The organism is Dactylosporangium sp. NPDC000244, assembly GCF_040300725.1.
Taxonomy (GTDB): domain Bacteria; phylum Actinomycetota; class Actinomycetes; order Mycobacteriales; family Micromonosporaceae; genus Dactylosporangium.
The window spans coordinates 45354-156899 of sequence record NZ_JBEPEH010000029.1 but is presented as its reverse complement, the minus strand read 5'-3'; the positions used below and the strand labels follow the sequence as shown (position 1 = coordinate 156899).

General features: G+C 71.3%; 107 protein-coding genes, 2 tRNA genes, 1 other RNA gene and 2 pseudogenes. 43 read left to right on the top strand and 69 right to left on the bottom strand.

Annotation, left to right across the window (positions count from 1 at the left end):
• Both ABT369_RS36470 and ABT369_RS36465 read right to left on the bottom strand, forming a co-directional pair.
• A pseudogene (locus ABT369_RS36470) lies at window positions 1–227 on the bottom strand (hypothetical protein); the annotation flags it as partial.
• On the bottom strand, window positions 224–451 hold the full coding sequence (locus ABT369_RS36465) for a hypothetical protein (RefSeq protein ID WP_350619107.1): 228 nt from the start codon (window positions 449–451) through the stop codon (window positions 224–226). The pseudogene ABT369_RS36470 and the gene ABT369_RS36465, both read right to left, overlap by 4 nt.
• 199 nt (window positions 452–650) lie before the next feature.
• Here ABT369_RS36465 and ABT369_RS36460 point away from each other — a divergent pair, with 199 nt between their 5' ends.
• Entirely contained in the window at window positions 651–1658 is a 1008-nt protein-coding gene (locus ABT369_RS36460; protein WP_350619105.1) for a coiled-coil domain-containing protein, read from the top strand.
• A gap of 70 nt (window positions 1659–1728) precedes the next feature.
• Here the strand turns inward: ABT369_RS36460 and ABT369_RS36455 are convergent, their stop codons facing one another.
• The 4 genes from ABT369_RS36455 to ABT369_RS36440 all read right to left on the bottom strand — a co-directional run bounded on the left by ABT369_RS36455 (window position 1729) and on the right by ABT369_RS36440 (window position 6902).
• Window positions 1729–2814 (bottom strand): branched-chain amino acid aminotransferase, encoded by a 1086-nt coding sequence (locus ABT369_RS36455; RefSeq protein ID WP_350619103.1) that lies wholly within the window; start codon window positions 2812–2814, stop codon window positions 1729–1731.
• 68 nt (window positions 2815–2882) lie between these two features.
• A complete protein-coding gene (locus tag ABT369_RS36450; protein ID WP_350619102.1) occupies window positions 2883–3734 on the bottom strand; it encodes a spermidine synthase in 852 nt (283 codons plus the stop codon).
• A 72-nt stretch (window positions 3735–3806) separates the two neighbouring features.
• Window positions 3807–6350 carry a glycoside hydrolase family 9 protein gene (locus tag ABT369_RS36445; RefSeq protein WP_502891861.1) on the bottom strand — a complete coding sequence of 848 codons (2544 nt, stop codon included), beginning with the start codon at window positions 6348–6350 and terminating at the stop codon, window positions 3807–3809.
• 63 nt (window positions 6351–6413) lie between these two features.
• Complete coding sequence (locus ABT369_RS36440; RefSeq protein WP_350619100.1) at window positions 6414–6902, bottom strand: DUF6328 family protein; 489 nt, start codon at window positions 6900–6902, stop codon at window positions 6414–6416.
• Between the two features lie 126 nt (window positions 6903–7028).
• Here ABT369_RS36440 and ABT369_RS36435 point away from each other — a divergent pair, with 126 nt between their 5' ends.
• Complete coding sequence (locus tag ABT369_RS36435) at window positions 7029–7349, top strand: DUF6401 family natural product biosynthesis protein (protein WP_350619099.1); 321 nt, start codon at window positions 7029–7031, stop codon at window positions 7347–7349.
• Window positions 7350–7385: 36 nt separating this feature from the next.
• Here ABT369_RS36435 and ABT369_RS36430 read toward each other — a convergent pair whose 3' ends face one another.
• From ABT369_RS36430 to ABT369_RS36420, 3 genes are all read right to left on the bottom strand, one after another.
• The gene (locus tag ABT369_RS36430; protein WP_350619097.1) at window positions 7386–8591 is read right to left on the bottom strand and encodes an esterase-like activity of phytase family protein; all 1206 of its coding nucleotides are present in this window, start codon (window positions 8589–8591) and stop codon (window positions 7386–7388) included.
• A gap of 35 nt (window positions 8592–8626) precedes the next feature.
• Complete coding sequence (locus ABT369_RS36425) at window positions 8627–9145, bottom strand: hypothetical protein (protein ID WP_350619095.1); 519 nt, start codon at window positions 9143–9145, stop codon at window positions 8627–8629.
• A gap of 91 nt (window positions 9146–9236) precedes the next feature.
• Window positions 9237–9932, bottom strand: coding sequence for a CAP domain-containing protein (locus ABT369_RS36420; protein WP_350619093.1), 696 nt, complete (start codon window positions 9930–9932; stop codon window positions 9237–9239).
• Between the two features lie 228 nt (window positions 9933–10160).
• Between ABT369_RS36420 and ABT369_RS36415 the strand changes: the two genes are divergently transcribed.
• Together ABT369_RS36415 and ABT369_RS36410 are read left to right on the top strand one after the other, a co-directional pair.
• On the top strand, window positions 10161–10361 hold the full coding sequence (locus ABT369_RS36415) for a PspC domain-containing protein (protein ID WP_350619091.1): 201 nt from the start codon (window positions 10161–10163) through the stop codon (window positions 10359–10361).
• A gap of 564 nt (window positions 10362–10925) precedes the next feature.
• Window positions 10926–11312 (top strand): DUF6401 family natural product biosynthesis protein, encoded by a 387-nt coding sequence (locus ABT369_RS36410; protein WP_350619089.1) that lies wholly within the window; start codon window positions 10926–10928, stop codon window positions 11310–11312.
• Window positions 11313–11326: 14 nt separating this feature from the next.
• Here ABT369_RS36410 and ABT369_RS36405 read toward each other — a convergent pair whose 3' ends face one another.
• From ABT369_RS36405 to pdxH, 13 genes are all read right to left on the bottom strand, one after another.
• Complete coding sequence (locus ABT369_RS36405) at window positions 11327–12778, bottom strand: MFS transporter (RefSeq protein WP_350619087.1); 1452 nt, start codon at window positions 12776–12778, stop codon at window positions 11327–11329.
• A 534-nt stretch (window positions 12779–13312) separates the two neighbouring features.
• On the bottom strand, window positions 13313–14044 hold the full coding sequence (locus ABT369_RS36400; protein WP_350619085.1) for an LppX_LprAFG lipoprotein: 732 nt from the start codon (window positions 14042–14044) through the stop codon (window positions 13313–13315).
• A 211-nt stretch (window positions 14045–14255) separates the two neighbouring features.
• The gene (locus ABT369_RS36395) at window positions 14256–15734 is read right to left on the bottom strand and encodes a glycoside hydrolase family 3 protein (RefSeq protein WP_350619083.1); all 1479 of its coding nucleotides are present in this window, start codon (window positions 15732–15734) and stop codon (window positions 14256–14258) included.
• A 97-nt stretch (window positions 15735–15831) separates the two neighbouring features.
• Window positions 15832–16296, bottom strand: a complete 465-nt coding sequence (locus ABT369_RS36390) for a DUF4442 domain-containing protein (RefSeq protein ID WP_350619081.1) — start codon at window positions 16294–16296, stop codon at window positions 15832–15834.
• 34 nt (window positions 16297–16330) lie between these two features.
• Window positions 16331–17299, bottom strand: a complete 969-nt coding sequence (locus ABT369_RS36385; protein WP_350619079.1) for a hypothetical protein — start codon at window positions 17297–17299, stop codon at window positions 16331–16333.
• 27 nt (window positions 17300–17326) lie between these two features.
• Window positions 17327–18649, bottom strand: coding sequence for an ABC transporter ATP-binding protein (locus ABT369_RS36380; protein ID WP_350619077.1), 1323 nt, complete (start codon window positions 18647–18649; stop codon window positions 17327–17329).
• A gap of 160 nt (window positions 18650–18809) precedes the next feature.
• A complete protein-coding gene (locus tag ABT369_RS36375) occupies window positions 18810–19598 on the bottom strand; it encodes a DUF4230 domain-containing protein (protein WP_350619075.1) in 789 nt (262 codons plus the stop codon).
• A gap of 75 nt (window positions 19599–19673) precedes the next feature.
• Window positions 19674–20849 carry an acyl-CoA dehydrogenase family protein gene (locus tag ABT369_RS36370; protein ID WP_350619073.1) on the bottom strand — a complete coding sequence of 392 codons (1176 nt, stop codon included), beginning with the start codon at window positions 20847–20849 and terminating at the stop codon, window positions 19674–19676.
• A 17-nt stretch (window positions 20850–20866) separates the two neighbouring features.
• Window positions 20867–21157, bottom strand: coding sequence for a type II toxin-antitoxin system VapB family antitoxin (locus tag ABT369_RS36365; protein ID WP_350619071.1), 291 nt, complete (start codon window positions 21155–21157; stop codon window positions 20867–20869).
• A 57-nt stretch (window positions 21158–21214) separates the two neighbouring features.
• Entirely contained in the window at window positions 21215–21832 is a 618-nt protein-coding gene (locus tag ABT369_RS36360; protein WP_350619069.1) for a nitroreductase family protein, read from the bottom strand.
• A gap of 9 nt (window positions 21833–21841) precedes the next feature.
• Entirely contained in the window at window positions 21842–22777 is a 936-nt protein-coding gene (locus ABT369_RS36355) for an aldose 1-epimerase family protein (protein WP_350619067.1), read from the bottom strand.
• Window positions 22778–22793: 16 nt separating this feature from the next.
• Window positions 22794–24110, bottom strand: a complete 1317-nt coding sequence (locus ABT369_RS36350) for an MFS transporter (RefSeq protein WP_350619065.1) — start codon at window positions 24108–24110, stop codon at window positions 22794–22796.
• Entirely contained in the window at window positions 24107–24766 is a 660-nt protein-coding gene (gene pdxH / locus ABT369_RS36345; protein ID WP_502891860.1) for a pyridoxamine 5'-phosphate oxidase, read from the bottom strand. The genes ABT369_RS36350 and pdxH overlap by 4 nt, the downstream gene beginning before the upstream one ends.
• Window positions 24767–24904: 138 nt before the next feature.
• Between pdxH and ABT369_RS36340 the strand changes: the two genes are divergently transcribed.
• The 4 genes from ABT369_RS36340 to ABT369_RS36325 all read left to right on the top strand — a co-directional run bounded on the left by ABT369_RS36340 (window position 24905) and on the right by ABT369_RS36325 (window position 29494).
• Window positions 24905–26011, top strand: a complete 1107-nt coding sequence (locus ABT369_RS36340; RefSeq protein ID WP_350619061.1) for a citrate synthase 2 — start codon at window positions 24905–24907, stop codon at window positions 26009–26011.
• 168 nt (window positions 26012–26179) lie between these two features.
• A complete protein-coding gene (gene serC, locus ABT369_RS36335; RefSeq protein WP_350619059.1) occupies window positions 26180–27298 on the top strand; it encodes a phosphoserine transaminase in 1119 nt (372 codons plus the stop codon).
• A gap of 106 nt (window positions 27299–27404) precedes the next feature.
• Window positions 27405–28493, top strand: a complete 1089-nt coding sequence (sepH, locus tag ABT369_RS36330) for a septation protein SepH (RefSeq protein ID WP_350619057.1) — start codon at window positions 27405–27407, stop codon at window positions 28491–28493.
• A gap of 14 nt (window positions 28494–28507) precedes the next feature.
• Window positions 28508–29494 carry an aldo/keto reductase gene (locus tag ABT369_RS36325; RefSeq protein WP_350619055.1) on the top strand — a complete coding sequence of 329 codons (987 nt, stop codon included), beginning with the start codon at window positions 28508–28510 and terminating at the stop codon, window positions 29492–29494.
• A 69-nt stretch (window positions 29495–29563) separates the two neighbouring features.
• On the opposite strand, the gene thpR is transcribed toward ABT369_RS36325, so the two are convergent.
• From thpR to ABT369_RS36300, 5 genes are all read right to left on the bottom strand, one after another.
• The gene (gene thpR / locus ABT369_RS36320; protein ID WP_350619053.1) at window positions 29564–30121 is read right to left on the bottom strand and encodes an RNA 2',3'-cyclic phosphodiesterase; all 558 of its coding nucleotides are present in this window, start codon (window positions 30119–30121) and stop codon (window positions 29564–29566) included.
• Window positions 30122–30155: 34 nt separating this feature from the next.
• Complete coding sequence (locus ABT369_RS36315; RefSeq protein ID WP_350619051.1) at window positions 30156–30743, bottom strand: hypothetical protein; 588 nt, start codon at window positions 30741–30743, stop codon at window positions 30156–30158.
• A gap of 940 nt (window positions 30744–31683) precedes the next feature.
• A complete protein-coding gene (locus ABT369_RS36310) occupies window positions 31684–32523 on the bottom strand; it encodes a maleylpyruvate isomerase N-terminal domain-containing protein (RefSeq protein ID WP_350619049.1) in 840 nt (279 codons plus the stop codon).
• Window positions 32524–32640: 117 nt separating this feature from the next.
• Window positions 32641–33948 (bottom strand): MFS transporter, encoded by a 1308-nt coding sequence (locus tag ABT369_RS36305; protein ID WP_350619047.1) that lies wholly within the window; start codon window positions 33946–33948, stop codon window positions 32641–32643.
• A complete protein-coding gene (locus tag ABT369_RS36300; RefSeq protein ID WP_350619045.1) occupies window positions 33945–34376 on the bottom strand; it encodes a MarR family winged helix-turn-helix transcriptional regulator in 432 nt (143 codons plus the stop codon). The genes ABT369_RS36305 and ABT369_RS36300 overlap by 4 nt, the downstream gene beginning before the upstream one ends.
• Window positions 34377–34516: 140 nt before the next feature.
• Between ABT369_RS36300 and ABT369_RS36295 the strand changes: the two genes are divergently transcribed.
• Both ABT369_RS36295 and ABT369_RS36290 read left to right on the top strand, forming a co-directional pair.
• On the top strand, window positions 34517–34759 hold the full coding sequence (locus ABT369_RS36295; protein WP_350619118.1) for a DUF2530 domain-containing protein: 243 nt from the start codon (window positions 34517–34519) through the stop codon (window positions 34757–34759).
• A 9-nt stretch (window positions 34760–34768) separates the two neighbouring features.
• Entirely contained in the window at window positions 34769–35152 is a 384-nt protein-coding gene (locus tag ABT369_RS36290; protein WP_350619043.1) for a VOC family protein, read from the top strand.
• Window positions 35153–35229: 77 nt separating this feature from the next.
• Here the strand turns inward: ABT369_RS36290 and ABT369_RS36285 are convergent, their stop codons facing one another.
• Together ABT369_RS36285 and ABT369_RS36280 are read right to left on the bottom strand one after the other, a co-directional pair.
• Window positions 35230–35940, bottom strand: a complete 711-nt coding sequence (locus ABT369_RS36285) for a helix-turn-helix domain-containing protein (RefSeq protein ID WP_350619041.1) — start codon at window positions 35938–35940, stop codon at window positions 35230–35232.
• Window positions 35927–36778, bottom strand: coding sequence for a DUF3027 domain-containing protein (locus ABT369_RS36280; RefSeq protein WP_502891859.1), 852 nt, complete (start codon window positions 36776–36778; stop codon window positions 35927–35929). The genes ABT369_RS36285 and ABT369_RS36280 overlap by 14 nt, the downstream gene beginning before the upstream one ends.
• 71 nt (window positions 36779–36849) lie before the next feature.
• Here ABT369_RS36280 and ABT369_RS36275 point away from each other — a divergent pair, with 71 nt between their 5' ends.
• From ABT369_RS36275 to ABT369_RS36265, 3 genes are all read left to right on the top strand, one after another.
• Window positions 36850–38529, top strand: a complete 1680-nt coding sequence (locus ABT369_RS36275) for an MFS transporter (RefSeq protein WP_350619037.1) — start codon at window positions 36850–36852, stop codon at window positions 38527–38529.
• Entirely contained in the window at window positions 38526–39206 is a 681-nt protein-coding gene (locus tag ABT369_RS36270; protein WP_350619035.1) for a futalosine hydrolase, read from the top strand. Before ABT369_RS36275 ends, ABT369_RS36270 begins: the two co-directional genes overlap by 4 nt.
• Window positions 39207–39313: 107 nt before the next feature.
• Window positions 39314–40132 carry a 1,4-dihydroxy-6-naphtoate synthase gene (locus tag ABT369_RS36265; RefSeq protein ID WP_350619033.1) on the top strand — a complete coding sequence of 273 codons (819 nt, stop codon included), beginning with the start codon at window positions 39314–39316 and terminating at the stop codon, window positions 40130–40132.
• A gap of 37 nt (window positions 40133–40169) precedes the next feature.
• Here ABT369_RS36265 and ABT369_RS36260 read toward each other — a convergent pair whose 3' ends face one another.
• On the bottom strand, window positions 40170–40568 hold the full coding sequence (locus ABT369_RS36260) for a cold-shock protein (protein ID WP_350619031.1): 399 nt from the start codon (window positions 40566–40568) through the stop codon (window positions 40170–40172).
• Window positions 40569–40644: 76 nt separating this feature from the next.
• Complete coding sequence (locus ABT369_RS36255; RefSeq protein ID WP_350619116.1) at window positions 40645–41283, bottom strand: HAD family hydrolase; 639 nt, start codon at window positions 41281–41283, stop codon at window positions 40645–40647.
• Window positions 41284–41418: 135 nt separating this feature from the next.
• Here ABT369_RS36255 and ABT369_RS36250 point away from each other — a divergent pair, with 135 nt between their 5' ends.
• Together ABT369_RS36250 and ABT369_RS36245 are read left to right on the top strand one after the other, a co-directional pair.
• Window positions 41419–43059 carry a glycosyl hydrolase family 18 protein gene (locus tag ABT369_RS36250; protein ID WP_350619029.1) on the top strand — a complete coding sequence of 547 codons (1641 nt, stop codon included), beginning with the start codon at window positions 41419–41421 and terminating at the stop codon, window positions 43057–43059.
• 78 nt (window positions 43060–43137) lie between these two features.
• Complete coding sequence (locus ABT369_RS36245; protein ID WP_350619027.1) at window positions 43138–45507, top strand: helicase-associated domain-containing protein; 2370 nt, start codon at window positions 43138–43140, stop codon at window positions 45505–45507.
• Here ABT369_RS36245 and ABT369_RS36240 read toward each other — a convergent pair.
• Both ABT369_RS36240 and ABT369_RS36235 read right to left on the bottom strand, forming a co-directional pair.
• Window positions 45504–45683, bottom strand: coding sequence for a hypothetical protein (locus ABT369_RS36240; protein WP_350619025.1), 180 nt, complete (start codon window positions 45681–45683; stop codon window positions 45504–45506). The genes ABT369_RS36245 and ABT369_RS36240 overlap by 4 nt on opposite strands.
• Entirely contained in the window at window positions 45680–45889 is a 210-nt protein-coding gene (locus tag ABT369_RS36235; protein ID WP_350619023.1) for a hypothetical protein, read from the bottom strand. The genes ABT369_RS36240 and ABT369_RS36235 overlap by 4 nt, the downstream gene beginning before the upstream one ends.
• A 242-nt stretch (window positions 45890–46131) precedes the next feature.
• Between ABT369_RS36235 and ABT369_RS36230 the strand changes: the two genes are divergently transcribed.
• Complete coding sequence (locus ABT369_RS36230; protein ID WP_350619021.1) at window positions 46132–47772, top strand: DNA repair helicase XPB; 1641 nt, start codon at window positions 46132–46134, stop codon at window positions 47770–47772.
• A gap of 40 nt (window positions 47773–47812) precedes the next feature.
• Here the strand turns inward: ABT369_RS36230 and ABT369_RS36225 are convergent, their stop codons facing one another.
• From ABT369_RS36225 to ABT369_RS36210, 4 genes are all read right to left on the bottom strand, one after another.
• Complete coding sequence (locus tag ABT369_RS36225) at window positions 47813–48397, bottom strand: acyl-CoA-like ligand-binding transcription factor (protein WP_350619019.1); 585 nt, start codon at window positions 48395–48397, stop codon at window positions 47813–47815.
• Complete coding sequence (locus ABT369_RS36220; protein WP_350619018.1) at window positions 48375–49889, bottom strand: MFS transporter; 1515 nt, start codon at window positions 49887–49889, stop codon at window positions 48375–48377. The genes ABT369_RS36225 and ABT369_RS36220 overlap by 23 nt, the downstream gene beginning before the upstream one ends.
• Before the next feature lie 140 nt (window positions 49890–50029).
• On the bottom strand, window positions 50030–51088 hold the full coding sequence (locus ABT369_RS36215; RefSeq protein WP_350619016.1) for an aspartate-semialdehyde dehydrogenase: 1059 nt from the start codon (window positions 51086–51088) through the stop codon (window positions 50030–50032).
• A gap of 11 nt (window positions 51089–51099) precedes the next feature.
• A complete protein-coding gene (locus ABT369_RS36210; protein ID WP_350619014.1) occupies window positions 51100–52365 on the bottom strand; it encodes an aspartate kinase in 1266 nt (421 codons plus the stop codon).
• 160 nt (window positions 52366–52525) lie between these two features.
• Here ABT369_RS36210 and ABT369_RS36205 point away from each other — a divergent pair, with 160 nt between their 5' ends.
• The 4 genes from ABT369_RS36205 to ABT369_RS36190 all read left to right on the top strand — a co-directional run bounded on the left by ABT369_RS36205 (window position 52526) and on the right by ABT369_RS36190 (window position 56335).
• A complete protein-coding gene (locus ABT369_RS36205) occupies window positions 52526–53305 on the top strand; it encodes a hypothetical protein (protein ID WP_350619012.1) in 780 nt (259 codons plus the stop codon).
• A gap of 160 nt (window positions 53306–53465) precedes the next feature.
• Complete coding sequence (gene leuA, locus ABT369_RS36200; protein WP_350619010.1) at window positions 53466–55172, top strand: 2-isopropylmalate synthase; 1707 nt, start codon at window positions 53466–53468, stop codon at window positions 55170–55172.
• A gap of 84 nt (window positions 55173–55256) precedes the next feature.
• Window positions 55257–55949 carry an HNH endonuclease family protein gene (locus tag ABT369_RS36195; protein ID WP_350619008.1) on the top strand — a complete coding sequence of 231 codons (693 nt, stop codon included), beginning with the start codon at window positions 55257–55259 and terminating at the stop codon, window positions 55947–55949.
• A 158-nt stretch (window positions 55950–56107) separates the two neighbouring features.
• Window positions 56108–56335, top strand: coding sequence for a hypothetical protein (locus ABT369_RS36190; RefSeq protein ID WP_350619006.1), 228 nt, complete (start codon window positions 56108–56110; stop codon window positions 56333–56335).
• On the opposite strand, the gene recR is transcribed toward ABT369_RS36190, so the two are convergent.
• Window positions 56332–56925, bottom strand: coding sequence for a recombination mediator RecR (gene recR / locus ABT369_RS36185; protein WP_350619004.1), 594 nt, complete (start codon window positions 56923–56925; stop codon window positions 56332–56334). The genes ABT369_RS36190 and recR overlap by 4 nt on opposite strands.
• 12 nt (window positions 56926–56937) lie before the next feature.
• The gene (locus tag ABT369_RS36180; RefSeq protein WP_350619114.1) at window positions 56938–57258 is read right to left on the bottom strand and encodes a YbaB/EbfC family nucleoid-associated protein; all 321 of its coding nucleotides are present in this window, start codon (window positions 57256–57258) and stop codon (window positions 56938–56940) included.
• Between the two features lie 290 nt (window positions 57259–57548).
• On the opposite strand from ABT369_RS36180, the gene ABT369_RS36175 reads away from it, so the two are divergent.
• Together ABT369_RS36175 and ABT369_RS36170 are read left to right on the top strand one after the other, a co-directional pair.
• Window positions 57549–58022 carry a DUF6232 family protein gene (locus ABT369_RS36175; RefSeq protein WP_350619002.1) on the top strand — a complete coding sequence of 158 codons (474 nt, stop codon included), beginning with the start codon at window positions 57549–57551 and terminating at the stop codon, window positions 58020–58022.
• Window positions 58023–58193: 171 nt separating this feature from the next.
• Window positions 58194–58385 (top strand): DUF397 domain-containing protein, encoded by a 192-nt coding sequence (locus tag ABT369_RS36170; protein WP_350619000.1) that lies wholly within the window; start codon window positions 58194–58196, stop codon window positions 58383–58385.
• On the opposite strand, the gene ABT369_RS36165 is transcribed toward ABT369_RS36170, so the two are convergent.
• From ABT369_RS36165 to ABT369_RS36145, 5 genes are all read right to left on the bottom strand, one after another.
• Window positions 58382–58564, bottom strand: coding sequence for a DUF397 domain-containing protein (locus ABT369_RS36165; protein WP_350618998.1), 183 nt, complete (start codon window positions 58562–58564; stop codon window positions 58382–58384). The two genes, ABT369_RS36170 and ABT369_RS36165, sit on opposite strands and share 4 nt — an antisense overlap.
• Window positions 58565–58634: 70 nt before the next feature.
• Entirely contained in the window at window positions 58635–59546 is a 912-nt protein-coding gene (locus ABT369_RS36160) for a helix-turn-helix domain-containing protein (RefSeq protein WP_350618996.1), read from the bottom strand.
• Window positions 59547–59795: 249 nt separating this feature from the next.
• Complete coding sequence (locus ABT369_RS36155; RefSeq protein ID WP_350618994.1) at window positions 59796–60071, bottom strand: DUF6232 family protein; 276 nt, start codon at window positions 60069–60071, stop codon at window positions 59796–59798.
• Between the two features lie 281 nt (window positions 60072–60352).
• On the bottom strand, window positions 60353–60625 hold the full coding sequence (locus ABT369_RS36150; RefSeq protein ID WP_350618993.1) for a hypothetical protein: 273 nt from the start codon (window positions 60623–60625) through the stop codon (window positions 60353–60355).
• A gap of 262 nt (window positions 60626–60887) precedes the next feature.
• A tRNA-Ser gene (locus tag ABT369_RS36145) sits at window positions 60888–60972 on the bottom strand.
• Window positions 60973–61026: 54 nt separating this feature from the next.
• Here ABT369_RS36145 and ffs point away from each other — a divergent pair.
• Window positions 61027–61120, top strand: an RNA gene (gene ffs, locus ABT369_RS36140) — signal recognition particle sRNA small type.
• An 89-nt stretch (window positions 61121–61209) separates the two neighbouring features.
• Window positions 61210–63846: a DNA polymerase III subunit gamma and tau gene (locus ABT369_RS36135; protein WP_350618992.1), complete on the top strand. Its 2637-nt coding sequence runs from the start codon at window positions 61210–61212 to the stop codon at window positions 63844–63846.
• A gap of 583 nt (window positions 63847–64429) precedes the next feature.
• On the opposite strand, the gene ABT369_RS36130 is transcribed toward ABT369_RS36135, so the two are convergent.
• Complete coding sequence (locus ABT369_RS36130; protein ID WP_350618990.1) at window positions 64430–66178, bottom strand: ATP-binding protein; 1749 nt, start codon at window positions 66176–66178, stop codon at window positions 64430–64432.
• Between the two features lie 256 nt (window positions 66179–66434).
• Window positions 66435–66521, bottom strand: a tRNA-Ser gene (locus ABT369_RS36125).
• 68 nt (window positions 66522–66589) lie between these two features.
• Here ABT369_RS36125 and deoD point away from each other — a divergent pair.
• A complete protein-coding gene (gene deoD, locus ABT369_RS36120; RefSeq protein WP_350618988.1) occupies window positions 66590–67297 on the top strand; it encodes a purine-nucleoside phosphorylase in 708 nt (235 codons plus the stop codon).
• A 139-nt stretch (window positions 67298–67436) separates the two neighbouring features.
• On the opposite strand, the gene ABT369_RS36115 is transcribed toward deoD, so the two are convergent.
• Genes ABT369_RS36115 through ABT369_RS36100 form a run of 4 tightly spaced genes read right to left on the bottom strand, consistent with a single transcriptional unit; the run spans window position 67437 to window position 70760 of the window.
• Entirely contained in the window at window positions 67437–68600 is a 1164-nt protein-coding gene (locus tag ABT369_RS36115) for an ABC transporter permease (protein WP_350618986.1), read from the bottom strand.
• Window positions 68597–69247 (bottom strand): ABC transporter ATP-binding protein, encoded by a 651-nt coding sequence (locus ABT369_RS36110; RefSeq protein WP_350618984.1) that lies wholly within the window; start codon window positions 69245–69247, stop codon window positions 68597–68599. The genes ABT369_RS36115 and ABT369_RS36110 overlap by 4 nt, the downstream gene beginning before the upstream one ends.
• A complete protein-coding gene (locus ABT369_RS36105; protein WP_350618982.1) occupies window positions 69244–70272 on the bottom strand; it encodes a peptidoglycan-binding protein in 1029 nt (342 codons plus the stop codon). Before ABT369_RS36105 ends, ABT369_RS36110 begins: the two co-directional genes overlap by 4 nt.
• The gene (locus ABT369_RS36100; protein ID WP_350618980.1) at window positions 70269–70760 is read right to left on the bottom strand and encodes a hypothetical protein; all 492 of its coding nucleotides are present in this window, start codon (window positions 70758–70760) and stop codon (window positions 70269–70271) included. Before ABT369_RS36100 ends, ABT369_RS36105 begins: the two co-directional genes overlap by 4 nt.
• A gap of 88 nt (window positions 70761–70848) precedes the next feature.
• On the opposite strand from ABT369_RS36100, the gene ABT369_RS36095 reads away from it, so the two are divergent.
• The 4 genes from ABT369_RS36095 to ABT369_RS36080 all read left to right on the top strand — a co-directional run bounded on the left by ABT369_RS36095 (window position 70849) and on the right by ABT369_RS36080 (window position 73877).
• Window positions 70849–71505, top strand: coding sequence for a response regulator transcription factor (locus ABT369_RS36095; RefSeq protein ID WP_350618978.1), 657 nt, complete (start codon window positions 70849–70851; stop codon window positions 71503–71505).
• On the top strand, window positions 71502–72647 hold the full coding sequence (locus ABT369_RS36090) for a sensor histidine kinase (RefSeq protein ID WP_350618976.1): 1146 nt from the start codon (window positions 71502–71504) through the stop codon (window positions 72645–72647). The genes ABT369_RS36095 and ABT369_RS36090 overlap by 4 nt, the downstream gene beginning before the upstream one ends.
• Window positions 72648–72789: 142 nt before the next feature.
• On the top strand, window positions 72790–73416 hold the full coding sequence (locus ABT369_RS36085; RefSeq protein WP_350618974.1) for a TetR/AcrR family transcriptional regulator: 627 nt from the start codon (window positions 72790–72792) through the stop codon (window positions 73414–73416).
• A complete protein-coding gene (locus ABT369_RS36080; RefSeq protein WP_350618972.1) occupies window positions 73416–73877 on the top strand; it encodes an acyl-CoA thioesterase in 462 nt (153 codons plus the stop codon). Before ABT369_RS36085 ends, ABT369_RS36080 begins: the two co-directional genes overlap by 1 nt.
• Here the strand turns inward: ABT369_RS36080 and ABT369_RS36075 are convergent.
• From ABT369_RS36075 to ABT369_RS36055, 5 genes are all read right to left on the bottom strand, one after another.
• A complete protein-coding gene (locus ABT369_RS36075; protein WP_350619112.1) occupies window positions 73833–74261 on the bottom strand; it encodes a nucleoside deaminase in 429 nt (142 codons plus the stop codon). The two genes, ABT369_RS36080 and ABT369_RS36075, sit on opposite strands and share 45 nt — an antisense overlap.
• A gap of 20 nt (window positions 74262–74281) precedes the next feature.
• Window positions 74282–74809 (bottom strand): tRNA adenosine deaminase-associated protein, encoded by a 528-nt coding sequence (locus ABT369_RS36070; protein ID WP_350618970.1) that lies wholly within the window; start codon window positions 74807–74809, stop codon window positions 74282–74284.
• Between the two features lie 187 nt (window positions 74810–74996).
• Window positions 74997–75164, bottom strand: a complete 168-nt coding sequence (locus ABT369_RS36065; RefSeq protein WP_350618968.1) for a hypothetical protein — start codon at window positions 75162–75164, stop codon at window positions 74997–74999.
• A 47-nt stretch (window positions 75165–75211) separates the two neighbouring features.
• The gene (locus ABT369_RS36060; protein WP_350618966.1) at window positions 75212–75721 is read right to left on the bottom strand and encodes a hypothetical protein; all 510 of its coding nucleotides are present in this window, start codon (window positions 75719–75721) and stop codon (window positions 75212–75214) included.
• A gap of 23 nt (window positions 75722–75744) precedes the next feature.
• On the bottom strand, window positions 75745–76878 hold the full coding sequence (locus tag ABT369_RS36055; RefSeq protein WP_350618964.1) for an NHL repeat-containing protein: 1134 nt from the start codon (window positions 76876–76878) through the stop codon (window positions 75745–75747).
• A gap of 114 nt (window positions 76879–76992) precedes the next feature.
• On the opposite strand from ABT369_RS36055, the gene ABT369_RS36050 reads away from it, so the two are divergent.
• Complete coding sequence (locus tag ABT369_RS36050; protein ID WP_350618962.1) at window positions 76993–77997, top strand: prephenate dehydrogenase; 1005 nt, start codon at window positions 76993–76995, stop codon at window positions 77995–77997.
• On the opposite strand, the gene mtnA is transcribed toward ABT369_RS36050, so the two are convergent.
• Window positions 77956–78945 carry an S-methyl-5-thioribose-1-phosphate isomerase gene (gene mtnA / locus ABT369_RS36045; protein ID WP_350618960.1) on the bottom strand — a complete coding sequence of 330 codons (990 nt, stop codon included), beginning with the start codon at window positions 78943–78945 and terminating at the stop codon, window positions 77956–77958. The two genes, ABT369_RS36050 and mtnA, sit on opposite strands and share 42 nt — an antisense overlap.
• Window positions 78946–79052: 107 nt before the next feature.
• Between mtnA and ABT369_RS36040 the strand changes: the two genes are divergently transcribed.
• The 4 genes from ABT369_RS36040 to ABT369_RS36025 all read left to right on the top strand — a co-directional run bounded on the left by ABT369_RS36040 (window position 79053) and on the right by ABT369_RS36025 (window position 81916).
• Window positions 79053–79496: a hypothetical protein gene (locus ABT369_RS36040; RefSeq protein WP_350618958.1), complete on the top strand. Its 444-nt coding sequence runs from the start codon at window positions 79053–79055 to the stop codon at window positions 79494–79496.
• 44 nt (window positions 79497–79540) lie between these two features.
• On the top strand, window positions 79541–80200 hold the full coding sequence (locus ABT369_RS36035) for a VanZ family protein (protein WP_350618956.1): 660 nt from the start codon (window positions 79541–79543) through the stop codon (window positions 80198–80200).
• Window positions 80201–80306: 106 nt separating this feature from the next.
• Complete coding sequence (locus tag ABT369_RS36030) at window positions 80307–80813, top strand: SigE family RNA polymerase sigma factor (RefSeq protein ID WP_350618954.1); 507 nt, start codon at window positions 80307–80309, stop codon at window positions 80811–80813.
• Complete coding sequence (locus ABT369_RS36025) at window positions 80810–81916, top strand: hypothetical protein (RefSeq protein ID WP_350618952.1); 1107 nt, start codon at window positions 80810–80812, stop codon at window positions 81914–81916. Before ABT369_RS36030 ends, ABT369_RS36025 begins: the two co-directional genes overlap by 4 nt.
• Here ABT369_RS36025 and ABT369_RS36020 read toward each other — a convergent pair.
• Complete coding sequence (locus tag ABT369_RS36020) at window positions 81913–83583, bottom strand: DUF885 domain-containing protein (RefSeq protein WP_350618950.1); 1671 nt, start codon at window positions 83581–83583, stop codon at window positions 81913–81915. The genes ABT369_RS36025 and ABT369_RS36020 overlap by 4 nt on opposite strands.
• Window positions 83584–83663: 80 nt before the next feature.
• Between ABT369_RS36020 and ABT369_RS36015 the strand changes: the two are divergent.
• A pseudogene (locus ABT369_RS36015) lies at window positions 83664–84479 on the top strand (DMT family transporter); the annotation flags it as partial.
• A 72-nt stretch (window positions 84480–84551) separates the two neighbouring features.
• Here ABT369_RS36015 and ABT369_RS36010 read toward each other — a convergent pair.
• On the bottom strand, window positions 84552–85595 hold the full coding sequence (locus ABT369_RS36010) for a PHP domain-containing protein (protein WP_350618948.1): 1044 nt from the start codon (window positions 85593–85595) through the stop codon (window positions 84552–84554).
• Between the two features lie 95 nt (window positions 85596–85690).
• Between ABT369_RS36010 and ABT369_RS36005 the strand changes: the two genes are divergently transcribed.
• Window positions 85691–85858, top strand: a complete 168-nt coding sequence (locus tag ABT369_RS36005) for a hypothetical protein (RefSeq protein ID WP_350618946.1) — start codon at window positions 85691–85693, stop codon at window positions 85856–85858.
• A 60-nt stretch (window positions 85859–85918) separates the two neighbouring features.
• Here ABT369_RS36005 and ABT369_RS36000 read toward each other — a convergent pair whose 3' ends face one another.
• Both ABT369_RS36000 and ABT369_RS35995 read right to left on the bottom strand, forming a co-directional pair.
• On the bottom strand, window positions 85919–87361 hold the full coding sequence (locus ABT369_RS36000; RefSeq protein WP_350618944.1) for a DUF6114 domain-containing protein: 1443 nt from the start codon (window positions 87359–87361) through the stop codon (window positions 85919–85921).
• A gap of 62 nt (window positions 87362–87423) precedes the next feature.
• Complete coding sequence (locus tag ABT369_RS35995; RefSeq protein ID WP_350618942.1) at window positions 87424–88068, bottom strand: DUF6230 family protein; 645 nt, start codon at window positions 88066–88068, stop codon at window positions 87424–87426.
• Window positions 88069–88610: 542 nt separating this feature from the next.
• On the opposite strand from ABT369_RS35995, the gene ABT369_RS35990 reads away from it, so the two are divergent.
• The 6 genes from ABT369_RS35990 to ABT369_RS35965 all read left to right on the top strand — a co-directional run bounded on the left by ABT369_RS35990 (window position 88611) and on the right by ABT369_RS35965 (window position 99122).
• Window positions 88611–91424 (top strand): PQQ-dependent sugar dehydrogenase, encoded by a 2814-nt coding sequence (locus ABT369_RS35990; RefSeq protein WP_350618940.1) that lies wholly within the window; start codon window positions 88611–88613, stop codon window positions 91422–91424.
• 122 nt (window positions 91425–91546) lie between these two features.
• On the top strand, window positions 91547–93862 hold the full coding sequence (locus tag ABT369_RS35985) for an AbfB domain-containing protein (RefSeq protein ID WP_350618938.1): 2316 nt from the start codon (window positions 91547–91549) through the stop codon (window positions 93860–93862).
• 208 nt (window positions 93863–94070) lie between these two features.
• On the top strand, window positions 94071–95978 hold the full coding sequence (locus ABT369_RS35980) for an IPT/TIG domain-containing protein (RefSeq protein ID WP_350618936.1): 1908 nt from the start codon (window positions 94071–94073) through the stop codon (window positions 95976–95978).
• 158 nt (window positions 95979–96136) lie between these two features.
• On the top strand, window positions 96137–97072 hold the full coding sequence (locus ABT369_RS35975; RefSeq protein WP_350618934.1) for an efflux RND transporter periplasmic adaptor subunit: 936 nt from the start codon (window positions 96137–96139) through the stop codon (window positions 97070–97072).
• Window positions 97069–97746 (top strand): ABC transporter ATP-binding protein, encoded by a 678-nt coding sequence (locus tag ABT369_RS35970; RefSeq protein ID WP_350618932.1) that lies wholly within the window; start codon window positions 97069–97071, stop codon window positions 97744–97746. The genes ABT369_RS35975 and ABT369_RS35970 overlap by 4 nt, the downstream gene beginning before the upstream one ends.
• Window positions 97743–99122, top strand: a complete 1380-nt coding sequence (locus tag ABT369_RS35965) for an ABC transporter permease (protein ID WP_350618930.1) — start codon at window positions 97743–97745, stop codon at window positions 99120–99122. Before ABT369_RS35970 ends, ABT369_RS35965 begins: the two co-directional genes overlap by 4 nt.
• 2 nt (window positions 99123–99124) lie before the next feature.
• Here the strand turns inward: ABT369_RS35965 and ABT369_RS35960 are convergent, their stop codons facing one another.
• A complete protein-coding gene (locus ABT369_RS35960) occupies window positions 99125–99505 on the bottom strand; it encodes a winged helix-turn-helix transcriptional regulator (RefSeq protein ID WP_350618928.1) in 381 nt (126 codons plus the stop codon).
• A 58-nt stretch (window positions 99506–99563) separates the two neighbouring features.
• On the opposite strand from ABT369_RS35960, the gene ABT369_RS35955 reads away from it, so the two are divergent.
• Window positions 99564–100385 (top strand): SDR family oxidoreductase, encoded by an 822-nt coding sequence (locus ABT369_RS35955; RefSeq protein ID WP_350618926.1) that lies wholly within the window; start codon window positions 99564–99566, stop codon window positions 100383–100385.
• Window positions 100386–100391: 6 nt separating this feature from the next.
• On the opposite strand, the gene ABT369_RS35950 is transcribed toward ABT369_RS35955, so the two are convergent.
• The 8 genes from ABT369_RS35950 to htpG all read right to left on the bottom strand — a co-directional run bounded on the left by ABT369_RS35950 (window position 100392) and on the right by htpG (window position 111317).
• Window positions 100392–101072 carry a hypothetical protein gene (locus ABT369_RS35950; RefSeq protein ID WP_350618924.1) on the bottom strand — a complete coding sequence of 227 codons (681 nt, stop codon included), beginning with the start codon at window positions 101070–101072 and terminating at the stop codon, window positions 100392–100394.
• A gap of 87 nt (window positions 101073–101159) precedes the next feature.
• Window positions 101160–103940, bottom strand: a complete 2781-nt coding sequence (locus ABT369_RS35945; RefSeq protein WP_350618922.1) for a DUF5682 family protein — start codon at window positions 103938–103940, stop codon at window positions 101160–101162.
• A complete protein-coding gene (locus ABT369_RS35940) occupies window positions 103937–105049 on the bottom strand; it encodes an ATP-binding protein (RefSeq protein ID WP_350618920.1) in 1113 nt (370 codons plus the stop codon). Before ABT369_RS35940 ends, ABT369_RS35945 begins: the two co-directional genes overlap by 4 nt.
• Window positions 105050–105058: 9 nt before the next feature.
• Window positions 105059–106369: a vWA domain-containing protein gene (locus tag ABT369_RS35935; RefSeq protein WP_350618918.1), complete on the bottom strand. Its 1311-nt coding sequence runs from the start codon at window positions 106367–106369 to the stop codon at window positions 105059–105061.
• On the bottom strand, window positions 106366–107712 hold the full coding sequence (locus ABT369_RS35930) for a hypothetical protein (RefSeq protein ID WP_350618916.1): 1347 nt from the start codon (window positions 107710–107712) through the stop codon (window positions 106366–106368). The genes ABT369_RS35935 and ABT369_RS35930 overlap by 4 nt, the downstream gene beginning before the upstream one ends.
• On the bottom strand, window positions 107712–108203 hold the full coding sequence (locus ABT369_RS35925) for a hypothetical protein (protein ID WP_350618914.1): 492 nt from the start codon (window positions 108201–108203) through the stop codon (window positions 107712–107714). The genes ABT369_RS35930 and ABT369_RS35925 overlap by 1 nt, the downstream gene beginning before the upstream one ends.
• A gap of 68 nt (window positions 108204–108271) precedes the next feature.
• Window positions 108272–109456 (bottom strand): aminoglycoside phosphotransferase family protein, encoded by a 1185-nt coding sequence (locus tag ABT369_RS35920; RefSeq protein WP_350618912.1) that lies wholly within the window; start codon window positions 109454–109456, stop codon window positions 108272–108274.
• Between the two features lie 13 nt (window positions 109457–109469).
• A complete protein-coding gene (htpG, locus tag ABT369_RS35915) occupies window positions 109470–111317 on the bottom strand; it encodes a molecular chaperone HtpG (protein WP_350618910.1) in 1848 nt (615 codons plus the stop codon).
• Between the last annotated feature and the right edge of the window lie 229 nt (window positions 111318–111546).

Sequence of the window (111546 nt, the reverse complement as noted above, 5' to 3'; positions counted from 1 at the left end):
CGGCGCACGTCGGCGTTCGCGAGCACGACGATGCCGCCGAGCTCCAACGCCCCGACCGCGGGAATCGCCCAGATCAGCGGAATGCCCAGCGCCTCGACCGCGCCGGACACCTGCCCGGCCAGGGCGACGAGCAGCACCACGACATAGAACAACTGCCGCATGTACGACGTGCGCTTGACGGTCTTCTGCAGATCGGCGTCGAGCTGGTTGATGCCCGGCGTGCTCACCGGTTTCTCCCGTCGTTGTCGGGCTGGGGCAGCCGATAGCCCCGGGCCTCGAGGAATTCGGCCAGCGCGAGGTCCACCGAGCTCTGCACGGTGGTGTTGTGGTCGACGACGAACCGCTGCAGGGTCTGCTCGATCTCGACCCGCACCCGGGTGTTGAGCTGGACCCGGTCGAACCGCGGCCGCTGCGGCGGCATCGCCACCGTCTTCTCTGTCGCTTCCAACATCACTCCCGCTAGCCGTTTGCTAGCGCGCACGCTAGCAAAGCAAACCGTCGATGACCGAATCCGACACGCCGCACAACTGTTCGAACCCGAAAGGTCCTTACGCTCGTCGCTCCGCGAAGGTTCAGCGTGACTTTCGGTGGTCATCCGGCCGCGTTCTTGAGCCTGTGCGCGGCGTTTGCGGTTCGGTACGCTCACCCGCATGCGGCGCCGGGTACTCATGCTGATGCTCACGGCGCTCGTGCTGATCGGCGCCTGGGCCGTGCCCGCGGGCGCCGCGCCGGGCGATCCGACGGGCGCGCCGAACGAGGGCACCGACCTCACCCTCGGCGAGAAACTGGACGCGGCCAACACGGAGTGGGTGCAGGCCCAGGCCGTGCTGGACGCGTCCAAGAAGCGCCAGGCCGAGCTGACCGCGCAGATGGACGCGATGCAGAAGGAGCTGGAGCCGGTCCGCGCGAGCGTGAACGTCATCGCGGCCGCGGCCTACCGCACCGGCGGCAACGTCCGGCTCACCGCCGCGCTGGTGAACACGGACTCGGTCGAGCAGTTCATGGACCGCGTGCTGCTGGTGAACACGATCGCGCAGTACAACGACCGCCAGATCGGGCGGCTGACCAAGCTGGAGAAGGACCTCGCGGACGCCAAGAAGGCGGCCGACGACGAGGTGGCCAAGCAGCAGGCGCAGACCGCGATCCAGGCCAAGAAGAAGGCGGATGCCGAGTCGGCCCTGGCCAAGATGCGAGGCAGGGCGGACGGCTACGTCAGCGTGAACTCCCCGCTGGCCACCCCGGCCCCGCGCAACGCCGACGGCTCCTGGCCGGCCGAGAACTGCATCATCGACGACCCGACGACGACGGGCTGTATCACCCCGCGCACGCTGCACGCGGCCCAGGAGGCGCGCAAGGCGGGCTTCACGCACTTCTACTCGTGCTTCCGCCCGTCCGGGCCCTACGAGCATCCGAAGGGCCGGGCCTGCGACTTCGCCGCGGCCTCGGACGGCTTCGGCGGCGTGGCCAGCGGGGCCGACAAGACCTACGGCACGAACCTGGCGGCCTACTTCGTCAAGAACGCCTCGGCGCTCGGCGTGCTCTACGTGATCTGGTTCCGCCAGGTGTGGACGCCGGCGGCGGGCTGGCACGCCTACAGCGGGGGCAACGGCGACCCGTCCAGCGACCATACGAACCACGTGCACCTGTCCATGCTGTGACGCTCCCGGCCGGCCACGGGCGTGACTGGCTGCGGGCGTGCCTGACCGCGGCCGGCCGGGAGCGTTCGCGTCAGATGCGGACCGACCAGCCGAACGGGTCCTCGGCGCGGCCGCGCTGGATGCCGACGAGACGGTCGCGGATCTGGGCCGTGACCGGGCCCTCCGCGCCGCCGCCGATCGCGAACTCGCCGTCGTGCGAGCGGGCCCGGCCGATCGAGGTGATGACCACCCCGGTGCCGCACGCGAACGTCTCCAGCAGCGAGCCGTTCGAGGCGTCCGTGCGCCACTCGTCGACCGAGTACGGCCGCTCCTGCACGGCCCAGCCGCGGTGCCGGGCGAGCGTGAGGACCGAGTCGCGGGTCACGCCGGGCAGGATCGAGCCGTTCAGCGGCGGGGTCACCAGGACCGGGGCATCGGCCGAGCCGTAGACGAAGAAGAGGTTCATGCTGCCCGACTCCTCGATCCAGCGGTGCTCGACCGCGTCGAGGAACACCGTCTGGTCGCAGCCCGCGTCCTGGGCCTGGGCCTGGGCGCGCAGGCTCACGGCGTAGTTGGCGGCGGCCTTCACGTGGCCCGTCCCGCCCGGCGCGGCCCGCGAGTAGTCCTGCGAGATCCAGACGGTGACGGGCTTGGCGCCGCCGGAGAAGTACGCGCCCGACGGGGAGGCGATCACCGCGAAGAGGTACTCCGACGACGGCCGGACCCCCAGGAACGGGTCCATGGCGATCATGAACGGGCGCAGGTAGAGGCTCTGCCCCTCGCCCGCCGGCACCCAGTCCCGGTCCGCCTCGACCAGGGTCCGGACCGCCTTGAGGAACAGCTCCTCCGGCAGCGCCGGCATCGCCAGGCGGTCGGCGGTCGCGTTCAGCCGGCGCGCGTTGGCCTCGGGGCGGAACAGCCCGATGCCGCCGTCCGGCAGCACGTACGCCTTCAGCCCCTCGAACAGCTCCTGGCCGTAGTGCAGCGCCGCGGTGGCCGGGCTGAGCGAGAGCGGCCCGAACGGGATCAGACGGGCGTCCCGCCACCCCTCGCCCTCGGCATACCGAATCGTGACCATGTGGTCGGTGAAGACGCGACCGAACCCGGGATCGGCGAGCAGGGCCGCGCGCTCGGCGGCTGGGCGGCGCTCGGCCGGGACGATGTCGAATTCGAGCATTCCGGAACTGTATTCGGATCCTGAACGATCCCTAAGCTCCGTCCCGGGGACTGGTCGGTAACAACCACTCAGAAGAGATTGGCCGGGGGCGGGGGCGAGGGGGTCGCGGTCGCGTCGGTCACCACGCGGGCGCCCGCGATCAGGTCGGTCAGGTCGTCGCCGGCCACGAGCCGGACCGGGAACGGGTCCGCCGCGCCGGCCCGGGCCAGCGTCGCCGCCGGGATGCGCCCGGGCGAGGCCGCGGCCGCCAGGATCACGTTGCCGAAGCGGCGCCCGCGCAGCACCGCCGGCTCGGCGAGCAGGAGCACCTCGCCGTACACCCGCCGCAGCGTGGCCGCCTGGCCGCGGGCGAACGCGAGCCCGGAGCCGTCGGCCAGGTTGGCCACGTACACCCCGTCGGGGCGCAGCAGCCGCGCGGCCTCGGTCAGGAATTCCAGCGACGCCAGGTGCGCAGGCACCCGGGCCCCGCCGTAGACGTCGGCGATGACCAGGTCGAAGCGGCCCGGCGCGAGCGACTCGACCGCCTCCCGCGCGTCGGCCGCGCGGACCCGGATGTCGGCGCCGCGGGGCAGGGGCAGCTCACGACGGACGAAGTCGATGAGCGCCGCGTCGCGCTCGACCACGCGCTGGGCCGAGCCGGGCCGGGTCGCCGCCACGTACCGCGGCAGGGTCAGCGCCCCGCCGCCCAGGTGCAGCACCGACAGCCGGGCACCGGCCGGGGCCATCGCGTCGATGACGGAGGCGATCCGGCGCATGTACTCGAAATCGAGCAGCCGCGGATCCTCGAGGTCCAGGGCCGACTGGGGGTACCCGTCCAGCAGCAGCGTCCATCGCCCGGGGCGGCCGTCGTCGGGGCGCAGCTCCGCGACGCCGCCGTCGACCTGCTCCACGATCCCCGTCTCGCGCTTCCGCCCGCCCACCCGGCAATCTTGCCCTGGCCCCCTGCCCGCCGCCCCTTCGGGAGGCGGGCAGGGGGCCGTCGCCGGCGTCCGTCAGCAGCGGAATGTCGCCGGGCCCGCGTTCGGCCCCCACGGCACGGTTCCGACGAGCAGGATCGTGGTCTGCTCGCCCGGCTTCAGCCGCGAGTCCCGCGGCGCCAGCTCGACATCCGCGGCGGTCTGCTTCGCCGTGCCGTTCACGGCCAGCTCGACCTTCTGCGTGCCGGTGTAGGCGAAGCGCACCCGCACGTCGTTCAGCGTCTGCCGGCCGGTGTTCTTGATCGTGGCCTGCGCGATGAAGAAGCCACCGAGGTTCAGCACGGTGCTGTACTGCACCGAGCACCCCGACGCCGCCGGCGCGCCGCCCTCGCCCTGGTCGGCCATGAACGAGGCCACCCACGACAGCGTCGAGTTCCAGTTGATCGCGATCTCGTTGGTCGAGTACGAGTTGATGTCGTCGACGTAGCAGAACTGCGGCGCGCAGCCGGGCAGGAGCTTCTGCGCGAGCGGGTCCTGCAGGTTGGAGTTCGGGCCGCCCGCGAGGGAGCCCGCCGGCGGGTGCGGCAGCGACGCGTTGAGCTGGTGCGCGAAGATGCGCGTGTGCTGGTTCTGCGACGCGCGCTCGCCGTAGCCGGTGACGTAGGACTGGTTGAGCGCGTTGCGCCCGAGCAGGTAGTCCATGCCGCTCGCGACCCCGTCACGGAAGTCCGCCGACCCGGTCAGGTCGTAGGCGGTCGCGATGACGACGAGGTTGTTGAGCACGGCGCTGTTGGAGCCCCACTCGTACTTGCCGGAGCCCGGCGCGTACGCGATGCCGTACGGGTTGGCGCGCACGGTCGCGAGGTAGCCCTTCGCGCCGTCCACCACGGACTTGCGCACCCGGTCGCGGTCCGGCAGCCCGTTGGGGACGGTCGCCAGGTCGAGCCGGCCCAGCGCCGCGGTGAAGCCCCAGCTGAAGCCCTCGGGCTTGAAGACTTCCGCGGTGTGCCACTTCGAGCTCGTGACCGCGTCGCGGTACACCTTCTCGCCCGTGCTGATGTAGAGCTCGGCGGCCGCCCAGTAGAACTCGTCGGTGACGTCGCTGTCGTCGTACGCGCCGCCGCCGTTGCTGTCACTGCCGAGCGCGTAAACGGCCGGGTGGGCCACGGCCGCCGCGTACGCCGTCTTGGATGCCGCGAGCAGCCTGGCCGCGAACGCCTTGTCGTACGGCGCGAAGAGCCGGGCGCCCTGCGCCGCCGTGGCCGCGAGGTTCAGCGTCGCCGCGGTCGACGGCGGGTGCAGCTCGCGCGGCTGCGGGTCGGCGGCCGGGTCGAGCGGCAGGCCGGTCCAGTTCTGGTCGTGCACCTTGTGGTGCACCATGCCGGCCAGCGGCTGACCCGCGGGCACCTGCATGCGGAGCAGGAACTCGAGCTCCCAGCGGGCCTCGTCGAGCACGTCGGGCACCTGGTTGCCGTGCTCCGGCAGGCGCAGCGAGCCGTCGGCGAGGTCCTGCGGCTTGGCGCTGGACGCGACCTTCGAGCGCTCGAAGGTGCTCATCAGCTGGTACACCGCGATGCCCCCGTTGACCACGTACTTGCCGTGGTCGCCGGCGTCGTACCAGCCGCCGCGCACGTCCAGCCGGTAGTCGCACACGCCCGTCTGACACGGCACGTCGGTGTCGCCCTGGTTCGGCGCCACCCCTAGGTGCCCGGCCTTGCGGCCGTATCCGGGCGCGATCGCGTCGGAGATCTCGATGCCGCTGCGCTGCACGTAGAACCAGGACAGGGCATCGGCACGCAGCTGCTCGTAGGAGGCGTTCGCGCCGATGTCGAAGGGCACGCTGGTCTCGCCGTCGGCGGTGAGCGTGAATCCCTTCCCCTGGGTCTTGTACTGCGAGAAGTCGGCCGTCTGCACGTTCTGCCCGCTCGTGGCGTCGAGGCCGCGCGGGGTCGTGTTCCCGCCGGCGACGACGGTGCCGGCCGCGTTGCGCAGCTGCCAGGGCAGGGCCGCGGTGGCCTCGGTCACGACGGTGGCCTGCTTCGGGCCGTTGGCGAGATACCCGACCTGGTTGACCCGCACCCGCGGGCCGGTGTCCGGCACGTACACGGGCGGCGGTGCCCCTCCCTGCAGCGAGACGTTGTCGACGCAGAACTGGTAGGCCGACGCGCTGCCGCCGACCTGGAACGCGACCTGCCCGCCGGTGGTGTCGGCGGCCGCGGTGAAGGTGTAGCTGAAGTCCTGCGGCTGCGGGGTGAGCTGCGGGGCCTCGGAGATCTCCTGGGTGTACGGCGGGTCCGCGAGCTGCACGTTCGCGCGCACGGTGACTGGGACGGACGCGCTGGCCGAGAAGGCGAGCCGGTACGACTCGCCGGCCTGCAGGGTGATCGCGTTCTGCCCGATGATGGCGTCCCACGGGTTGGTGGTGCCCGCGGGAATGTTCGCGCACAGTCGCCCGTCAATGACCGAGGCCGGCGAGTTGCCGGTCCACCACCACGGGTCGGTGCCGTTGTCGAAGGTTCCGTTGATGACCTGTTCCGCTGGATCGGCGTGGGCCACGGAGGCACTCAGCGGGACGACCAGCAAAGCCGCCGCAATGGCGATGGGTAATTTGCGCTGCACGGACACCCCTTTGGCGGAAAAGATGTGGGAGCGTTCCCAAGGTGTCGCAGCACGGCGGAGCTGTCAAGATGTGAAGCGCTTCAACGCCTGGACGGTGGGCAGGATGTACCAGATCCCGATGAAAGCTGCAGCGAACGCGGCGCTCACGCCGACCGCCCAGGACATTCCGACGACCACCTGAAAGATCAGGAAAATCGCGCCGACGATCGAAAGCCACAGAAACCACAATCCGACGCCGGCGAGATTGCTGCTCGTCGCCACCAATTCTCCCTTGCGGCCCCGGCGGAAGAGAATGCGATGGTGACTCACCGGCGCGATGAGGAACAGCGTGGCGAGGCCGGTGCACAGGATCGTGACGATATAGGTGGCCTTCTGTCCCGGGGTCACCTCGGCGAATCGCTGGTTGAACGGCAGCGTCAGCAGGAACGCGAAGAGGATCTGCACGCCGGTCTGCGCGACACGCAGTTCCTGGAGCAGTTCCGTCCAATTCCGGTCAAACCGCTCGTCCCGCGTCTCCCCGCGCCGGTCCCTCGGCTCCTCGCGATCGGCCATGCGGGTCCAATTACCCACCGGAACAACCGGACGAACCTGGCGGTTTGGCTCGTCCTGCGCCGGTGCCGCACGCGTGCGGCCATGTCGGGGCTGTGCAACAGCGCACGCTCGGCTTATCGTCGCGACGTGAGTGCCCCCTTCGATGAGCTGACCGCCGGACGCCGCGCCTGGATCGCGCGCGCCGGCCTCGCCGAGCTCGCCGCCACCATCGGCCGCCCCGGCCGGGCGGCGGTCACCGAGCGCCCCGACCTGCTCGCCCGGGTCGACCAGCACGCGGCCGCGATCCGCGACTCGCTCGGCGGGGCGCTGCTCGACCCGGTCGCGCTGGCCGGCTACTCGGCGGCGATCCGCGACGCGGCCCGGGATGCCGGAGACCCGCTCGAGGACTGGTCACGCCCGTCGTGGGCGATGCTGCGCCTGCTCGCGGTGTGCAGCCTCGTTCCGTGACCTTCCGGCCCGAGGCCGCACACCGCGGCGGTCGCGCTACTTGAGGAAGCGCTTGTCGGCGTGCAGGTCGTCGGTCAGGCGGATGGTGATGAACTCGTCGTTGTCCGGCTGACCCGGGGTGCGGCCGCTGGAGAACGGGAAGTTGTTGTCGTTCACCACGCCCAGCGTGCGGTCATCGAGGATCACGACGTCCTCGATGGTCTGGAACGGGAAGGTGAACACGTCGGCCGGGCCGAACAGGTGGCGCGGGTCGGCGATGTTCATGAGGTCCGCGACCAGCGTCTTGTCCATCTTGCCGTCGCGGTTGCGGTCGCGCTTGTCGGCCAGGTAGATCCGCTTGAGCTTGGCCGTGGCGCCCTGGCCCTGGTCGCGCTCGATGATCAGGAACCGGTCGTCGTCGACGGCGATCGCGTCGCCGATCGAGTTGCTCGGGTCCTCCAGCTGGTAGGTCCAGACCTTGCCGGTGTACTTCTGCCGGGCCACGTCGAACTCGTTGAACCGCAGGCTGCCGGCCGGGTCGCCGGCGACCGTGCCCTCCAGCAGCGGGTAGAGCGTGCGCCCGTCCGGCGACAGCGCCATGCCCTCGAAGCCCTTGCTGCTGCCCAGGTTCGGGTTGCCCTCGGGGTTCTCCGGCGCGCGCACGCCCGGCAGCGAGATCGGGGCCTGCAGCAGGCGCCCGGCCCGGTCGAAGTGCAGCAGGTACGGGCCGAACTCGTCGCCGATCCAGTACGAGCCGTCCTTGACCCGCTGGATCGACTCGATGTCGAAGTCGGCGCCGGTGAGGACCCGGTCCTTGCGGGTCAGCGCGAAGGGCACGAAGTTGTTCGGGTCGGTCAGGTTGATGCCGCCGACCACGTCCACGGTCTTCTTGCCGTAGTCCGGCGCGACGCGGTGGATGCGCAGCACAAAGTCGCCGCTGTTGGCCTTGTTGCCGTAGCCGTTGTCGGAGATGACGTCGAACGTGCCGTCGCCGTTCTTGAGGATGCCGCTGAAGCCCTGAACGGGCTGGTCGTCGAAGGGCGGGGTGATGCCGTTGGACGGGGTGCCGCCCAGCAGCGCGCCGGACGGGTCGCTCGCGGAGACGAACGTCGCCGCCGGCAGCATCGCCCAGCCGGTGAGGGTGGCCTGCCCGAATCCGCCGCGGCCGTCGTGGCCCGCGTGGGCGGAGGCGCTCGGGGCCGTCAGGGTGAGCGCCAGCGCGCCGACGCCCACGCCGAGGCCGACACGTCGAAGATTCTTCATGCGCCCGGACGCTAAGCAGGTGCGGTGAACCGATCCTAGACTTTCTGTGTCATCTGTCCGAGCAGCGTATGTAGGCGCTCGACGATGCCCGGACCGTCGGTGATCTTGCCGCTGTCGACGTAGTACACGAACGACGCGCGCAGCACCAGGTCGCCGTCGTACGTCTCGACGTACGCCTGGCTGTCATCGAAGAACGAGAACGTCGTCGCGTCCACGCCCTTGGCGTCCTTGGCGGCGGCCTTGTCGAAGTCGACCTGCTCGGCCGCGGCCATCGACGGGCGCATCACGCTCAGGAAGATGTAGAACGCGCCGGACGAGCCGTCGACGGCACACGCCTTGAGGCTGTCGGTGTCGCGGCGCTCCTTGCCGGCGGGGCTCTCGCCGAGCGCGGCCTTGTACTGCTCATCGCCGGCGAGCGAGCACACGTCGACGTGGTCGTAGGCGCCCGCGTTGGACTTCGCCTCGGGCGGGGCGGCCGCCTTGTCCTCGCCGCAGCCGGCGAGCACCAGCATGGTGCCCGCCAGCAGCAGCGCTCTGCGAACGGTGAGGGTCACTCGTGCTTTCTACCCGCTCGGCGACCTGGGTTTCCAGGCTCGCGGGTTCGGCTGTTTCTCAGACTCGGCTTCTCAGGCTGCCTTCTCAGGCTCAGACTCGGCCGAAGTCCTGCGTCCAGTACGGGGTGCCGTCGGTCTTGTAGGCCAGGCCGACGCCGACCGCGACGCTCTGGCAGTTGAGGATGTTGGCCCGGTGACCGGGGCTGTTGATCCAGCCCGTGACCACGTCCTGGGCCGTGCGGTAGCCCCACGCGATGTTCTCGGCCGAGGCCCCGGTGGTGTAGCCGGCGGCCGCCTCACGCTGCACGAAGTTGCTGCCGTCCGAGCCGGTGTGGTCGAAGTAGTTCTTCGTCACCATGTCGGTGCTGTGCGCCCGCGCGGCCGTGACCAGGCGCGCGTCGATGCGCAGCGCCCCGCAGCCGTTGGCCTGGCGGTAGTTGTTCGTGAGCGTCACGACCTCGTTCTCCATCGCGGCGTACTGCCCCGTGGTCGGCGTGGTCGTCACCGGCGTGGCCGGCTTCGTCGGCGTGGTCGTCGGCGTCTTGGTGGGCGTCTTCTTGGCGGCCGACTTCTTCTTCTTTTTCTTCTTCGACGTGTAGGAGGTCTTGGCGGCCGCGTCGTCCGCGGCCTGCGCACCCACAGCCTCGACGACGTGCGCGACACCGGCCGAGACGGGCGCGCCGGCCGCGAGGGCCTGTGGTCCGGCGGTCGTGACGAGCGCGAAGCCGAGCGGCGCCGCGATGAGGGCGGCGGCGATGGTGGTGGCGCGGCGGGCGAACCGGGTCACTGTACGTAGGCCTTCCATTCGGGAACAGGTGAGGTCTGACGCACTGGGTATCGGGCCCGTCACACCCGGCCTGAGCTGGTCAACCGGCACGCAACACGCGGCAACCGACCGGCTACCCGTGCGGAGCATTCCCTAGTGGGAGGGGCGCGCGATTTCGGTCAAAGGTTGGAGGGCGAGGTGGCCGGGCATTTCTACGGTTGAGGTACACATCGACGAAGGAGCGAGGTTATGTCCAGTCTCGTCAGGCCCCGTGACAACCGTTGGATCGCCGGCGTCTGCTCGGGCCTTGCCCGCCGCTTCGGCATCTCGCCCAACATCATGCGGCTGATCTTCGTCATCTCGTGCCTGCTGCCCGGCCCGCAGTTCGTGATCTACCTCGTGCTGTGGGTCCTGATGCCGGACGAGTCCAAGGCCCGCAGCTACAACTGAGCTCGCTCCTCTCCGCACCACAGGCGGGGTGGGGGTCCGGGGTGCGGCCCGGACTCCCATCTCGAGCGCCCCACGTCAAGACATCTACCTCGCGCTGTGGGTCCTGATGCCGGACGAAGCCCGCTCCTCTCCCTGCCACCAGACGGGATGGGGACCCATCAGCCGGGCGCCCCGCGCCACGACATCCACCTCGTGCTGGTGGGTCCTGATGCCGGACGAGCCCAAGGCTCGCAGCTACAACTGAGCCCGCTCCTCTCTGCCGCGGACGGGGTGGGGGCCCGGGCTCCCGCTCCGCTTGCGGACGATAAGTCGGGCGCTCCGCGCCGCGACTTATCGGATTTTTCGCCTGCCGGGGTATAGGTCCGAATATGACCTATCTTCGGGTTTGTCACCGCCAGTTCTCGGCGACGGGGGCGATTTGCGGTGATTCATCCCGCGCGGCACCGGCGTGTCGCGGACTGATCATTCGGCTGATTCCGCAGCGTTTGGGAGCGGGCCGGGTCGCGCGGGGTGCGGGGCGGGTCCGGCGGTTCAGCCGGGTCCGGGACGGCCGAAGTCGGTGGCATGTCCAACGACACGAGCTACACCGCAGCCGGCCCGGACGCCTTCGGGGACTACGCCGAGGCCACCCGACGCAGCGTCGCCCGTTCGACGCTCAACGGCCTCATGACCTGGCTCGGCGAGGCCGGCCTGGCCGCGGCGCGCGAGTCCGCGGGCCTGCAGGCGACGATCGACCAGCACGCCGCCGCCGTGCGCGACGCCCTCGGCGACCCCGAGCACGGCCCCGGCGCCGTCCCGCTCGCGGGCTACGCCACCGGCGTGCGCGATGCCCTCATCGAGGCCCAGTGGCAGCTGCCGCCGACGAGCGAGCTCGACTGGTCGGCCCTGGAGTGGCCCGCCCTGCGCCTGCTCGCGATCTGCTCGCTCGCCCGCGCGGGCGGCTTCGTCTAGCTTTCGGCCGTCCGCTAGCTTTTGGCCGCCCGCGAGCGCCCCGGCAGCAGCAGCGCGCACAGGGCACCCAGGACGCAGATGACGGCGGTGGCGAGGAAAATTTCGCGGTACTCCGTCCGAAGCGCCCCCTGCAACGCCTCCTTGTAGGCATCCAGCAGCCGACGCTGCTCGTCCGGCGACTTGCCGAACACCAGCGGAAAGTTCAGGTGCGCCGTGAGCTCGTGGAAGCGGTGCAGCCCCCAGGCGGTGAGCCCCGCGACGCCGATCAGCATGCCCATCATCCGCGCCACGACCACCGCCGACGACGCCACCCCGTGCTGCGCCGACGGCGTGGCGCGCAGCACCGCGGCCGAGAGCGGGCCGATCACGAGCCCGAGCCCGAAGCCGGCGATCACGAGGTCGGTGTCGAGCCGGGGCAGCAGCCCGAGATACCGCACGTCGAGGATGTTCGCGGGCCAGCCGGCCACGAGCACGTACCCGGCCGCGGCCACCACCAGCCCCGCCACCGCGACGACCCGCTCGCCCGCGCGCGACACCAGCCATCCGCCCAGCACGGCGCCGACCGGCAGGGCGATCAGGAACCGGGTCAGCACCAGCGTCCCCTGCACCCCGCTCCGCCCGAGCAGCGTCTGCGCCACCAGCTCCACGTCGACCAGCGTCACCATCAGCGCCGCCCCCGCGCAGAAGCTGGCCCCCAGCGCCGCGAAGAACGGCCGCCGCAGCGCCCCGCGCAGGTCGACCAGGCGCGTGCGGGCCCGCGCCTCCCACGCCACGAACAGCAGCGCCCCGACCCCGGCACCGGCCAGCGCCCACCCACCCCAGGGCGGCAGCACCGCGCGCTCGGGATCCGGGTTGTAGAGGCCCACCACCGCGACACCGAGCGTCAGGGCCAGCAACAGCCCGCCCACAACATCGGTTTTCCGCTTCGGTACCCCCTGAGCCCGCCCCGGCAGCGCCACCCACACGAGCGCGATCGCGATCGCCGCGAGCGGGAGGTTGAGCCAGAAGATCCCCCGCCACGACCCGAAGAGGGCGGCGACCCCGACCCCGTACAGCGGCCCGAGCACACTCCCGAGCTCCTGAGCCGCCCCGACCGCCCCGAGCACGCCGGCCCGGCGCCGCTCGGCCCAGAGGTCCCCGGCCAGCGCGAGGGTGACCGGCAGCAGCGCGCCGCCGGCCAGGCCCTGCACGGTGCGCCCGGCGGTGAGCAGCCAGATGGAGTCCCCGGAGGCCGCGGTGAGCACCGACCCGCCCGCGAACCCGGCCAGGCACCCGACGATCACCGCCCGCCGCCCGAGCCGATCCGAGAGCGACCCGAGCAGCGGCATCCCGGCGATGTACCCGAGCAGGAACCCGGTCACCACGGGCGTCACGCGTTCGAGCCGGTTGGTCGCGATGTGCAGCGCATCGAGGATGTCGGTCAGCACCCCCACGACCACGTACGCGTCCAAGGCCGCGAGCAACACCGTCGCCCCACCGACCCCGATCGCCAGCCCCCGCCGAACCCGAACCCCGCCACCACCGACCGCACCCACGCCGACGCCTGAAGCCGCACCCACTCCGCCGCCAGAAGCCGCACCCACACCGCCACCACCCGCCGCACTCACGCTGCCGCCAGCCGCACCCACTCCGCCGCCAGCCGCATCTGCAAAGCCGTCGGTCGCATCCGCTCCGCCGCCGGTTGCTCTCACTCCGCCGCCAGAAGCCGCGCTCCCGTTCCCGCCGGCCGCGCTCGCACTGTCGCCGCCACCGTCGACCGCGTCGACCGCCCGCTCCTCACCGGCCGCGGTCACGCCTCGCTCACCGCCGACCCCCAACGAAAGCGGCGCCCGGAAGCGAACCGCGTCCCATCGCCGTCAAGCGACGGCGAGCAACCCCGGCCAGCGCGAAGTCCGGCTCGCACCGGCAATACGGAAATGTCGGATATGTCGTGGCGCGAAGCGCCCGACATATCCCCGCCGCACGAGTCGACGGTGTCGGCGAACGGCATCGGGCGCGGCCTACTTCGGCGGCGTGATCGTCACGGCGGCGTCGAACTCGGTGAAGGTCACCGTCACCGTGCCGCCCTTCGAGTCACCGACGGCCGGGAGATCGAACGCGGCCTTCAGCAGTCGCTTGTTGTCCTTGGCGATCCACACCCGGCCCGGCGCCGCGCCGGTCACGCCGGGCACGATCTTGGAGAGGTTCTCGGCCGGGAACTTGGCGCTCACGCGGTAGGTCGCCTGGCCGTCGACGTTCTCCGAGGCCTCCGTCTTGCCTTCGGTCGCGGTGCTCAGCACCTTGGCGATGCCGCGCTCGGGGTCGAGGATCGCCGACGGGTCGTAGACGGACGCGGCCAGGGCGAGCGGGATCTGCTGGTAGTCGCCGGTCGGGCCCTTGAGGTACATCGTCTGGCCCACGATCGTGAAGTTCAGGTCGGTCGCCGCGCCCATCTGCTCGATCTGCGCGGTGCCCTGGGCGTTGCCCTCCTTGGTCAGCACGCCTTCGGCGCGCTTGAGGGCGATGCCCGCGATCGTGCCGTCGGCGGCGATGAGGAACTTGGCGCTCTTGATCGCGCCCATCGCGGTCGAGGAGTCCTTGAGCAGCCCGTCGGCCGCCGGCAGGTTCGGGTCGGCCGAGGGGGCCGAGCTCTTCTTGTCGTCGGAGGAGCAGCCGGAGAGCGCGACGAGCGTGGCCGTCAGCGCGGCGATGCCGGCAACGAGCAGACCGGGGCGGGACTGGGTGCGGGACATACCGGCATGCTAGACCGGCCCCGGTAACAACTCGGTGAGCGCCGCTGAGCGCCCTCTCAGGCCCGCCCGCGGCCCAGGTCACGAATCGATGGCGCCGACGAAGACGCGACGGAAGCGCCCGGCCCGCCAAAAAAGCGTGACGACGCGCCAAGGCTGCCAAAGAGCGCGACGACGTGACGAGACCGGCAAAGAGCCGCGGCCGGCCCGGCGATCAGGAGCGGCCGGCGAGAAGCTCGGCCACGGCGCGGCCGGCCGCGGCCGTCGCGCCGAAGGTCGCGATGTGCACGTCGCCCAGTGGAGAGGCCGGGACGCCCATCTCGACGACGACGGCGTCAGGGCGTACCGATAACGCGCCCTTCAAGGATTCCGTCATCCACTCGTAGCGGTGCGGGTCCCGCGCGACCAGCACGAGCGGCCGCCCGCAGGACGCCTCGAGGGCGTCGGGCAGGCCCGCCGACGACGACAGCCGCGTGCCCGTCGTGGCCGGCACCAGCTCCGCCAGCGGCGCGAGCAGGCCCCAGGGCGTCTCGGGGGCGATGGCGAGGTTGAGCTGGGGCTGGAACTCGATGACGTACGGCGCGGCGGCGAGCGGGAACGTCGCCTCCGGGGCCGAGATGCGCAGCGCGCGCCGGGCCGCGGACAGGCCCACGGCGGCCGCACGCGGGTCCGGGGCGACCTTCGGGACCGCGAGCGACCAGGCGGCCAGGCGGGCGACCCGCGCGGCGGCGTCAGCGAGGCGCTCCTCGGCGAGCTCGCCGGAGCGGACCGCGGCGACGATCGCGTCACGCAGCATGGTCGCGGTCTCCTCGTCCGCGTGCTCCCCGCCGACGCAGATGGCGTCGGCGCCGGCCGCGAGCGCGAGCACGGTGGCGTTGGCCAGGCCGTACCGGTCGGAGATGGCGCGCATCTCGATGCCGTCGGTGACGATGAGGCCGTCGAAGCCGAGCTCGCCGCGGAGCAGGTCCGTCATGATCTTGCGGCTGAGGGTTGCCGGGAAGTCGGGATCCAGCGACGGTACTCGCAGATGCGCGCTCATCACCGCCTGCACGCCCGCGGCGATGGCGGCCCGGAACGGAATCAGCTCGACGGCCTCGAGGTCGGCGCGGCCGGCCTTGATCAGCGGTACGTCCAGATGGGAGTCGACGTTGGTGTTCCCGTGGCCCGGAAAGTGCTTGGCACAGGCCGCGACGCCGGCCTCCTGCAGCCCGGTGATCCAGGCCGCGGTGTGCCGGGCCACGCGCTCGGGCTCGGCGCCGAACGCGCGCGAGCCGATGACCGGGTTGTTCGGGTCGTTGTTGACGTCGGCGTCGGGCGCGTAGTCGAAGGTGATGCCGGCCGCGGCGAGATCGCGCCCGAGGTGGCCGGCCACCTCGCGGGTCAGGGCCGGGTCGTCGATCGCGCCGAGCGCGAGGTTGCCGGGCCAGGGGCTACCGGTGTACGCATCGAGCCGGGTGACATCGCCGGCCTCCTCGTCGATGGCGACGATGACGTCCGGCTTCTCGGCACGCATTGCCGCGGTCAGCTCGGCGACCTGGTCGCGGTCGACCACGTTGCGGGCGAACAGCGCGACGCCGCCCAGCCCTTCGGCGAGGCGGCGACGAAGCCACGGCGGCGGCTCTTTGCCGACGAACCCGGGCTGGAGCACGGCGTCCGCCATGCTCCTGAGTTCGACCCCCGTGCGTGCGTCCATGCGTGACCACCCTTTCGCTTGGCGAAAATGGTCACATCACGGCTCGGTAATAGTCAAGAAACCTTCCAGTAGTTAACAGGCTCTTCCCAGTCCGGAATCACCCGTGCGGGCGGATGGTCCAGACCACCGTCATGGTCGTCGTGACGGCGCCGTCAGCCCGGGTGACCTCGATGGAAACCGGGAACTCGGGGCGCCCGCCGGCCTGCAACTCATCGATGACCTCCGACACCGGGCGGCCCAGCGTGGCCGTGGCGGCGACCGGGCCGCGGGCCAGCTTCGCGTACGCGATGTCCGAGCGCACCGCCAGCGGCGTGCCCAGGTGCAGGTGCGGGCCGAACGCGGCCATCACCACGGCGCCCGAGGCCGTCTCCCCGAGCGCGAACAGGGCCCCGGCGTGCGGGCCGGCCACGTGGTTGTGCAGGCGCTCCTCGTCCGGGAGCGTCGCGACCGCCCGGACGACGTCACCCTCGGCATCCAGATCGGTGATCTCGATGCCGAGGGTGCGCGCGAACGGTACGGCCGCGATGAGGTTCTCGCCGAGCGTCTTCGAGTCCAGGGTCATGCCGCGATGTTACCGGCGGGTAGCAACAGCGGGATCAGGAGAACAGCCGACCGATGGCCTGCACGATCTCGACGTAGAAGTTGCCCTCGATCTGACGGAAGATCTGGAACGGCTCGTCCGGCGAGCCGAAGAAGGGCCGCAACGTCCAGGCCAGCTGCGTGCCGACGAAGCCGAACAGCAGGATCCAGACGTTGAGCAGGGTCATGCTGGCCGGCCGCTCCCCCGGCGCCAGCTGCTCGACCGGGCGCGGTTGCGGAAGGTGATGGATCTGCCGCACGCCCGGCGCCAGCGGCAGGAGCTCGGGCGGGGCCACGATCGTGGCAACGAGGCCATTGGGCTGGGGCTGGGGCTGGGGCTGGGCTGGCGCGGGAACGGCGGACACCGGGGTGACGACCTCGGCTTCGGCCTCCTCGGTCGAAGCCTCGGCCGGGGCGGCGAGCGCGGCCAGGGCGGCCTCTTCGCGCTCCTTCTCCCGGCGCCGGGCCTCGGCCAGGGCCGCGGTGTGCTCGTTGAGCGACCGCATGCCGCTGGTCAGGAACCGCAGGCCGACGAACGCGGTCATGGTGAGGATGCCGACGTTCAGGATCTTGTAGAAGTCGTAGCTGAACGCGGTGATGAGGAAGAACAGGCTGATCGGCGCGAATGCGAGCGAGAGCACCGACGTCACGGTGATCGTGACCATGACGAGCGACAATGCCTGCTTCACCTGGAGCCGGGCGCCGAAGACCAGGTTGAACAGGTACAGCGTGGGCAGGCAGATCGCCAGCGTCATGAGGAACAGCAGGGGCAGCTTCACCGCCGAGATCGCCGCCATCGCGACGCTGTGGGACGCCCCAAGCACGGCTCCGTAGCAGGCCAGGGCTACTACGGAGCTGTACAGCATCTGCCGGGTCAGCTTGCCGAGCTCGCGCTCCTCACCGATCTGCCGCCAGATGCCCTCGCGGTCGCGCAGGATGCGCTCGATGATGAGCAAGCCGGAACTGGATTCGCCATAGGCTGCCATCGGCGCAGGCTATGTGATGCCAGTCACTCAGCGCCACCCCACGTCGATGCGCTGTCCCCTTTCGTCGAAAAAGTGCAGAGCTTCCATGCGCACAGCGACGGTCAATGGATGACCGTGCGTCACATTCGGGTAGGGCGCCAGGCGCACGGCGAGCTCGGCCGGGCGCCGGTGGTGCCGGCCCGGGTCGCTCAGCACGCTCTCGCGGTTCTGCGGCCGGCGCTGGGTGCCGCCGCGTCCGTTGACGCCGGCCCCGACGAGCTCGTCCTCGCCGCCGCGCCCGGTGATCTTGCTGACGAACCGCCGCAGCCCGCCGCCGTTGATCGGGATGTCGGTCGGCGGCTTGCCGATCTCGTCGACGATCACGGCGGTCGCGCCGATGTCGAGGAACGCCAGCGACTCGTGGCCGTGGTGCTCGAGGTAGCGGATGCGGCCCCGCAGCACGTCACCCGTGGTCGAGTCCGGCACCGGGGCCAACGCCTCCGCCCGCACCCCGATGACGATGCGCTCGCCGTGGAAGTGCGCGACCTGGCGCGAGCGCAGGTCGTTCCAGGGCAGGTGCAGCACCTGGTCGCCCATGTGCAGGGCGATGTGGCGGTCGAGGTGCACGTAGACCTCGGCCTCGAGCAGGTTCATGCGCGGGCTGCCGAGGAAGGCGGCCACGTAGAGGGTCGCCGGGCGGCCGTACACCTGCGTCGGGGTGCCCACGTCCTGCAGGACGCCCTTGCGCAGGATCGCCACCCGGTCGGCCATGGTCAGCGCCTCGGCCTGGTCGTGCGTGACGTAGATCGTCGTGACGCCGAGCTCCCGCACCAGGCCCGAGATCTCGGCCCGCAGCTCGGCGCGCAGGCCGCTGTCCAGGTTCGACAGCGGCTCGTCCATGAGGAACAGCTTCGGCCGGCGCACGATGGCCCGCCCCATCGCGACCCGCTGCCGCTGACCACCGGAGAGCTGGCCGGGCTTGCGGGCGAGCACGTCGCCGATGCCCAGCGCGCTGGCCACCTCCGCGACCTGCTCCGCCCGCGGCTCGGGCTCGATGCCGGACAACCGCAGCGGGAAGCCGATGTTCTCGCCGACCGTCATGTGCGGGTAGAGGGCGAAGTCCTGGAAGACCATCGCGACCCCCCGCTCCCGCGGCGGCAGGTCGTTGGCCAGTTCCCCGTCCATGATGATCGCGCCGGAGGTGGGGTCCTCCAGCCCGGCCACCATGCGCAGCAGCGTCGACTTCCCGCAGCCGCTGGGACCGAGGAGCACCATGAACTCGCCCTGTCCCACATCCAGGTTCACTCGGTCGACGGCAACCGTGCCGTCGGCGAAGACCTTCATCACATCTTTGAGTGCGACGGTAGCCACCGTCACCTCCACCCCAGGTCAGCAATTCGCGGTTCGGCCAGTTACCCCGAGTCAAATACTGTGATGAGGGGCACGCAAGTTGGTCCATCGGGTAAATGACCAGTGTTCAAGGCGTTACCGCGCAACTACTGTCGCGAAATTTTCCTGGTGGGCACCAGGATCACCCCGCCGGGAAGTTCACCGTTACCGATGAGTACCCCAGGGCGCCCAGGAACTGCTGCAGCATCTTGCGCGTGTTGTCCTCGGCACGTTTCTGCAGGCCGGCGTCCTTGGCGGCGTCGCCGATCTTCTGCTCGGCGAGCTTGTAGACCTCCTGCAGACGGTTCGGGTCCGAACTGAAGGCGTCGCCGATGCGGTTGAAGACCCCGCGTTCCTCTTGGTAGACGTAGCTGTGGTCGTTGTCGATCCGGACCGGCCGCAGCTGCGGGGCGGGCAGGTTGATCTCGGCCGTGCGACGGTCCTCGGACTCCTTCACCGCGCCCTGGCCGATGCTGGAGAAGTCGACGTAGACCTCGACCGAGCCGGCCGCGACGAACAGAATGCGCTCATTGAGCAGAAAGTCCGGGATGTACTTGCGGTCCTTCTGCACGTCGACGATGACCTGAAAGTTCCCCTCGGCCGCGACGAACTGGTTGAGGTCCTGCACGGACTTCAGCAGCGCGGGGCCGGAGCGGTCGGTCTGCTCCTGCGCGAAGGGGTTCTTCAGGCCGGGGAACAGCCCGATGGTCTTCGCGCCGAGCACGAGCGCGACGACGAGACCGATCGCGGCCACGAGCCAGAACAGCCCGCGCATCGCGCCGCCGCCCTGCTTGACGATCACCGGCTGGGGCGGATCGACGGGCCTGCGGTCGTCGCGCGGGTCGAGCCGGTCGCCGATCTCCAGACGGTTCCCAGGGCCTGATGCAACCTCGGGATACTCGGAGGTCTTCGACTCTTCGTTGTCGGCCATGCTGACGGCTCCCGGGTGCGGAGGATCTACCTACCGCTAACGGTAAGGGGATCGGTAAAGCGCCGCGAATCGATCTCAGGCGAACGCGGCGAGCCCGGTGAGGCGCTGCCCGATGACCAGCTGATGGATCTCCGAAGTTCCCTCGTACGTGAGCACCGTCTCCAGATTCGCGGCGTGGCGCATGATCGGGTACTCCGCGCTGATGCCGTTGGCGCCGAGGATCGTGCGGCACTGGCGGGCGATGCCGAGCGCCTCCCGCACGTTGTTCAGCTTGCCCACGCTGACCTGCTCGGGCCGCAGCCGCCCGGCGTCGGCGAGCCGGCCGAGGTGCAGGGCGAGCAGGTACCCCTTCTGCAGCTCCACCGCCGCGTCTGCGAACTTGGCCTGGGTCAGCTGGAATCCGGCGATCGGCCGGCCGAACTGCTCGCGGGCGCCGGCGTAGTCCAGCGCGGTGTGCAGGCTGTCCCGCGCGGCCCCGAGCGCGCCCCACACGATGCCGTAGCGCGCCTCGGTCAGGCAGGACAGCGGCGCCTTCAGCCCGCGCGCGAGGGGCAGCTGGGCCGAGGCGGGCAGCCGGACCTCGTCGAGGAAGATCTGCCCGGTGCAGGAGGCCCGCAGCGAGAGCTTGTGGTGCACGACCCGCGCGCTGAATCCGGGGGTGTCCGTCGGTACCGCGAAGCCGCACACCCCGTCGTCGGTGCGCGCCCACACGACGGCCACGTCCGCGACGGGCGCGTTGGTGATCCACATCTTGCCGCCGCTGAGCACCCAGTCGTCGCCGTCGCGCCGGGCCCGGGTGGTCATCGAGGCCGGGTCGGAGCCGTGGTCGGGCTCGGTCAGCCCGAAGCACCCGATCGCGTCGCCGGCCGCCATCCGGGGCAGCCACTCGGACTTCTGCTCCTCGGACCCGTACTTCCAGATCGCGAACATCGCCAGCGACCCCTGCACCGACACGAGGCTGCGCACGCCCGAGTCGCCGGCCTCGAGCTCCAGGCACGCCAGCCCGTAGGCCACGGCGCTGGCCCCGGCGCACCCGTAGCCCTCCAGGTGCATGCCGAGCAGCCCCACCCCGGCAAGCTCCTTGGCCAGCTCGCGGACGGGCACCTCGCCGCGCTCGTACCACTCGGCCACGTTGGGCCGGACGTGATCGTCGACCACCCGGCGCACGAGCGCCCGGATCGCCAGCTCCTCCTCGGAGTGCAGTCCGTCGATGTCGAGCAGGTCGAGGGGGCGCGCCGGCGTCGTCGTCACGCCCCCCAGAATATGCACTAAGCCTGCAAAACCCGCGCGTGGATCGATGTCCTCTGCTGCAAGGCGGCCCGCAGCGCGCGGTGCAGGCCGTCCTCCAGATAGAGCGCGCCCTCCCACTGCACGACGTGCGGGAACAGGTCGCCGTAGAACGTCGAGTCCTCGGCGAGCAGGTGGTCGAGCGCCAGCTCCCGCTTGGTGGTGATGAGCTGGTCGAGCCGCACCGGGCGCGGCGGGATCTCGGACCACTGCTTCAGTGTGAGCCCATGCTCCGGATACGGCCGACCCTCACGGACCGCCTTGAAGATCATGAACGCGTCACCCCCCTGACCGTGCCAGGGTACCGACTGGGTGCGACAGAAACCGCGTCACGAGCCTGCCTGGTTACCCCAATTCCCGCGGTGCGTAACACTCGGTGACTCCCGCCGGCCCCGCTTGAGCGACGCCGAGCGCGTGTCGGGCGCGCGGTACCCGAGCGTCATGGCCCCGATCGGCGTGTATGCCTCCGGGACGCCGAACTCGGCCCGGAACTGCGGGATCCGATCCGGCGTGATGCCGAAGAAGCACGAGCCCAGCCCCTCGTCCACCGCGCCGAGCAGCACCAGCAGGCTCGCCATCCCGGTGTCGATGTGCCAGTACGGCACCGGCCACCGGGCCTCGTCGCGGTCCGTCCAGCCCTTGTCCGGCTGGGCGTAGCGGTCGAGGTAGGCGTCCCGGTGGCTCAGCGGCACGACGATGACGGGCGCCTTGGTCATGCCCTCCATCCAGCCCGTCGGCAGATGCTCCTCGGGCGTGGTGGCGGTCCAGAACCGCTCGACGTCCGCGGGGGTGTCGAGCAGCAGGAACTCCCAGCCCTGGGAGAAGCCCGCCGACGGGGCGTGCACCGCATACCCCAGCAGCCGCTCGACGATCTCCGCCGGGACCGGACGGTCGGGGTCGTAGTTGCGCACCATCCGCCGCCGGCGGATCACCTCGGAGAGCTCCATGCCTGAAGCCTAGATCGCGCGGATCCCCCAGCTCCCACGCCAGGTCGAACCCGGATCCAGCACGACGACGTCGCGGCCGGAGCGGAACGCGTCGGGCGGGCAGGTCATGGGCTCGATCGCCAGGGCCTTGCGCAGCCGGTCGGCGGGCAGCGTGTCGGAGGAGTACACCTGCCACCACGAGAAGGCGGCGTCGGCCCAGACGGTCACGCCGCGGCCGTCGGGCGCGGTGACGTCGACCTGCGAGCCGCCGTCGGCCGCCGCGTCCACGTCGCCGAAGGCCGTGTCGAGCACCGTGGCGCCGAGCCGGCGGCCGTCCACGAAGTCGTACTCGGTGCCCGCCACCCGGGCCGCGCCGATCGGCAGCAGCCGCGCGTCGACGAGCAGGCGGCTGCGGGCCGGCACGCGGAGGGTCAGCTCGTCCACGGGCACGCCCGGGACGAGGACGTACGGGTGCGTGGCGAGCCCGAACGGAGCCGCCCGGTCGCCGGTGTTGGTGACCTCGTGCTCGGCGCGCAGGCCACCCTCGCCGACCGACCAGGTGGTCCGCAGCCGCAACGGCCATCCGTAGCCGGGCTGGGGCACCAGGTCGTGCTCGACGGTGATGCGGTCCTCGGCCACGTCCACGACGGCCCAGCGGGCCCAGTTCACGAGGCCGTGGATGGCGTTGTGCCGCTCCGGCTCGGTCAGCGGCAGCTGCTGGTGCTCGCCCTCGAAGGCGAACTGCCCGTCGCGGATCCGGTTCGGCCAGGGGGCCAGCACCTGCCCGGCGCTGCCGACGGCGCGCTCGTGCTCCTCGTAGCCGGAGACGACCTCGCGCCCGTTCGAGGTGAAGGTGCGTACGCCACCGCCCACCTCGACGATGACGGCCTCCTGGCCGCCGGAGCGGATCGTCCACTGTGTACCCGAGGGGGCGAGCTGCAGCTGCGCTGCGGCGGCGGTTTCCATGAGCGTGACAATATCGTCACGAAGACGTGTCGGTGTAGCGGAGGAGCACCGGGAATGCCGCTCCGAGCAGCACCGCCACCACAGCGGCGGCGATCCCACCCGCGACCCACGAGAATGTCGCGCCCGTCACGTCGGCCACCGAGCCGGCCCGAAGGTCACCCAGACGTGGGCCTCCGGCGACCACGGCGAAGAAGACGCCCTGCAGCCGCCCGCGCATCGCGTCAGGCGCGCTGAGGAGCACCGTCTGGCGGTACACCCCGCTGATCATGTCCGCGGCACCGGCCAGCGCCATGAAAGCTACACATGCCCACAGCCACGGGACCGCGCCGGCCGCCGCGACCGCGAGCCCCCAGCCGACCACGGCGCCGACGAGCGCGATGCCGCGGCGGTGCACCCGGTTGATCCAGCCCGAGGTGAGCCCGGCCAGCACGGCGCCGATGGCGATCGAGGAGTACAGCCAGCCCAGGGACGATTCCCCGAAGCGCTGGTCGGCGACGACCGGGAACAGCGCCTTGGGCATGGCCAGCACCATCGCCGCGATGTCGATGGCGAAGGTGAGCAGGATCAGCCGGTGCCCGGCCAGGAAGCGCAGCCCGACGCCGATGTCCCGCAAGCCGGCGGAGCCGCCGCGGGCCGACTGCGTCTCCACCGACGAGGCCTGTGTCGCCTGACTGTGCTTCTCGCCGGTCGGCGGCAGGGCGGGCAGGCGCAGGGCGGCCCACAGCACGACGGTGAACAGCACGGCGTCGACGGCGTAGGCGGCCGAGAAGTCGAACGCGGCGATCACCACCCCGGCGCCCACCGGGCCGCCGATCGCGGCCACGTTGGACACGGTGAAGCCCAGCGTGTTGGCCGAGGCCACCTCCTCCGGGCCGACCAGCGACGGGATGATGGCCTGGCGCACCGGGCTGTTGATGCCGAACGCGGCCGACTGGGCGGCGATGAGCCCGAGCATCAGCCACGCGTTGTCCAGGTGCAGCACGGCCTGGGCGAGCAGCCCGAGCGTCGTGAGCCACATCAGCACGGAGCTGGCCACCAGCACCTTGCGGCGGTCGTACGCGTCCGCGATGGCGCCGCCCCAGATCGAGAACACGATGAGCGGGACGAGGCCGACGAAGCTGGCCATGCCGACCCAGAGCGCGGACTTCGTGATGGCGTAGACCTGCACCGGCACGGCGACCGCGGTGAACTGCACGCCGAAGAAGCTGACCGCGTTGCCGACGAAGATGCGGCGGTACGGCCCGTGGCGCAGCGGCCGCACGTCGATCGCGTGCCGCCGCAGCCAGCCCCGCGGCTTCCCCTGCTGTTGCTGCTCGTCCTCGACCGCGGTCACGGCGCGAGCCGCTCGACCTTGACGTCACCCTCCGCGATGACGAACCGCAGCCGGTCGTGCAGCCGGCTGCCCCGGCCCTGCCAGAACTCGACCTCGTCCGGCGCGACCCGGAACCCGCCCCAGTGCGGCGGCGCCTCGATCGGCCCGTCGCCGAAGCGCTCCTCGGCCGCCGCGAGCCAGCGCTCGAGATCGGCCCGGGCGCCGATGACCGTCGACTGCGGGCTCGCCCAGGCGCCGAGCTGGGCGCCGCGCGGACGCACCGCGAAGTACTCCTCGGTCTCCTCGCGCGGCACCTTCGTCACCGTTCCGCTCACGATGACCTGCCGGTGGAGGTGGTACCACGGAAAGACGAGCGTGGCCCTCGGGTTCCCGGTGAGATCGTGCCCCTTGTGCGATTCGTAGTTCGTGAAGAACGTGAATCCGCGCCGGTCGTATCCCTTGAGCAGCACGGTGCGCGCGGACGGCCGGCCCTCGGCGGAGGCGGTGGCCAGCAGCATCGCGTTGGGCTCCGGAAGACCGGCCTCGACGGCGTCGGCGAACCAGGTGGCGAACTGGTCGAACCAGGTCGCGGCGAGCGTCTCCTCATCCAGCTCGCCGGAGTACTCCGTGCGCATGCGCGACAAATCTTGCGGTGATGTGCTGGGTCTCACGCTCACATCCTTCCTCCGGAGATCGAATTTGCGTGAAGATGTGTCATGTAGGACACATCTGAGCCACCGTTCAGTCGGCAGCGACCGCGTTCCGGGGCGAAGATGGCTGGGAGTTGACACCCCGATTTCACGCAGGAGTGAGTCATGTCCGATTTCAAGCCGGGACTCGAGGGCGTGATCGCCTTCGAATCCGAAATTGCGGAGCCCGACAAGGAAGGCGGCGCCCTGCGCTATCGCGGGGTCGACATCGAGGATCTCATCGGCCAGGTGTCCTTCGGCAACGTTTGGGCATTGCTCGTCGACGGGAAGTTCGGGCCGGGCCTGCCGCCCGCCGAGCCGTTCCCGGTACCGGTGCACTCCGGTGACATCCGGGTCGACGTGCAGTCCGCGGTCGCCATGCTGGCGCCGTACTGGGGCCTCGGCCAGCTGCTCGACATCGAGACCCCGCAGGCCCGCGAGGACCTCGCCCGGGTCAGCGTCACCGCGCTGTCGTTCGTCGCGCAGGCCGCCCGCGGCCTCGGGCTGCCGGCCGTGCCGCAGAAGGAGATCGACAAGGCCGAGACCATCGTCGAGCGGTTCATGCGCCGCTGGCGCGGCGAGCCCGACCCGCGGCACGTCAAGGCGGTCGACGCCTACTTCATCTCGGCCGCCGAGCACGGCATGAACGCCTCCACGTTCACCGCCCGCGTGGTCGCCTCCACCGGCGCCGACGCGGCCGCGTGCATCTCCTCCGGGATCGGCGCCCTGTCCGGCCCGCTGCACGGCGGCGCGCCGTCGCGGGTGCTCGGCATGATCGAGGCGGTCGAGCGCTCCGGGGACGCGGAGGGCTACGTCAAGGGCGTCCTGGACCGCGGCGAGCGCCTGATGGGCTTCGGCCACCGGGTGTACCGCGCCGAGGACCCCCGCGCCCGCGTGCTGCGCCGCACCGCCAAGGAGCTCAACGCCCCGCGCTTCGAGGTCGCCGAGGCCCTGGAGAAGGCGGCGCTGGAGGAGCTGCACGCCCGCCGCCCCGACCGCGTGCTCGCCACGAACGTGGAGTTCTGGTCGGCCGTCGTGCTCGACTTCGCCGAGGTGCCGGCGCACATGTTCACGTCGATGTTCACCTGCGCCCGCGTGGCCGGGTGGAGCGCCCACATCCTGGAGCAGAAGGAGCTCAACCGGCTGGTCCGGCCGTCGGCGAAGTACGTCGGCCCGGCCCCGCGCAAGCCGCAGGACGTCGAGGGCTGGGACCGTATCCCGCACGGCGTGTAGCGGTCCGGAGCGAAGCGGAGGAGCCGCTACACCATAAATGCAGCTCCCGCACGCCGCCGTAGCGAAGCGGAGGCGGCGTGTGACGCTCGTTATTTTTCTCGGGGGTGCGGCGGAAAAGTGGCAGGATCCGCGAGGTACCCGCTGCCGCCGCACCCCGGGAGTCTCTCCATGGCCGAAATCCGCATTCCCGACGAGATCAAGCCCAAGGACGGGCGCTTCGGCGCCGGCCCGAGCAAGGTGCGGCCCGAGTCCGTGCAGGCTCTCGCGGGCGTCGCCTCGACGTGGATGGGGACGAGCCACCGCCAGAAGCCGGTCCGCGACCAGGTCGCCCGGCTGCGGCGCGGCCTCGCGGAGCTGTTCAGCCTGCCCGAGGGCTACGAGGTGGTGCTCGGCAACGGCGGCAGCACCGCGTTCTGGGATGTCGCGGTCTTCGGCCTGATTCGGGACAGGGCCCAGTTCGCCAGCTTCGGCGAGTTCGGCGCCAAGTTCGCCTCGGCCGCCAAGAAGGCCCCGTTTCTCGGCGAGCCCACCGTGATCAAGGCGGACCCGGGCACCGGCGCGTTCCTGCGCGCCGAGGAGGGCGTGGACGCGTACTGCTCGCCCCACAACGAGACCTCGACCGGCGTCGCGGTGCCGGTGCAGCGGCTGCGCGGTACCGATGAAGGCTCTTTGCACCTGACCGACGCGACCTCGGGCGCCGGCGGGCTCGACGTGGACGTCAGCCAGACCGACGTGTACTACTTCGCGCCGCAGAAGGGCTTCGGCTCCGACGGCGGCCTGTGGATCGCGCTCATGTCGCCGGCCGCCATCGCCCGGGTCGCGGAGATCAAGGAGTCGGGCCGCTACATCCCCGACTTCTTCGACCTGCAGACGGCCATCGACAACTCGCGGCTCGAGCAGACCTACAACACCCCGGCCCTGGCCACCATCTTCATCGCCGCCGAGCAGGTCGACTGGATGCTGGCCGGCGGCGGGCTCTCCTTCGCGGCCAAGCGCAGCGAGGAGTCGGCGTCGCTGCTGTACGGCTGGGCCGAGCGCTCCAGCGTGGCGACCCCGTTCGTCACCGACCCGGCGGTGCGCTCCAACGTGGTCGGGACCATCGACTTCGCCGACTCGATCGACGCGGCGGCCATCTCGAAGGCGCTGCGGGCGAACGGGATCGTGGACACCGAGCCGTACCGCAAGCTGGGCCGAAACCAGCTGCGCATCGCGATGTTCCCGGGCGTCGACCCGGCCGACGTCGAGGCGCTGACCGTGTGCATCGACTATGTGATCGAACGGCTCTGATCTGCTTTTCCTCGGCGCGCCTGTCTTCGTTGCGGCTAGGGTTGTCGTACTGTGACCAGCAGGCGCCGGCCGATGGCGCCTGAAGCGGGTGGGACGGAGGCACGCGATGCGGCCTGTGCGATTCGTCGCCCTCTCGGAGGACGGCCAAGCGTTCGTCCTGGCCGACGAGGTAGGGCGGCTGCTGGCGCTGCCCATCGATGAGCGTGTCCAGGGTGCCCTGCGCCCGGATCACGGCCACCATCCGGTCAGCGTCGCCGAGACCGGCTCGTCCCAGCTCGCGCCCCGCGACATCCAGGCCCGCATCCGCTCCGGCGAGTCGGCCGAGGAGGTCGCGCGGGTCGCCGGCGTGCCCGTGGACCGGGTCCTGCGCTACGCGGGCCCGGTGCTGCAGGAGCGCGCCATGCTCGCCCAGCACGCCCGGCGCACGCGGCTGAAGACGTCGGACCGGGGCTCGTCCCTGGCCGAGGTCGTCGACACGCGGCTCGGGCAGCACGGGATCGACACCGAGAAGATCTCCTGGGACGCGTACCGCCGCGAGGACGGCACGTGGCGGATCACCGCGACGTGGCCGAGCGGCAAGGCGACCGCCCAGGCCGTGTGGGAGCTCGACAAGGCCCGGCAGCTGGTCGCGCCGCACGACGACATGGCGCAGTACCTGTGCACCGAGCGCGGCCCCGGCGTCCTCGGCCAGGAGCCGCCCGCGCCCGAGCGCGCGCTGCCCAGCCGCGGCGAGACCAGCCGCGGCGACCTCGGGCTGCGCCCCGACGCCGTGCGCAGCGGCGGCCACGAGCCGATCCGGCCGGCCGCGCCCGAGCGCCGCCCCGGCGGCCGCGGGCTGGGCAACGACCCGATCCGCGCCGGGCGCGACGCGCTGCTGGCCTCGCTGGACCGCCCGCTCGGCTCGCAGCCGGGCGAGGAGGCGGCGCCGGTCGTGACGCCGCCGGCCAAGCACGACAACCGGGCCCGCGGGGCGGCCGCGCTCATCGGGCGCTCGCCGTTCGACGAGGACACCGACCAGAGCAAGGAGGTGCCGGCGGTTCCCTCGCTGGCCGTCCTGCGCCCGCGGCGGAACACGACCTCGGCGGCCGGCCCGGTGGAGCAGCCCTCGGCGACGACGGAGAAGCCGCGCAAGCGTCTTCCGAGCTGGGACGACGTCCTGTTCGGCGGCGCCCCGGCCGCTCGGGAGACCTCCTGAGTAGTTTGGTGTGCATGGAGTACACCAACCTGGGCCGGACCGGCCTGTCCGTCAGCCGCCTCTGCCTGGGCACCATGAACTTCGGCCCGAAGACCACCGAGCCGGACAGCTTCGCGATCATGGACCGCGCGCTGGAGCACGGCATCAACTTCTTCGACACCGCCAACGTGTACGGCTGGAAGATCGGCGAGGGCATCACCGAGACGATCATCGGTAACTGGTTCGCCCAGGGCGGCGGCCGGCGCGAGAAGGTCGTGCTGGCCACCAAGGTCTACGGCAAGATGCAGGAGTGGCCGAACGGCCAGGGCCTCTCCGCGCGCCACATCATCGCCGAGGCCAACGCCTCCCTGCGGCGCCTGCAGACCGACTACATCGACCTGTACCAGATGCACCACATCTCCCGCAGCACGCCCTGGGAGGAGATCTGGCAGGCCATGGAGGTGCTCGTCGCGCAGGGCAAGGTGTTGTACGTCGGGTCGTCCAACTTCGCCGGCTGGCACATCGCGGCCGCGCAGGAGTCCGCGAAGTCCCGCCACTTCCTGGGCCTCGTCGCCGAGCAGTGCATCTACAACCTCATGGCCCGCACGGTCGAGCTCGAGGTGCTGCCGGCCGCCCGCCAGTACGGCCTCGGCGTCATCCCGTGGTCCCCGCTGCACGGCGGCCTGCTCAGCGGCGCCCTGGCCAAGCTGGCCGCAGGCTCGGCGGGCCGCAGCGGCGAGGGCCGCGCGGCCGAGGACCTGGAGAAGCACCGGCCGGCGATCGAGCAGTTCGAGAAGCTGGCCGCGGAGCTGGGCGCCGACCCGGCCAACCTGGCCCTGGCCTGGCTGCTGGCCCAGGACGGCGTGACGGCCCCGATCATCGGCCCGCGCACCCAGGAGCAGCTGGACAGCACGCTGGGCACGCTGGAGCTGAAGCTGGAGCAGTCCACGCTCGACCGCCTGGACGAGCTCTTCCCCCCGGTCGGCAAGGGCGGCCCCGGCCCCGAGGCCTGGGCCTGGTAGGTCTCTGCTCTCTGCTATCCGCCTCCTGGCTTTGCCGCGGCCGTCCGTTCGCTCTTATTGCAGGCTCTCTTATTGCAGGCGGACGGCCGCGAGCACGTCATATTCGGGTTGTGGCCCGAGATGGCTCCGCATCAGTCGTACCTCGTCCAGCCGCCATGCGGGCCCCCGGTACGCGGCGAGCACCTCGAGATCCACCGCGAGCTCCTCGGCCCCGACGACGGTCCCGGGCCTCGCGATCGTCACGTGCGGCTGCCAGTCCTGCCGGTCGAACGGCAGCCGGTGCCGCCGCAGCGCCTTGCGCACCGCGGCTCCGAGCCGCCGCAGCGCCACCCCGTCGTCCTCGGTCTCGATCTCGGCGACGAGATGCTTGAACTGCCTGCGCCCGAGCGTCCTGCCCCCCGCGATCCGGACGGTGGGCGCCGGGACGGAGGCAAGCTCTTCCAGCGCCTCGGCAGCGGCGACCTCGTCGTCGACGTCCCCGATGAACGCGACGGTGAGATGCCACCGCTCGGGCGCGGCGAGCCGAACGGACCGCTCCCGGGGCCGGGCCACCGCCAGCCCGTCGACCACACGCTTGAAGTGCTCGCGTACCTCAGCCGGCGGGTAGATCGCCATGAAGACCCTCAACCGCTCTCCGCTTCCAACTCGGACGGCCCCCGGTTCAGCGCGACTGCGCACTCGCGTTGCGCAACACGAGCCCGGCCCGCTGCAACTCCCCCTCGACCCGGAGCCGCTCGACCTCGAGGTCGATGCCGGAGAGCTCGTCGAGGTGCTCCTCGACGTCGAGCTGGGCGCAGGCGACGTGCAGTCCCTCGTCGTACGCCTCCTGCACCGCCACGAACCACACCCTCGACCGCATCGCGACGCTCTCGCGGAGCCGGTTGAGCCGCCGCAGATCTCCGGCCACCTGCTCGATCGGCGGCCCGACGGCCCGCTCACCCCGATCGCGCGCGGCGTCACCGGCCCCGCGGCCGACCCGGTTGAGCCGCCGCCAGCCGACCCGCGACCGCTCCGCCCCCGACCGCTCCGGCCGCGACTCGTTCCAGCGCCCGCGCGACTGCGCCTCCTCCCGCCGCCGGGCGCGCTCGTCGAGGCGGTGCCGGAGTCGCTTGGGCAGCAGGCGGCGGATCAGCTCCCAGCCGCGGGCGAGCACTTCGTCGGCCGACATGAGGAGCGCGCAGATCAGGCACGGAGCAACGGCGATCAGCCCAATGACTCCGGCCACCAGCAGGCCGTGCAGCACGCCCACGAGATGAGACTAAGCTCACACGAGAACGATCGCCACCGATTCAGGACTTCGGCCGGGTCAACCTTCGGCCGATAGATGCCGGGTTGGGCGGGTTTGGGGAGGATGACCGCGGCGCGAGAGGTCGAGGCCACGGCGCGACGGATGCGCGGGCGGAGGATGAACCGCAGCGCCGTGAGCCAGGCGGCGCGAGAGGTCGACGCCACCGCACAGCAGATGAGCGGGCGGCGCCGAGAGCCCGCAGGACGCGCGACGCGGGCGTGCGACGGGGCCGGCCGGGTTCCAGCCGGAGCGGGGCGCGAGGTGGCCGCCAGGGCCTCAAGCGGAGTCGGCGACCTTGGCCAGGGGCGCCGCGAGGCAGGGCGGGACCGGCAGCCTTGAGGTTCCCGCGCACCCGGCCCGGTCGGGAGGCCGGTTCCCGTCACCGGCAGCTCCATGGCGCGGCCTGGGCAGGCGGCCGAGTGGGGTGGTCAGCCTCGCGGATAGCGAATTGGGGTTGGGCAGGGCGGCGAGCCGGGAACGGGTGCCCGGCGCGAAGGGAGTGCCCGGCGGGAGATCGGTGCCTGACGCGAAGCGGGTGCCCGTGGGGATCGGTGCCCGATGCGGAATGGGCACCGCACACGAAGCGGGGGCCGGACGCGAAGTGGGTGCCCGGCGGGGAATCGGTGCCCGACGCGGAATGGGCGCCGGGCGCGAAGCGGGGCCGGGCGCGAAGCGGGGCCGGGCGCGAAGCGGGGCCGGGCGCGAAGCGGGGCCGGGCGCGAAGCGGGGCCGGGCGCGAAGCGGAGTGCCCGGCGGGAGATCAGTGCCCGACGCGGAGCGGGTGCCGGGCGCGGAGTGGGTGCCGGGCGCGGAGTGGCTGGTGAGGCCGGGTCGGCGGCGCCCCCTCGTCGTCGCCTGCCCGGCCTCACTGCCAGGGTCCCGGGGTTCGCCGGGACTGGGTTTACTGCGTGCCGGCCCGCAGCAGGGATCGGAGTTCTGCGATGGCCTCCTCGTCACCCTTCACCTCGATCGGGGAATGCGCATCGGTCGTTGGGGTCGATTCGCGTGCCCAAAGCCATCGCAGCAGGGGGACCGGAGAGGCCGTTACCGTCGCGGCCGGCGGAGGGTCGAGCGGGGAGCCGTTCAGCGGGGTCACCACGGCGCGGCCGTCGGTCGCGCGCACCAGCCAGGAGCGGGCGGACGCGGAAGTGGCGGGCGACGCCGGGTCGCCGGAGGCCGCGGGTGAGGAGGCGAGCATGCGCACCTCCACCGCGTGGCCCTTGGCCTGCTCCATGACCTTCTCGAACTCTTCCGGCCAGGCGTCCGAGGCGTAGCCGACGAAGATCTCCAGGACCTCGGCCACGCCGTCGGCGGCCAGGTCGTCGGCGATGGGGGCCGGGTCGATGACCTTGTGGGCGAACTCGGCGTCCAGGCGGTGGATGACCGTTTCGAGGGCCATGCGGCGGATCCAGAACTTCACCGTCTGGTCGGGCGTGTAGAAGGTCGGCACGGCGTCGGCGTCGTGGCGGCGGGAGAACTCGTGGGTCAGGGCGCCGTAGGCCCGGTCGAGCAGGGCGATCGGGGGCTCGGTCAGGATGTCTTCCGGCGGCCAGGGCGTCGGCCAGTCGCCGGCTCGCATGAGCTCGGCCTTGTGCAGGTAAACCTGGCCGACGTGGCGCACGAGGTCTCCTACCGTCCAGGGCAGGCAGGTGGGGACCTTGGCGGTCAGCCCGGCCCCGGCCACCTCGCGCAGGCGCATGTAGTCGGCGGACAGGCACTGCAGCAGTCGCGATCGCTCCATGACCGTGACTCAACCACATGGGTACGACAAAAACCGTCGCAGCCGCATCGTGCCGGTGCCAGCGCCGTGACCAAGTGCGCGTTCGGGCCCGCCGGTGAAACGGACCGCAGGCGCGATCTAGCGCACGGCGGGACGAACCGCCGGGACGCCCGCGGCGCGCTCGTGGACGTGCAGGCTCGGGCGCGGGCGCCAGGCCAGGTGGATGCGGCCGCGGACCCGCCGGAGCTGGAGCACGCCCAGGATCACCGTCGCGGCCAGCGACATGAGGCCGCCCGTCCAGAGACCCGAGCGCGGGCCGTAACGCTCCGCGCACCAGCCGATGATCAGCGCGCCGATGGGGGTGGTGCCGAGGAAGACGAGCACGTACAGCGCCATCACCCGGCCCCGGAAGGCGGCGTCCACGCCGAGCTGGACACGCTGGTTGGCGGCCTGGGCGAAGTAGATCATGAAGAAGCCGGTCGGCAGGAGCAGGGCCACCGCGATCACGAAGTTCGGGGCCAGCCCGACCAGTGACTCGAAGCCGGCGAAGAGGATGGCCGCGGCGAGCACGCGGTAGACCGACGGGCGGAGCCGGCGCCGGGAGCTGGCCAGCGCGCCGGCCAGGGCGCCGATGGCCATCGCGGTCGTGAGCAGCCCGAAGTACTTCGCGTCGACGTGGAACTCGACCCGCGCGAGCACGGCGAGGGTCAGCTGGAAGTTGAACCCGAAGAGGCTCACGAGGAACACCAGCAGGATGGCGAGGCTCAGGTCGGGGCGCTGCCGGACGTACCGCAGCCCGTCGATCGTCCGCGCCTCGCTCGCGGCCAGCGCGTCGCGCTCGACGCGGAACAGCTCCGCGGGGCTCATCCGGGCCAGTGAGACCAGCGGGGCCGTGCACAGCACCGCGGTGAGCAGGAAGATCGGGCCGGTCTTGTCGTGCAGGGCCGCGATGATCATTCCGGCGGCGGCCGGCCCGACGATGCGGGCGGTGTTGAACGTCGCCGACGACAGCGACAGCGCGTTGGGCAGCAGCTCCTTGCCGACCAGCTCGGAGACGAAGGACTGGCGCACCGGGGTCTCGATCGCGCTGATCGCCCCGAACAGCGCGGCGGTGGCGAACACCCACCACAGGTTCGCGATCCCGGTCACGACGAGCATGCCGAGCAGGGTGGCGACGATCGCGGAGCCGGCGTTGGCGAACAGGAGCAGGCGCCGCTTGTCGAAGCGGTCGGCGAGCTGGCCGCCGTACAGGGTGAGCAGGAGTACCGGCGTGAACTGCAGCGCCGTGACGACGCCGAGCGCGGATGCCGAGTTGTCGGACAGCTGCAGGACGAGCCAGTCCTGCGCGGTGAACAGCATCCAGGTGCCGAGAAGCTTGATGAGCTGGCCGATGGTGAACAGACGGTAGTTGCGGACCTGCAGTGAGCCGAACGTGGTCCCTCTCATGCGCTGCGCCCGATCCTCCCCAATATCTCGGCGGCCTTGGTGAGCACCTCGCGCTCCTCCGGGGTGAGGGCCATGAGCTGCTTGGCGAGCCACTCGTCGCGGGTGCGGCGGTGTTCGGCCACGACGGCGCGACCCGACTCGCTGGCGGCGAGGATGACCTGCCGCCCGTCGGTCGGGTGCGGCGAGCGCTGGACGAGACCGCGTTCCTCCAGCTTCGCCACGATCTTGGTGAGAGTGGGCGGCTGCACCCGCTCGTGCTCGGCCAGTTCCCGCGGCGTCAGCGCGCCGGCGAGTTCCAGGCTCGTGAGGGCCGACAGCTGCGTGATCGTGAGGTCGCCCATGGGGCGGGCCTGTCGCAGGCGGCGGTTGAGGCGGGTGATGCTGTCCCGAAGGGCCGCCGCGAGCTGGGCGGCGGCGAGTCTGGGCACGCGAACCATCACGATAGTTAGCTTACCTAATGAGCCTGGCTAACGACTTGTGCGTTGGATCACCGGTGGCCCTGCACGGGCGGGGCTCGGACGGGTACCGTGTGCGCGTGACCACGCCGCCCAAGCCGCTCGACCCGCCGATGGTGCCCTTCGCCGTCGCGGGCATCGGGCTGTGGATCGTCGCCGCGCTGATCATGCTGGCGTTCCGCGACGACCTGGCCGCGCACGGCCACGGCAACTGGCTCGGCATCGCCGTCGCGGGCGCGCTGTGGGGCATCCCGGGCCTGCTCACGATGGTCGTGCACGACCGGAACCGGCGCCGGCGACGGGCGGCCGCGGGCACGTCCGATTCCTTCAAGACGGACGCCTCCGCCGCCCCCTAGCTTGGGGCCATGAGACTGAACGTATTCGGCCTGGTCGTGGCCGACATGCCCCGCTCGCTCGCCTTCTACCGCCGGCTCGGGCTCGACGTGCCCGCGGCCGAGGACGCCAGCCCGCACGTGGAACACGTGCTCGACGGTGGGGTCAAGCTGACCTGGGACACCGTCGAAACCATCCGTTCGTTCGACCCCGAATGGACGACCCCGGTCGGCGGGAACCGCATGGGGCTCGCGTTCGAGTGCGAGTCGCCGGCCGAGGTCGACAAGGTGTACGCCGAACTGGTCGCGGCCGGCTACGCGGGGCACAAGGAGCCCTGGGACGCGTTCTGGGGAATGCGGTACGCCGTGGTGCACGATCCGGACGGCGTCGGCGTCGACCTGTACGCCGGGCTCTGAGGGCTCAGGACGCCCGTGGCCGAGCGCCGGTTCTTGCCACCGCGGAGGCCGGGATTCCTGGCGGGAGCGACGGTCAGTTACTGACGCGGACCCGAGCCATGAACCAGCTCTTGCATCGTCACTCCGGTGAGCGCCTTGACGTCGCGTGAGAGATGGGCCTGGTCGGCATATCCACTGCTCACGGCCACCGCGGCGAACGCCACCCCGCCCCGCGCCAGGTCGAGCGCGGTCCCGAGGCGCAGGATGCGGGCGAGCGTCTTGAGGCCGTACCCGTACAACTGCAGCCCCCGCCGATGCAGCTGCCGCTCGCTGAGCCCGACCTCCGCCGCGATCCCGGCCACCGTCCGCCCCGCTCGCAGGCGGGACAGCAGCCGCGGCGCCAGCGGATCGGGCGCACGATCCGCGGCGAGCAGCGCGGACTCGAGCACGGCACCAGCATCGGACGCCTCGTCGAGCCGCTCGGTCAGGCGCCGCACCCGGTCGGAGGGCCAGAGGGCATCCAGCGGTACGCGCAGGTCACGCACCTCGTGCGCGGCGACCCCGAGCACCGCCGGGCCCTGGCCGGGCGCGAACCGCACCGCCACCGAGCGCGACCCGGCCGGAACGCCGGTCAGGTGGGCCACGGTGTCCGGCCCGGCGACGATCAACCCGCCCGGGCTGTGGATGACGTCCATGCAGCCGTCGGGCAGGATGCGCTTCGAGCCGCCCTCCTGCGCGCGGTGGCGCCAGACGACCGCGCCGCGCAGCCGCGACGCTCGCTCCGCGTAACCGAACTCAGCCGTGTCCATGGGGCTCGGCCGGTTCGTCGCCGTCGACCGAGCCCGGGGCCCGGCTCACCGCGACCGCCTCGACCTCGCTGTCGTCGAAGACCGTCGGCAGCTCGTCGACCGCCTGGACCTGCTCGACGAGCACCTCGGAGTGCGCGCCGCAGCCGTGGTCGGCCGAGACCACCTGGGCGTCGTCCGGCGCGTACTCGTTGCCACACACCCCGAACGCCATCCGCAACGAGCCCGCGAGCTGCAGGTAGAAGCCGCACGAGCCGCACCGGGCCGCGGCCGGGGCCGCGACGGAGATGGGCGCGTTGGGGCCGCGGTCGCCGTCATACCACCGCTGGGCCGCGTCGAGGCGCCCGTCGCGGGACATCACCCGGGTCCGGCCGAGGCCGAGCTCCCAGTTGACCTCCTCGACCGCGGGGTCGTCGGACTCCACGTAGCCGGGCTGCAGGCGCGAGTCGTCGGCCGGGGTCGGCAGCAGGTCGCCGACGCCCAGGTCGCCGGGCTGGAGGCGCTCCTGCCACGGCACCCACTCGGGCGCGCGGAGCGCGTCGGGGCCGGGCAGCACCGTCGACTCGCAGATCGTGACCTGCTTGCTGCGCGGGATGCGGGTGACGGTGACGGCCCAGCGCCAGCCCCGGTATCCGGGCAGGCCACACTCGAAGAAGTGCGTGACCAGGCGTTCGCCTTCTGCGACAACGCCCAGATGGGCGCCGATGTGGTCGGGGTCGACGACGTCGAGCCCCTGCCGCGCAACCTCGACCGCGTCCGTCAGGACCTGGTCGGGCTTGGCGGCACGGCCGCTTCCTCGCGTGGGCGCAGTCGAGGCAGTCACAGCTCTATTCTTCCTCATCGCCACGCCCGGCGAGCACGGCGGCCCCGGCGCGCCCCGAAACTGTCGTACCCATGGTTCAGGATGGTGGCATGTCGGTGATTCGAGGAGTGGCCCAGACCGTGGTGACCACCGTGCGCGCGGCACGGGTCGCGACGGTCGGCACCACGCGCGCGGGCCGATACCTCGGACGCAACCTGCTCCGCGTGCGCGAGCGCGGGGCCGGCGGCGAGACCGGCATGCTGCGGCTGCTCGACCTGCACGCGGCCTCCTGCGCCGGCGACACCCTGGTCGCGCTGGGCCTGGCCGGCACGGTCTTCTTCTCGGTGCCGGCGGGCGAGGCCCGGGGCCGCGTCGCGCTCTATCTCCTCATCACGATGCTGCCGTTCGCGCTGCTCGCCCCGGTGGTCGGGCCGGTGCTCGACCGGTTCCGCCACGGCCGCCGATACGCGCTCGCGGTCACCATGCTGGGCCGGGCCTTCCTCGCCTTCATGCTCGCCGACCACCTGACGACCTGGCTGCTCTATCCCGCCGCGTTCGGCATGCTCGTGCTGTCCCGCGCCTACGGCGTGGCTCGCAGCGCCGCCGTGCCCCGGGTCCTGCCGCCGGGGCTCGGGCTGTCGGAGGCGGGCGCCCGCGCCTCGGTGTTCGGCACGTTCGCGGGCGCCATCGCGCTGCCGATCGGGCTCCTCGCCGGGCAGTTCGGGCCGCAGTGGCCGCTGCGGGTGTCGATCCTGGTCTTCATCTACGGCATGGTCACCGCGCTGCGCCTGCCGCCCCGCGCCGACTCCGACCCGCCCGAGACGATGCCCAGGGTCCTGCGGCCGTCCGGGCGCGGGGTCAAGGTGCTCAGCGGGCGCGTGGTCGTCGCGGCGCTGGTCGGCAGCGCCACGCTGCGCGGGCTCTACGGCTTCCTGACGCTCTATCTCGCCTTCGCCATCAAGGAGGGCACGCTCCCGGTCAAGCTGCTGGCCTGGCAGCTCTCCGAGCAGGTGGCGGTCGTCGTGGTGGCGGGCGCGCTGGGCGTGGGCTCGTTCCTCGCCACCGCGATCGGCACCCGGCTGCGCATCCACCGGCCCGCGCTGCTGCAGGCCATCGGGATCGCGCTCACCGCCTTCGTGGCCATCCTCGCCGCCGACCGCGGCTCCCTCGGCACGGTCGCGCTGCTGTGCCTGTTCACGGCGATCGCCAGCGGCCTGGCCAAGCTGGCCGTGGACGCCTCGATCCAGGAGCGCATCGACGAGAACGTGCGGGCGAGCGCATTCGCGCACTCCGAGACGATGCTCATGATCGCGTGGGTGATCGGCGGGGCGATCGGGCTCATCCCGTTCGGCGGGGCGTGGGGGCTGTTCGTGGCCGCCGCGTTCGTGACGCTGGGCGCGGTGCGGGCGCTGTGGGCCGCCGTGGCCCTGCGCAAGGAGAGGCTGCGCGGGGCGCCGCCGGACGTGCCTGACGCCACCGAGGCGCCCACGGTCCCGGCTCCGGCAGCGCCGACGGCGCCGGCCTCCGAGGCGACGACGGTGCCGCGCCCGGCGAGCGCACGGGACGATGACGGGGCGAAGCGGCGGTTCGGGTTCGGGAAGCGGCACGAGAGCCCCACGGCGCCGGCAGCGGCCGCGACCGAGACGAAGAAGATGCCGGCCGCGACCGAGACGAAGAAGATGCCGGCGGTGGACGTGGAGGACGGTTCACCGCTCGCACCACCGGGGTACACGCTGTATCGGCCATCGGGGACGGACCCGACGGCCCGGCTGGAGGACGACGGGCGATGAGGGCGTTGCTGGGGTATTCGAGGGCGTTGGTCGTCACGGCGGTCGAGGCCGAACGGGAGGCCGTGCTCGCCGGGCTCGGGCTGGGGTCTCAGGGCTCCGAGGCCCTGGAGGACGGCTCGCCGGTCGTCGTGGTCGCGGGCGGGGTGGGTCCGGCGGCGTCGGCGGCGGTCGCCTCGCAATACCTGACCACGGCCGCGCATGTGGGCCCGACGTTCGACCTGGTGCTGTCGACCGGGATCGCCGGAGGGTTCCCCGGGCGGGTCGAGATCGGCGGGCTGGTCGTCGCGACCGAGTCGATCGCGGCCGATCTCGGGGCCGAGGGGCCGGACGGGTTCCTGAGCGTGGACGAGCTCGGGTTCGGGTCCTCCCGGATCGATGCGGACTCGCAGCTGCTGCGGTCGCTGCGGATGGCGTTGCCGGAGGCCGTCGGGGGGCCCGTCCTGACGGTGTCGACCGTCACCGGGGCGAGCTCCGACGGCCTGCTGAAGCGGTTCCCGGACGCGGTCGCCGAGGGGATGGAGGGCTTCGGGGTCGGCTCGGCCGCGAAGCTCTGGCCCGGGGCGGCGTTCGGGGAGATCCGGACGATCTCGAACGCGGTCGGTCCCCGGGATCGGGCGGCCTGGAAGATTCCCCAGGCCCTGGACCTGCTTCGTCAGGTGTTCGCCGTGATCCGCTGATCTTCGCCCGGGCCGCGCGGGGGTCCGATCTGCTGTGTCGTAAGGGTCACAGGTGCTCTTTTGGTGCTCGGGGTGCGGTCCTCCGCGTTCGGTCTAGATTCGGGGTTGTGACGCTTTCGCTCGCTTTTTCGCCGTGTCCCAATGACACGTTCGTCTTCCACGCGCTCACGCACGGGCTCGTGCCCGGGGCGCCGGCGTTTGACGTGACCTTTGCCGATGTCGACGTCACCAACACGGCCGCGCTCTCGGGGCAGTTCGACCTGGTCAAGGTCAGCTATGCCGCGCTGCCGTGGCTGCTCGACCAGTACACGCTGCTGCCCTGCGGCGGGGCGCTCGGGCGCGGCTGCGGGCCCCTCGTGCTGGTCAAGGACTCCGGCATCACCTCCCTGGCCGGCAGGACCGTGGCCGTCCCCGGGGACCGGACCACCGCCTACCTGCTCATGCGGCTCTGGTCGGCCGCCGAGCCGCCGGCCCGCATCGAGGTAGTGCCGTTCGCCGAGATCATGCCGGCCGTGGCCGCCGGGAAGTACGACGCCGGGCTCGTCATTCACGAGGCGCGGTTCACCTACCAGCGGTACGGGCTGCGCGCCCTCGCCGACCTCGGCGAGTGGTGGGAGAACGACACGGGGCTCCCCATTCCGCTCGGGGCGATCCTCGCGCATCGTGACCGTGTCGACCCGGAGCAGGCGACGGCCTGGATCAAGGAGTCGGTGCGGCTGGCCTGGGAGAACCCCGCGGCCAGCCGGGAGTTCGTGCTCGCGCACGCGCAGGAGATGGAACAGAGCGTCGTCGACCAGCACATTGCGCTCTACGTCAACGAGTTCACCTCGTCGCTCGGGCCCGACGGGCACGCCGCCGTCGACGCGCTGCTCAACCGGGCCGCGGCCGAGGGGCTGGTTCCCGCCACGCCACTTGTCGGCGCCTGACCGCTCAGAGGGGGCCGGCGGCCCCCTCTGAGCGGCGTCAGACCTCGAGTTCCCGGGCCACCAGGTGCACGGCCTCGGCCACGGTTCGGGACGTCTTGCGGTCCGGGAAGCGGCCGCGCTGGAGGTCGGGCTGGATCTTGGCCTCCAGGACCTTGATCATGTCCTCGATCAGGCCGTGGAGCTCCTCCGGCGGGCGGCGGCTCGCGACCGCGCGGGCCTCGGCGACCGAGGGCGGCGCGTCCAGCAGCTTGACCTGCAGCGCCTGGCTGCCCTTGCGGCTCTCCACCACCCCGAACTCGACCCGCTGACCGGTCTTCAGCTCACCCACGCCGGACGGCAGCGCCGCCTTGTGCACGAAGACGTCTCCACCGTCGTCGCTGGTGAGGAATCCGAAACCCTTCTCCTGGTCGTACCACTTCACTCGACCCGTCGGCACGCTGCCCTGCTCCCCAGTGTCGGACCCGTCCCGGCGACCTCGCATCACACGTGGCACCCGGGATTGCACACCAAGGCTAGTCATCGGAAACGGCACGGCCAACCGAGATCATGCCTTGGAGAAACGCCGGAAACGGGCGCAGATCGGGGAACACGGCCGTGGCGCCGGCGGCCCGGAGTTCGGCGGCCGAGCACGGGCCCGAGGTGACGCCGACGACCGGAATGCCGGCCAGGACGCCGGCCTGCATGTCGGCCACGTGGTCGCCGACGTAGAGGGCGGCGCCGATGTCGCGCAGGACCTCGGCCTTCTGGGCGTGGAAGACGTCGCCGTAGACGTGGTCGACCTCGATGCCGAGGTGCGCGAGGTGGAGTTCCGCGAGGCGGCCGAGCTTCGAGGTGATGACCGCGATCCGGGCGGGCACCGCGCGCACCGCCGCCAGCGCCTCCAACGCCCCCGGGAGGGCCACCGAGGGCGATATGGCGTGGTCCGGGTAGAGAGACCGATAGATCCGAATAGCCTCGTCGACGCTTTCCGCGGGGAACCACTCCGCCATTTCCTCGCGCAGCGGCGGGCCCAGCCGACTGATCGCGAGGTCGGCGTCGACATGGACGCCGGTCGTCGCGGTGAGCGCCCGCCACGTTGCGGCAATGCCCAGCCTGGTGTCGAGGAGCGTCATGTCAAGGTCAAAGCCAATGACAACCGGTTGTTGAGACACTCTTAAGGATGCCCAGGTCACAGTAGGTATGCCATCGAAACACGCGCTCGACTTCCTATTGACGAGTGAGATCCAGGCCACTACCGTCACCTTCACTTTTAGGAAAGTTTCCTAAGAGACCATCCAGGAGACGCGATGAAACGATCCGTCCGCAACGGCCTCATCGTCGCCGCCGCTTTGGCGGTCGCGGGGGCCGTCGTGCCAATCGTCACGACCACCGCCAATGCCGCCGGCAACCTCAGCGCGACGTTCACGGTCGACCAGGACTGGGGCTCCGGCTGGGGCGCCACCTACAAGATCACCAATGGGACCTCGAGCACGATCAACGGGTGGACGCTCGAGTTCGACCTGCCCGCGGGCGGTCAGATCACCAGCTTCTGGGACGCCGACGTGACCCGCACGGGTCAGCACTACGTCGCGACGAACAAGTCCTGGGCTCCGACCCTGGCCGCGGGCGCGGCCTTCAGCTGGGGCATGAACGGCTCCGGCGCCAAGCCGCCGACCAACTGCAAGATCAACGGCGTGGCCTGTAGCGGGGGCTCGCCGACCACGGCGCCGCCGACCACCACCAAGCCGCCGACGACCCCGCCGGTGACCACCTCGCCGACGACCAAGCCGCCGACGACCCCGCCGCCCACCACGACCACGCCGCCGGCCGGCGGGGCCAAGAAGGTCGTCGGCTACTTCGCGGAGTGGGGCGTCTACGGCCGCAACTACCACGTGAAGAACATCGAGACGAGCGGCTCGGCCGCGAAGCTCACCCACATCCTGTACGCGTTCGGCAACACCACCGGCGGGCGCTGCTCGATCGGTGACAGCTACGCGGACTACGACAAGGCCTACACCGCGGCCGACTCGGTGGACGGCGTCGCCGACACCTGGGACCAGCCGCTGCGGGGCTCGTTCAACCAGCTGAAGAAGCTCAAGGCGATGCACCCGGGCCTCAAGGTCATCTGGTCGTTCGGCGGTTGGACCTGGTCGGCCGGCTTCACGCAGGCCGCGCAGAACCCGACCGCGTTCGCGGACTCCTGCTACAGCCTGATCAACGACTCCCGCTGGGCCGGCGTCTTCGACGGCATCGACATCGACTGGGAGTACCCGAACGCCTGTGGCCTGCAGTGTGACGGCTCCGGCCCGAACGCCTACAAGAGCGTGATCGCCGCGCTGCGCGCCAAGTTCGGCACGTCGAAGCTCGTCACCTCGGCCATCACCGCGGACGGCAGCAACGGCGGCAAGATCGACCTCACCGACTACGCCGGTGCGGCCGCGAACCTCGACTGGTTCATGCCGATGACCTACGACTACTTCGGCGCCTTCAACGCGCAGGGCCCGACCGCCCCGCACTCGCCGCTGAGCTGCTACTCGGGCATCCCGACGGCCGGCTTCTGCTCCGAGGCGGCGATCACCAAGCTCAAGAGCAAGGGCATCCCGTCGAACAAGCTGCTCCTGGGCGTCGGCTTCTACGGCCGCGGCTGGACCGGCGTTACCCAGGCCGGCCCCGGCGGCACGGCCACCGGCGCCGCTCCCGGCACCTACGAGGCGGGCATCGAGGACTACAAGGTCCTCAAGAACAGCTGCCCGGCGACCGGCACCGTCGGCGGCACCGCCTACGCCAAGTGCGGTAACAACTGGTGGAGCTACGACACGCCGTCCACCATCGCCGGCAAGATGACGTACGCGAAGAACCAGAGCCTCGGCGGTGCGTTCTTCTGGGAGCTCTCGGGTGACACGAGCAACGGTGAGCTCATCACCGCGGTCAGCAACGGCCTGAAGTAACTCCGAGCGAGCAATCGAGGGCGGGCCCACCGGGCCCGCCCTCTTTTGTCGTACGCGCCGGTTAGCGTATGAGGCGAGATGACGACGATTTCGCTGGCCGACCATTTGCGCGCCCTGCCCGACGACGAGCTGACGGCGCTCATCCGGCTGCGCCCCGACCTGGTCATCCCGCCGCCGTCGGACTTCTCGGCGCTCGCGCACCGGGCCCAGTCGCGGGTGGCGGTGGCCCGCGCGCTCGACGCGATCGACCAGTTCACGCTGGAGATCCTGGACGCTTTGCGATACACCCGGGTCGGCCACGGCTCGTCGGCCGAGTCGGTGCTGGCGCTCACCGCCCAGTCCGGCGTGGACGCGGTGCGCGTGCGCGCGGCGATCGACCGGCTGCGGACCTTCGCGGTGGTCTACGGCCCCGACCCGGCGCTGCGGATCGTGGGCGCCGTCGACGAGGTGTGCTCGCCCTTCCCGGCCGGCCTGGGCCGCCCCGCCGAGGAGCTCGACCCGGTGGCCGGCGCGCTGGTCGCCGACGCCGCCGGGCTGCGCCGCACGCTGCTGGCCGCCTCCCCCGCCGCCCGGGCCGTGCTCGACCGCCTCGCCGCCGGCCCGCCCGTCGGCACCGTCGCCGCGACCGCCCTGCTGCCCGACTCCGACTCGCCGGTGCGCTGGCTGGTCGAACGGCACCTGCTCGTGCCCGTCGGGCGCGACGCCGTGGAGCTGCCGGTCGAGGTCGCGCTCCTGCTGCGCCGCGAGGCCGGGCCGCTCGGGCAGCTACACCCCGAGCCGCCGCAGCTGCAGACCTCGCAGCGCGACCCCGCCCAGCTGGACCGGGCCGGGGCCGGGCAGGTGCTGGAGCTGGTCCGCAACGCCGAGACGCTGATCGAGACGATCGGGCAGGAGCCGCCTGCCGTACTGCGCTCGGGCGGCCTCGGCATCCGGGAGCTGCGCCGCTACGCCAAGACCGTCGGCGTCGACGAGCAGCAGGCCGCGCTGCTGGTCGAGATCGTCACCGCCGCGGGGCTGATCGGCGAGGAGATCATCGACAACAAGCGGGTCGAGAGCGTCTTCCTGCCCACCGTCGCCTATGACGCCTGGCGCGCGTTCGGCATCGCGGCCCGCTGGCACCGGCTCGCGGTGGCCTGGCTGACCATGACCCGCGCGCCCGCGCTCGTCGGGCAGCGCGACGACCGCGACCGCCCGCTCAACGCGCTCGCGCCCGAGCTGTCCCGCCCCGGCGCCCCGGCCCAGCGCAAGTCCGCCCTGCGGGTGCTGGCCGACCTGGCCCCCGGGCAGACCGCGGTGCCGGCCGGCGTGGTGGAGACCCTCGCCTGGCGCACCCCGCGACGGATCAACCGGGCCACGTCGGCGGCGATCGAGGCGAGCCTGGCCGAGGCCGCGTTCGTGGGGCTGACCGGGTTCGGCGGGCTGACCGGCTACGGGCGGCTGCTGCTGGCCGAGCTCGCGGCCGAGGCGCCCGACCCCGAGGACCCGCTGGGGATCGGCTCGCCCGAGGGCTATGCGCTGTCCGGGTCGGCCTCGCTGCTGGACACGCTGCTGCCGGCCCCCGTCGACCACGTGCTGCTGCAGGCCGACCTGTCCGCGATCGTCCCGGGCCCGCCCGAGCCGACCCTCGCCGGGGAGTTGGAGCTGCTCGGGCTGCAGGAGAGCGCCAGCGTGTACCGCATCACGGCCGACACGATCCGCCGGAGCCTCGACGCCGGCTACTCCGCGGCCGACCTGCACGCGCTGCTCGCCCGGCGCTCGCGCACGCCGGTGCCGCAGACGCTCACCTATCTCATCGACGACGTCGCCCGCCGCCACGGCGGCATGCGCATCGGGTCGGCGAACTCCTACGTGCGCAGCGACGACGAGTCGATGATCGCCGAGGTGCTCGCCGACCGGCGGCTGCAGACGCTGGGGCTGCGCCGCCTGGCCCCGACGGTGCTGGCCTGCCGCCACACGCCGGCCCGGCTGCTGGAGGCGCTGCGGGAGGCCGGATACCCGCCGGTGCAGGAGGACTCGACCGGCGCTGCGGTGCTGAGCCGGCCGAAGCAGCGCCGGGGGGCTCCGCGCCCGTCGTGGGCCTCGCGCGGGGTGGAGGACCCCACGGCGGCGGTCCGGCTCTCGGGCCCGCGGCTCGCCGGCGTCATCGAGCAGATCCGGCGGGGCGACGCGGCGGCCCGGGTCGCGCGGCGGGCGCCCGTGACCGTGCGCGCCAACGGGGCCTCCGGGGCCTCGCACACGGAGGCGCTCGAGGTGCTGCAGCAGGCGCTGCGGGACAAGACCCGGGTGTGGGTCGGATACGTCGACGCGCACGGGGCCACGGCGTCGCGGCTCGTGCGGCCGGTGTCGATGGGCTCGGGCTATCTGCGGGCCGAGGACGAGCGCACGGAGATGCTGCACACCTTCGCGCTGCACCGCATCACCGGCGCGGTCCCGGAGTCGGAAAGCTAGTTCTCGGCCCGGGCCATGCCGATCACGGACACGATCAGCATGACGGCGGCCAGGCTGCCCACCGTCTCGCCGATGGCGTCGGTCAGCGGGCTCTTGAGCACCAGCCAGGAGACGAAGAACCAGCTCAGGGTCGCGAGGGCGACAACGGTGACGCCGAGCTTCGCCAGGTTGCTCATTTCCGCTTCCCACCGCTGCGGCGGATCGAGCCGATGATCGAACCGGCGATCGAGCCCAGGAGCATGACCACGAGGATCGCGCCGAGCGACTCGCTCACGGCGGTCTCGACGTCCGTGTGCGCGACCCGATGGGAGAGCAGGAACCAGCCGACCGCCACCGCGAGGGCGGCGAATCCGCCGAACGTCAAGGTCACCCTCGGACGCATGCCTCGATGCTAGGCGGCCGGCGCGGGCGTCGAATCCGGTGAATTACCCGATGTTCGCCGGTCGCGGGATCGGACGTACGCGCTCGCCCCCGAACTCCATTCGAGCGCGTGCGTCCGGCTCCGCGGCGACGGCCGCCGAAGCCGTCAAAGTCTTGAACGCATGAGACGGGCCGATTCGTTGCACGGGCATCCATCGTTCCCACTATCCGGGAAGTGTCATACCCGCATGCGACACTGGTCCGGTGCCAGAAGGTCCACTGATCGTCCAGTCCGACAAGACGCTCCTGCTCGAGGTCGACCACCCCGACGCCCAGGCGTGCCGCATGGCCATCGCACCGTTCGCCGAGCTCGAGCGGTCGCCGGAGCACGTGCACACCTATCGCCTGACCCCGCTCGGCCTGTGGAACGCGCGCGCCGCGGGCCACGACGCCGAGGGCGTGGTCGACTCCCTGCTGCGCTACTCGCGCTATCCGGTGCCCCACGCGCTGCTGGTGGACATCGCCGAGACGATGGACCGCTACGGGCGGCTCCAGCTGCGCAACGACCCGGTCCACGGCCTCGTCCTGCACGCGTCCGACCGCGCGGTGCTCATCGAGGTCTCCAAGAGCAAGAAGCTCGCCGGGATGCTCGGCAGCCAGATCGACGCCGACACCGTCATCGTCCACGCGTCCGAGCGCGGACGGCTCAAGCAGGCCCTCCTGAAGCTGGGCTGGCCGGCCGAGGACCTGGCCGGCTACGTCGACGGCGAGGCCCACAAGATCGACCTGGCCGAGGACGGCTGGGTGCTGCGCTCCTACCAGCGGGAGGCGGTCGAGTCGTTCTGGGCCGGCGGCTCCGGCGTCGTGGTGCTGCCCTGCGGGGCCGGCAAGACGCTGGTCGGCGCCGCGGCGATGGCCCAGGCCAAGGCGACCACGCTGATCCTGGTCACCAACACGGTCGCGGGGCGGCAGTGGAAGCGCGAGCTGATCGCGCGCACGAGCCTGACCGACGAGGAGATCGGCGAATACTCCGGCGAGCGCAAGGAGATCCGCCCGGTCACGATCGCGACCTACCAGGTGCTGACGACCCGGCGCGGCGGCGCCTTCGCCCACCTCGACCTGTTCAACGCCCGCGACTGGGGCCTCGTGGTCTACGACGAGGTGCACCTGCTGCCGGCGCCGATCTTCCGCTTCACGGCCGACCTGCAGGCCCGGCGGCGGCTCGGCCTGACGGCGACGCTGGTGCGGGAGGACGGGCGCGAGGGGGACGTGTTCTCGCTCATCGGGCCCAAGCGGTATGACGCGCCCTGGAAGGACATCGAGGCGCAGGGGTGGATCGCGCCCGCGGAGTGCGTCGAGGTGCGGGTGACGCTGACCGACGAGGAGCGGATGGCCTACGCCGTCGCCGAGCCCGAGGAGCGCTATCGGGTGGCGGCCACGGCCCGGACGAAGCTGCCGGTGGTCCGGGCGTTGATCGATCGGCACAAGGACGATCAGGTCCTGGTCATCGGGGGCTACATCGACCAGCTGCATCAGCTCGGGGAGTTTCTGCAGGCGCCGATCATTCAGGGGGCCACGACCAACCGGGAGCGGGAGAAGCTGTTCGACTCGTTCCGCAGCGGGGAGCTCCGGACGCTGGTGATCTCCAAGGTCGGCAACTTCTCCATCGATCTTCCCGAGGCGGCGGTCGCCGTGCAGGTGTCGGGGACGTTCGGGTCCCGGCAGGAGGAGGCGCAGCGGCTGGGGCGGGTTCTCCGGCCCAAGGCGGACGGACGGCAGGCGCACTTCTACACGGTGGTGGCCAGGGACACCATCGACACGGAGTATGCGGCCCATCGGCAGCGCTTCCTGGCCGAGCAGGGCTACGCCTACACGATCACCGACGCCGACGACGTCGTCGCCTGAGCGCTGCTGTCACCTGAGCGCCGCTGTCACCTGAGCGCCGCTATGGGCCCTCGGCCACCACGTCGAGGGCCTGGTCGATCAGTTTCAGCGCCTCGTGCGCGTCGCCGCCGTCCCTGGCCCAGGTCAGGAGGGCGTTCATCATGGCTCCGACGCAGGCGCCGACGAAGGCCTGGCACCGGAAGTCGTCGGCCGGGCGGCCCAGGCGTTCGGCCAGGGGGACCGCCAGGAACCTGATCGAGTCCTGCAGGCTGTCCAGGGCGCGCATCCTCAGCGCCGGGACGCCCAGCTGGAGCCTGGCCCGTTCCAGGGCCTGGTCCACCTCGTCCTGGGTGATCGCCTTGAAGGCGTCCACGAACGCATGCCGCACCACCTCCAGCGGGGTCAGGCCGGCCGGTGCCGATCGGATCTTGTCCGCCATCAGCTCGTCGTAGCGGTCCTGGATGACCACGTCTTCCTTGGTCTTGAAGTATCGGAAGAACGTGCTCGGGGAGATCTCCGCGGCCTCGGCGATCTGCTCGACCGTGGTCGCGTCGTAGCCCTGCTGGGCGAACAGGCGCACCGCGTGCTCCTGAATCGCCCAGCGGGTCTTCTGCTTCTTGCGTTCACGCAACCCTGGTGAGCTCATCCACCGATTCTTCCGCACCGGGGCGCTTCTGGGCATTGGGCAGGAACAGGGCCGCCAGGACGGCCCCGATGACGCCGATGGCGGAGCAGACCAGCAGGACCACGGCCATGGCGTCCACGAAGGCCGTCCTGGCGGCCAGGGCCAGGGCCGCGTCGCCGGTCCTCGCGGCCAGGGTCACGCCGGCGGCGACCGAGCGACGGGCCGCCTCCGGGGCGTCGTCGAGGCGGCTGCGGTACACGGCGCTGGTCAGGCTGCCGAGCAACGCCACGCCCAGGGCGCCCGCCACCTGGCGAAAGGTCATCGTGATCGCCGTGCCCGAGCCGGCCTCGTCGCGCGGCAGGGCGCCGAGCACCGCGTCCATCGCGGGAGTGATCGCCAGGCCGATGCCCGCCCCGGCGATCGCCAGCCAGGTCGCCACGGTGCCGTAGCCGGTGCCGACCTCGGTCCGCGCGCCCAGTCCCAGGCCCAGCGCGCCGATCAGCAGGCCTCCCGCCACCGGGACTCGCGTGACGGTCAGGTGGGCGATCCGCTCGCCCAGGGGTGCCCCCACGAACAGGCCGGCGATCAGCGGGAGCAGGCGCAGTCCCACTCCCAGGGCGTCGTCGCCGCGAACCGCCTGCAGGTACTGGGGCAGGATGAACAGCACGCCGAAGAGGGCGAACGAGGACAGGGTTCCGGCGGCGGTACCCCAGGCGAAACGCGGCTTCCGGAAGAGCCTCAGGTCGATCATCGGGCTCTTCGCCCGGCGCTCCACCAGGACGAAGGCGGCCAGGAGCGCGGCGCCGCCGACCAGGCCGGCGAGGACCCTCGCGTCGGTCCAGCCCCGGGTGGGGGCCTCGATCACGCCGTACACCAGGGCGACCAGGCCCACCGTCGACAGGCCGGCACCGAGCAGGTCGACGCGCCGGGGCGTGGCCGCCCGCGACTCCGGGACGAGGAAGGCGACCGCCACCAGGGCGACCAGGGCCACGGGAACGTTGATCACGAAGATCGAGCCCCACCAGAAGTGCTCCAGCAGGTAGCCGCCGATGATCGGGCCCAGCGGCAGGCCGACGCCCATGCCCATGGTCAGCAGGGAGATGGCCCGGCCGCGCTCGTGCTCGTCGAAGAGCACGGGCAGGACGGCCATGGTCAGCGGGGTCAGGATGGCGCCGCCGATGCCCATCAGCGCCCTCGCGGCGATCACCTGGAGCGCGTCCGCGGCGAAGACGGCCACCAGCGACGAGCCGGCGAACAGCGCCAGGCCGATCATGAGCAGGCGTTTCCTGCCGTAGCGGTCGCCCATGGCGCCCATGGGGAGCAGGAGGCCGGCGAAGACCAGCACGTACGCGTTGACGATCCACTGCAGGTCGTCCGAGCCGGCGTCGAGCGCGGTGGCGAGCGTGGGCAGGGCGACGTTGAGGATCGTGGTGTCGAAGCCGACGGTGAGCACGCTGAGCACGATCGCGATGAGCGCCCACCAGCGTCGGGGGCTCGAAGTGACAGCATCCATTTTTTGAGAGTAACTGTCATTTGACTTCAGCCGTCAACTGAGAGCTACTTCACAGCGAGTGAAACGGATTTATGACCCGGCAGGCGAAATATCCGAAAAGTCGCGGCGCGGAGCGTCCGACTTTTCGGGCCAAAAGCGGGTCAGGCGGTGAGTTCCTTCGAGAGGAGCTCGGCGATCTGGGCCGTGTTCAGCGCCGCGCCCTTGCGCAGGTTGTCGCCCGTCACGAAGAAGTCCAGCGCCCTCGGGTCGTCGACCGAGCGCCGGATGCGGCCGACCCACGAGGGGTCGGTGCCCACGGCGTCGATCGGCATCGGGAACTCGCCCGCGGCCGGGTCGTCGACCAGGATCACGCCCGGGGCGTGGCGCAGGACCTCACGGGCGCCCTCCGCGTCGACCTCGGTGCCGAAGACCGCGTGGACGGCGACCGAGTGGCCGGTGACGACCGGGACGCGCACGCACGTGGCCGAGACCTTGAGGTCGGGCAGCCCGAGAATCTTGCGGGACTCGTTGCGCAGCTTGAGCTCCTCCGAGGACCATCCGGCCTCGCGGAGGGAGCCTGCCCACGGTACGACATTCAACGCCAGCGGCGCGGGGAACGGACCGAGGTCGTCGCCCACGGCCCGACGCACGTTGCCCGAGCGCGAGCCCAGGGTGCGGTCGCCGCCGACGCGCTCGAGCTGGTCGAGCAGCGTGTCGACGCCGTCCTGGCCGGCGCCGGAGACGGCCTGGTAGGAGGCCAGGACGAGCTCCTTGAGCCCGTATTCGCGGTGCAGCGGGGAGAGCGCCACGATCATCGTGAGCGTGGTGCAGTTCGCGTTGGCGATGATCCCCTTCGGGCGGTTGCGCACCTGCTCCGGGTTGATCTCGGGCACCACGAGCGGCACGTCCGGGTCCAGGCGGAAGGCGGCCGAGTTGTCCACCGCGATGGCGCCGCGCGCGACCGCGATCGGCGCCCACTCCGCTGAGACCTCGTCGGGCACGTCGAACATGGCCACGTCGACGCCGTCGAAGACCTCGGGCGTCAGCTCCTGGACGAGCAGTTCCTCGCCGCGCACGGTCAGCTTGCGGCCCGCCGAGCGCTTGGACGCGACCAGCCGGATCTCGCCCCACACGTTCTTGCGGGACGACAGCAGCTCACACATCACGGAGCCGACGGCCCCGGTGGCCCCGACAACAGCCAGGCTCGGCAGACCGCCCATGAGGGACGAACCTACCTTCCGGTCCCCGCGTACACCACGGCTTCCTCGTCTCCGCCCAGCTCGAACGCGTCGTGAATCGCCCGGACGGCGACATCGAGGTCGGTGTCGCGGCACACGACCGAGACCCGGATCTCCGAGGTGGAGATCATCTCGATGTTCACGCCGGCCTCGGCCAGGGCCGCGAAGAGCTTGGCCGCGACGCCCGGGTTGGAGCGCATGCCGGCGCCGATGAGCGAGACCTTGCCGATGTGGTCGTCGAACAGGACCGCCTTGTAGTCCACGGTGGACTTGATCCGCTCGAGCGCGGCCTTGGCGGCGGCGCCGTCGGTCTTCGGCAGCGTGAAGGAGATGTCGGTGCGGCCGGTGCTCTCGGTCGACACGTTCTGCACGATCATGTCGATGTTGGTCTCCGCGGCCGCGACCGTCTGGAAGATCCGCGCGGCGACACCGGGCTGGTCGGGCACGCCGACGATGGTGATCTTCGCCTCGCTGCGGTCGTGCGCGACGCCGGTGATGAGCGCTTGCTCCACGGAAAGGTCCTCCATCGATCCGGTGACCATGGTGCCGTTGGCGGTTGAGTACGAGGAACGCACGTGGATCGGCAGCGAGAACCGCCGCGCGTATTCCACGCTGCGCAGGTGCAGCACCTTGGCGCCGCACGCGGCCAGCTCGAGCATCTCCTCGTAAGTGATCTGCTTGATGTGCCGGGCGTTCTTGGCGACCCGCGGGTCGGCCGTGAAGATGCCGTCGACGTCGGTGTAGATCTCGCAGACGTCGGACTGCAGCGCGGCGGCGAGCGCCACCGCGGTGGTGTCGGAGCCGCCCCGGCCCAGCGTGGTGATGTCCTTGGTGTCCTGGGAGACGCCCTGGAAACCGGCGACGATCGCGATCGCGCCCTCGTCCAGCGCGCTGCGCAGGCGGCCCGGGGTGACGTCGATGATGCGGGCCCGGCCGTGCGTCGACGTGGTGATCACGCCGGCCTGGCTGCCGGTGTAGGAGCGGGCCTCGTACCCCAGGTTGTTGATCGCCATCGCGAGCAGCGCCATGGAGATGCGCTCACCGGCGGTCAGCAGCATGTCGAGCTCGCGGCCGGCGGGGACCGGGCTCACCTGCGACGCGAGGTCGAGGAGCTCGTCGGTCGTGTCGCCCATGGCCGAGACGACCACGACGACCTCGTTGCCGGCCTTCCGCGTGTCGACGATGCGCTCGGCGACGCGCTTGATGCGCTCGGCGTTGGCGACGGAAGACCCGCCATACTTCTGCACGATCAGCGCCACCGCCGTCGAGCTCCTTTCCGGTCAAGGTCAACACATGGTCAACGCAGCCGAGCGTACCGGGGTGGGATGCCCGCCGGGAGTGGCGTTCCACGATCCGGCCGCTCCGCCGGGCGAGAATACGCGGGTGCTTCCGCGACGGGTCGGCCATTATCCGATCACTGTGATCACCGGCACGGCGATGGCCGTGCTCACCGGCCTGCTCCTGTCGGGGTGCAGCTCCTCCGGCGGCCCGCCGTCGACCTCGACGACGACCCCGGCCGGCACCCCGCTGCCGGCCCAGCCGGACCCGCGCGGGTTGCTCGCGGCGCGCGTGGCGGTGGCGAAGGACCAGCGGTACGTCGCCGCGTACACGCTCACCGTCCAGGGCAAGGCGCCCCGCTCGGTCCTGGTGTCGATCGCCTCCGACCGGACCTGGCGGGTCGACATCCAGGGCGGCGCGCTGGGCGGCACCGCGGACGTGGCCATCGCGAGCCGGCCCGAGGGGCAGTACCAGTGCCAGATCAACCCCGCCGGCAGCTGTGTGAAGGTCGCGGCGGCCGGCAAGAAGCTGCCGGCGGCGATCGATCCGCGGGTGCAGTACGTCTTCGTCAGCTGGCTCGACGTGCTGCTGGACCGGCAGATCCCGCTGTCGGTGGCGCCCGCCGAGCCGCTCGCGGGCACCTCGGCGCCGTGCTTCGCCGTCGAGCCGGGCGTGACCGCGATCGCACCCCCGATCGACCCCGGCACCTTCTGCTACAACGACAACGGCATCCTCACCGCGGCCAGGCTCCCGTTCGGCCAGTTGATGCTCACGGGCGAGGTGGTGGCCGCCCCGGCGACGATCTCGCTGCCCGGCCCGGTCGCGGACGGAGCGCCGCTGGGCACGTCGGCCCCGCCGCCCCCGCCGCCCTCACCCAGCGGCGTACCCAGTGGCGCGGCGTCGGCAAAGCCCGTAGGGTAGGGCTTGACATGTGGCAGACGCTTCTTCTTCGTCGCCGCGACGGGGCCCGACAGGCCGGCACCTCGTCGCGGGGATGACGCGCGCGTCCGCGCTCCTGCCGGTCTGACTTCCCAGACCTTTCCCGCGCATCGTGCGCGCGACAATTCAGGAGCATGACAGCATGTCCGATATCGCCCGTCAGACCAGCAGCCGGATGCCCATCCACCGCTACCGGCCGTTCTCCGAACAGTTCCCGATCCCGCTGACCGACCGGCAATGGCCCGCGAACGAGGTCACGGTCGCGCCCCGGTGGTGTGCCGTGGACCTGCGCGACGGCAACCAGGCCCTGATCGACCCGATGTCGGTCGAGCGCAAGCGGCGCATGTTCAACCTGCTGGTCCGGATGGGGTACAAGGAGATCGAGGTCGGGTTCCCGGCCGCCTCGCAGACGGACTTCGACTTCGTACGCACGCTCATCGAGCAGGACCTGATCCCCGAGGACGTCACGATCCAGGTGCTGACCCAGTGCCGGGACAACCTGATCGAGCGCACCTTCCAGTCGCTGGTCGGCGCCCGCCGCGCGATCGTGCACTTCTACAACTCGACCTCGACGCTGCAGCGGCGGGTCGTGTTCGGCCTGGACCGGGCCGGGATCACCGACATCGCCACCACGGGCGCGCGGCTGTGCCAGAAGTACGCCGAGGCGATCACCCCGGACACCGAGATCTACTACGAGTACTCCCCCGAGTCCTACACCGGCACCGAGCTGGACTACGCGCTGGAGGTCTGCAGCGCGGTCATCGAGGTGCTGCAGCCGACGCCGGACCGCCCGCTGATCGTCAACCTGCCGGCGACGGTGGAGATGGCCACGCCCAACGTCTACGCCGACTCCATCGAGTGGATGTCGCGCAACCTGCCGCGCCGGGAGTCGGTCGTACTGTCGCTGCACCCGCACAACGACCGGGGCACCGCGGTCGCGGCCGCCGAGCTGGGCCTGCTGGCCGGTGCCGACCGGGTCGAGGGGTGCCTGTTCGGCAACGGCGAGCGGACGGGCAACGTCGACCTGGTGACGCTGGGGCTGAACCTGTTCTCGCAGGGCGTCGACCCCCAGGTGGACTTCTCGGACATCGACGAGATCAAGCGCACGGTGGAGTACTGCAACCAGCTGCCGGTCCACGAGCGCCACCCGTACGCGGGTGACCTGGTCTACACCGCGTTCTCGGGCTCGCACCAGGACGCGATCAAGAAGGGCTTCGATGCCCTCAACCGCGACGCGACGGCCGCCGGGGTCGACGTCGACCAGTTCACGTGGGGCGTGCCCTACCTGCCGGTCGACCCGAAGGACCTGGGCCGCTCCTACGAGGCCGTCATCCGGGTCAACTCGCAGTCGGGCAAGGGCGGCGTCGCGTACGTCATGAAGTCCGAGCACCACCTGGACCTCCCGCGCCGGCTGCAGATCGAGTTCTCGGGCGTCGTGCAGCGGCACACCGACGACGAGGGCGGCGAGGTCAACCCGCAGCAGATGTGGGACTTCTTCGCGGCCGAGTACTTCTCGGACCGGCGGTTCACGCTGACGTCGTACGAGGCCAACACCGTCGACGGCAAGGTCACTCTGGCGGCCGAGATCACCGTCGACGGGCAGACCCGCAGCGTGGAGGCGACCGGCAACGGGCCCATCGACGCGTTCGTGCACGCCCTGGGCGACGTCGGCGCGGATGTGCGCGTGCTGGACTACGCCGAGCACGCGCTGACGTCGGGCGAAGGGGCGCAGGCGGCGGCGTACGTCGAGTGCTCCGTCGACGGCCGGACGTACTGGGGCGTCGGCATCGACGCGAACATCGTGACGGCCTCGTTGCGCGCGGTGCTCAGCGCGGCCAACCGCGGCTGACAGTCGCCAATCGGACCCGCCCGTGGCGATCGACACGGGCGGGTCTCCAACACTTGTTCGCATTGATGCCGCACAGTAGGGGACGTGCGCCCCTCCACCAACGGCAAAGCCGTTCTCATCGCTCTAGCGCTCGCCACGGTGCTCACCGGCGCCGGCAGCTGCGACGTCTCCTCCACCCCCGGCTCGGCCACGGGCTCCTCGGACACGGGCACGAACACCGGCTCCGGCTCCGGCTCCGGTGGCGGTGGTGGTGGCAACGCGAAGGCGTCGCTGGACACGTTGACCGTCGCCACGGCCGCCTCGATGTCCGGCTACAGCCGCGAGAAGTTCACGCACTGGATCGGCCAGGGGAACGGCTGCGACACGCGCGACGTCGTACTGAAGCGCGACGGCAAGAACGTCAAGGCCACCGCCGACTGCAAGATCACGGCGGGCTCCTGGCACAGCCCGTACGACGAGAAGGACCTGACCGACCCGCAGGCCCTCGACATCGATCACATGGTGCCGCTCGCGGCCGCGTGGCGCTCCGGCGCCGCGAAGTGGACCGACGAGCAGCGCAAGGAATTCGCCAACGACCTGACCCGGCCGCAGCTGTTCGCGGTCAGTCTCCAGTCGAACCGGTCGAAGGGTGACCAGGACCCGTCGACGTGGAAGCCGCCGAACCACGCGTTCTGGTGCACGTACGCCACCGACTGGGTAACAGTGAAGACCTACTACAAGTTGTCCGTGACCACCGCGGAGAAGACCGCGCTCTCGGACATGCTGGCGACCTGCTGATGCGCTTTTGGAGGAACCGGATGTCGGAGACGACCCCACCCGCTTCGCCCCCGGCTGCCGACCCGGTTCCTCCGCCGTCACAGGCCCCTGCGGATGTGCCGGCCGCCTCGGCTTCTCCGGAGGCGCCGGCCTCCTCGGATGTGCCACGGACCGACATCATGGCCGGTCCGGGCGGGGTCATGACCGACGACGTCGGAGTCGTGACCGGGGAGCTGACCCTGCAGTCCGAGATCGGCGCCGACGGGTCCTTCGTCGTCAAGGTCCAATACAAAGACGCCGAGGAATGGTACTCAGTGACGGGCGCCAAGGGCACGCTGAAGGACCCGGCTGACTTGGCGGCCGTCCACGCCGTCGTCGCCGGGATCCTCAACCGCCCCGAGGGCTAGACGGCCCTTCGGCCCTCGAAGGCGCGGCCCAGGGTGATCTCGTCGGCGTACTCCAGGTCGCCGCCGACGGGCAGGCCGCTGGCCAGCCGGGTGACGTTGAGGCCCATCGGCTTGACCAGCAGGGCGAGGTACGTCGCCGTCGCCTCTCCCTCGGTGTTGGGGTCGGTCGCGAGGATGAGCTCCTTGCACGTGCCGTCGGCCAGGCGCGTCATCAGCTCGCGGATGCGCAGGTTGTCGGGGCCGACGCCCTCGAGCGGATTGATCGCGCCGCCGAGCACGTGGTAGCGCCCGCGGAACTCCCCCGTGCGCTCGATCGCCACGACGTCCTTGGGCTCCTCGACCACGCAGAAGACCTCGTCACTGCGGCGCGGGTCGCGGCAGATCCGGCAGAGCTCGGCCTCGGCCACGTTGAAGCAGCGCGTGCAGAACCGCACGAGCTCCTTGACCCGCTGCAGCGCCTGGGCGAGGCGCTTGACGTCCACGGGGTCGGCCGCGAGCACGTGGAACGCGATGCGCTGCGCGCTCTTCGGCCCGACCCCGGGCAGACGACCGAGCTCGTCGATCAGATCCTGGATGGCGCCTTCGTACACGCCGGTCGCCCGTTAGAAGCCGGGCAGCCCGAGACCGCCGCCCAGGCCCCCGAGCCCGGCGGTCAGCGGGCCCATCTTCTGCTCGGTCAGATCACGGGCGGCCTGGGCCGCGTTGTGCACCGCCGCGACGACAAGGTCCTCGAGGGTCTCGACGTCGTCCGGGTCGACCGCCTTGGGGTCGATCTTCACGGACACGACCTCGCCGGTCCCCTTGACGGTCGCCGTGACGAGACCGCCCCCGGCCGTCCCGGTGAGCTCGGCCTCGGCCAGCTCCGCCTGCGCGGCGACCATCTGCTGCTGCATCTTCTGGGCCTGCTTCATCATCTGCTGCAGGTTGGGCTGTCCACCGGGCCGCACAGAGCGCTCCTTCATGGTCGGATTCTTCAATCAAAGCTTAGGGCCTGCCGAGCGTCCGCTTCCGGGCCGACCCGCCAGCGGAAATTCCATTTGCCCACGTCGCTGGCCCCGGTCACGCTAGGTTGGTCTCCACGAGCGAGGACACCCTGGGTGACAACAGTGGCACGGCGAGTGGCAGTTTCGCAGCTTGCGATATGGCACTTAGTGGTCTGGCGATCTGTGACGCAGCCGACTCATACTGTTTGACGAGGCTAAGGGGGGAACCGATGCCGACCGTCTTCTACCAAGGTCACGACATCGTCATCACTGATGATGTCTACGCGGTCTGGAAACCCGAGCCCCAGGTGTTCGACCTGGAGGCCCTCGAAGATCTGCGCGTCGAGCACGACGGTCATCCCGGACGAATGGTACTCCTCGTCGCGGGCGCCCTGGTCACCGTGGGGGCGGCGGCCGCAATGACGCTCACCGACGGCGCCGGTCAATACGTCATCGCCGCGGCCGTCCTGTCCGTGCCTCCGCTCACGGGCCGCGCGATCCGCATTTTCACCCCGGTCGTCTGGCTCCTGCGCGCCAGCTACGCCGGGGCCGGCGTCACCCTGTTCACATCGAGCAACGCGATTACCTTGCTGCGCGTGCGGCGCAGCCTGATGCGGGCCTTCGCGGCGAACGCGGCCAGCGTGGAGCGCCTCGACCGCACCGGCTACGCCGAGGCCTACAGGAGGCTGAACTCCCTGCTCTGACGGGGCGGCCTCAGAACCTGCCCGCGGGACTCGTAGTCCCGCGGGCAACGCCCGTTGCCCGGTTTGCCGGATATATGCATTCATGGGCCAACCTCGCATACCGACGTGTCGTTGTGCAACGCGCTCCGTATGCTGAAGGTTCACGTCCTAGGGTTTGAGGAGGCCGACCCGATGGCCGAGAACAGTAACGCCCTCGAATGGCGCAGGTCCCGCTTCTGCGGCAACCAATCGTGCGTGGAAGTCGCATTCAGTGCGAATTCGGTTCTGATCCGGGATGGCAAGCATCCGGATGCGGCGCACCTGAAATTCGACCCCGACGACTGGCGGGCCTTCATCGCGATTCTGACGACCGGCAGGGCCTAGCCGCGGTCGAACTGGCCGATCTTCACGCCGGCCACGAACGCCCGCCACGGGCCGGACTCGAAGGAGAGCACCGCCTCGCCGGGGTTCTTGCCGTCGCGAACGTGCACATCATTCGCGGTGGCGACCTCGACGCACGTCGTGTTGCCGCAGTAGGAGCTGCGGCGGAAGACGCGTGGCATGGCCGATTCGTGCATGGTTCACCTGGGTTTCTGACGGGGAGGCACTCGCCTCCGGTCGGGTCCTTCGGCGTCAGGCCGAAGATCCTTCATCGGCCGGCCAGAGGTCCGCGGTGGCGGGAGCTTTCGCGGCGGCGGCTATCCTGCGGGCCGATTCGACTTCCCCGATCGAGGCATCCCACATCCGATCCCAGCCCTCGCGGTGTCGCGAAATACGGACGGAATCGTCGACGATTTCGTCGATGGTATAGCTCTCTCGGTACAACACTGCGTGGCTGTTGTCCTCGCTCGACAAGTACAGCAGGTCGTATTGACCGAAAGGCGGATACGGACTCGAAAGCGGGTGGAGGCGCACGCTGAGCCAGCCTTCGGCAATGGCCGAACTGACCGCGGACAACGCCTCACCGAGCGCTTCGGCCCCGCCGTACCGGCGCAGGAGTACCGACTCGTCGAACAGTGCGAAAAGCTTGGGGCGCGGGGCGCGATCGCGCAGCGCCTTCCAACGCGCGGTCCGGATCTCGGCGCGCGTGCGAATCTCGTCATCGGTCAGGTCGCCCACGAAGCCGCTGGTCACGGCGAGGGCGTAGGCCTCGGTCTGCAGCCATCCGGGGATCGCCGCCGGCGCGAAGCTCCGTATCACGGTCGCCTCGGCCTCGAAGCTGATCAGTTGACGCAGGGCCGGCGTCAGCATGTCCTGATAACGCCGGTCGTCCCACCACTGCCTCCGCTGCCGTTTGGACGACTTGGCGGCCTGGATCAGATCCTCGACGGTGTCGCGATCCTTGATGCCCAGATAGGACAGCAGCGGGCGAAGGTCGTTCGCGGAGATCGTGACCTCGCCGGACTCGATCCGCATCACCTTCGAGAGGGACCACTCCATCGCCTCGGCGACCTGAGATTGGGTGTCTCCCTTTTGGGAGCGGGCGTCCTTGATCGCCAGCCGAACCTTCCGGCGAGCAGCCGCGGGCGCGTCACCCGAACTCATCATGTCCCTCGTTGGACGTATGTCTACTAGCCATATCGCAAAGCGTGGTTCAGCCTACGCGCCTAGTCGAGGCGTATGGGTAAGACATGAAAACAACCGAGTCGGCCATACCCGGCCTTGTCCGGAAATATGGTCGCTCGCTCGGATGACCTATCGAGCCGTGGCCTAGTGTAGGACTTGGCCGCCATACGGCAATCGGTGATATGGCAGATTCGCCGGATCGTTACCTACTGGACAGTAAGGTCACGGTCAGCTCACCGCACCGGTGCGGTCGCGCCATTCCAGCGCCCGGATCAGGGCGCGGCGCACCTGGCCGAAGGTCTGCCGATCGGTGCTGTGGAACAGCCGCACGTCGTGCTGGCCGTAGCGGGCACGGATCTCCTGGGCCGGGCGGGAGCGGCCGGAGCGCGGGTGGTGCAGCACATAGACGCCCTCGAGAAAGTCCAGGCGGTACTGCACGGGTGACGGGCGCAGGATCACGACGTGGTCGGTGGTCACGATCAGGTCGGGGCCTTGATAAAACATTCGCATTTCCCTTCCCCTCGGCCTTGCTCAAGGGGCCGGTCGTGCGGTATGGATAACATCAGGTATCGATGCTGCCGCTCCGCGTGACCGAAGTGGCGGCCGCAACGGAAAACAGCGCCCGGTGACCGCCGGGCGCTGTTGCGTTTTCCGCCACTCGCCCCCTCGTGGCTCTCCTTCGATGGTTGCATGGCCGCATACCTGTGCGCCAGCTCTCAATCTGCCATATCGCAGAGTGCTGAGAAGCCGGTTGCATAGCGCGGCGACGCCCTGGGTGGCCGGCGTCAGATCGGCAGCGGGTCGGTGCGGCACTCCAGGGCACGGATCAGGGCCCTGCGCACGGCGCCGAATGTCGCCCGATCGGTGGTGTAGAAGAGGCGTACGTCGGTCGAGCCGAGGCGCGCGCGAATCTCGCGCCCCACCCGGAAGCCGGCCCCCCAACCGTGCTTCACGACATACGGCGCCACGATCTGTTCGAGCGGGAACCGCAGCTCCCGCGGGTGCAGGACGACCACGTGCGTGCTGGTGATCAGGATGTCCGAGCTCCGGTAGAACATCGCTGCCCCCTCCGACAGGTAATCAGATGGTCGCACGCGGTGTCACGCCGGAGAAGGCATCGACCTGCCACATCGCAGATGGCGACATGACGTTTGCCTGTCCGGCGGATGTCGTTCCGGGAGTCCGGCTTCGCCCGGTGGCCGCACCAGGGCATGAGACGCTCGCCACACTCGGCTGTGCGCCATCTGCGGCCTTCGCGCCAGGAGCGGCAACGCCGGGCCCCGGTGAGCGGTAGCCCGGCGTTTCGCCTGGTAGAACCGGCGGAGGATACGAGATTCGAACTCGTGAGGGTTTTATCCCAACACGCTTTCCAAGCGTGCGCCCTAGGCCTCTAGGCGAATCCTCCGTGCGCCAGGATACCCATCGCTCGCCGGGTTCGTGCACCGGGTATTGTGGTCCGTAAGCCGCTCGTGCGGCGACACCTCATGAACCTCCCCAGGGCCGGAAGGCAGCAAGGATAAGTGAGCTCTGTCGGGTGCACGAGCGGTGTTTCATATCCGAGCCCGCCCGCGTGACGCCCCGCCGAAAGTGTCGGTGGTCGGGAGTACGGTGGTCCCGGCTCTAGTCGATCGGAGGACCGCTGGTGGCGCTCGCGCTCTACCGCAAGTACCGGCCTCGGACGTTCGCCGAGGTCATCGGCCAGGAGCACGTCACCGAGCCGCTGTCGCAGGCGCTGCGCTCCGGACGACTCAACCACGCCTACCTCTTCTCCGGCCCGCGCGGCTGCGGCAAGACGAGTAGCGCCCGCATCCTGGCCCGCTCCCTCAACTGCGAGCGCGGCCCGACCCCGGAGCCGTGCGGCGAGTGCCAGTCCTGCCGGGACCTCGCGCCCGACGGCTCCGGCTCGATCGACGTCATCGAGATCGACGCGGCCAGCCACGGCGGCGTCGACGACGCGCGCGACCTGCGCGAGCGGGCGTTCTTCGCCCCGGTGTCGAGCCGCTTCAAGGTCTACGTCATCGACGAGGCCCACATGGTGTCCTCGGCCGGCTTCAACGCGCTGCTCAAACTGGTCGAGGAGCCGCCGGACTACGTCAAGTTCGTCTTCGCGACCACCGAGCCGGAGAAAGTCCTCGGGACGATCAAGTCCCGGACCCACCACTACCCCTTCCGGCTGATTCCCCCGGGCGTCCTGCGGCCCTATATCGAGCAGCTCACCGTCGCGGAGGGCGTGAAGGTCGAGCCCACGGTCTTCCCGCTGGTCGTCCGCGCCGGCGCCGGCTCCGCCCGAGACACCCTGTCGGTGCTCGACCAGCTCATCGCGGGCGCGGGCGAGGACGGCGTCACCTACAGCCGCGCGGTCGCCCTGCTCGGCGTCACCGACGTGGCTCTCATCGACGAGATGTGCGAGTCCCTGGCCGCCGACGACGGCCGCGGCGCCTACGGCGTCATCGACCGCGTGGTCGAGGCCGGCCACGACCCGCGCCGCTTCGCCTCCGACCTCCTCGAGCGCCTGCGCGACCTGATCGTCATGCAGCAGGTGCCCGACGCCGTCGACAAGGGCCTGCTGGACGCCCCGCACGACCAGCTCGACCGCATGGCCGCGCAGGCCTCCCAGCTCGGCCAGGCCACCCTCTCGCGCTTCGCCGACATCGTGCACAACGGCCTCACCGAGATGCGCGGCACCACGGCCCCGCGCCTGCTGCTCGAGCTCATCACCGCGCGCATGCTCCTGCCGGGCGCGGACGATTCGAGCTCGGCCCTGCTGCAGCGCCTTGAGCGCATGGAGCGCCGCCTCCAGGCCGGCGGCGTCCCCGCCGCTCCGGTTGCGCCTGCTCCGGTGTCCCCCGCTCCCGCGCCTACTCCTGCCCCGGCCGCCGACAGTGGGAACCGGGGCCTGGATTACATTCGCGACGCCCGCTCGAACGCCGCCCCGCCCGCGGCGCCGACGCCGCCCAGCACCTGGTCCGAGACCCCTTCGCCTGCGCCCGCACCCACGCCTGCGCCCCCAGCTGCCGATCCGGCCCCGCCCGCTCCAGTCGCTCCGCCCGCTCCAGTCGCCTCGGCCGCTCCGGTCGCTCCGCCCGCTCCAGTCGCCCCGGCCGCTCCGGTGAACAGCGGCGGCGGAGGCATGGACGCCGACGCGATCCGCCGAGTCTGGCCCGACCTGCTGGCCCTGGTGAACGACAAGAGCAAGAAAGCCGGCGCCATCATCCGCGAGGCAACGGTCCAGGACGTCGAGGGCACCACGCTGGTGCTCGGCTTCAAATACTCGACGCACGCCGACATGCTCAACGCCTCCCCGGACGTGTTGCTGAAGGCCCTGCAGGAACTGCTCGGCGGCCGCTGGCAGGTGCGGTGCGAGGTGGGCGGCCAGCCGGGCGGCGGGGGCGGCGGCAACCGCCCCGCGCCCCCGAAGCCCACGCCCCAGCCCTCCGGCCCATCGGCCCCGACGTCCGGCCCGCCTTCGGGTCCGGCCGGCGGCCAGTCGTACGGCGCACCGCCTCAGCAGGCTCGGCCCCAGAGCGCCCGTGCCGCGTCTCCCTCCGCTTCTGCCACTGCCTCTACCGCCTCCTCGGCCACCTCCTCGATCGCCTCCTCGACCGCGGACGAGGAGTGGCCGGTCGCCGCGGTCCCTGGCGGCGCGGTGGCGAGCGCTCCCGCCCCGGCGGAGGACTGGCCGACTCCGGCGACCCCACCGGCGCCCGTCACCGTCTCCCAGCCGCCGGCCGCCGTCGCTCAGCCGCCGAGCACCGTGCCCGCCCACTCGTCCGTGTCGGCACCCCCCGTCATCGCGGCCCCTCCCGCGGCGCCCGCCACGTCCAGTTCGTCCGCATATGCCGGAAACGCCGCCCCAAATCCGGCCGCATCTGTCTCCAGCGGGAACACGGCGACAACGGGCGGCCCCAATACCGCCGCTCCCGCCCGCCCGCGGCAGGGCGGTTCCAGCGCTCTGGAGAAGGCTCGCGAGGCCGCCAGTCGGGCTGCGGCGTCCGCGGCCGGCAGCACTCGCCGCCCCAACGCGGGCCCGGCACCGGCGGCCGGAGGCCAGCCAGCGGGGCGCGGTGGAAACTCGGCCTGGGACGGCACGGCGGCGGAAGAGCCTCCGTTCGATCCCGAGTACGACTCGCCGGTCACCGACCCGCGCTTTCCTGGCCTCGACCCGGGCGACGAACTGCTCGATGACGCGTCGGAGGTTCGGGAAACGAGCGAGGAGGCGGCTGTTCGGCTGCTGATAGAGACGTTCGGCGCCGAGAAGATCACCGAGGTCAGCAGTTAGCCCCACGCCGCTGGACCACACCCGCCGGGCTCGCGAGCGCTGGCGGACTTCGGCTCAGATCCGCGAGTCCGCCCCATAGCTGCGGCGCGTCACGCTCATGAGGTCCACTACGCCGGGTCGGGCGGCGCCTTGAGACCACGGACTGCGCGGTGACGATTCGTCCTCGTCAACGTCGCCGAAGCTCCACTTAACTGGGATATAAATTGCAAGTATGCGTAGTGACGCGCCAAGCTGTCGCTGCCCTTCCGTTCGCGGCCGCACAAGACCCGGCGATGCCTGGGTAGACGCGCCGCCGAGCGGCCACGCTGGTGTGAGCCGCCGACGCGTATTGCGGCGACGCGGCTGAGACGAAAAAGGAGGTGCCGGGCGTTTCTGCTGGCCGCTGGCGGTGGCGCGGGGATTCGAAGCCCGGGAGGGCTTGCACCCTCACACGCTTTCGAGGTCTGCCTTCCTCCGGCCGTGGAGGTCCGTAGGGTTCACGAGCTGGGTGCGGGTGACACGGTGGACCGCCGAGGCCGTCGGCGGGCGCTGACGAATGAGACGATCCCGATTGGTTGAACGTTGGCACTCGCGGCGCGCGACCTCAGGCTTCCGGATTCTGCGGTACCGGCCGATAGCGAGCGGTCCGCGATCGTGGCTGGCCAGTCATCTCCACCAGACCCCGCTCCCGGAGCACTTTCAAGGCGCGAAAGACCTGGTGCGGCTTCAAGCCGGTGCGCTCCTCGATCTCGCTTCGAGACGACCCCTCGGCGGAGAGCACGCCAATCACCCGAGCCGAGTGCCGGGTCAGGTCGTCGTCCGTCTTCGATGGCCCGTCAGGCTGGTCCGGCCGAAGCGGATCGTTCGAGGGGAGGCGATACGTTGTCGTTCCCCGCGTTCCCTCCTGTTCGATCAGACCCCGTTCGACAAGGTCCCGCAGTTCGCGAGTGACCGTCCGGCTGTCCTGCATGCCAGTGGACGCTCGATAGGTGCTGTTCGTCATCACGACGCCGTTGCGCATCATCACCAAGGCGCTCATTTGCGACCTCGACAGCGGCCGGTTGTCGAGGGACTGCAGCCATTCGAGCGCTTCCTGGTCGAGCAGTGTGTGATTCGGGAACTCCGCGGTGAACGATGAGATTGAGTCGGTGAAATGCGGCGGCTCCATGCCGGCTTCGGTGAGCGCGATCCGGATCCGGGTGATTCCACTCCCGCGGTTCTCACACACCATATGACCATCGAAGTACGGCGTATCCTCCAGGATCTTGAGCAGGGCCTTGTTCCGTGATGACGTGACGCCGGTAATGCCCAGCGCGCCGACGTCGACCGGCCCGTAGAGCCCGCCGGGGTTACGGATCACCAGCCGATCCGGGTACATCTCGACCTGGACCTGCATGCCGCGCGCGAAATCTGAGTAGTCTCGGTGGACCAGCGCGTTGACCAACGCCTCGCGCAGGACCTCTTCTGGGTACTCCCACTCGTCGATGCGGAAGATGCCTGAAACGATGCTGCGTCGCTTCATGTTGCGCTTCAGGATGCGCACGCACTCGTTCACGATGAACGGGATCGAACCGTCCACGGACCGGTTCTCGGTGAACCGTTCACCGGCCGGGCCCAGCACACCGGGTTCGCTGGTGGGGTAGGCGACAAAGGTGAGGTTGAGCTGCGGCTCGAAGGTCTGCGGATAGATGCCGAACGTCAGCAGGCCGGCCAGCGTCGGCACGAGCCTGCCCTCGTGGACGGTCAGGACGTTGAGCATCGCCAGGGCGTGTTCGTCGTCGATCTTCCGAAAGATCTCGCCTCTGGTCTCTCGAATCCGGTGGAGGAATCGACCGAGTGCGTCCTGGTCCAGGTCTGCAACGCTGGCATCGGGCATGGCCCGGACGTCGTGCTTCTGCTCGGTACGGTTTGCGAGCAGCACGGCGACCTCGTAGTCGGTGAGCCGCCGGTCTCCGTCGCCGACCCGAATCCGCGACCCGGCCCAGGGCCCAAGGCTTCTCTTGTGGCACGGGCGCTGATCGCGTGGTGTCGGTGGGACTGAGCAGGCGACGACGTTCTTGCCGTCGATGGCGACCGTGAAGATCTCCGCCCGGACGGCCGGCTCCATCTCCGCGCATACCGCGCCGATCTGGCTCTCCATCGCACCGGCATCAGTGACACCCACCGCGGCGAAGCCGGATCGTTCATCGACACCCAGCAGGATGCAGCCACCCTGAGCATTGGCGAACGCGCTGACCGTCTCCCAGAGCGTGGCCGGTAGCCCTCCCTGCGAGCGCTTGACCTCGCAGAGGAAGTGATCGTTGCCGAGCTGCTGCAACTCGGCGAGTAGGGCAGGAACATCCGCTGGGATCATGCATGCTCCCTCTCACGGGCCTGTGCGACATGCTGTAGTACAGGGCTGCGTTCTGTACTACAGCATGCCAGATTCCATGTAGTACAGCGCGCGACTTGTAGTACAGCGCGTGTCGATCAAGGTGCAGGAGAGGGATCAGTGAGGCCGCCAAGGACGCGCAGACCACCCGCACGGCAACCGAGACGAATTGCGACTGAAATGCCGAACGCCCGGTCCACTCCGAGAGGAGCGCCGGGCGTTCTCGCTGGCCAGAGTGCGGTGGCGCGGGGATTCGAACCCCGGGAGGGCTTGCACCCTCACACGCTTTCGAGGCGTGCTCCTTAGGCCACTCGGACACGCCACCGCCGATGAGGTTACCTGACTCCCCGGGGCCATCCGCGCGGGGGCTCGCCGTTTGGCAGGATCACCCCTATGAGCACGCATATCGGCGCCGAGCCGGGTCAGATTGCCGAGCGAGTCCTCATGCCTGGGGACCCGCTGCGAGCCAAGTGGATCGCCGAAACGTACCTCAAGGATGCCCGCTGCTACTCGACCGTGCGGAACATGCTCGGGTTCACCGGGACGTACGAGGGCGTCGAGGTCTCCGTGCAGGGGTCCGGCATGGGCATGCCCTCGGCGAGTATCTACGCGCACGAACTGATCAACGACTACGGGGTCAAGGCGTTGATCCGGGTCGGCAGCTGCGGGGCGATCCGCGATGAGCTCAAGCTTCGCGACGTCGTGGCCGCCATCGGGTCCAGCACCGACTCCAACATGAACCGCGCCCGGTTCGACGGGCTCATCGACTATGCGCCCGTCGCCGACTTCGGGCTGTTGCGCACGGCCGTCGACGTCGCCGCGGAGCAGGGGGTCTCCATGCGCGTCGGGCCGATCCTCGCCGCCGACGCCTTCTACACCGATCGGCCCGACCTCTACGACCGCCTCGCCGACTACGGGGTGCTCGCGGTGGAGATGGAGTCCGCGGCGCTCTACACGATCGCGGCCCGCTACAACGCCCGCGCGCTCACGCTGCTCACGGTCTCGGATCACATCAAGACCGGCGAGCGGACCACGGCGCAGGAGCGCGAGCAGACGTTCTCGCAGATGGTCGAGATCGCGCTCAAGACGATCATCCAGTAAAAGCGGGCATAATGTATAAATCCGATATGTCGCGGCGCGAAGCGCCCGACATATCGGATCTACATCAGGCCGCCGGGGAAGGGCACGCCGCATCAAGCCGCCAGCGCCGCCGTCGTAGAAGACAGGCGAGAGGGCTTGATCAGGCCGCCAGCGCCGCCGTCGGGGACAGGCGAGCGGCGCGCATCGCCGGGTAGAGCCCCGCCACAGCCCCGATCACCAGCGTGGCCAGGAAGCCGCCGACCAAAGACCAGAGCGGCAACACCGCCGGCCACGAGCGCCACGCGGCGTACGACTCCGTCACCAGCAGGCCCAGCAGCACCCCGAAGAAGCCGCCCAGGCCGGCCAGGAGCAGGGACTCCGCCAGGAACTGGGCTCGGATGTCCCGCCGCCGGGCGCCCAGGGCGCGCCGCAGGCCGATCTCCGGCCGGCGTTCCAGCACCGAGATGACCATCGTGTTCGCGACCCCCACGCCGCCGACCAGCAGGGCCACCGCGCCCAGGCCCAGTAGGAGGCCGGTGTACGCCTGGTCCGTCGCGGCCTTCGCCGCCAGCGCGTCCGAGGGGCGGGAGACCTGCACCTCGTTCGGCGCGGCGGGGTTGGCGGTCGCGGCCAGCACGTCGGCCACGGACGATACGGCGTCGTCGCGCGAGCGGCTGTAGATGGTCGTCGCGTAGCCGTCGAAGCCGAGCACCGACGTGGCCACGGGCCAGCCGACGAGGGCGGCGGAGTCCAGCTCGGGCGCCAGCGGTACCGGATCCAGGATGCCCACCACCGTGAACCAATGCCCGCCGAGCCAGACGTTCAGGCCCAGGCCGTCGGTCAGGCCCAGGATCTCGGCCGCCCGCGAGCCCAGGACCACGGTGGGGTAGGTCGGCGCCGCCAGCCAGGTGCCGGCGTGGACGGTCGCGCCGACCGTGCCCGGCAGCGTCGTGCGCGCCGCGAGGACCGCGATGCCGCCGGACTCCGCCGAGGGGATGCGGTCGGTGCGGTACACGTGCGCCGACGTGACCCGCCCGGTCGCCGACACCGTGGTGACGGGGCCGATGCGCGCGACCATGGCCTCGGCCTCCTCGGGCAGGTGGGAGGCGTCGCCGAAGAACGACTTGCCGGGGCCGACGGTGAGCAGGTTGGTGCCGAGCGCGGCCAGGCGGCGGTCGACCTCGGCGCGGCTGGAGGTCGAGATGCCCACGACCGCGACCATCGCGGCGATGCCGATCGCGATCCCGAGCGCGGAGAGCACGACCCGCAGCGGCCGCGTCCGCAGCCCCGCGGAGCCGAGGCGCAGAATGTCCGTAAATTTCATGACAGACGACCGTCCAGCAGCGAGATCTGCCGGGGCAGCGACGAAGCGATGTCACGGTCGTGCGTGATCACCACGACCGTCGTCCCCGATGCACACAGCGAGCCCAGCAGGGCCATGACCTGGGAACCGGCCGCGCTGTCCAGGTTGCCCGTGGGCTCGTCGGCCAGCAGGAGCGGCGGCGAGCCGATCACCGCCCGCGCGATCGCCACCCGCTGCCGCTCGCCGCCCGAGAGCTCGTGCGGGCGGTGGGCGAGGCGGTGCCCGAGGCCCACGCGCTCCAGGGCCGCGGCCGCCTGGCGCCGGCGGGAGGGGAGGGCCACGCCGGCATAGAGCAGCCCGTCGGCCACGTTGTCCAGCGCCGACCTGCCCGGCGCGAGGTGGAACTGCTGGAAGACGAACCCGATGGTCGTGGCGCGCAGCCGGGACAGGCCGGCGTCGGAGAGCGCGGACACGTCCCGGCCGTCGAGGCGCACGGTACCGCTCGTCGGCACGTCCAGCGCGCCGATGAGGTGCAGCAGCGTCGACTTGCCCGAGCCCGACGGGCCGACGATGGCGACCAGCGCGCCCGCCTCGACGCGCAGCGAGACGTCGTCGAGGGCGACGACGCCGCCCGGGTACACCTTCCGGACCGACTCGAGCGCGATCATCCGGCGACTCCGACCGTCAGGCCCGCGTCCAGGCCGGGGCCGGAGACCTCGACGCGCCCGGAGGCGAAGAGGCCGGTCCGCACCGCCACGATGCGAGTCGTACCGCCATCGACGACCTGCAGCCCGTAGCCGCCCTCGGCCAGCGCCACCAGCGCGCCGACCGGCACGATGAGGACGTCCGGGCGCTGCTCCGACACCAGAATCACGGTCACCGGCGCCGCGTCGTAGGTGCCCAGCTTCTCCTGGTCGGCGACGGTCACGGTCACGTCCACGGTCACCTTGGTCTGGTTGTTCTGCACCGATGCCGTGGCCACCGCCCCGATCGCGGCGATCTTCCCCGGCACCTCGCGGTCGTCCGGCAGCTTCACGGTGGCGTCGGCCCCGACGGCCGCGAGGCGCTGCTCGGTCACGTCGAGCTGGACGGTGACCAGCCGGGTCGAGCCCGTCCACTGCAGGATCGGGCCGGCCGCGTTGTCGCCGAGGTGCGCCTTGACCTCGCCCACGCGCACGGCGTCGGGCGCGACGACGATCCGGCCGAGCTCGACCGTTCCCGTCTCCGGCAGCCCGAGGTCCGACTGCCAGTCGCGCACGGCGTCGGCGGTGGCGCCGGTGAACGCGTCGTCGGCGGTGAAGCCCTTGTACCCGAGCGCGGCCAGGTTGGCCTCGAACGCGCGCACGTCCTCGCCCTCGTCGCCCGGCTTCAGCGCGCGGTAGAAGGGCGCCGCGGCGTAGAACAGCACGACGGGGCGGCCGTCGGCGCGGTACAACACCTCGTTGCGCCGCACCGTGGACCCCTCGGCCGGCAGCCCGGTGACGATGCCGGGCAGGCGGCCGTTGACCGTCACCGGATCGCCGAAGCCGAGCGTGCCGTCCACGGTCTCGGTCGCGGTGAGCGTGCCCTTGGTGATCGTGGCGGTCTTCACGGCCGGCGCCGCGCTCGTCGCGGGAGCCGGACGGTTGAGGCCGACGTAAGCCGCCACCCCCGCCACGACGAGCACGGGCACAAGCCACACCAGATGTTTCACCGCCCCACCACCGACTTGCAGGCCTCGGCCGCGGCCTTGAAGGTGGGCGAGTTGAAGTCCAGGCCGCTGTTGAGGATCGCGGAGACGCCCGTGTTCGGGTCCGGGTCCGGCATGTCGACCCCGTGCTCGCGCATGCACTTGGCGAAGGCCCGCGCCTGCTCCAGTTGCTGCGGCGAGAGGTTCTCGAGGGTCCCGCCGTTGGGCAGGTACCGCTGGCAGGCCGAAGCCGCCGACACCGCCTTGTTCCGGTCGCCGCCGGTGGCGTTCGGGTCGAACTGGATGTTGCCGTCGGGGCCGGGATCGGGCACGTCGACCCCGTGCTCGCGCATGCACTTCGCGAACTGACGGTTGGCCTCAGCCTTGTCGACCGCGGCCGAGGCCGAGGGCTTCGCGGTGCCCTGGTCGGCCGAGGCCACCGACGGGCCGGACGGCTTCGACGAGCACCCGAACAGCAGCAGGCAGGAGAGCAGAACCAGCAGCTTCTTCATGCGGCCCAGTCAAGGGGCGCGGCCGTAAGCGGGGCGTCAGCACCGGCGCTTATCCCCGCCTTACGGTCGCGGCGGGCACGATGAGGGCATGCGAGTGCTGGTGGTCGAGGACGAGCAGCTGCTGGCCGACGCCGTCGCCGAAGGTCTGCGCCGGGAGTCGTTCGCGGTCGACGTCGCCTACGACGGCTCGGGGGCCCTGGAACGGCTAGGGGTCAACGAGTACGACGTGGTGATTCTCGATCGCGACCTGCCCGGCGTCGACGGCGACGAGGTCTGCCGCCAGGTGAGCGCGCGGCTGCCCGACACCCGCATCCTCATGCTCACCGCGGCCTCGGCCGTGGCCGAGCGGGTCGCCGGGCTGTCCCTCGGCGCCGACGACTACCTGGGCAAGCCCTTCGCGTTCACCGAGCTGGTGGCCCGGGTCCGGGCCCTGGGCCGGCGCGCCCGCGCGGCCGCCCCGCCGGTGCTGGAGCGCGGCGACCTGCGGCTGGACCCGAACCGGCGCGAGGTGTTCCGCGACGGGCACTACGTGGGGCTGACCCGCAAGGAGTTCGCGGTGCTGGAGGAGCTGCTGCGGGCCGGGGGTGCCGTCGTCTCGGCCGAGCAGCTGCTGGAGCGGGCCTGGGACGAGCACATCGACCCGTTCACCAACGTGCTGCGGGTGACCGTGATGACGCTGCGCCGCAAGCTGGGCGATCCGCCCGTGATCGAGACCGTCGCCGGAGTGGGGTACCAGATTCCGTGAAGCACCTGCGCATCCGCGTCCGCCTGACCGCCCTGTTCGGCGCGCTGTTCCTGGCCGGGGGCGTGCTGCTGCTCGGCGTGACGTACCTGCTGGTCCAGCAGAACATCCACCAGCGCAACTCCAACGTCAAGCTCGACGACCTGCCGCCCGAGGTGCGCCAGGCCCTCGGGGTCGACCAGCGGCGCTTCCTCGACCTCGTGCAGCAGCTGCAGGCCCGCCAGGACCAGGTCGAGCAGGCCACCCTCGACGCGCTCGTCACCCAGGGGTCGATCGCGCTCGGCCTGGTGACCGTGATCGGGGTCGGCTTCGGCTGGCTCGTCGCGGAGCGGGCGCTGCGGCCGGTCGAGCGGATCACCGAGACGGCCCGGCGGGTGGCCGGCGGCAACCTGCACGAGCGGATCGCGATGAGCGGGCCGCGGGACGAGATCAAGGAGCTCGCGGACACCGTCGACTCGATGCTGGAGCGGCTCGACCAGGCCTTCGACGGGCAGCGCCGGTTCGCCGCCAACGCCTCCCACGAGCTGCGCACGCCGATCGCCATCAACCGCACGCTCATCGAGGTGGCGCTCGGCCGGCCGGACCCGCCGCCGGAGGTGGTGCAGCTGGGCGAGACGCTGCTGGCCGTGAACGCGCGGCACGAGCGGCTCATCGACGGGCTGCTCACGCTCGTCGCCTCGGACCAGCCGCTGACCGTGCACGAGCGGGTCGACCTGGCCTCGGTGGCGCGGCACGTGGTTTCCGGCCGGGTGGTTTCGGGCCAGGAGGTCTCGGCCGAGTTCGAGCCGGCGGTCGTCGTCGGCGATCCGGTGCTGCTCGAACGGGTCGTGCAGAACCTGGTGGACAACGCGCTGGCGTACAACGTGCCGGACGGGAAGGTCTGGGTGACGACCACGCGGGCCGGGGACCGCGCGCGGCTCGTCGTGGAGAACACGGGGCCCGTCATCCCGCCGTACGAGATCCCGGGCCTCTTCGAGCCCTTCCGGAGACTGCGGTCGCGGACCGGCTCGGCCCGCGGCACCGGGCTGGGGCTGTCGATCGTCCGCTCGGTGGCGGTCGCGCACGGCGGGACGGCCGAGGCCGAGCCGCGCGACGGCGGCGGCGGGCTGCGCGTGACGGTGACCCTGCCAAGTGCACAAGCGTGATGGTGGCGCTGCCCAAAAAAGCGTGACGGTGACCCTGCCACGTGCACAAGCGTGATGGTGGCACTGCCAAAAAAGCGTGACGGTGACCCTGCCCACATAAAACAATCCGATCGGTCGCACTTTTTGTTGGTACCGTCTGAGCATGATTGACGGCCGACTGGCGCGCGGCGAGCGTTCCCGCACCGCCGCCCTCGACGCCGCGGTCGTGCTGGCCACCGAGTCCGGCCTCGAGGGCCTGTCGTTCAACCAGCTCGCCGAGCGCCTCGGGGTGAGCAAGTCCGGCCTCTTCGCGCACTGGCGCACCAAGGAGGAGCTCCAGCTCGCCGCGGTCGACCACGCCGAGGCGCGCTTCACCGAGCGCGTCGTGCGCCCGGCCCTGCACCGGCCGCGGGGCGTGCGCCGGCTGTGGGCGCTGCACGAGCACCGGCTCGCCGACATCTCCTCGGGCGACCTGCCCGGCGGGTGCTTCTTCGGCCTCGCCCAGTTCGAGTTCGTGGCGCGGCCCGGCCCCGTGCAGGCGCGGCTCGCCGCGGCCCTGGAGCGCTGGCACGCGCTGCTCGAGCGGATCATCACCGAGGCCGTCGAGCTGGGCGAGCTCGACCCCGGCACCGACCCGCAGCAGCTGTCCTTCGAGCTCAACGCGCACGGCACGGCGGCCGTGTACGAGTCACGGCTGCGGCCCGCGAGCAACGTCTACGAACACGCGCGCGCCGCCGCCCTCGACCGGCTGCGCGGCCTGAGCCCTCAACCTCACCTTCTGGAGGCGTGATGTCTGGTCATTCGTCTGGGCACGTAGAGCCGTTCACGGTGCACTTCGACGACCTCGACCCGATGGGGATCGTGCACAACGCGCGGTACGCGGTCTTCCTGGAGCGCGCGCTGTCGCAGTGGTGGGGCGAGCGCGGGGTCTCGTTCGCGGGCGGGCGGCCCTCGACCCCCGATGCCGTGCACGCCGTCGCCGAATACTCGATCGCCTACCGGGCCCCGGTCCGCGGCACGGGCGAGATCGGCGTGCACTTCTGGATCGAGTCGCTCGGCGAGAGCAGCGCGGTGTACCGCTTCCGCATCCTCTCCGCCGACGGCGCCACGGTCCACGCGGAGGGCCGGCGGGTCAACGTGAAGCTCGACCCGGGCACGCTGCGCCCGGCCCCGTGGACCGAGGCGGCCCGGGCAGCGGCACGGCCGCTACTCCAAGCGATGGTCCCTGAAGAACTCGCGCAGCAGCGCTGAGGCCTCCTCCGGCAGCACCCCGGCGATCACCTCGGGGCGATGGGTGAGCCGCCGGTCGCGCATGACGTCCCACAGCGAGCCGACCGCGCCCGTCTTGGGCTCCCAGGCGCCGAACACGACCCGCCCGACGCGGGCGAGCACGATCGCGCCCGCGCACATCGTGCACGGCTCGACGGTGACGACGAGCGTGCAGTCCTCGAGCCGCCAGCCGTCGGCCTTGACCGACCGGCGCAGCACCAGCATCTCGGCGTGCGCGGTCGGGTCGCCGGTCAGCTCGCGCTCGTTGTGCGCGGCGGCGAGCTCGGCACCGTCCGGCCCGAGCAGCACCGCCCCGATGGGGACGTCGGCCCCCGCGCCGGCCGCGACCTCCAGCGCGCGGCGCATGGCCGACTCCCACCGGCGGATCACGCCTCGCGCAGCTCCTCGATCTCGTCCCCGGCGCCGACGGCCTGGCAGATCTCCGCCGTGATGTCGGCCGGGAGCATGCCCTCCTGGGCGCACAGCTCCAGCAGCCGCCCGCCGGACACGCCGAGGTCGGCCAGGAGCTCGGGGTCGCCGACGGGCTCGACGTCGGGCTCGGCCGAGGGCCGGTCCTCGTCCTCGTCGTCGGCCTCGTCCGGCTCGTCGACGTCGGCCTCGGCGATCTCGGGCAGCTGCTCCTCGATGTCGCCGAGCAGGATCGCGCCCAGCCGCGAATCCTCGGCGAACACCTGGTCGGAGCCGAAGACCCGCAGATCCTCGCCCTCGTCGAGGCGCAGGATCGCGAGGTAGGCGTCGTCGGACTCGACGAACAGCAGCGAGACGGACGCCTCCGGATCGGCGTCACGCAGACGATCGGTGATCTCTTCGATGTCGGCGACGCCGCTGAGGTCGAGCTCGGCTGCGGCCCAGCCCTCAGCGCCTCGCGTGACAGCGGCAGCGAAGTGCGACACGGTCCCCCCGGTCGGTGCTCGTCGGTACGCGTGAACACTATTCGAGCGGGTTGCGCCTTGCTGGCAAAGGGCCCCCGAGTTCGTCTCGGCGAGTCGTCCTCTTCTTGCGCCCGATCGGGTGAACGCAAACGGGTCCGAAGGGCTGGGCAAGTGCCCAGCGAGGGCTCAGTGAGGGCTTGGCGAGGGCTCAGCCCGCGATGCGGCGCCGGTTGGCGATGAGTTCGCGAAGGCGGTCGGCGCGCATCCGGCGGGGGTGGAGCCGCTCGCGGAGCGCCTTGGCGTCCGCGAGCTCGACCAGCAGCGCGAGCCGCCGGCGTCGCCGCTCGGGGTCGAGCCGCTGCAGCCTCAAAGCCATGTCGCTGAGCGTGATCCTCGCCGGAACGCTCGTCAAGTGAGCGTTTTTCACCACAACAGCCAGTCGCCGCCCGCTAGACGGTAGGCGACGAGAATGCCCGCGATCGCCAGCGCGACACCGCTCGCGGCGGCCACCCCTACCGCCACGCCCCGGTCGCCGAAGCGGGCCAGGATCGCGGCCGCGCCCCAGGCGAGGAACCCGGCGACGATGGACGTCCACACGTAGGCGCGGGCCGAGGAGTTCATGAGCAGCCCGAACAGCAGCATCCAGGCCGCGCCCGCGGCGCCGCCCAGCGCGACCATCTGGCCACGGACGGGCAGCGGCTCCCGATAGGTCGGCCGGGGCTGGCTGACCCGGAACACGGGCGGCTTCAGCGCGCCCTGCCACGCCCCGTAGGCCGCGGCGGGGGTCGGGGGCCGCGAAGTGGGCGGCTGCGCGCTCAGGCGCGGCGGAGGCCCCACGACCGGCGGCCCCATGGCACCCGGCCAGGGGCCGGGCGGGGCGGTCGCCGCGGCGGGACCGCCCGGCTCCTTCCACTGCGACTCGCTCACTGCCACGTCTTGCAGCTTAGCCCGGTGCGTCAGCCGAAGACCGCGAGCCGTTTCCAGCTCGCCCCGGCCACCATGGTGAACTCGCCGCCGGCGACCACCTGGCGCAGCGGTTCGGCGGCGGTCAGCGTGCGCACCCCGACGATGCCGTTGGCCTGCGGCGCCCAGTCCAGCAGGCGGCCGGAGCCGTCGACCGCGGCGAGCTTGACCCGGCTGAGCGAGCCGTCGGTGCAGACGCCCTGGCTGCCGTTCCGGGCGGTCTTGCAGGCGCGGTCGAAGTGCCCGCCGACGTACGCCACGTCGCCGAGCGCCGCCACGGCCTGCACGTCGCCGTCGAAGACCCGCAGCCAGCGCTGCCGTCCGTCGGGCGCGTAGGCCGCGGCCCGGCCGCCCTGCCCGCCCATGCCGGCGTAGACGGTGCCGTCGGCGCCGACGGCCACGGAGTGCACGACGGCCTCGGGGCGCGGCTGGAAGCCCTTGTCGAGCGCGCCGGTCACGGGGTCGACGGCGGTGAGGCGCAGCGAGTTCGAGACGTTGCCGGTCTTGTGGAAGGAGCCGCCGAGGTACACCCGGCCCTTCCCGGCCGCGATCGACTCCACGGCGTCGTCGGTCGTGGGGGTCCACCTGGCGTCCAGCGCGCCCGTGGCCGTGTCGAACGCCGCGAGGTTGGCGCGCCGGGAGGAGTCGATCTGGGTGAAGCGGCCGCCGACGTACAGCCGGCTGCCCTGCACCGCGAGGGTCACCGGCGAACCGGCGATCGCGTGGCTGAACGCATCGACGGCGCCCGAGGTCGCGTCCAGCTTCGCGAGCGAGTCCCGCTTGGCGCCGGAGATGCGTGAGAAGTCGCCCGCCACGTACACAGCGTGACCGTCGGTGGCCAGGGCACGCACGGTGTCGTCCGCGTTCGGGGCCCAGTTCAGCAGCGCTCCGGTGCGCGCGTCGAAGGCCGCCAGTCGGGACCGGGCGACGCTGCGGCCGCCCACGATCGCGTTGCCGAAGGAGCCGCCCACGTAGACGGTTTCGCCCAGGTAGGCGGTGGTGTAGACGGTGCCGTCGAACTGCGGGGAGACTCGCGGGCCCCGCTCGGCTCCGGCCGCGCTCGCGATGCCGCCGGTGAGCACGGCGACGGCCGCGACGGCAGCCGCCACAAAAGGGATAAGTCGCATGGACGCACGGTAACGGGATGTAATCGTGCAAATGTGAACGAATTGGGCCGCATAAGGCGTTCGGCGGCCGTCCCGAGCCGAACGGGTGACCGGGGGGTGTGCGACAGTTCCGCAGTGCGTGATGCGACGTTGAACGTGGCGGTGATCGGCCTCGGGCTGATCGGCGGGTCGGTCCTGCGGGCGCTCGCGGTGCACGGGCACCGGGTGAGCGGCTACGACGCGGACCCGGCGACCAGGGCGACCGCGCGCACGGCCGCGGCCCAGGCCCCGGCCAACGCACGCTGGCACGTGACCGGCTCGATCGCCGATGCCGTGCGCGACGCCGAGCTGGCCGTCGTCGCGGTGCCGCTGCCGGCCGTGGGGGCGGTCTTCGACGAGCTCGCGTCGCTCGGATACGTCGGCGTCGTCACCGACGTCACCTCGGTGAAGGGCCCGGTGCGGGACCTGGCCGCCGACCGCCTGCGCACCGGCGGGCAGGCGCTGGCCACGTTCATCGGCGGGCACCCGATGGCCGGCCGCGAGACGTCCGGCTTCACCGCCGCCGATCCGCGCCTGTTCAACGACTGCGCCTGGGTGCTGTGTCTGACCGAGGACGGCGCCGGCCTGCGCGACTGGGTCGACCTGGCCGCGCTCGTCACGGGCCTCGGGGCCCGGGTCGTGCCGGCCACCGCGGACGAGCACGACGCCGCCACGGCCGCGATCTCGCACGTGCCGCACCTCGTCGCGGCCGCGGTCGCCGCGCTCATCTCCAACGATCCGCTCGCCGGGACGCTCGGGGCGGGCTCCTTCCGCGACGGCACCCGCGTCGCCGCCTCCCGCCCGGAGCTCACCGCGGCGATGTGCGGGGGCAACGCGCCCGCCGTCGGCCGGACGCTCGACGCGGTGCTGGCCGACCTGGCCGCCGCCCGCGCCGCGCTGGACGGGTCCGACCCCATCGGCGCGCTGACCCCCTGGCTCACCCCCGGCCACACCGCGCGCGTGGCCTGGCCGCCGGAGCCGGGCGAGTCCGCCGACCTGCCCGCGCGCGCGGACGTGCTGCTGCGCCTGGGCCGGGTCGGCGGCTGGATCGAGTCCGTGTCAGCCGACCGCAAGACCGTCCGGGCCGTCCGCCCGGCCTGAGAACGTCCGGGCGTCGGTGACCACCGCGGTCACCAGCTCGGCCGGCGTCACGTCGAAGGCCGGGTTGAGCGCGTCGGTGCCCTCGGGCGCCGTGGACCCCGCGACCTCGGCCGCGCCCCGGTCCTCGATCTCCACGTCCGCCCCGGACGCGGTGCCCAGGTCCACCGTGGACTCCGGCGCCACGCAGATGAACGGGATGCCGGCGGCGCGGGCCCCGAGCGCGTGGGCGTACGACCCGATCTTGTTCACCACGTCCCCGTTCGCGCAGATCCGGTCCGCGCCGAGGATGACGGCGTCGACCTCGCCGCGCGCCATGAGGAACGGTCCGGCCGAGTCGACGGCGAGCCGGTGCGGCACCCCGGCGCGGCGCAGCTCCCACGTGGTGAGCCGCGCCCCTTGCAGCAACGGCCGGGTCTCGCTGGCGACCACCCCGCCGAGCCGCCCCCGCCGGTGCAGCTCGAAGACCACCGCGAGCGCGGTGCCGTCCACGACCGTGGCCAGCCCGCCCGTGTTGCAGTGGGTGAGCAGCCGCGCGCCGTCCCCGCAGAGCTTCTGCACGAGGTCGGCCCCGCGCTGCGCCATGCTCCGGGAACTGGCGATCTCCTCGTCCCGGATGCGCAGCGCCTCCGCCAGCACCGCGTCGAAGGACGGCAACAGCGCCGCCGCCCGTTGCGCGCCGCGCGCCAGGTTGACCGCCGTCGGCCGCGCCGTTCGCAGCAGGTGTACCGCCTGAGCCCGCTCCCGCTCCCCCTCGAACTGCTTCGCGGCGAGCGCGACCCCGAGCGCCCCCGCGACCCCGAGCGCCGGCGCTCCCCGCACCCGCAGCCGCTGGATCGCCTCGACGAGCGAGTCGACGGTCTCCAGCCGCAGCACGACGTGCTCGTGCGGCAGCCGGGTCTGATCCACCAGGACCACGGCCCCGTCATTCCAGTCAATTGTGAACTTCAATGCAACTGCCTTCCGTCGCCCGTTGGAATTCGTCCGAACGGAGCTTCACCGCATCGGTTTCCCTAAACCCCCGACAGCGGAGGTCGACGCGCGTACATTCGGTTTTCATGAGCTCCGCACTGGTGCTCGCGGCGGTCCCGATCGTGCTGGCCGCGGGTCTGCTCGCGTTGATGAAGGTCCCGACGAATCTCCAGCTGACCGTGACCGGCAGCGCCCTGGTCATCGAGCCGCAGGGCCTGGACCGTCTCTGGACCCGGCGCGACCGCGTCGAAGTCCCACTGACCGCCGTGGCCTCCATTCGCATCGCGCCGCGCTCCGAGGCCCCGCCGCTGCCGGAGCGCCGAAACCCCCTGCACCTGCCGGGAATCATTACAGCGGGCGCTCACGGCAGGACATTCTGGGACGTCCGGCGGGGCGACCAGCTCCTCATCATCCAATGCCACTCGAGCGCGGAGTTCGGCGCGCTGGTGCTGCAGTTCGCAAACCCTTTCGCGACACTGACCCGCACGCGAACGGTACTCGCACCGCACCCTCACCGCTCCGCCGCCTGAAAACGCATACGCTGCCGCAACATCCGGCCGTCTTCAATGGGGGCATGAACCCCAGCACAACCCTGCCCGCCCGCCCCGGCCGCACGCGCCGGGTCGCGCTCCTCGGCCTGCCGATCCTCGCCCTGGCATTGTTCGTGTTCGCCTTCCGGCGGATGCTGATGATGCCCGCGCCGGCGTGCATGACCGGGCGGTGGCACGGCTGCTTCGACACGGACAACGGCGTCGTGCTCATGACGCTGGTGCTGCTGCCGGTGGCCGGGTTGGTGGCGTGGGCGCTGGCGAGCGTCCGGCGGGCGGCCGGGATCGCGTCGGCGTGGCGGCTGTCACTGGCCGAGGTGGCCATGGTGCACGGGACGGTGCCGTGGATCTGGCTGACGATGATGCCCGGGCCCGGGGCCGGCATCGTGCCGGGGCGCCTGAGCCTGATACCGCTGCGGGACCTGGTCGAGATGGGGCCGCTCGGGATCGGCGGCAACCTGCTGGTGCTCGCGGCGTTGGGGTTCTTCGCGCCGATCCGGTTCGCGGCGCTCGCGTCGGTGCCGCGGGTCCTGGCGCTCGGGGCGGGGTGCTCGATCCTGATCGAGACGTTGCAGTACGTGCTGCAGCTGGACCGGGTGTCCTCCGTGGACGATGTGCTGCTCAACACCGCGGGCTGCGTGCTGGCCGGACTGGCCTCGCGCCGCTGGTGGCGCACGACGGACTGACCGCTCCGGGCACCGCGGAACTTTCTTCGGGGAACCGGCAACCGTCCGGGATCAAACCCGCGTCATGGTGTGCGTCCGCCCCATCGACCCCGAGGAAACCACCTCCATGGATGAGTTCGACTCGTTCGTGCGATCCCGCAGCGCCGCGCTGTTGCGTTCGGCGTATCTGCTCACCGGTGACCAGCACCTGGCCGAGGATCTCGTGCAGTCCGCCCTCGCGCGGACGCATCGGTCGTGGGGCCGGCTGCGCGACCGCGGGAACGCCGAGGCGTACACCCGCAAGGTCATGTACCACCTGCAGGTCTCCTGGTGGCGGCGCCGGGTCGCGGAGGCGATGCCCGGCGAGCTGCCCGAGCCGCGGCAGGCCGGCGACCACGCCGATCAGACCACGATTCGCATGACGCTGCGGGCGGCGCTGCTGAGGCTCTCGGTCAAGCAGCGGGCCGTGCTGGTGCTGCGCTACTTCGAGGACTGCACCGAGGCCGAGGCCGCCGACCTGCTCGGCGTGACCGTCGGCACGATCAAGTCGCAGACGTCCAAGGCGCTGGCCAAGCTGCGCGTCGTGGCGCCCGAACTCGCCGAGCTCTACCTCCTGGAAGGGGTTGCCCGATGAACGACAGCCGTCTGCGCCTCGACCTGGCGGACCTGGCCGGTGAGGTGCGCAACGTCGACCTGCACGATCGCGTGCTGCGGACCTCGCGCCGGCTCGGCGTGCGGCGGGCCATGACCGCCTCGGCCGCGGCCCTCGCCGTGCTCGCGGGAGCGGTCGGCGTCGCGTTCGCCCTCCAGCCCGACGGCACCGCCCCGACACCGATTCCCGCTGCCTCCTCCACCACGAGCGCCACAACAAGCGCCACCACCAGCCCGCCTGGAAAGGTGGAGTCCAGCGCTCCCCCGAGCGTCACCGAGACCGTGCTCAAGGGGACGCGATGGTATCTCGCGAGCACGCCGACCGAGTACGTCGTGCACGCCGTCACCGGGACCGACGACAAGGTCACGGCCCGCATCCCCGGCGACCGGAACGACGCCCACTGCGTCTCGCAGACCATCACCATCTCGCCCACCGGCAAGCGGCTGGCCTGGGTCGAGGGCAGCGACGACGTCAACGGCACGCTCAAGGTGGCCGACACCGACGGGAGCCACCAGCAGACGCTCGGCACCGGCGTGCTCTGCCTCGGCGCCGACACGCTCATCTGGAAGGGCGACGACCAGCTGGTGCTCACCAAGGGCAACCAGCAGCACCTGGTCGGCATCCCCACCAAGGCCGACACCGCGCTGCCCACGGCCGAGCAGGTCGAGTCGTACTCCCCCGACGGCTCCAAGGTGGCCAAGACGGTCGGGCAGCAGCGGGTCGCGAACGGGAAGTCGTACAAGTACACGCCGCCGGCCGCGATGGCCGATCACTACGACGGCTGGTCGGCGCGCGGGTTGTCGGCGGACGGGCGCTACGTCGCCGCGGGCTGGAAGGGCACCGACCCGAGCCGCAAGCGCGACACCTTCACGATCGTGGACACGACCACCGGCAAGTCCGTCGCCCTGCCCGGCAGCGGCGAGCAGAACTACGTGGTGTTCACGGCCGGCGGCCTGGTGCTCGCGCACCAGGCCGGCCAGACCGTGATCTTCGACGCCGGGCTGCGGCACCAGGGCGAGATCCGGGACCCCGCCGGGCTGCAGAACGCGCTGCTGCTCGGTTTCCGGCCCTGGATCCGGCCCTAGATCCGAGCCAGGGCGGCGCGCAGGGGGTCCAGGCCCAGGGAGCCCAGGTTGAGCGCGTCGCGGTGGAAGGCCCGCAGGTCGAAGGCCGAGCCCTTGCGGGCCTGGGCGTCGGCCCGGGCCCCCAGCCAGGCGCGCTCGCCGAGCTTGTAGGAGGGGGCCTGCCCGGGCCAGCCGAGATACCGGTTGAGCTCGAAGCGCAGGCTCTTCTCCTCCACGCGGCAGTGCGCCCGCAGGAACTCCCAGCCGAGCTCCGGCGTCCAGCGCTCGCCCGGCGCGAAGCCGAACGGGTTGTCGCGCGGGATCTCGAGCTCGAGGTGCATGCCGATGTCGACGATCACGCGGGTCGCGCGGAACGCCTGGCCGTCGAGCATGCCGAGCTTGTCGCCGGGGTCGGAGAGGTAGCCGAGCTCGTCCATGAGCCGCTCGGCGTAGAGGGCCCAGCCCTCGCCGTGGCCGGACGACCAGGCGAGCACGCGGCGCCAGCGGTTGAGCAGCTCGGCGCGCACGTACGTCTGGGCGATCTGCAGGTGATGCCCGGGCACGCCCTCGTGGTAGACCGTCGTCACCTCGCGCCAGGTCGAGAAGCTGTCGACGCCCTGGGGCACGGCCCACCACATGCGGCCCGGGCGGGTGAAGTCCTCGCTCGGGCCGGTGTAGTAGATGCCGCCGTCCGACGTCGGGGCGAGCATGCACTCGATCGGCCGCACCGGCTCCGGGATGTCGAAGTGGCGGCCGTTGAGCTCCTGCACCGTGGCGTCGGCGAGCTCCTGCATCCAGTCGCGGAACGCCTCCTTGCCCTGGATGACCCGGTTCGGGTCGGAGTCCAGCGCGGCGACCGCCTCGTCGATCGAGCCGCCCGGCACGATCTTGTCGGCCACCGCGCGCATCTCCGACTCGAGGCGCGCGAGCTCGTCGAAGCCCCATGCGTAGGCCTCGTCGAGGTCGACCGTCGCGCCGAGGAAGTAGCGGGAGGCCAGCTGATACCGCTCCCGGCCCGCGGCCTCCTTGGGCCGGCCGAGCGGCGCCAGCTCGCGGCGCAGGAACTCGCCGGTCTCCACGGTGGCGGCCCGCGCGGCCTCGGCGCGGGTCGCGAGCTCGCCGGCCAGCGCCGGGTTCTCGGCGCCGATGCGGGCGGCCAGGTCGGGGTAGAAGTTGTCGCCGTCGAGGTCGGCCCAGACCTCGCACTGCTTGGCGACCTCGACGATCTGCTTGGCCGGGGCGACGTTGCCGCGCTGAGCCTCGTGCATGAGCGTCTGGCGCCACTGCGCGAGGGCGCGCGGCACCTCGCCCAGCCGGGCGACGATGTTGGCGACGGCCTCCTCGCCGCTCGTCGGCATCAGATCGAACGAGCTCCGCACCCCGTGCAGGGGGCTGGAGATCACGTTGACGTCGCTGGCGAGGTCGCCGGCCTCGTAGCGCTCCAGGGCCAGCCCGAGCCGCTCCTGCATGGCCTCCTTGGCGACCCGCTCGGTCTCGTTCGCGGGCGTCTGCGCGTCCAGCGCGGTGAGCGCGGAGCGGTCGAGGTCGGCGAGCGCGGCGAAGCCGTCGGGCGACAGGTCGGTCAGCTCGTGGTCGTGGCCGGCCACGCCGACGAAGGTCGCCCCGATCGGGTCGAGGGGCGCCCACTGCTCGACATACCGGTTGGCAATGTCATCGATAGAACCCACGGGCCGACCCTACAGGCCAATTCGCAACGTGTGGCTCAGCGCCGGCGACAGTCTTTCCGGATTGGTGCAGAGTAAGGCCTATGACGAGTCCCGCCCCTGACGCGAAGCGCTGGCTGCCCGCTTTCGCCGCCGTCGCCCTGATCTGGGGCACGAGCTTCATGTTCATCAAGGACGCGCTCACGGGTCTCGCGCCGGTCTACATCGCGCTCTACCGCATCGCCCTGGGCGCCCTCGCCCTGCTGCTGTTCCTGGCGGTCCGCCGGCTGCCGCTGCCCCGCGGGGCCCGGCTGTGGGGCCATCTGTTCCTGTTTTCGGCATTTGCGGCGACGGTACCGTTCACCCTCTTCGGATACGCCGAGCAACGCGTGCCGTCGGTGCTCGCGGGCATCTGGAACGGCACCGCACCCCTCACCACCCTGCTGGTGACCCTGGTGGCGGTCCGGTCCCAGCGGCCCAGCCGGCGCCAGATCTGGGGCCTGCTGACCGGCTTCCTGGGTGTGCTCGTCGTGCTCGGCGTCTGGGAGGGCGTCGGCGGCAGCTCACTCGCCGGGCAGCTCATGCTCCTGGGCGCGGTCGTCTGCTACGGGATCGCGTTCAACTACACCCGCTGGCTGATGCAGCACTTCGACATCTCGCCGTTCCAGCTCTCGGCCGGCCAGCTGATCATGTCCACCCTGCACCTGGTCATCGCCGCCCCGATCATCGCCGGCCTGCCCCCGTCGCCGCTCTCCCTGACCCCGCGGGTCTGGCTGGGCGTGCTCGCGCTGGGCGTCTTCGGCACCGGCATCGCCTTCGGCCTGAACTACTACGTCGTGCAGACGGCGGGCGTGACCACGGGCTCGATGGTCACCTACTTCCCGCCGTTCGTGGCCGCCCTCGCCGGCGTGCTCTTCCTCGGCGAGCACCTCACCTGGCACCAGCCGGTGGGCGGCCTGATCGTGCTGCTGGGCGTGGGCATCTCCCAGGGCCTACTGGTGCGACGCCGCCCACGCCAGCAGCTCGTCCGCGGGCAGGGTGTTGAGGATGCGGTCGGCGGGGACCCCGCAGGCGATGGCCCGGGAGCACCCGTTGGCGAGCCAGTCGAGCTGCCCGGGCGCGTGCGCGTCGGTGTCGATGGTGAAGCGGCAGCCGGCCTCCAGCGCCACCCGTAGCAGCCGCTTCGGCGGGTCGAGCCGCTCGGGCCGCGAGTTGATCTCGATCGCCTTGTCGTGCTCGACCGCGGCCGCGAACACCGCCTCGGCGTCGAACCGGCTCTCGGGCCGCGTGCCCCGCCCGCCGGTGATGAGCCGCCCGGTGCAGTGCCCGAGGATGTCCATCCGCGGGTTCGCCAGGGCCGTGACCATCCGCCGCGTCATGACCTCGGGCTCGTCCTTGAGGTTGCTGTGCACCGAGGCGACCACGACATCGAGCCGGTCGAGCAGCTCGTCGGTCTGATCGAGCGACCCGTCCGCGAGGATGTCGACCTCGATCCCCGTGAGCAGCCGGAACGACATGCCGAGGTTGCGGAACCCGGCATTGACGTCCGCGACCACGTCGAGCTGCTCGGCGAGCCGCTCGGCGCTGAGCCCCCGCGCGACCGTGAGCCGGGGGGAGTGATCGGTGAGCACGAGATACTCGTGGCCGAGCTGAGCCGCGGCCATCGCCATCTCGTCGATCGGCGAGCCCCCGTCGCTCCAGTCCGAGTGCGCGTGACAGTCCCCGCGCAGCGCCATGAGCAACGCGGCGGTCTCGGCGTCGAGATCCTGCCCCGCGGTGGCCTCGAGCCGCCGGAGGTAGACGGGCTCCTCCCCGTTGAGCGACTCGGCCACGCACCGCGCGGTGACGTCGCCGATGCCCGCGATCTCGGTGAGCGTGCCCGCCCTGACCCGCGCGGCGAGCTCCCCGTCGGGCAGCTTGCCCAGCTTGGCCGCGGCCCCGCGAAAGGCCCGGACCCGGTAGGTCTTCTCGTGGGCGCGCTCGAGCAGGAACGCGATGCGCCGCAGGTCGGCAATCGGATCACGCGCTGACGGCATGCGCTCCACGCTAACCGGTGGGGCCGGCCCCACCCGGTCCTGGGCCCGGACGGATACTCCCGCCCCGCGGGGATCCCTGGCGCCGCCCGCTGTGGGTGTCGATCGCCGGCTCCCTGGGCATCGCCGCCCTCGCCCTGCTGCCCGGCAGCCCGTTCCCGCTGTGGTTCCGCATCGAGCAGGGGGTGCAGGGCCTGGTGCTGCTCGCCCTCGCGGTGGTCCTGCTCCGCCCGGCGACCCGGGCCGCCCTCCGGCCCACCCGGTGAGCCGTCCCGGACGCGGAAGAGCCCGGCGCCGAGGGGGCCGGGCTCTTCGCGTGCGGTGGGTCAGTTCGCGTTGGCGATGCTCAGCGCCGGCGCCGTCAGCACGTTGGACCGGACGAACACGAGCTCGATGTCGCAGGCCGTGTAGAAGCCGGGCAGCGGGATCGGCGGCGGAGGGGAGGACGGGGTGAAGGTCATCGGGAGCAGTCCCAGCACGTTGGCGGTGAACCTCGTGGTGTAGAACTTCACGTCGCCCTCGACCGTCAGCTTCGAGCTCGTCGTGATCAGCTTCTTCGGGCCGCCCGGGGTGTCGAGCTCGAACGGCGTCGAAACCGAGTTCTTCATGCTGAAGGCGAGCACCGTCACCGTGCTGCCGTCCCTGCGCGGAAGGTCGACCACGCCGTCGTAGGTCAGCGAGTCCATCGTCATCACGTCCGCCTTCAGGATCGAGGGCTGGGCGGCGACGAAGGGCTGACCGGCGGCCAGCTGGGCCTTCTTGTTGTTCGGCGTCGGGGACGCGCTCGCCGAGGCGCACGGCTGGGTCGACGTCGAAGGCTTGGCGGGCGCCTTGGTGGTGGCCGCGGGCGGAGGCGGCACGCTGGCCTCGGGCGCCTGCGAGGCCTCCGCGGTCGCCTGCTCCTCCTCCTTCTTGTCGCCGCCGGTGAACAGGTCGCCCAGCCAGCCCAGCAGGCCCTTCTTCTCCTCCGTCGGCGTGGGCGAAGGGGTCGGGCTGGCGGAGGGTGCGGGGGCGGCCGACTGGGAGCCGGTGGAGGAGGGCTTCGTCTCGGCCGAGGCCGACGACGACGGGCAGGCGGCCGGGGCGGCGAACGCGGAGCCGCCCCGGTTGACCGTGCCCACGAGGGCCACCGCGACCGCCACGGCCATCAGGAGCGGGCCCAGGTAACGCCGCTTGGGCAGGTCACCTGGGCCGTCCGATGGGGGGAGCTGCTCATCGGCGCTGCCCGCACCGCCCCCTTCGTACCGGTCGTGCAGGGGGCTGAATCGGGCGGTCGGGATCTCGTCGCGCAGCACGCCGGACGGCGGCCGGGCATAGGTGTCGTCCGGCTGCTCGGCCAGGATGTCCTCGAGGGGTGCGTCCTCGTAGGGCGACTCGACCGGGGGTGCCGGCTCGATCGCCGTTGCCGGCTCGGCCGCGGGCGCGGCCGACGGGCCCCAGGCGACCGCCAGGCCGCCGCCGACCAGGCCCAGCACGGTGCCGAGGAAGAAGCCGCCCAGGTTGAGGCCGATCAGCGAGTACAGCGCCGTGACCGTGCCCAGGATCCCGTAGAACAGGCGCTGCTGCGGGCTGAACCAGGTCAGCGCCCCGCAGAGGAGCATGATCAGCGGGATCACGTACGACAGGAAGCCGGTCGGTCCGAAGTGGACCTCCAACGCCAGCTTGAGGTTTCCGCTGACGAAGAGCTCCACGCCCGACAGCAACAGGAACAGCCCGCCCCAGAACGGCCGCTGGGCACGCCAGCCGGCCGAAGCGTGCGAGGGGGTCACTCGGTCCTCCAAAACAAACAGGGAGCCCGCGGGGCATCACCCCGCGGGCCCTGGTGGAGCTGCTAGAAGCACTCTTCGGCGTTGGCGCCCGTCGAGATGCCGAGGTCGAGGCCGGTCAGCTTGAACGTGCCGGCGGTGGTCGACCAGGCGACCTGCTTGAGGTTGGTGATGACGACGCCGTCGGCCTGCTGGGCGAAGCCGCCCTGGAGGCCCTTGGCGTTCGCGCCGCCCTTGGTGAGGTCGGAGGCGTCGATGCCGATCTGGATGTTGTCGAACGTGGCGTCACCCTTCAGCGACGTCAGGTCGATCAGCAGGTCGGTGGCCTCGGCCGGGTTGTTGGCGTCCTTGCCCGCGTGGATGACCATGGTCACCGGGAGGCCGGGCACCTTCACCGACTGGCAGAGGTTGTAGAGCTTGGCCTTCGCGATGCCGGAGACGGCGACCGGGTGGTTCTTCGGGTCGGCCGGGTTCGACGGGTTGCCGCCCTTCTCCGTGGCCATGCCGCCGTACTGCACGAAGCCGGTCCCCTCGAGCCGGTCGGCGGAGACCTTGAACTGACTGCCGGACACGTTGAACGACGCGGCGATGGCGCCGGTCGCCTGGCCGACCACGATGGCGCCGGCGATGAAGCTGGCCGGCACGACGACGGTCGCGAACCGCTTCCATCGCGTGCGGCCCGTCGCCGCGCTGCCCTGAGCTACGGACACGTAGGGCTCCTCTTGTCGCGGGGTGCTGGTGGTGCGGCGCTCCTGCTGTGCGGGCGCACGCATCGCGCCTTTCGGGGCCGGTCTCTGGACGCTGCCGGGCGGGGGTCCAGGGGCCGGGGTCGGGGCGTGCGGACGATGTTGCCGGGTACCTCGCGCGGGTACAAGGGCGCTCGTTACCGGCGGGTAACCCAGAAATCCATAAATTCGTACGCTCCGTAGTCGGTTACGGGCGCGTTTCCGCGGAACGGCGCGCGGCCTACGCCATCAAATCGGACAGAAGTCCACTGTGATCGCTACCACACGTGACCAATCCTGGTGACTGTCACGGTTTCATAACGACAAACCCGCGAGGTTCTTTTTTCAGAAGGTGCATCGAAATTGAGCATTGCCAGCGAGCTCGATCGATGGTTAGTTAGCACCCATAACGAACCCGTGTGACGCAAAGGGTCGGCGCCCCCGTCAGCGGCTCACAAGTGCGCAAGCGCGGTCGGCGCGCGTCTTGCCTGGCTGAATCCCACAGCTCAGGAAGGACACCCCCGCACATGGCACCATCCCCGCGCCACTGGCGGCGGCTGCTCACCGCGGCGTCGCTCGCCCTCGGCGGATCCGTGGTGGCCGCCGTGGCCGATGCCCCGGCCGCCGCCGCGATCCCCATCCCCGCCTCCGACTACCAGCACGTCCAGCTCGCCCTCGGCGCCGCCGAGCTCGGCGAGGCGATGTCCCTGGCGGTGCTGCCCGACCGCTCGGTCGTCCACACCGCCCGCGACGGCACGGTCCGCGTCACCGACGCCGCGGGCAACACCAAGGTCGCCGGCAAGCTCACCGTCTACACCCACGACGAGGAGGGCCTGCAGGGCGTCGCCGCGGACCCGGGCTTCGCCTCGAACCGGTGGATCTGGCTGTACTACTCCCCGGCCCTGTCGACCCCCTCCGGCGACGCGCCCGCCACCGGTACCGCCGCCGACTTCAACGCGTGGAAGGGCCACCTGAACCTGTCCCGGTTCACGCTCAGGGCCGACAACACGCTGGACCTCGCGAGCGAGAAGGTCGTGCTCACCGTCGACAACGACCGCGGCCTGTGCTGCCACGTCGGCGGGGACATCGACTTCGACGCGCAGGGGAACCTCTACCTCACCACCGGCGACGACACCAACCCGTTCGAGTCCGGCTCCTACGCCCCCATCGACGAGCGGACCAACCGCAACCCGCAGTACGACGCCCAGCGCTCCTCCGCCAACTCGAACGACCTGCGCGGCAAGCTGCTGCGCATCCACCCGAACGCCGACGGGACCTACGCGATCCCGTCCGGCAACATGTTCGCGCCGGGCACCGCCAGGACCCGGCCCGAGATCTACGCGATGGGCTTCCGCAACCCGTTCCGGATGAGCGTGGACAAGCCGACCGGGGTCGTCTACCTCGGCGACTACGGACCCGACGCGGGCACGAGCGACCCGAACCGGGGCCCCGGCGGGCAGGTCGAGTTCGACCGCGTCACCGGACCCGGCTTCTACGGCTGGCCCTACTGCACCGGCACCAACACCACCGCGGAGACCTACAACGAGTGGGACTTCGCGGCGAACGTGACGGGCCCGAAGTACAACTGCGGCGGCGCCACCAACAACTCCTTCCGCAACACGGGCCTGGCCACCCTCCCCGCGGCCAAGCCCAGCTGGATCCGGTACGGCGGCGACGCCGGCACCCCGCCCGAGTTCGGCACGAGCGGGTCGGAGTCGCCGATGGGCGGCCCCGTCTACCGCTACAACGCCGGGCTCAACTCCGCCGTCAAGTTCCCGCCGAGCCTCGACGGGATGTTCTTCGCCGGGGAGTACGGCCGCAAATGGATCAAGCCGGTGAAGGTCGGCGCGGACGGCTCGCCCGGCGAGATCTCCACCTTCCCGTGGGCCGGCACGCAGGTCATGGACATGGCGTTCGGCCCGGACGGCGCGCTCTACGTGCTCGACTACGGCACCGGGTCGGGCAACCAGGCGCTGTACCGCGTCGAGTACGTCGGCGGCGCCAACCGCGCCCCGATCGCGAAGATCACCGTGGACCGGACCTCCGGGCCGAGCCCGCTCACGGTGGCCTTCTCCTCGGCCGGCTCGTCCGACCCCGAGGGCGGGGCGCTCACCTACGCGTGGGACTTCGACGGCAACGGCACGACGGACTCCACGGCGGCCAACCCGACCTTCACGTACACCACGAACGGCACGAAGACGCCGACGCTCACGGTGCGGGACCCGCAGGGCCTGACCGGCACCGCGAGCACCGTCGTCACGGTGGGCAACACCGCCCCGACCGTGAAGCTGAACCTGCCGGGCAACGGGCAGCTGTTCGCCTTCGGTGACACGGTGCCGTTCTCGGTGACGGTGACCGACCCCGAGGACGGCGCGATCGACTGCTCGAAGGTGACGGTGACCTACCTCCTCGGCCACGACAGCCACTCCCACCAGATCACCTCGGGGACCGGCTGCACCGGCTCGATCGCGGTGCCGGTGGACGGCGAGCACGACGCGGCGGCCAACGTCTACGGGGTCTTCGACGCCTCCTACACCGACAAGGGCGGCCTGACCGGGCACGGCGTCGCGACGCTGCAGCCGCGGCACCGCCAGGGCGAGCACTTCGGCGCCCAGTCGGGGGTGCAGCTCGCGAGCCACGCCGCGGCCGAGGGCGGCGCGACGGCCGGATTCATCGAAAACGGCGACTGGGTCTCATTCCAGCCCTACCTGCTGGCGGGCGTCACCCAGTTCACCGCGCGCGTGTCGTCGGCCGGCGCCGGCGGGACCATCGAGGTGCGGGCCGGCTCGGCGACGGGCACGCTGCTCGGCACGGCCACGGTGGCCCCGACGGGCGGCTGGGAGACGTTCGCCAACGTGACCGCGGCGATCTCGGGCGCGCCGAGCACCGCGACGACGCTGTACCTCGTGTTCAAGGGCGGCGCCGGATACCTGTTCGATCTCGACGCGTTCACGTTCGGCAGCTCCGGTACCGCCTTCAAGTCGGTGGCCAACAACCTCTACGTATCCGCACAGAACACCACAAAGCCCCTCATCGCCAACGCCGCCACCCCACAGCTGTTCGACCTGGTCGACCTGGGCGGCGGCAAGGTGGCGCTGAAGGCCCGCTCGACCGGGCTCTACGTGTGCGCGGAGAACAGCGGGGCCGAGCCGTTGCTGGCCAACCGCGCGAGCGTGGGCAGCTGGGAGACGTTCACGCTGGTGCGCAACGCCGACGGGACGGTGAGCCTGCTGGCCCAGGCCAACGCCAAGTACGTCACCGCCGAGAACGCGGGCGCGCAGCCGCTGATCGCCAATCGGACGGCCATCGGACCGTGGGAGAAATTCACGCTCGTCCAGTAGTACGTGCAACTGTATGTTGACACTTCTCGTTGGAATATGAGTGGATGTGTTGGTCCGTGAGGGTCTATGAGAGCCCTCACGGACCGGCTACGGCCGCCACCGTTGCCTCGAGGAGTGTTCCCATGAAGCTCTCCAGACGGGTCGCGCTCGCGCTCGCCCCGCTCGTCGCCACCGCGGGCCTGCTGGTCGCGTCCGCGCAGCCGGCCAGCGCCTGGACCCCCAAGACCCCGCCCATGACGACGCCGTGGACCAACTCGGTGTCGACGACCAACCCGCTGCCCGACTACCCGCGGCCGCAGATGACCCGGGCGAACTGGCAGAACCTGAACGGCATCTGGGACTTCGCCGTCACCGGCAGCGGGCAGACGACCCCGCCGGGCACGTTCGGCGAGCAGATCCGGGTCCCGTTCCCGGTCGAGTCGGCACTGTCCGGCATCCAGCGCAAGATCACCGAGAACGACCGGATGTGGTACCGCCGCACCTTCACCGTCCCCGCGGGCTGGTCCGGCCAGCGGGTCCAGCTCAACTTCGGCGCCGTGGACTTCCAGACCACGGTCTGGGTCAACGGCACCCAGGCGGGCGCGGTGCACAGCGGCGGCTACGACGCCTTCACCTACGACATCACCCCGCTGCTCAACGGCGGGACGAACACGATCGTCGTCGGGGTGTACGACCCCACCGACGCGGGCAGCCAGGCCGTCGGCAAGCAGCGGCGCAACGACGTCCTGCCGCACGCGGGCGGCGGCATCTTCTACACCGGCGCCTCGGGCATCTGGCAGACCGTGTGGCTGGAGCCCACGCCGACGGCCCGCATCACCCGGGTCGACCTGGTGCCGAACCTGAGCAACAATACGCTCTCGGTGACCGCGCTCGGCGCGGGCCTGTCCGGGCAGACGGTGACCGCCACCGTGTCGTCGGGCGGCACGACGGTCGGCACCGCGAACGGCAGCGCCGGCGCGGCGTTCAGCGTCCCGGTCCCGAACGCGCACCGGTGGACCCCGAACGACCCGTTCCTGTACGACGTGAAGGTCGAGCTCAAGAGCGGCGCGACGGTCGTCGACTCGGTCGGCAGCTACGCGGGCATGCGCTCGATCTCGATCGGGAACGTCAACGGCAAGCTGCGCATCCTGCTCAACGGCCAGTTCGTCTTCCAGAGCGGCACCCTCGACCAGGGCTACTGGCCGGACGGCATCTACACCGCCCCGACCGACGCCGCGCTGCGCTCGGACCTGCAGGCGCACAAGGACCTGGGCTTCAACATGGTCCGCAAGCACATCAAGGTGGAGCCGCAGCGCTGGTTCTACGCCGCCGACCAGCTCGGCCTGCTCGTGTGGCAGGACATGCCCGCCATGCCGACCGGCAAGAACCCGGACACGGCGGCGCGCACCCAGTGGGAGGCCGAGTACCACCGCATCATCGACCAGCACCGCAGCTCCCCCTCGCTGGTCATGTGGGTCGACGAGAACGAGGGGTGGGGGCAGTACGACCAGGCTCGCATCGCCAACGACGTCAAGGCCTACGACCCGTCGCGCCTGGTCGACAACATGAGCGGCATCAACTGCTGCGGCTCGGTCGACGGCGGCAACGGTGACGTGCTCGACAACCACATCTACGTCGGCCCGGGCGCGACCCGCCCGTCCGGCACCCGTGCCGCGGTCCTCGGCGAGTTCGGCGGCCTGGGCCTGCGGGTCTCGGGCCACGAGTGGTCGCCCGGCAACGGCTTCTCCTACGAGGACCAGCCCAGCGCGGCCCGGCTCAACGACCGGCTCAACGGGCTCTACGAGCAGATCCGCACCGGCGGCATGCCGCAGGGGCTCTCCGCCTCCGTCTACACCGAGATCACCGACGTGGAGAACGAGAGCAACGGCCTGCTCACCTACGACCGGCAGGTGGTGAAGGTGGACGCGGCCCGGCTGCGGGCCAGCAACCAGGCGCTCATCAACGCCTCGTCCAGCCCCGTCGGCTCGGCCACGCTGCAGACGGGCGTCTACAAGTCACTGCGCGCGACGACGGCCTGCTGCACGAACCGGTACGTACGGCACCGCGACAGCCTCGGCTACACCGACGTGGTCGACGCCAACAGCACGGCGCTGCTCAAGCAGGACGCGACCTGGCGCGTGGTGCCCGGCCTCGCGGACTCGTCGTGCTACTCGTTCGAGTCGCGCAACTACCCGGGGCAGTACCTGCGGCACCAGGCGTTCCGGGTGCGCAAGGACGCCAACGACAACTCGGCGCTGTTCAAGGCCGACGCGACGTTCTGCGCGCAGCAGGGCAACGGGGGCGTCCGGCTGACGGCCTGGAACTTCCCGGGGCAGTACCTGCGGCACTACAACGCGGAGCTGTGGCTGGCCACGCCGGGCGGGCCGAGCCCGTACGACGGGGCGGGGCTGTTCGTCGAGGACACCACGTGGTCGATCGACGCGCCCTGGGCACCGTGAACGTGGTTTGAGGACGGCCGGCTCTGTCGGAGCCGGCCGTTTTCGCACCACGGACGTCGGGATTTCTGGCGGGAGCGACGGTCAGCCAGTCACGCGGACCCGAGCAAAACTCTTCTGCACCCTGATGCATCCCTCCTCGAACGAAGGGCGGCCGCGCACGCGCCGATCTACGGCGTATCGCGGTCACGATCCCCCGTTAGGAGCACGGATGCGCCTTCTCACCTCGGCCCTGGGCCTCGCGCTGGCGGCGGGCGGCTCGCTCTTCGCCGCCGCGTCGCCCGCGCTGGCCGACACGACCGCGCTGCCCCATACCGTCGGCGGCTTCGCGGCGCCCACGACCCGGGTCAACGCAAGCGTCCCCGCCTTCCGCGCGCAGGACGCGCTGCCGGACAGCGCCTCCCTCGTCGCCAACCTTCCCCCCGTCGGCGACCAGGGCCAGATCTCCTCGTGCGTCGCGTGGACGATCGCCCACTCGATCATGGGGTACTACGCCAACCGCGACGGCGGCACGGGCGCCCCCTACGCCCCGCTGTACCTCTACATGCGCTCGGTCACCAAGGGCGGCGCCCCCAACGCCGGCCTCAACCCCGACAAGGCCCTCCAGGAGGCGGCCACGTACGGCGTCGACACCCAGGACGACTACGTCCAGGGCGTCTACGGCTACCAGACGGCCCCGACCGCGGCCGAGATCGCCAACGCGGCCAACTACAAGCTCTCCGGCTGGAACGCACTGTGGGTTGGTGACAAGCAGGGCGACAAGGCCAAGACCGCGATCAAGACGGCCATCGCCGCGGGCTCGCCGGTCGCGATCGGCATGCCGGTCTTCAAGGACTTCATGTACCTCCGGGGCAACTCCCTCTACAACACGCTCACCGGCACCAGCCTCGGCGGGCACATGATCACGGCGTACGCGTACGACGCCGACGGCGTGTGGATCCGCAACCAGTGGGGCACCAGCTGGGGCGCGAGTGGCGACGCACACCTCTCGTGGTCGTTCGTCACCACCGACGTGCAGGCGGCGTACACCGTCAGCGGCCTGCGCTCCCCGGAGAAGGCGGTCGTCCCGGCCCCGGCGGTCACCTCGCTGTCCGTGGTCCGCGGCCCGGTCGCCGGCGGCACCAAGGTCGTCGTCAGCGGCGCCAACCTCGCGGCCGCGACCGCGGTGAAGTTCGGCGGCGTCGACGCGGCCTTCACCAAGGCCGAGGCGAACGGCATCACCACGCTCGTCGCGACCACCCCGGCGCACGCCAAGGGCAGCGTGACCGTGACCGTGACCAACCCGACCGGCACCAGCGCGCTCAACGCCCTGGCGAAGTACACGTACCTCCCGCCGGCCCCGGCCGTCACCAAGCTCTCGGCGACCTCGGCCTCGACCGTGGGCGGCGACGTCATCACCGTCACCGGCACGGACCTCTCCGAGGCCACCGGGGTCAAGCTCGGCACCGCCGCGGTCGCCGGCTTCAAGGTCACCGCGCCGACCACGCTGACGTTCCCGGTCCCGGCCGGGCTCGCGGCGGGCGGCTACGACGTCACCGTCACCACGCCCTACGGCGTCAGCACGGTCGTCCCGGCCGCCCGGCTCACGCTGGTCGCCCCGCCGGCCCCGACCGTGGCCGCGCTGAGCACCAGCACCGGCCCGACCTACGCGACCACGCCCGTCACGATCACCGGCACCGGCTTCGGCTCGCTCAAGTCCGTCACCGCGGGCGGGGTGAACCTCGCCTTCACCAAGGTCTCGGACGCCCAGATCAAGGTGACGATGCCGATCCACGCGGCCGGCAAGGTCACCCTGAAGCTCACCAACGCGGGCGGCAGCTACGAGGCGACGGCCCTGCCGTTCACCTACGTGGCCCCGGCCGCGCCGTCGGTCGCCTCGCTCCTGCCGAACTCGGGCGGCACCAAGGTCTCGACCGCCGTCACGCTCACCGGCGCCAACCTCGGCGGCGCGACCAAGGTGACCGTCAACGGCGCCACGGTCGGCTTCACCAAGGTCTCCGACACCCAGCTGCGCATCGTCCTGCCGCCGCACGCGGCCGGCGCGACGACCGTGCAGGTGACGACGCCGGGTGGCACCAGCGCCGCCGCGCCGGGCGCGACCTTCACCTACAAGGTCTGATCCCCGCTCCCCGGCCCCATCCCCCGATTTGGGGGATGGGGCCGGTTTCCGTGCATCCCCCGAATGGGGCAACGGCGTCATACCAATGGCGGTTAGCCTGTGCCCTACTTCGATGAGCCGGGGGTTGCCGGATGCGAGGGTTTCTACCTGTACTAGCGGTGGTCGGCCTGTTGGCCGGGTGCACCGCGTCCGGGGCGAGCGTGTCGCCGCCCCCGGGCCTGGCCGATCGCGGCACCGCGGTGACCACCGCGAAGCCCACCCGCCAGGACCTCACGAACAAGGTGAGCCTCGGGGGGAAGGTCGCGCTCAACCCGACCTTCGGGCTCGTCGCGCCGATCGACGGCGAGGTGCGGTTCCTCGACGTGAAGGCGTCGACCGGCACGCCCACCAAGCCGACCAAGGTGGCCAACATCTGGGCCGGCGGGAAGGCGACCGCGGTCGAGGTCCCGGCCGGCGCGGTGTTCGCCGGACGGCTCGTCGACGACCGGGTCAAGGTGACGGCGGGCATGCCGATCGTCTCGGCGCGCCAGGCCGGCTACGGGATCGTCGCCGACATCGACGGCGCCCAGGCCTACCAGGTGACGGACTCGCTGCAGTCCGTCACCGCGCAGATCAAGAGCGGTCCCGGCCCGTTCCCGTGCACCGTGCTCGGCACGCTCGCCGCGCTGCCGGGCGGGACGATCCCCGAGCCCAAGGCGCCCGCGGCCAACACGAACCCGAGCGCGGCCCCCGTCGTCCAGCCCACCCAGGGGCAGACGCAGGAGCCGTCGGAGGCGACCGGGATGCGGCTGGTGTGCACCGGCCCGGCCGACGCGAAGCTCATCAACGGCGCGGCCGCCACCGTGGAGATCGTCACCGCGAAGGCGTCCGGCGTGCTGGTGCTGCCGGTGGAGGCGGTCGCCGGGTCGCAGGGCAAGGGCAAGGTCGAGGTGGTCAAGGCCGACCAGTCGCGCGAGATCCGCGAGGTGACGCTCGGGCTCACGGACGGCAAGGTCATCGAGATCAAGACCGGGATCACCGAGGACGAGACCGTCGCGATTCCCGGCCCGAGCATCCCCGACGCCAAGAGCGGCGGCCAGGGGGCCGGGAAGTGATCATCGAGCTCTCCGGCATCACCAAGACGCTCAAGGGCCAGTCGCAGCCGCGCACCATCCTCGACGGGGTCGATCTCACCGTGGACGAGGGCGAGAGCGTGGCGATCCTCGGGCGCTCGGGCTCGGGCAAGAGCACGCTGCTGAGCCTCATCGGGCTCTTCGACCGGCCCGACTCGGGCAGCTACCTGATGGGCGGCCGCGACCTGGCCCGCATCTCCGAGCGCCGGGCGGCCGCGCTGCGCAGCGCCGAGTTCGGCTTCGTGTTCCAGCGCTTCTTCCTGCTCAAGCACCTCACCGCGGCGCAGAACGTGGCCATGGCGCTGGTGAACGGCCAGGGCTGGCTGCCGCGGCGCAAGCGGCGCGCCCGCACCATGGAGGCGCTCGAGCTGGTCGGGATCGCGCACCTGGCCAAGAACCGGCCCGCGCGCCTCTCCGGCGGCGAGCAGCAGCGGGTCGCGATCGCGCGGGCACTGGTCCGCCGGCCGCGGCTGCTCCTGGCCGACGAGCCCACGGGCGCGCTGGACACCGAGACCGGCAACCTCGTGATCGAGGTGATGCGCGCGGCCACCGACCGCGGCTGCGGGCTGATCCTGGTCACCCACGACCAGGCCCACGCGGCGAAGATGCAGCGGGTCCTGCGCCTGTCCGACGGCGTGCTCGGGGCCGTCGCATGATGCGGCTCTCGGGGCGGTTCCGGTCCGCGCTCATCATCGGGTTCCAGGGCATCCGGGCGCGCAAGATGCGCACGTTCCTGTCGATGATCTCGCTCTTCCTCGGGGTGCTCGCGGTCGTCACGGTGCAGGCGGGGGCGGAGACCGTGCGCACCCTGCAGCTCGCCGACGTGGAGCTGCAGCAGGGCCGGGACGGCACCCGGGTCATGTACGTCCAGCCGTTCGGCGACGCCACGAGGGTCACCAAGGAGACGATCGCGGGCCGCCCCGGCGCCGCGGCGAGCTACGGCCTGCAGGCCATCATCGGCGAGCCCCGGGTCCGCCCGATCAACCCGGGCGCGATGCCGTTCGAGCACCTGGACCAGATGGGCGGCGGCGAGGTGTACGGCCCGGAGACCAGGTTCGAGATGCAGTGCGACGAGGCGGGCAACTGCCGCCCGGTCCCCGTGAACGCCTCGGCCCCCCTGCCGAAGGGCGCCGCGATCGAGGTGCAGCTCTTCGCGCTGGTCAACGACGTCCGCCAGTTCCGCCCCTTCCGCCCGGTGACGGGGACGTTCCTCGACTTCTCGGGCGAGCCCTCCTACTCGCCCCGCCTCGTGATCAACAAGGCGGCCGCGGTCGGCTTCGCGAAGTACACGATCCCGGCGGAGATGCGCCTCGACGGCGCCACCGCCAACCCGACCCCGCGCATCATCGGCGTGATCGACGACGGCAGCCCCCAGCCGACCGCGTACGCGCGGGCCGACGAGATCGACAACTGGCTGCCCGCCGCCACGTCCGCCGCCGCCTCGCCCGCCGCCGCGGACTCCAAGGCCGCGATGATGGTGTCGGGCCCGGGGCTGGAGGTGAGCTTCGCGCCCGGCAACGGCGAGCTGGAGGCGCTGCTGACCCGCAAGCTGATCGCCGCCGGCGTGCCCCGCGAGTCCCTCAGCGTCAGCGAGCGCAACGCCCGCAAGGACTTCGAGCAGGAGCTGGCCATCCTCAACGCCATCTTCCTGGGCATGGCGGGCCTGGTGCTGCTGATCGGCGTGGCCGGCATCCTGAACGTGGGCCTGGCGACGGTGGGCGAGCGGGTGGAGGAGTTCGCGCTGCGCCGAGCGGTCGGCACGCCGCGCATCCTCCTGGCCGGCATCGTCCTGGCCGAGACGCTCCTGACCGGGTTGCTGACGGCGGGCGCGGCGATCGGCACGGCCGCGGCGGGCGTCAGCGTGGCCACGCAGGTCCTGGGCGACCGGATCCCTCAGCTGCGGGACGTCTCCTTCCCCTGGCAGGCCGGGGTGGCGGGCGTGATCGCGGGCCTGATCGCCGGCATCCTGGGCGGCTCGATCCCGGCCCTGCGAGCGGCCCGAATCCCCATCGCGACGGTGATGCGCGCCTAGTCCTAAGCCGGATCTTCACCGGCGTCGTAGCGCTCCTGGGCGAGGCTGATCCGCGGCATCTCGGCCTCGACCAACTCGATGAGCTCGGTGAGCTTGGCGGCGATCCTCGTCCCGGAGTCGGTCAGGCTGTACTCGACCCGGGGCGGGATCGCGCTGTGCACCTCCCGCACCACCAGCCCGTCGCGCACCAGCGCGTGCAGGGTCTGCGACAGCATCTTCTCGCTCACCCCGTCGACCCGCCGGCGCAGCTCGTTGAAGCGGTGGGTGCCCTCGTGCAGCGCGGCGAGGGTCAGGATTCCCCAGCGGCCGGCGACGGTCTCCATGACGGGTCGCGACGTGCAGTTGCGCGCGAAGACGTCGAACACCAAGGGGTCGAGGGACATGTCACTACGATAACCGAGCGGGTTGCACTTTCTAAAAGTTAGTGCCTACGATTTGGAAATGACCATCACCGTAACCGGCGCGACCGGGCACCTGGGACAGCTGATCCTGAGCGAGCTGAAGGGGTACGACGTCCGGGCCGTCGCCCGCCGCCCGGAGGCGATCGAGGGTGTCGAGGCCCGCCTCGGCGACTACGACCGCCCGGAGACCCTGGCGAGCGCGTTCGCCGGCACCGACACGCTCGTCTTCATCTCCGCGAGCGAGGTCGGCCGGCGCGAGCCCCAGCACCGCGCCATCATCGAGGCGGCCGTCGAGGCGAAGGTCGGGCGGATCGTCTACACGAGCATCACGCTCGCCGACACCAGCCCGATCCCGATCGCGCCCGAGCACAAGACGACGGAGGCGCTCCTCGAGGCCACCGGCATCCCGTACACGTTCCTGCGCAACAACTGGTACTACGAGAACTACACCGGCAACCTGGCCGGCACCGTCGAGCACGGCGTGGTCCTCGGCTCCGCGGGCAACGGCCGCATCGCCGCCGCGACCAGGGCCGACTACGCCGCGGCGGCCGCCGTGGTCGCGCGCACCGACGGTCACGAGAACAAGATCTACGAGCTCGGCGGCGACCAGGCGTTCACGATGAGCGAATACGCCGAGGCGGTCGCGCAGCGCTTCGGCAAGCCCGTCGCGTACCACGACCTGCCCGTCGCCGAGTACGCCAAGGCGCTCGAGGGCTTCGGCTTGCCGAGCGCGTTCGCCAACGTGCTCGCGCACTCGGACGCGGCCATCGCGAAGGGCGCGCTCGACGTGGTGACCGGCGAGCTCAGCCGGCTCATCGGCCGGCCCACGACCACGCTGGCCGAGTTCCTGCGGCAGCTGTAAGACGAACTACCGCGGCGCCTCGATGAGATCGGCGACGCGCACGAGCGGCCCGAACCGGGCGGGTATCCCGTCCGGTTCGCCCAGCCGCCCGCTCTGCACGACCATGAGCTCGTCGCCGGACAGGCTCCAGTCCGGCAGCCACCCCGACAGTTGCTCGGCGACCAGGTCCCGGCCGAACAGGTCCCGCACCATCTCGGGCCGGTCCGCCGAGATCCGGAACGCGCTGTCGAACGGCTCGTAGCCGAGCGCCGTCGAACGGTCCCCGAACAGCGACCGCCCGAACCGGGACATCGCCCCGCGCCGGTGCACCGAGACCGCCGGCCACGATCCCCGCACGCGTACCACCCAGACCACGAAGTGATGCGTCTGGCTGCTGGTCGACGTCGTCCCGTCGGCGCCCGAGGTCGTGCTCGTCGTGGTGTACGAGTACTCGCCCACCGAGACCGGCCGTCCCCCGACCGTGCCGCTGAGCGCCAGCGAGACGCCGCGCGGGTTGCGCCCCGGCAGCCGGCGCCACCAGTCCGCCGGCGGCCGCGGCACATACTGCCAGCGGTTGCGCACGGCCCAGACCTCGAGCAGCTCGCGCCGCTGCCGCTCCCGCCGCCGTGAGACGACGACCGCGACGACCATCAGCGTGAACGCCAGCGCGACGCACACGCCTCCGGCGACGATCACGGACGCGTCCATGTCTTCACGCTAGGTGCACCCGGCAAGGGGCCGGGCCCCCGACGACCGTGCGGTCATCGAGGGCCCGGCGCGCCGCCCCGGTACGGCCTAGACCGGAGCGGCGAGCAGAGCGGCCAACGCGTCGGCCGTCGCGGGATGCTCGGACAGCAGCGCCAGCGGCCCGTCGCCACCGGCGGCCGCCGCCGCGACGGGCTGCCAGGTAACCGGTAGCCCGAGGGCCGAGGCCAGCGCGTCCGCCGTGGCCGGGTGCGCGGCCAGGAACCCCGCGACCGGCCCGGTCGCGGGGACCGCGGCCGCCACCGGGGCCGGGCCCCGCACGGCCCGCCACGGCGGCACGAACGCGTCCACCGCCGCGAGACCGGCCGGGAACGTCCGCCCCGCCTCGCGGATGAGCACCGGCACCAGCTCGCCCGCCTGGTCGCGCAGCGTGGTGATGAGCGTCGGCAGCCACGGCAGCAGCACCGGGTCGGGCAGCTTCGCGAACGCGTTCGACATGAACTCGACCACGAACGGCGTCAGCTTCGGCGCCGGGTCCAGCGCCTGGATGAAGCCGCTCAGGTATTGCGGCACCGACGGCACCACCAGCGGGTTGGCCAGCAGCTCGGCCACGCGCGCCCGCAGGTCGGCCAGCGGCAGCAGGCCCAGCTGGTGGTGGGCCGACCACAGCAGCGCCACCTTCGCCGGGCTCTCCGGGTGCGACTGCCGCACGGCGATCTCCAGCTGCGCCCGGTCGCACCCGAGCGCCAGGGCCAGGCTCTCCATGGTGAACAGGAACCCGAGCATCGCCGCGACCTGCCGGACCCCGGTCTCGTCGTCGACGAACGCGGTCGGCAGGAGGGTGCAGTAGTGCGCGTAGCCCGCGGTGACGAACGACTCCGCCCAGGCCGGCAGCGCCGGCTCGGTCGAGCGGTAGTGGGCCAGCAGCCGCCGGATGCGCTTGAGCACCTCCGGGGCCTCGTCCACGGTGCGCTCGGCGGCGAGCAGCTCCACCGCCCGGGCGCCGAGCTCGTCGGTGAAGCGGCGGCTGCCGAGGAACAGGATCGAGTCCTCGACGGCCCGCAGCGCCACCGCCGCCGTGGCGTCGGGCGCCCACACCGACCGGCGCAGCCGCTGCTCGACCACCTGCTCGACGGTCACGCCCTCGTAGCCCAGCTCGATGATGTACCGCTGGTGCTTGCCGATCGCGAGGTCCCAGCTCTCCTGGATCGACTTCTCGCCGAGGCGCCGGGTGCCCATGATCGGCCGCACGGCACCCTCCGGGAGGAGATACCGCAGCATCCACAACAGATGCGACGCGGGCCCGAGCTCGGGCCGCCCGGCCAGGTCGAGCAGTGCCCGCTGGACCGTCGAGCGGGTCAGGTCCAGCCCGATCGGGGCGAGCCGGTCGTAGACGTCCTGGGCCAGCGGCGGCAGCGCCTCGTAGCCGACCTGCCCGACCCGGTCGCCGCCGAGCAGGATCTCGCAGAGCCGCCGCACGTCGCGCCGCCCGGGCACCACGTCCTTCTCGATGCACGTGATCGCGGCGTCCTGGAAGTCGTACGGCGTCGGCCGCGCCCGGTTGCGCATGCCCGCCAGCAGGATCGACGTCTCGAACACGGCGATCGCGTCGGCGGTGCTGGACAGGTAGCCGTTGCGCCGAGCGAGCCGCACGATGTCGACGCACCAGCCGAGCAGCTCCTCCTCGTCGAGCGCGTCGAGCGTCGGCGGGCTGGCGAGGAACCCGGTGAGCCGGTCGGCCACCGGCTCGTCGGCCGCCGCGGTGCCGGCCGCGACCGCCTTGCGCTTGCGGCTGCCCTTCTGGCCCTCGAGCTGAAACGGCGTGAGCCGGGCCCGCGTGATCGACTTCTGCCAGGTGGCCGCGGCGACGGAGACCGAGCCCGACGCGAGGCCGAACTGCGCCTCGATCGCCGAATGGCTCGACGGGATCAGCCCGTAGAGCCACTTCGTGGCCGTGCGCGGGCTGATGTCGAAGTCGGGCACGCCCTCGGCGGTGCCGAACTCCTCGACCCGGCTGGCCGCGTGGAAGGCGCCGCAGACGTACAGGCAGTCGGCCCGGTCGACGCCGGTGCGCGCCAGGTGCTCGCGCATGCGCGTCCACATGTACCGCTCCCGGTCCTCGTCGACCTTGACCCGCCCCGGGTCCGGCGGGGAGAGCCGCCGGAACAGGCTGCCGATGAGTACCATGACCTGCCGGTAGGTGGCGTAGTCGGCCCCGGCCAGCGGCTGCTCGACGTATTGGTCCCACCACTCCGACCAGTGCCGCACCTTGCCGTGGTGCAGCAGGTGCTGCTCCAGCTCGGCGAAGCGCGGCCGCAGGTCGCCGATCTCGATGCCGACCGCGTCGCCGTGCAGGTCGGTGTCCTCGGACTCCTCGCCGCCCTCGGCCGGCGGCGTGTCGTGCTCCTCGCGCGGCTGCCACTGGAAGACGTGGTCGGTGGAGCGGTCGACGAGCACCAGCTCGACGCCGGGCGTCTCCAGCGCGTAGGCGATCGCCTGATACTCCGCCGACGCCTCGGTGATCGGCGCGACGATGCTCAGCGGCCCCCAATCCTGCGGGAACCCGTCCAGCTGCGACGCGAACGCCTGCAGCGCCACCGGCAGCCGGCAGTTGCGCAGCTCGCTCAGCAGCGGGCCCAGGTCCTCGCACAGCTCCAGGTAGATGACCTTGGGCTGCTTCTCGCGCAGCCGCCGGACCATCGCCAGCCCGGACGCCGGTGAGTGATGGCAGACCGGGAAGATCTCCAGCTCCTCGCGCAGCGCCCGGTCGACGTCGTCGACGATCCCGGCCAGAATCTCGGGCACCGCGCCGCGGTCGGCCAGCGCCGTGGCGGCGCCGACCAACTGCGTCCGCAGGTCGTCGAAGATCATGACAGGGTGGCGATCGCCTGACGGCCGCCCTCGAGGAACGCCGGCCACTCCCCGCCGTCCTCCTTGCTGCGCGGCTCGACGACCCCGTGCCAGTACTTGTTCAGGATCGCCAGGTCCTCGGGGCTGCGCCGGGCCAGCGAGCCGACCAGCGACCCGGCCAGCGTCTCGGCCCGCAGGCTGCGGTCGCCGAAGAACGTGCTGTGCAGGATCGCGTCCTCCAGCACGCCGATCTGCTCGGCGGTCGACAGCGCCGACTCGAGCTTCTCGTCGTCGCTCGTCGCCGAGGCGGCCGCGGCCCGCAGATCGGCGAAGCTCTGCAGCAGGATGTCGAGCAGGTTGGGCGGCACGTCGAGCTCGATCTCGTGCCGGCGCAGCAGCTCGGTGGTGCGGAAGCGCACGATCTCCGCCTCGCTCTTCTTGTTCGTCACCACCGGGATGCGCACGAAGTTGAACCGCCGCTTGAGCGCCGAGGACAGGTCGTTGACGCCCCGGTCGCGGCTGTTGGCGGTGGCGATGATGGAGAAGCCGGGCTGGGCGAAGACGATGTTGTCGTCGTCGAGCTCCGGAATCGAGACGTACTTCTCGGACAGGATCGAGATCAGCGCGTCCTGCACATCGCTCGTCGAGCGGGTCAGCTCCTCGAACCGTCCGATGACGCCCTTCTCCATCGCGGTCATGATCGGCGACGGGATCATCGAGGCCCGCGACTGCCCCTTGGCGATGACCATCGAGACGTTCCAGGAGTATTTGATGTGGTCCTCGGTCGTGCCCGCCGTGCCCTGCACCACCAGCGTCGAGTTGCGCGAGATCGCCGCCGCGAGCAGCTCGGCGAGCCAGCTCTTGCCGGTGCCCGGGTCGCCGATGAGCAGCAGGCCGCGGTCGGAGGCCAGGGTCACGATGCTGCGCTCGACGAAGCTGCGGTCGCCGAACCACTTCGGGGAGATCTCGCGGTCGAGCCCGTCGGCGCGTTCGGAGCCCAGGACGAACAGCCGGACCATGCGCGGGCTGAGCCGCCACGAGAAGGGCTTGGGGCCGTCGTCGATCGACTCGAGCCAGTCGAGCTCCTCGGCGTATTTGACCTCGGCGGGGGCGCGAAGCATTTCAGTCATGAGGGTCTCCTAGGCCAGGAAGCTCTTGAGTTCGGAAATGAGCTTGCGGACGTGCCCGGACAGCACGGGGGTGCCGAGGTCCTTGAAGCGCTGGCGGAACCAGGGGTTGACGCTCTGCTCGCCGCCGCTGCTCACGGAGCCGATCGGGATGAACTTGACGCCCGAGCGGTGCACCGCCTGGATCATGTCGAACAGCGGCTGGGACCGGTCGAACTCGTAGAAGTCCGAGATCCAGACCATCACCGTGTTGCGCGGATCGCTGATCTTCGGCTGGGCCATCGCCATCGCGATCGGCCCGTCGTTGCCGCCGCCGAGCTTGGTGCGCAGCAGCACCTCGAACGGGTCGTGCACCCACGGCGTGAGGTCCAGCGCCCGGGTGTCGTAGGCGATGAGGTGCACGTCCACCTTCGGCAGGCCCGCGAAGATCGAGGCGAGGATGGTGCAGTTGACCATCGCGTTGACCATCGAGCCGGACTGGTCGACGACCACGATCAGCCGCGCCGGGGTGGTGCGCTTGGCGGTCTGCTTGTAGAAGAGCTTGTCGACATAGAGCCGCTCGTCCTCGGGGCTCCAGTTCGTCAGGTTCTTCCAGATCGTGCGCTCGATGTCGAGGTTGCGATAGACCCGCTTGGGCGGCACCGACCGGTCGATCTCGCCGACGCTGCTCTGCTGCACCTGGGTGCGCAGCACCGCGGCCACCTCGTCGACGAACCGGCGGATCAGCGCCTTGGCGTTGGCCAGCGCGACCCCCGACAGGTTGCTCTTGTCCCGCAGCAGCTGCTCGATGAGCGACATGCTCGGGGTCAGCTGCTTGGCCAGGGCCGGGTTGGCGAGCACCTCCCGCAGGTGCATCCGCTTGACCAGGTCGCCCTCGATGCCGCCGAGCACGCCCGCGAGGCCGCCGGCGCTGGGCCGCCCGCGCAGCTCGCCCGGGTCCATGCCGAGCGCCTTCTCGAACCACCCGGCGTCGGCCTGCCAGTTGCTCAGCTGGCCCGCGCTGACGTTGCCGTGCCCGGTGTTGAAGACGTTGATGAGCAGTTTGGACACCAGCGCCGCCCGGCGCACCGCGGCCCCGTCGCCCTCCTGGTCGCCGCCGGGCGCCGGGGCCATCAGGCCCTCGAACTCGGCGGCCAGCTCCGGGTGGCGCTGGACGAGGTTGTCGACGGTGACGCCCGGGTCGAGCAGCGCCGGCGGGAGGCCGATGTCGTCGACGATCGCGACGCTGGCGGACTCCAGGGACATCTGCTCGTCGGCCTCGAAGAGCCGGCCGAGCATGCGCCAGTAGAGGACCTGGCGCCGGTTCTCGTCGGCGGTCGTCATTTGCGCAGCAACCTTCCGGCCCGCTCGCGCAGCACCTCGACCGCCTCGCCGGCCGCCTTGGCCGCCTTCGCGTCCGCCGGGCCGAGCGCCCAGTCGCCGGTGTGCACGCCGACCTGCTTCTTCTTCACCGTGGCCTGCACGCCGAGCGGCTGCACCGTCCAGGTGCCGTCGTCCCAGCGCAGCAGCCCGATGGCCGCGGTCGCGGCGGAGACGACCTCCGGGGTCAGCGGCCCGCAGGCCGGCAGCCGGGTCGTGTCGAGGGTGACGGCGGCGAGGTCCTCGACGAGCACCGGCTCGGCGATGCGGACCGGGTGCCGCTCCAGCGGCGGGGTGGCCGGGGCGAGCGCGGCGCCGAGGTGCACCCGGGCGGTGGTGAAGGGGTCGGCCGGGTCGCCGGGCCGGGCCTGCGCGTCACGCCAGATCAGGTCGCCGCCGACCAGCAGCGGCATGTCGGTGAGGTCGAGCGCGCGGTGCTCGGCGAGCGCGGTGAGCAGCATCGGGTGGCCGGCCAGCAGGCGCCAGATCGCCGGACCGACGATCGTGTCGACCTTCGCCGCGGACACGCTCGCCCGCACCAGCCGGGTGGGTGCGCCGACGACCTCCAGCACGCCGTGCACCTGCACCTGGACCGCGGTCGGGTGCTCGTGGACGTCGGTGCCGAGGACGTAGAGCCGTCCGGTCACCGTCTCGGCCGGCGCGGGCCGCCGCGACTCGCGGGCCAGCAGCAGCGCGCGGCTCCACAGGTCGGCCCAGCGCCGCACGGGCACCGGGTCCATCGTCGCGATCGGGCTGCCGGCCCGCAGCTCCGCCGCGAGCCCGTCGAGCAGCACCGCGAGGCGGCGCAGCTGCGGGTCGCCGAGCGCGGCCTCGATCGCCTGTCCGGCCGCGGCGACGAGGTCGTGGTCGACGCCCCGCCAGCCGGTGATCGCGAGCTCGCGCAGCCAGGACCGGGCGCCGCCGAGCAGGTGGGTGGCGGCCGCGGCCGGTCGATCCTCGTCTTGAGGCTCGCCGGGCCAGTCGGCCCGCGAGCGCCCCAGCGCCGCGTCGGCCCGGGCGAGCAGGGCGTCGTGGACCGAGCCGAAGAGCGCGATCCGCGCGGCGGCGAGGGCGAAGAGGTGGTCGTCGGCGACCGAGCCGGCCGCGATCTTGTCGACGGCCTCGGCGACCGCCTCGCGCAGCGGGCTGCCGGAGAACGCCCCAGCCAGCGCGGCCAGCGCCGCGGCCCGGTCCTCGTCGATGCGGGCGAAGCCGTGCAGCAGGCCGTCGTCGACCGCGCCGGCGGTCTCGAGCGCCGCGGCGATCTCGGTGTCCGGGCCGGCGTCGGCGAACAGTGTGGACAGCATCAGCGCTCCCCGGCCGGGGCGACGGACGGGAACCAGTGCAGCTCCGGGATGGGCTCGTCGCTGCCGGGCAGCTCCAGATAGGCCAGGTGCCGCAGGAAGCCGCTGAACACGGTCGCGGCCGGGGTCGGCTCGTGGCGCGCCTTGAGCCCGCGGACCAGCGGGGTGGTGTCGTCGACCTCTATGCGCAGGTAGCGCGCGACGCGCTCGCGGCCGTATTGCAGCTGGGCCTCGTCGAGCAGGGCGACCAGGTGCTTGCACGGGCTGTCGCCGCGCAGGCCGCCGCAGGGCCGGTTGTTGTTGGTGCTGCAGCTCAGCCCGTGGGAGCCGGCGCCGATCGAGGAGACGTAGACCCGCTCGATGTCCGATCCGCTCGACACCACGCCCTGCAGGCGACCGTCGGCGAGTTCGACGAACGGCACCTTGGCCAGTTTGCGGGGCTGCACGGGCGGTATGACCACCGCCGTCGAGCGCGTTTCGACGCTCAAGACCATCTACCTCCAGCGTTTGGGGGTGATCCCTGACGCCAGAAGTTGTATCGCATGGGTACGACAAAAACGCGTCAGGCCAGCTCGACGGCCCTTCGCAGGCAGTCGGGGACGTCGTCGGCGTGGTAGGGCCATTCACTTGGCTCGATGTTCTGGACGAACGTCCCGTAGACGACGGCGCCGAGGAGCGCCGCCACCGGCTCCAGCAGGCGGGCCGCCCGGGCCGGGTCGCTGCCCGGCGCGACCTTCCGCCAGAGCCCGGCCCAGTGCTCGACCAGCGCGTCCGCCTCCGCGGGAGCCAGCCCATCGCGCAGCCTGAGCAGGTCGAACGCCGGATGGCCGAGGAACGCGTCGCCCCAGTCGAGGATGGCCGGCCGTACCGATGCCGCAAAACGAACGTTGCCCGGGTGGAAGTCCCCGTGCACGAGGGTCTCGGGCAGGCCGCACGCCTCCACCGCGGCGAACCGGTCCGACAGGCCGTCCAGCAGCGCGCCGAGCCCGAGGATCTCGGCCAGCCAGGGCTCCACGACCGCCTCGATCTGCTCCCACAGCAGCGATCCGCGGCGGTCCCGCACGCCCCGCTCGGACAGCGCCTCGACGTCGTCGAGCGCCCGCCGCTGCAGGCCGTGCAGCAGGTCGGCCATGGTGACGCGGGCCGCGAACGAGGCGCCGAAACCGTCCTCGCCCGGCAGGTGCCCGAGCAGCTCGCGGCCGGTCCCGTCGGCGGCGATCAGCGGCGGCGCGACCCCGGGCGCGACCGCGCCGAGCCACGCCAGCACCTCGTGCTCGGTCCGCAGGAACGGCGGCAGGTGCTTGAGCCAGACCGTTCCCCAGGCCGTCTCCAGCTGCCACAGCGCCGAGAGATTCCAGGTCTTTCGCTGCCGGATTTCTTCAGGTGTACCGTACCCAGCCGCCTCGAGCGCGTCCCGCGCCCAGGCGATCGACGCCGCCGGCCCTCCCACCTCCGCGAAGGGCGCCCGGCGTTCGTGCGGCCGCGGGCGCCACGACGTCGGCTCGACCTCGGGGGTCCCGCGTTCGAGCTGCGCGAGGTACGTGACGACACCCCCGGGCGGGCGGGACCGGTCGGCGTGCAGCAGCCGCAGCACGCTGATCTCGGCCCCGTGCCGCCGCGCCCCGTCGACCAGCTCCTCGACCTCGGGCCAGAACGGGATCCGCACGTCGAACGCCGGTAGCTCGCCGAGCACGGCGCCGCCCTCGTCGACGAGGACGAGGACGACGGTCCGTGTGGGCAGGCTCATCGCGATGTCGCCGCTACAGGGAGCGGGCCAGGCGGTCGGCCAGCAGGCGGGTGAAGCGCGACGGATCGGCCAGCTCGCCGCCCTCGGCCAGCAGCGCCATGCCGTAGAGCAGCTCCGCGGTCTCGCCCAGCGCCGGCGCCGCCGCGTCGGCCGTGAACGCGTCGCGGAGCCCGGACACGAGCGCGTGGTCGGGATTGAGCTCCAGAATGCGCTTGGTGTGCGGCATTTCCTGACCCATCGCGCGGTACATCTTCTCGAGCGTCGGCGTTATGTCGTGCTCGTCGCCGACAATGCACGCCGCCGACGTCGTCAGGCGCGTGGAAAGGCGCACCTCCTTGACGTCCGCCTCGAGCTTCTCGCCGAGCCACTGCAGCAGCGGCGCGAATCCCTCGCTGCGCTCCGCGGGAATCTCCTCGCTGCCGAGGTCGACCTGTCCCTTGGCCACGGACTGCAGCTGCTTGCCGTCGTACTGCGGGACCTGCTCGACCCACACCTCGTCGACCGGGTCGGTGAGGATGAGCACCTCGTACCCCTTGGCGAGAAACGCCTCGAGATGCGGCGAGTTCTCGACCATCGCGCGGGTCTCGCCGGTCATGTAGTAGATGTCGCTCTGGCCCTCCTTCATGCGCTCCACGTATTCGCGCAGCGAGGTGGGCTCGTCCTTCGCGTGCGTCGAGGGCAGGCGCAGCAGGTCCAGCAGGGTGTCGCGGTTCTCGGTGTCGTCGAGCAGGCCTTCCTTGAGCGCGCGGCCGAACTCGTTCCAGAACGTCGCGTACCGTTCCGCGGGCAGGTCCTTGAGGGTGGAGAGGACCTTTTTCACGAGGCGGCGCCGGACGGCCTGGATCTGGCGGTCCTGCTGCAGGATCTCGCGGGAGATGTTGAGCGAGAGATCGTGCGCGTCGACGACGCCCTTCACGAATCGGAGGTACCGCGGGGTGAGCGCCTCGCAGTCGTCCATGATGAACACCCGCTTGACGTACAACTGCACGCCGCGGTGCCCGTCGCGCATGAAGAGGTCGAACGGGGCGCGGGCCGGGATGAAGAGCAGCGCCTCGTATTCGAAGGTGCCCTCGCCCCGCATGTGAATGGTCTCGAGCGGGTCGGTCCAGTCGTGGCTGACGTGCTTGTAGAACTCGTTGTACTCCTCGGCCGCCACCTCGCTGCGCGGGCGGGCCCAGAGCGCCTTCATCGAGTTCATCGGCGCGTCGGACTCGGCCCCGGCCAGGCGGATCGGCCATGCGATGAAGTCCGAGTATTTCTTGACGATCTCGCGGATCTTCCATTCCGCGGTGTAGTCGAAGAGCTGGTCCTCGCTGTCCTCGGGCTTGAGGTGCAGCGTGACGCTGGTGCCCTGGGGCGCGTCCTCAAGGGGCTCGATCTCGTAGGTGCCCTCGCCCGCCGACTCCCAGCGCGTGCCCTGGCTCTCGCCGGCCTTGCGGGTCACGAGCGTCACCTTGTCGGCGACCATGAACGTCGAATAGAAACCGACGCCGAACTGGCCGATGAGCTCCGCCCGCTGCTGTTGCTCGGGCGATTCGCGCAGCCGCTTGAGCAGTTCCGCGGTGCCGGACTTGGCGATGGTGCCGATGAGCGAGACGACATCGTCGTGGGACATCCCGATGCCGTTGTCCCGCACGGTCAGCGTCCGCTGGTCCTTGTCGATCTCGAGCTGAATGTGCAGGTCGCTGGTGTCGACCTCCAGCTCCTTGTTCACCAGCGATTCCAGGCGCAGTTTGTCCAGCGCGTCCGAGGCGTTCGAGATCAGCTCGCGCAGGAAGATGTCCTTGTTCGAGTAGATCGAATGGACCATCAACTGCAGCAGCTGTCGCGTCTCGGCCTGAAACTCCAGCGTCTCGCTCACTCTGGCTCCCTCTCGAAGGCTGTGGCCGCCGAAAAGAATACTCACTCCCGACCGTGCCGCAGGGCGGCCAGGCTCCGATACTCCCGCCAGTGTGAGACCGGCCGTCCCGCGCGGTCTCTCGCGCCGCGGTCCTCACCGTGCCGCAGGGCGGCCAGGCTCCGATACTCCCGCCAGTGTGAGACCGGCCGTCCCGCGCGGTCTCTCGCGCCGCGGTCCTCACCGTGCCGCA

What these genes read in the sequence shown, in the direction of transcription:
- ABT369_RS36295 (WP_350619118.1), top strand. Translation starts at nt 34,517, where the DNA reads ATGGTGCCCTTCGCCGTCGCGGGCATCGGGCTGTGGATCGTCGCCGCG.
- ABT369_RS36240 (WP_350619025.1), bottom strand. Translation starts at nt 45,683, where the DNA reads ATGAGCAACCTGGCGAAGCTCGGCGTCACCGTTGTCGCCCTCGCGACC.
- ABT369_RS35950 (WP_350618924.1), bottom strand. Translation starts at nt 101,072, where the DNA reads ATGGACGCGTCCGTGATCGTCGCCGGAGGCGTGTGCGTCGCGCTGGCG.
- ABT369_RS36035 (WP_350618956.1), top strand. Translation starts at nt 79,541, where the DNA reads ATGAACCCCAGCACAACCCTGCCCGCCCGCCCCGGCCGCACGCGCCGG.
- ABT369_RS36150 (WP_350618993.1), bottom strand. Translation starts at nt 60,625, where the DNA reads ATGTTCTACCGGAGCTCGGACATCCTGATCACCAGCACGCACGTGGTC.
- ABT369_RS36225 (WP_350619019.1), bottom strand. Translation starts at nt 48,397, where the DNA reads ATGAGCTCACCAGGGTTGCGTGAACGCAAGAAGCAGAAGACCCGCTGG.
- ABT369_RS36365 (WP_350619071.1), bottom strand. Translation starts at nt 21,157, where the DNA reads ATGATCTTCAAGGCGGTCCGTGAGGGTCGGCCGTATCCGGAGCATGGG.
- sepH (WP_350619057.1), top strand. Translation starts at nt 27,405, where the DNA reads ATGCGGCCTGTGCGATTCGTCGCCCTCTCGGAGGACGGCCAAGCGTTC.
- ABT369_RS35955 (WP_350618926.1), top strand. Translation starts at nt 99,564, where the DNA reads ATGACCATCACCGTAACCGGCGCGACCGGGCACCTGGGACAGCTGATC.
- ABT369_RS36415 (WP_350619091.1), top strand. Translation starts at nt 10,161, where the DNA reads ATGTCCAGTCTCGTCAGGCCCCGTGACAACCGTTGGATCGCCGGCGTC.
- ABT369_RS36175 (WP_350619002.1), top strand. Translation starts at nt 57,549, where the DNA reads ATGCCGACCGTCTTCTACCAAGGTCACGACATCGTCATCACTGATGAT.
- ABT369_RS36100 (WP_350618980.1), bottom strand. Translation starts at nt 70,760, where the DNA reads ATGAAGAAGCTGCTGGTTCTGCTCTCCTGCCTGCTGCTGTTCGGGTGC.
- serC (WP_350619059.1), top strand. Translation starts at nt 26,180, where the DNA reads ATGGCCGAAATCCGCATTCCCGACGAGATCAAGCCCAAGGACGGGCGC.
- ABT369_RS36165 (WP_350618998.1), bottom strand. Translation starts at nt 58,564, where the DNA reads ATGCCACGCGTCTTCCGCCGCAGCTCCTACTGCGGCAACACGACGTGC.
- ABT369_RS36355 (WP_350619067.1), bottom strand. Translation starts at nt 22,777, where the DNA reads ATGGAAACCGCCGCCGCAGCGCAGCTGCAGCTCGCCCCCTCGGGTACA.
- ABT369_RS36235 (WP_350619023.1), bottom strand. Translation starts at nt 45,889, where the DNA reads ATGCGTCCGAGGGTGACCTTGACGTTCGGCGGATTCGCCGCCCTCGCG.
- ABT369_RS36275 (WP_350619037.1), top strand. Translation starts at nt 36,850, where the DNA reads ATGTCGGTGATTCGAGGAGTGGCCCAGACCGTGGTGACCACCGTGCGC.
- ABT369_RS36390 (WP_350619081.1), bottom strand. Translation starts at nt 16,296, where the DNA reads ATGACCCTGGACTCGAAGACGCTCGGCGAGAACCTCATCGCGGCCGTA.
- ABT369_RS36430 (WP_350619097.1), bottom strand. Translation starts at nt 8,591, where the DNA reads ATGAAGAATCTTCGACGTGTCGGCCTCGGCGTGGGCGTCGGCGCGCTG.
- ABT369_RS36325 (WP_350619055.1), top strand. Translation starts at nt 28,508, where the DNA reads ATGGAGTACACCAACCTGGGCCGGACCGGCCTGTCCGTCAGCCGCCTC.
- ABT369_RS35960 (WP_350618928.1), bottom strand. Translation starts at nt 99,505, where the DNA reads ATGTCCCTCGACCCCTTGGTGTTCGACGTCTTCGCGCGCAACTGCACG.
- ABT369_RS36030 (WP_350618954.1), top strand. Translation starts at nt 80,307, where the DNA reads ATGGATGAGTTCGACTCGTTCGTGCGATCCCGCAGCGCCGCGCTGTTG.
- ABT369_RS36395 (WP_350619083.1), bottom strand. Translation starts at nt 15,734, where the DNA reads ATGGACGCACGCACGGGGGTCGAACTCAGGAGCATGGCGGACGCCGTG.
- ABT369_RS36040 (WP_350618958.1), top strand. Translation starts at nt 79,053, where the DNA reads ATGAGCTCCGCACTGGTGCTCGCGGCGGTCCCGATCGTGCTGGCCGCG.
- ABT369_RS36085 (WP_350618974.1), top strand. Translation starts at nt 72,790, where the DNA reads ATGATTGACGGCCGACTGGCGCGCGGCGAGCGTTCCCGCACCGCCGCC.
- ABT369_RS36375 (WP_350619075.1), bottom strand. Translation starts at nt 19,598, where the DNA reads ATGGCCGACAACGAAGAGTCGAAGACCTCCGAGTATCCCGAGGTTGCA.
- ABT369_RS36455 (WP_350619103.1), bottom strand. Translation starts at nt 2,814, where the DNA reads ATGCTCGAATTCGACATCGTCCCGGCCGAGCGCCGCCCAGCCGCCGAG.
- ABT369_RS35920 (WP_350618912.1), bottom strand. Translation starts at nt 109,456, where the DNA reads ATGAGCCTGCCCACACGGACCGTCGTCCTCGTCCTCGTCGACGAGGGC.
- ABT369_RS35925 (WP_350618914.1), bottom strand. Translation starts at nt 108,203, where the DNA reads ATGGTCTTGAGCGTCGAAACGCGCTCGACGGCGGTGGTCATACCGCCC.
- ABT369_RS35945 (WP_350618922.1), bottom strand. Translation starts at nt 103,940, where the DNA reads ATGATCTTCGACGACCTGCGGACGCAGTTGGTCGGCGCCGCCACGGCG.
- ABT369_RS36250 (WP_350619029.1), top strand. Translation starts at nt 41,419, where the DNA reads ATGAAACGATCCGTCCGCAACGGCCTCATCGTCGCCGCCGCTTTGGCG.
- ABT369_RS36220 (WP_350619018.1), bottom strand. Translation starts at nt 49,889, where the DNA reads ATGGATGCTGTCACTTCGAGCCCCCGACGCTGGTGGGCGCTCATCGCG.
- ABT369_RS36440 (WP_350619100.1), bottom strand. Translation starts at nt 6,902, where the DNA reads ATGGCCGATCGCGAGGAGCCGAGGGACCGGCGCGGGGAGACGCGGGAC.
- ABT369_RS36190 (WP_350619006.1), top strand. Translation starts at nt 56,108, where the DNA reads ATGGCCGGTCCGGGCGGGGTCATGACCGACGACGTCGGAGTCGTGACC.
- ABT369_RS36075 (WP_350619112.1), bottom strand. Translation starts at nt 74,261, where the DNA reads ATGCGCCGCGCGCTGGAGGTCGCGGCCGGCGCGGGGGCCGACGTCCCC.
- ABT369_RS36280 (WP_502891859.1), bottom strand. Translation starts at nt 36,778, where the DNA reads ATGAGGAAGAATAGAGCTGTGACTGCCTCGACTGCGCCCACGCGAGGA.
- ABT369_RS36245 (WP_350619027.1), top strand. Translation starts at nt 43,138, where the DNA reads ATGACGACGATTTCGCTGGCCGACCATTTGCGCGCCCTGCCCGACGAC.
- ABT369_RS36285 (WP_350619041.1), bottom strand. Translation starts at nt 35,940, where the DNA reads ATGGACACGGCTGAGTTCGGTTACGCGGAGCGAGCGTCGCGGCTGCGC.
- ABT369_RS36385 (WP_350619079.1), bottom strand. Translation starts at nt 17,299, where the DNA reads ATGGCAGCCTATGGCGAATCCAGTTCCGGCTTGCTCATCATCGAGCGC.
- ABT369_RS35985 (WP_350618938.1), top strand. Translation starts at nt 91,547, where the DNA reads ATGAAGCTCTCCAGACGGGTCGCGCTCGCGCTCGCCCCGCTCGTCGCC.
- ABT369_RS36065 (WP_350618968.1), bottom strand. Translation starts at nt 75,164, where the DNA reads ATGGCTTTGAGGCTGCAGCGGCTCGACCCCGAGCGGCGACGCCGGCGG.
- ABT369_RS36410 (WP_350619089.1), top strand. Translation starts at nt 10,926, where the DNA reads ATGTCCAACGACACGAGCTACACCGCAGCCGGCCCGGACGCCTTCGGG.
- ABT369_RS36460 (WP_350619105.1), top strand. Translation starts at nt 651, where the DNA reads ATGCGGCGCCGGGTACTCATGCTGATGCTCACGGCGCTCGTGCTGATC.
- ABT369_RS36095 (WP_350618978.1), top strand. Translation starts at nt 70,849, where the DNA reads ATGCGAGTGCTGGTGGTCGAGGACGAGCAGCTGCTGGCCGACGCCGTC.
- ABT369_RS36340 (WP_350619061.1), top strand. Translation starts at nt 24,905, where the DNA reads ATGTCCGATTTCAAGCCGGGACTCGAGGGCGTGATCGCCTTCGAATCC.
- ABT369_RS36360 (WP_350619069.1), bottom strand. Translation starts at nt 21,832, where the DNA reads ATGGAGCTCTCCGAGGTGATCCGCCGGCGGCGGATGGTGCGCAACTAC.
- ABT369_RS36115 (WP_350618986.1), bottom strand. Translation starts at nt 68,600, where the DNA reads ATGAAATTTACGGACATTCTGCGCCTCGGCTCCGCGGGGCTGCGGACG.
- ABT369_RS35930 (WP_350618916.1), bottom strand. Translation starts at nt 107,712, where the DNA reads ATGCTGTCCACACTGTTCGCCGACGCCGGCCCGGACACCGAGATCGCC.
- ABT369_RS36290 (WP_350619043.1), top strand. Translation starts at nt 34,769, where the DNA reads ATGAGACTGAACGTATTCGGCCTGGTCGTGGCCGACATGCCCCGCTCG.
- deoD (WP_350618988.1), top strand. Translation starts at nt 66,590, where the DNA reads ATGAGCACGCATATCGGCGCCGAGCCGGGTCAGATTGCCGAGCGAGTC.
- ABT369_RS36400 (WP_350619085.1), bottom strand. Translation starts at nt 14,044, where the DNA reads ATGTCCCGCACCCAGTCCCGCCCCGGTCTGCTCGTTGCCGGCATCGCC.
- ABT369_RS36305 (WP_350619047.1), bottom strand. Translation starts at nt 33,948, where the DNA reads ATGAGAGGGACCACGTTCGGCTCACTGCAGGTCCGCAACTACCGTCTG.
- leuA (WP_350619010.1), top strand. Translation starts at nt 53,466, where the DNA reads ATGTCCGATATCGCCCGTCAGACCAGCAGCCGGATGCCCATCCACCGC.
- ABT369_RS36080 (WP_350618972.1), top strand. Translation starts at nt 73,416, where the DNA reads ATGTCTGGTCATTCGTCTGGGCACGTAGAGCCGTTCACGGTGCACTTC.
- ABT369_RS36025 (WP_350618952.1), top strand. Translation starts at nt 80,810, where the DNA reads ATGAACGACAGCCGTCTGCGCCTCGACCTGGCGGACCTGGCCGGTGAG.
- ABT369_RS35980 (WP_350618936.1), top strand. Translation starts at nt 94,071, where the DNA reads ATGCGCCTTCTCACCTCGGCCCTGGGCCTCGCGCTGGCGGCGGGCGGC.
- ABT369_RS36310 (WP_350619049.1), bottom strand. Translation starts at nt 32,523, where the DNA reads ATGGAGCGATCGCGACTGCTGCAGTGCCTGTCCGCCGACTACATGCGC.
- ABT369_RS36160 (WP_350618996.1), bottom strand. Translation starts at nt 59,546, where the DNA reads ATGAGTTCGGGTGACGCGCCCGCGGCTGCTCGCCGGAAGGTTCGGCTG.
- ABT369_RS35940 (WP_350618920.1), bottom strand. Translation starts at nt 105,049, where the DNA reads ATGACTGAAATGCTTCGCGCCCCCGCCGAGGTCAAATACGCCGAGGAG.
- ABT369_RS35965 (WP_350618930.1), top strand. Translation starts at nt 97,743, where the DNA reads ATGATGCGGCTCTCGGGGCGGTTCCGGTCCGCGCTCATCATCGGGTTC.
- ABT369_RS35935 (WP_350618918.1), bottom strand. Translation starts at nt 106,369, where the DNA reads ATGACGACCGCCGACGAGAACCGGCGCCAGGTCCTCTACTGGCGCATG.
- ABT369_RS35990 (WP_350618940.1), top strand. Translation starts at nt 88,611, where the DNA reads ATGGCACCATCCCCGCGCCACTGGCGGCGGCTGCTCACCGCGGCGTCG.
- ABT369_RS36110 (WP_350618984.1), bottom strand. Translation starts at nt 69,247, where the DNA reads ATGATCGCGCTCGAGTCGGTCCGGAAGGTGTACCCGGGCGGCGTCGTC.
- ABT369_RS36010 (WP_350618948.1), bottom strand. Translation starts at nt 85,595, where the DNA reads ATGCCGTCAGCGCGTGATCCGATTGCCGACCTGCGGCGCATCGCGTTC.
- ABT369_RS36155 (WP_350618994.1), bottom strand. Translation starts at nt 60,071, where the DNA reads ATGTTTTATCAAGGCCCCGACCTGATCGTGACCACCGACCACGTCGTG.
- ABT369_RS36130 (WP_350618990.1), bottom strand. Translation starts at nt 66,178, where the DNA reads ATGATCCCAGCGGATGTTCCTGCCCTACTCGCCGAGTTGCAGCAGCTC.
- ABT369_RS36215 (WP_350619016.1), bottom strand. Translation starts at nt 51,088, where the DNA reads ATGGGCGGTCTGCCGAGCCTGGCTGTTGTCGGGGCCACCGGGGCCGTC.
- ABT369_RS36465 (WP_350619107.1), bottom strand. Translation starts at nt 451, where the DNA reads ATGTTGGAAGCGACAGAGAAGACGGTGGCGATGCCGCCGCAGCGGCCG.
- ABT369_RS36170 (WP_350619000.1), top strand. Translation starts at nt 58,194, where the DNA reads ATGGCCGAGAACAGTAACGCCCTCGAATGGCGCAGGTCCCGCTTCTGC.
- ABT369_RS36270 (WP_350619035.1), top strand. Translation starts at nt 38,526, where the DNA reads ATGAGGGCGTTGCTGGGGTATTCGAGGGCGTTGGTCGTCACGGCGGTC.
- ABT369_RS36055 (WP_350618964.1), bottom strand. Translation starts at nt 76,878, where the DNA reads ATGCGACTTATCCCTTTTGTGGCGGCTGCCGTCGCGGCCGTCGCCGTG.